The sequence below is a fragment of the Natrinema versiforme JCM 10478 genome, from assembly GCF_000337195.1.
In the GTDB taxonomy this organism is placed as follows: domain Archaea; phylum Halobacteriota; class Halobacteria; order Halobacteriales; family Natrialbaceae; genus Natrinema; species Natrinema versiforme.
The window spans coordinates 1-115,343 of sequence record NZ_AOID01000064.1; the positions used below are offsets into that span (position 1 = coordinate 1).

A 115,343-nucleotide genomic window follows, 5' to 3' on the forward strand; every position below is an offset into this window, starting at 1 on the left:
TCGGCATCCACCGCTTCCCTCGCGGCCTCCTCGTCGGATACCCCGGACACGTCCACGCCCATCGCTTCGGCGACTTCGGCGTATCGTCCGGGAACGGCTTCGATGTTGTATCGCATCACTGCAGGCGTGTACGCGGCGATGGCCTCTCCGTGTGGAATTTCGGGATACATTCCGCCGGTCGTTTCGGCCAGGGAGTGGATCGCGCCGAATCCGGCGAAGTTCTCACAGATCCCCGCCACGTGAGAGCCGAACATCATCTGCTCGCGTGCCGCCATCTCACCGTCCTCGTAGGCGGCGGGGAGGTGCTCCGAGACGAGTCCCATCACGTGTTTGGTCAGCGGTTCGACGAGGGGCGGGCGGGCGGAGGACACGTGATTCTCGAGCGCGTGGGAGAAGGCGTCGAAGCCGGTTGCGGCGGTCTGTCTCGGCGGGAGCGTCTCCGTCAAGGCGGGATCGACAAGCGAAATTTCGGCACCCAGGTACGGTCCGCCCGGGTACTGCGGCGATTGGCCGAGGGCCATCTTGAACTCGCGTTCCTCGTCGGTGATCACGGCCCAGTAATCGACCTCGCTGCCGGTTCCGGCGGTCGTCGGTACCGTCACCAGCGGGAGGGGGTGGTTCTCGATCGGTTCCTCCAGTACCTCCTCGGCCGACGTCACTTCGTAATCGGCGATCTCTCCCGGATTGGTGGCCATCAGCGACGCTCCCTTTCCGACGTCGATCGAACTTCCGCCGCCGACGGACACGATGAAGTCACAGCCCTCTTTCTCCAACAGTTCGGTTGCTTCGTTGACCATTCCGACTGTCGGATTGGGCTCGACGCCGTCGTAGGTCGCGTACTCGATGCCTTCGGCAGCGAGCGACGTTTCGATCCCGTCGACTAAGCCGGCGTCGAGGATCCCCTGATCCGTGACGATCAGTGCCTTCTCCCAACTCTGTGACTCGACGATCGATCCGATATTCTCGCTGGATCCGTTCCCGAATTCGACCCAGATCGGGAAGGTAAGCGTGTAGTCGCCGAGGCTCATCGGCGCTCACCCTCGCGTTTCGTACCGTGAATGCCGGGTGATCCCATAGACGTGGCGTCTGTTGACATCGCTCTATCCGCATGGTAGTCTTTCTCTCCCATTCCAGCCACAGTTTCCATATTTCAGTATATAAATCTTGGTGTCAGGTCGATTCCGGCCCCAGTTTCACGAACGCCGTACTTGCGTCTGAGTGCCCGGTAGAGCCCTGTTCGCGACGTAATCGGCCAATCGAATCACTCAATCTACCAGCTGCTCGAGGGAGACGATCTCGCTTCTAACGTCCCCGCTAAACGCCCGGACAATTCGCATTCGCTGACCGAACAGTACCCTGACCGTCGCGTTTCGAATGTGGAAACGGACCTCGAGTAGCGTCGACCATCGAATCGCGAGTCGATCGTCTCGGACGGAATCGCGTTCGATCCGGCAGAGAACTCCGACACGCCCCGTTCGGTCCGCTACGTCCCGTCACTACGGTCGTTTGCCACCCGCTGTTCGAACGATTTGACAGTCCGCTCGAGCGCCGGCACGATATTCTGCTCGATTACCTCATCGGTAATGCGATAGCTCGGCCCCGAGACGCTCATCGCACCGATGGGAGGGCCGTCCGGTTGATCGACCGCCATTCCGACGCTGCGCAGTCCCTCGGTGAATTCCTCGTTGTCGATCGAATATCCCCGATCGTCGACGCGCTCGAGTTCCTCGAAGAGGGTTCGACGATCGGTGATCGTGTTATCCGTGTTCGCCGGTAGTCCCCACCGATCGAGGATCGCTTCGGTCCGGTCCCGGCCTAATTCAGCGAGAATCGCCTTCCCGGAAGCGGTCGCGTGCATGTGGTAATACGTCCCCATTCGAGCACGGTAGCGGCTCGAGTTGCTGTCGTCGGGGTACTTCACCCACTTGTGGTACGATTCCGAGATCGTGACGACGCGGCCGTGGTCCTCGATTACGAAATCGATCTCTTCGTCGGTCGCGTCCGTCAGTTCTCTCACGGCGTCATCCGCGACCTGGTATCCCCTCTTTCGGCTCCGGGCGTGTTCGCCTAAGCCGAGGAATTTCGGACCGATGTGGTACTCGTCGCCTTCTTTCACCAAATAGCCGCATTCGTAGAGGGTACTCAGGTGCTTGTATACCGTGCTCTTAGCGAGCGACAAATCCTCGGCGAGCAGCGGGAGGTTCGCGCCACCGTGTTCCCGTACTCGATCGATCAACGCCAGCGAGCGAGCAGTCGTTTTCAGTGTCGGATCCTTCGGTTGGTCCATCATATGTGTTGCTAATACATGGCACACCAATTAAGCGTTTCTCAAATCGAAATACCGATCCCGATCGGGTCCTCGGAAGCAGTTATCGGACGAATGAGAATCGCTACCACACCACCTCGCCGATCCACAAAATATAGTAATCTTAATCATTCATGCATTCGAAACGCGGCCAGCGATCGCTCGCACCGTATGAGTGGGGAGATCGGTCCGGGGAGAACGCCACTAGCACCGATTCGGAGCATCGAATCGAGTATCCGGATCGAGATGAGCGTTTTCCGGACCGCTTCGTACCAACCGTTTCCCCCCGAGAACTCTCGAGAGGTTCTTCTCGACTATCCGTTCTATACGATGTGGCACACTCTGTTTACACACATATTGATGTAATCTCTCGATCTGCGGCGGTCAGACTGTGCTCTTGAGAGTGGGTCGGATCTGTAGAATCGCATAGAATATACTACCCTACTATTTTACCCGCTGTACCCACGAGCGGTATTTTCATAACCATATGGTTCTTTCCCCACTCACATATACTAACAAACATCTATTTAGACTGTTACTACCCGGCGATTTTACAGCGAAGCACGAGCGCGGTGGCACGGTATAGTAGGGCGATATCGACAGTCCACTGATGGAGAATACGATAGCTAAAGCGTTCCGGATCACGATCCGCTCGAGATAACGGTCCGAAATACCGGGTGAGAAGTACATATCGCCGTGCACGGAAAGATATCGGTATCTCAAAGTGGACCGTGAGAGACGACCGATACCGGTGGGAATCGGTCGCCGGTATCACCTCTTCGTTTCCGATATATTCCGTCCCCCGCTAAGCTACGCCTGGCTCTATATCATATAGATTATGTACACACCCATTTGATATCTACACGAATTGCGATCGGTTTTGATCGGCTGGTTCGATATCCCTTCTCGTTTTTCGGAGTTGATCACGTGCCTTCGATAGCCGTGGCGGTCGACCCGATAGAAGGGGTATGAACGTCTCCCCATCGACAGACAGGTTGGTTCGAAACCCGGCAGAAATGAACCGTCTGTGAAATACGAATCGGTACCGATCGTCTATAGCGTATTTCAGTCCGACATCGATATCGTTCACCGATGCCACGACCGGCCATATAATGGGATTCTATATAACTGGCCAACCCTTTTTACTAATTCGCTCAATTGTGGTACTGTATGACGCAGTGGAACGACGCCAAGACGAAGCCTGTCAGTTCGGACATCACGGACAAATCAAACGCGTTGCCGGCTCGATACTTCACCGAAGACGACGTCTTCGAGATGGAGAAAGAGAAGGTGTTCGGTCAGTACTGGATCTACGCCGGCCACGTGAACAGCATCAGCGAGCCCGGCCAGTTCTTCACGCGGACCATCGGCGGCCGTGATCTGATCATCGCTCGAGACGGCGACGGTGAGATCCGCGCCGTCGAGAACTTCTCGGCTCGCGACGGCGCGGCGCTCCTCGAAGACGCATCGATGACCGATCCCAAACAGGTCGATCCGGACGCTCTCGACGAACCGGAGTCAGTTCACGTCGACAGTATCGGCCCACTGATCTTCGTGAACCTGAGCGAGGATCCGATGCCGCTGGCCGAACAGGCCGGCGTCATGAAAGACCGGCTCGAGGCACTCCCGCTCGAGGAGTACGAACTCGCCACTCGGATCAGTTCGGAAGTCGAATGTAACTGGAAGGTGTTCGCGAGCAACTACTCGGAGTGTGACCACTGTCAGGCCAACCACCAGGACTGGATCAAGGGCATCTCGCTCAACGAGTCCGAACTCGAGGTAAACGACTACCATTGGGTGCTTCACTACACGCACGCCGAAGACGTCGAGGACGAGATGCGGATCCACGACGAACACGAGGCGCAGTTCCACTACCTCTGGCCGAACTTCACGGTCAACATGTACGGCACCGCCGACGGTTACGGCACCTACATCATCGAACCAATCGACACCAACCGCTTCCGACTCATCGCGGACTACTACTTCCGCGACAGTGAGCTCTCCGACGAAGAGCGGGAGTTCGTCCGGACGAGCCGGCAACTGCAGGAAGAGGACTTCGAACTGGTCGAGCGCCAGTGGGAAGGGCTCAAGACCGGCGCGCTCGCACAGGCCCAACTCGGCCCCAACGAACACACCGTCCACAAGTTCCACCAGCTCGCACAGGANTGGGAAGGGCTCAAGACCGGCGCGCTCGCACAGGCCCAACTCGGCCCCAACGAACACACCGTCCACAAGTTCCACCAGCTCGCACAGGAAGCGTACAACAACTAAGCTGACGGACTGTTTTTCGGGCGGAACGGAGAGCACTAGAGCTACCCGCAAGTGGAGCACGGCGGTCGGGGTTGTGGTGTAGTCGGCCGGGACCAACGTCGACTCTGTCCAATTTGCTTTCGACACCGGACCCGTTGCGAGGAGACGGAGCAATTAGTCCAGCGGCTTATTGAACGGTATGCAATAAACGAGCATCCGTGAGTAACGCGAGCGATTCACCGCCGGAGCGGGGTGAAACCCCGCGACGGCGGCTTTTTGGCATCAACGGATTTTGCCGGGGTTCGCCCGAGTGAGCGAAGCGAACGAGGAAGGATCCCGGCAAAAGAGGTTGCTGTACACACCGGCGACCAGAGCGTTCGACAGAGAGCACACGAGGCCACAGTTGATTCCGTGGCTCAAACAGAACTTCTAGTATTGTTGGGACGACCCTGTCCGCTGTCGTCGTCGCGCAACCAGTCGTCAACAGCACGTCGCTGCTGTCGGCACTGACTACCCTCCTGTTCAATACACCGCATCCGGGACTCGAATAGCGACGCCCTGACTCCTTGTGTCAGTTATTCGAGAAGCGTACCCGAAACTCATGGGAAAATAGACCGTCCCTCTCCCACTAGCGGTTGTAGATCTCACATGTTGTATTCTAACCACTCCCATATACATTGAATATAAATGTCGCCCGCTCGCAGGTGAGAGTGGAGATTTCGATCAATGTCAATGGATGCCGTTGTCTACAAAGGCGAACGCGAGGTATCGGTCGAAGAAGTCGAGGAGCCGCAAATCGAGCACCCGAACGATGTCGTAATCGACATCACGACGACGTGCATCTGCGGGTCCGACCTCCACATGTACGAGGGGCGGACGGCCGCAGAGCCAGGGATCGTATTCGGACACGAGAATATGGGAATCGTGACCGAGGTCGGCGATGCGGTGACCTCCCTCGAGGAGGGCGACCGCGTCGTCGCGCCGTTCAACGTCGCCTGTGGCTTCTGTGAGAACTGCGAGAACGGCTACACCGGCTTCTGTACGAACGTCAATCCCGGCTTCGCCGGCGGCGCGTACGGCTACGTCGCGATGGGGCCGTATCAGGGCGGTCAGGCCGAGCAACTCCGCATTCCGTACGCGGACTTCAACGCGCTCAAGCTGCCCGAGGGTGACGAACACGAGGACTCCTTTGCACTGCTCGCGGACATCTTCCCGACCGGCTGGCACGGTACGGAACTCGCCAACCTCGAGTCCGGTGACTCCGTCGCGATCTACGGCGCTGGCCCGGTGGGCCTGATGGCGGCCTACAGCGCCAAGCTCAAGGGTGCCGCAGAGATTTACGTCGTCGACCGCGTTCCCAGCCGCCTCGAACTGGCTGAGGAACACTGTGACGCGACGCCGATCAACTTCGAGGAGGGTGACCCGGTCGAACAGATCAAGGACATCCACGGCGGCGGCGTGGACAAGGGCGTCGACGCCGTCGGATACCAGGCGATCGACCCGGACAAGGAAGGCGACGGTGCGTACGACCCCGCTCGCGAGAACCCGGCTGTCGTCATTAACAATCTCATCCGGACGGTCCGACCGACCGGTGAACTCGGGATTCCGGGATTGTACGTCCCCGATGATCCCGGCGCACCGGACGACATGGCCGCACAGGGCCGTCTCGGCATCGACTTCGGGCTCCTCTTCGAGAAGGGACAGGCGCTCGGTACCGGTCAGTGCAACGTCAAGGAGTACAATCGCGAACTCCGCGACATGATCATCGAAGGGCGTGCCGATCCCAGCTGGGCCGTCTCACACCGCGTCGACCTGGAGGAGGCACCGGAGATGTACGAGAAATTCGATAACCGCGAGGAAGGTGTCACGAAGGTTCTACTGGAACCATAACCCTCGCACGATTGGACGCCTCCGTTTTTTAGCATTACTACGCCTTCTCGTGCTCTGCTGACACAGCACGCTGTGGAATACTGTTCCCTACAGAGCCACTGAAACGGTGTGTGAACTGATCGAACGCCGTCCCGCGTATCAGGAATCACCGGATTCTAAACGTCGACTGTGTGGATCTCTTGGTGTTGAACCGACCACCAAACGGATCGGTCTCGAGCGGAAATCAAGCAGATTCGCGGGGGAAGGGATCGGTAGCGTACTCGTCGGTCTGTTCGTCAGCTGTCGCCAGACAGTCGTCGAGTTCGTTTGTCACGGCCGCCTCGTCGATGTCGCTACCGATGAACACTAACCGTGTCGCCGGCTCGTCGTCTCCCCATTCGCCGATCGGCCCAGCCTGGACGGACGGACCGGCCTGACTCACCCCGAGAACCGTCTCCGGGCGACTCACTACCCACGCGAATCCTTTCGCACGGATGATCTCGCCGTCCCAGTCGTCGAGCCACGCGTCGAACCGTTCGGGGTGGAAGGGACGCTCTCGACGATAGACGAACGACTCGACGCCGTGTGCCTCGGCCGCCGAAACGGCATCGTCACCGTGGTCGTGATCCGGATGCTCGTTCGCTGTGTCTCCGGCCAAGGCTTGCTTCCAGCCTTGCTGTCGCCGTGCCGCGTCGAAGTCGAACGATCCCGTGTCGAGAACGGCACTCGAGTCGACATCGCTGTACGTCGTTCGATGCAGCGTCGCACGCGGCTGGAGTTCGCCGATGGCGGCCTCGATAGCGTCCAGCGTCTCCTCGGGCACCATATCACACTTATTCAACAGCAAGACGTCGCAGAATTCGATCTGGTCGACTAACACCTCGGTCAGCGGCCGCTCCGGATCCGGGGCAGCATCCGGGAGGGATTCGTCCGAATCGAACGCTTTCCAGAAGCCATAGGCGTCGACGACCGAGACTGTCGTATCGAGTCGGAACCGGTCCGGAAGGCTGTCCGCTTCCGTCCCCGTCGTGAGCGTCCGGGCGATGGGAATCGGTTCACTGATTCCTGACGCCTCGATGACGAGGTAGTCGAACGAGCGCTCCTCGGCTAATCGCGTCGCCTGCGCGACGAGGTCGTCCTGGAGTCGACAGCAGATACAGCCGTTCGAGAGGTCGACGACACCGTCCTCCGTCTCGTCGGCGATCAACTCCGCGTCGACGTTGATCTCGCCCATATCGTTGACGATGACGGCGATTCGACTCCCGTTGGGGTTGTTCAGCAGTCGATTGACCAGCGTCGTTTTGCCCGCACCCAGCGGGCCGCTGATAACGGTGATCGGGATCTCGGCTGGAGACGTGACCATTTCGTCTGTCATCTCGTCTCGACGTCTAATGAATCTCCCGTCGACGGCACGAGTGGTGGCTCGTGAGCTCCTTCGATATCGGAGCGACAGGTGCCGGTATCGTCGTTCTGTGTCTGGGGCCGGCATAGCGCTCGGAACGCTGGCACGTCCCGACAGACTCGACCGCGCCATCCTCAACAGATTATCTATCTTATATGATGCGGAGAACGGGAGAAACGACCCAGTCCGTGTAGCCCAATAGGGGACCGCAATCTACTCTCATTGCCGCTTCGACGGACCTCGGTGTCGGCGTTGAAAGACACCGTGAGTCAGTCGTCCGCCGTTGCCGTCTCATCCGGTTCGCTGGCAGCCACCGCATCGAAGCCGTCGACCGGCTGATCGGGGATCAGTCGGTCGAGTTCCTCGGGCGCGCCGAGTTGCGCGTCGGCCTCCTCGGGATTTTCGAGCTCGGTGCGTCCGAACTGGACGTCGAGTTCGTCGTCGAGATGAAGCCGTATCGCTTCGAGGAGGGCGTCGGCTTCGAGCGGCTGGCCTCGCTGCTTGAGGTCTGCCTCCGTCGCATCCGCAGGGATGTTGAACGCCCGCTGGGTGATGATCGGTCCCTGGTCGAGATCGGTCGTGACGTAGTGGGCGGTGACACCGGCGATACGGGCTCCCTCTTCGAGCGCCTGTCTGTACGCGGCGGCACCGGGGAACGCCGGAAGCAGACTCGGATGGACGTTGATGATCCGACTCTCGTAGCGGAAGACGACTTCGGGCGAGAGGATACGGATGTAGCGAGCCAGCGCGATCAGATCGATGTCGTATTCCGAGAGCCTGTCGAGAAGCTCTTCTTCGTCTGGGGTCCCCTTCTCGTCTCCGATATCGTGGAAGGGAACGTCGTATTGGGCCGCGAGCGGCTGCAGATCGTCATGGTTCCCGATGACGACCTCGATGTCAGCGTCCAGTTCGCCGCTATTCCAGGCCTCGAGCAACGTTTCGAGACAGTGGCTCTCCTTGGTGACGAGGACGGCAACGGACTGGTTCTCGCAGTCGGATGGGAACCGCACCTGCACGTCGACGCCGAACCCATCACAGAGGTCCTCGAGGTCCGCTTGGAACTTCGGTTGCGTCGTGACCATTTCCGTCGTATCGACCTCCATCGTCATCCGGAACGTCCCGTCCCGAACGGCCTGGTCGAGGTCTACAATGTTGGCGTTGCGCTCGAAAAGGAAGGAGGTCACCTCGGCGATGAGGCCGGTATCGTCTTCGCCGACGACCGTTATCTCGGTCCACTCGCGAGTCATACCAGCTCCCTCCGGCTACCGTCGTCGGTCGTTCCACTCGTCTTCGTCCGGTGTGAGTCGAGCGGCGCTTCCCAGTTACGTCGCAGTGATCTGTCGGCCACCGAAACGGACGTCTCGCGGTCTTTGAGAGGCATTTCGGACACTACTTCCCGTCCTCCGGTAATTAACTTTGTTCCTCCTGAAAGGGCGGGGATACGATGTGTTTCGGCGTCGCACTATATCGAAATATCCTGACAGCTCGAGAAGGAAGGCGTACGCTGTCCGGGACACTGAGACGGCGGACGCGCAGTCGCTCCAGACAGGGGTACGCGAAGCGATTACGCCTGCTCCCTGAGATATTCGACGACGGTCGCCGGTTCTTCGTCCAACCCACCGCCCTGTGCAAAGGTCGAACCGCCACCGCCGCCACCGCCGAACTCCGCTGTGACATCGTCGACGACCTCGCTGGCGTCAGGGTCGCCGGTCGTCGCGACGACCAGGAACGAATCACCGTTGACGCCGGTCAGTGCGATCACGTCTCCCGCGTCTCCAGCGAGGTCTCTGACTCGCTCGGAAACGTCGTTCGGCCCCATCCCCTCGACTTCGCCGACTATCCAATCGTCACCGTTCTTCGAGACGGCTTCGTCCGCTAGGGTCTCTAGGTGTCCTTCCAACAGACGCTCGTGTAACTGATCGATCTCTTCCTCGAGAGACGCGGTCTCCTGTACGAGACTGGTCGCGCGTTCCGGGAGATCCTCGACGCTCGTATCCAGTACGTCCGCCGCACGCTTTGCGTTCTTTCGCTCATCGATCCGCGTTTGGATCGCTGTGGGGCCGACGGCGTACTCGACGCGGATGAGGTCAGCCCCCGGATTCGAGACATCCAGAACCGCTATTGGCCCGATCTCGTTGGTATTTTGTACGTGCGTCCCGCCGCAGGCCGCGATATCCCAGTCATCGATCTCGACCACGCGAACTGTCTCGGACTGTTCGCTGTTGTCGGTCAGATTGAAAACCACGTCCTCGCGCTGACGGGCGCGTTCACTGTCCATTTCGTTCCACGTGACGTCTCGAGAGTCCCAGACTACCTCGTTCACCAGTCGCTCGAACGTGATCGCGTTCACGTCGTCCGGATCGCGGTCAGTTTCGAAGTCTAGGCGAACGTTCTCCGACCCGATACCGAACCCGCCGTATCCGGGATCCTCGAACAGTTTCCGTCCCGCACCGTACACCACGTGACTCGCCGTGTGCGCTCGCATACAGTAGGTTCGGAACGCTTCGTCGATGCGACCCGTGACAGCCTCGTCTGCCTCGAAGCCAGGCTCGGTCGCGAGAGTATGGATGAGTTCCCCGTCTCGTTTCTGCACGTCGATGACGTCAATCCCGTCCAGCGTTCCGCCGTCGGCCGGTTGCCCGCCACCCTCCGGGTAGAAGTACGTCCGGTCCAAGCGGACCGCACGACCGTCAACGGAACGAACGGTCGCCTCGAACTCCGTCACGTACGGCTCTGTGGCCGCTAAATTGGTCGTCGAATCGGTGGCCATAGTGTGGTCTTGCCACACACTCTGATAAACAACACGGTGCGCGTACTGCGAGACCCGATTCACCGATGTACTCTTTCAGAAGACGGAGTCGGACGGCCAACAGAGACGGTTCGAAAAGCGACTTCGGATCGGTGACGGAACAACGATGATCCCAACCCTAATATTAAAAATAAATTACATTCTGTGGATGCTGCGTAGAGCCGACCGTGACTCGAGGACTATTTTCGCGGTAGAGGCACTAAATCGTCGACGTAGCCGGCCGAAATAACGGTGTGGCAATACATTAATACCGATACCGAACCCGTATTTGACATGGAGTACCACGAGGCAGTCAACTATCTGGAAAGTCTGGACCGCTCCCGCCCAAAACTCGGGACGGAGACGACCGCGAGGATGCTATCCGCTCTCGGAAACCCACACGAGGGGGTCGACTGCGTCCAGATAGCGGGATCGAACGGGAAAGGGAGCACGGCGGTGATGCTCGAACGGGTACTGCGGGAGGCCGACCTCGATGTCGGTCTGTACACGTCGCCGGACCTGAACGACTTCCGCGAGCGGATCCGGACCAACGGACAAAAAGTCTCGAAGGACTTCGTCCGATCGTTCACCGAGGAAATCAAACCGTCTCTCTCTCGACTGCGCGGCGACGGTGACTCCCCGACGTACTTCGAGGTGCTTACCGTCCTCGCACTCCAGTATTTTGCCAGCCAAGACGTCGACGTCGCGATCCTCGAAGTCGGTATCGGCGGTCGGCACGATGCGACGAGCGTCGTGGAGCCGGTGGCCAGTGCCGTCACGAACGTGAGCCTCGAGCACACCGATGTCCTCGGCGAAACGGTCGAAGAGATCGCCCGAGACAAAGCCCAAGTCTCACCGGACGGAAAACGGCTCGTAACGAGTGCCGTTGGCGACGCGCTCGAGGCGATCCGAACCGAAACGGCGGTCGTTACTGTGGGCGAAGCCGAGGCCGACATCATCGCTCGAGAGGGCGAAATGACCTCGCAGGTCGAAACGACCGTCTCGATACGTGGTCCGGAGTGGACGGTCTCGACGAACAGTCCGTTGCTCGGCCAGCACCAGGCGACGAACGCCGGAATAGCGGCGACTCTCGCCCGCCAAGTAGCCAACGTCGAGACCGGGGCGATCGAGCGCGGACTCCGCAGTGCCCACTGGCCCGGCCGGTTCGAAGTGATGTCGACCGACCCGCTGGTGATCCTCGACGGTGCTCACAACCCGGCCGCATGCGAGACGCTCAGCGATCTCGTCGACCGGTACGAGTTCGATGGACTCCACCTCGTCTTCGGCGCGATGAAAGAGAAGGACCACTCGAGAATGGCAGCAGCATTGCCTGAATCGGACGTGCTTCACCTTTGTCAGCCGGCTGTGAGCCGGGCCGCGTCCTTCGACACGCTGACGGGCGCGTTCGAGACGTCTGCAACCCGGATCCAGCAGGACGAGACGGTACAGACGGCGGTCGAACGGGCGCTCGAGTCGGCAGACGGCGACGACTGCGTGCTCGTCACTGGTTCGCTGTACGTCGTTGCCGAAGCCCGCGATCGGTGGACGCAGCTCCAGATCCCGAAACAAGTCGAGACACTCGACGCTGCGCGATCGATTCTCTCCGAAGCCTCCGTTCAGGATGGGTTCACTAACCACGTCGCTAAAGACACTGTCACCCATACGTTCAAAACCCGATTGCGAGAGAAGCAGGCGGCGTATCTACAGCAGACGATGCAATCTATCGGTGGGACGTGTGTCGTCTCGGAGATCGCGTCTCCTGGGAGACATGTCTCCGTCGTCCTCTCCGGAACCGTCGCCCAGTACGAACGTCTGGCCGACGCGATCGAGAACAGTGAGCTGGGACTTTCGTACGTTTCGGAACGGTTCGGAGAGGTCATCAGCGATGGCGAGGAGGCCGACCGGTATCCCTGGGATGCTGACACGGCAGTCATGGGTATCCTGAACGTCACTCCGGACAGTTTCTACGACGGTGGCCAGTACGATCAGGTGGAAGACGCCGTCCAACGATTCCGTGAAATGAGTTCCTCGGGCGTGGACATCGTCGATGTCGGTGGCGAGAGTACTCGGCCCGGAGCCGATCCGATTACGGTCGAAGAGGAAATCGAGCGCGTGATCCCGGTTATCGAACGCATCTCCGGGACGGACGTGCCGGTCTCTATTGATACGAGACGGGCGGCTGTCGCAGACGCCGCCCTGGAGGCGGGTGCAGACATCATCAACGACGTCTCCGGGCTGGCGGATCCGGACATGCGGTTTGTCGCTGCCGACCACGACGTGCCGGTCGTCGTAATGCACAGCGTCGATGCCCCGGTCGATCCGGACCGATCGACGACGTACGATGATGTCGTCGAGGACGTCATCCGTGAACTCAGCCAACGAGTGTTGCTCGCCGAACGGGCGGGACTCGATCGCGATCAGATCATCGTCGATCCCGGACTCGGCTTCGGCAAGTCCGCCACGGAGTGCTTCGAGTTAGTCGACAGGCTGGGTGAACTCCGCGCTCTCGGTTGCCCGATCATGGTCGGCCATTCCCACAAGTCCATGTTCGAGCGCGTTGACTGCAGTCTCGACGAGCGACTCCTGCCAACGGTCGCAACGACGACGATGGCGGCCGAGCGAGGTGCAGATATCGTCCGCGTCCACGACGTCGCGGAGAACGCCGCTGCGATCCGGACGGTTCGAGAAATGGCCACCACAGATCGGTAGGAAGACGAGACGAGTGCCGAGGCGGGAAATCGATCGAGACGACGCCCGTACTTACGTTACTGTATCGAACGACGAGGTGGGAAGAATAGACGGAAACCTGGCGTCGAGTTCGTCGGCTTCCTCGGGGAGAACCGCTGCGACGACGTAGTCAGCGTGCTGTTCGAAATACGTCAGGAGGCCGTAAATACGGTCCGCGTCGAGCATCTCGACGGCATCGATGACGACGATCGGGAGCTCCGAGCTCACGTCGTGTGCGATATACCCAGCGAGCGCGACGACGAGACCGATAACTTCGCGTTCGCTTTTGCTCAGCGTGTCGATCGTATCCTCGTAGGCAGCCCCATCGGCAGTCGACCGCACGACGTGTAGTTCGAAATCGGTCCGCGAAGTCGATCGCCCCGTCGTATCGGTGAGCCGTTCGATCCACACGCGCTCGATGTTTTCGTACGCTAACTCGTCGATCACCTGCTGCATCGATTTGTTGAACGCAGACACGAGATCGCGCTCGATCGTTTCGATCCGATCGCGCTGTTCCTGAAGCTGCTTGGATATGGACTCGCGCTCGGCCTCGAGATCGTCACGGTCGGCGCGTGCTGACTCGATCCGTTCGATCTCCGTCTCGATGTCGGCGAGTTCGTTCTCGAGCTGGCCGCGTTTGTACTCGAGATCGCTCACCTCGCCGTGTAGTTCGACGAGTTCATCGTTTTCCTCATCGATTGCTTCGGCCTTCGTTTGCAGCTCTTCGATCTCGCTCTGGAGCGACGCCCGATCATCCTCGAGCTCCTCGAGTTGCTGCTCTCGGTGCGTGATCTCTTTGTCGATCGACTGTTTGCTGTCTGTGAGCCGGGTGCGCTTCTCGCGTTGCTCTTCGAGTTGTTGTTTCCGGTGTTTGAGCGACTCGATCCGATCAGTGATCATACGCTGTTGGGTCCGTTTTTCGTCGAGAATCTCCTTGACGACCCGGACCTGCTCTGCGATCTCCGACCGTTCGACGGTGTTCCCGCACGTCCAGCACGTGATCGTCCGGGTCGTCGGATCGAGTTCGCTGATAATATCGTCGGACGTCATCTGATCCGGGATATCGGTCTCATCGTCCAGCAGTTGTCCGTTCATCTCTACGATCGGACTCAGCGCGTTGATCGTCGTCGTCAACTGCTGCTTTTGGTGGTGGAACTGCTCGATCTCGGTTTCGATCTCGTCGAGGTCCTGCGTCTCGTCGGTACATTGCAGCTCAGCCAATTTCTCCGATTTTTCATCGAGATCGTCACGAAGCGATGCCAACGCCGCTTTTTGTGTCCTGATTCGGTCTCGGATCGTCTCCCGCTCCGTGCGTTTCTGTTTGAGTTCCTCGAGTATCTCTTGTCCCTCGTCTGTCCCGCCGCTCCCATCTCTTTGCTCGATAACCTCGCGTTTTGTCTCCAGCGAGTCCTCGACGGTCCGTATCTTTGCTTGCACGCTCTCGGCTTCCGTCTGGAGCGTCGGAAGACGATCTTCCATCCGGTCTACTTCTTCGAGGCGGCTATCGATCTCGTTTTTTCTGGTCTGCAGCCGATCGATCTCCGATTCGATCTCCTCGGTATCGATCGGTCTCATCAATAGGTCATACAAATCGTCATCGTTGACGATCGCTCGTCGAACGGGGTTCGTCTCATCGAGCGAGACGAACAGTTCACAGAGTTGCTTCCGATCGGATACGCGGTTAGCGTCGGAGACAACCGATTTACCGTCCTTCGTCGTTACAGTGACGTCGTAGTCGTCGTGGTCGGTCTCGAGTTCGATGTACCCCTCGTCGGCATCGCTCTTCAATTTCGGACCGTTCCCTCCGAGAACAGCAGAAAGTGCGCGTAAAAAGGACGATTTGTTCGACGCGTTCTCTCCCGAGAGCAGCGTGACGCCGGGTGAGAGCGTCGCTTCGCCCTCTGATATCCCCCCGATGTTCCGAACGCGGATACGAAGATCACCGAGTTCTACGGCAGTATGATCGGTCGGTGTCGTATTATTATATGACATGGTAGTTCAGAATTCGATAGTATGCGACACTTCACTACCCGAATACTAAAACTCCATAATCTTCAATCTTATGCAAACAGTCATTCCTCGGAATCAGCAGCACAGTTGCAACGGCCCCGTTCCAGAAGCCGAGAGAACGTATACTCCTCTCCACACCTCGTGCAGGCGATTCGGAGGCTCAACGTCACGTCCACGTCGCTGATGCGTACATGATCCGCAGAGCGAAGCCGGTCGATCGTCCGTTCGGTGATGACCTCCGTCCGAGATAATAGTTTGAATACCGTATTTTTTGCGTCGGGGATAGTCACACTCGGATCGTGAGACGTGTCCACTCCGAGACAGTCTTGTAGATGCGTCCGGATCGTCTGATAGCTCACAAAGTCCGCCCTGACTGCTTCCGGATCTACCCCCGATCGTCTGAGTCGGTCCGTTACTTCGACTCTCGAACCCGAACTCACGTCGTCAGCAGTGAGAAGGTGATATATATTTTCGACTTCACCCTCGACTATTTCCATTCTGGCAGTTCGCATCGCGGCCTCGAGAACTCGCTGGTTGAAGTCCCGCTCGAGGTCTCGAAGGCTCGCATCGGCATGCTGTCGCCGTTCCCGTAGCATCGTGTCGGCGCCGTCGAGCCCCCACTTCTCGCACACGCGGTCTATCTTGCACGTCCGACTATCGTCAGCAGACATCAGCTATCTGTCGAACTCGCGTTGGCATACCGGGTCCAGATGGATTTACTCACGGTACAAAAAACGGATCGTCGCATGCTCTTCCCTTGGGTTCAACCCTAAATAACGATACCGGTATACTGAACTGCTCCGCCGCGCTTCCGGAAGCGGGCCCGTCATATCATAGTAATTTATGTTCTCAGAGCGTTGTTACCGACACAGGACGTAGTTTGATTGTGAGCATCCCTTCAATAATGAGAGCAATAGTCTTTGGACAGCAACAAACAGGCAGTTCGATACGGTATTCGACCAGCGATTCCGTTCATACCTCTTCGAGCAGAAACCGGATACTACAATGCCAATAACAGCAAAATCATACATCGAACACGAAAATATAGCACTCGTTCCGACGCTGCACGAACTCGATGGCGTAAATATTCGGGTGATCCACCAAGCGACGACTGATCCGAACTCCGGTACGTTCCCGTTCGTGATCGAGTACGACGATATCGACGAGCTAGAAGCCGCACTCGACGCAGACCATACTGTGAGCGATTACGAACGGATAGATACGAATGACGGCACAAACATATACAATATACAGCATACAGATGAAGCCAAACTTATCAGCCCGGCTGTAACCCAAGTGAACGGGTTCCTCCTGCAAGCAGAGACGAAAGATAAAGGATGGCTCATTCAGGCACAGCTACCGAGCCGAAACGCGCTTCACACGGTGTGGGAACGTGCGAGGGAGAACGACATCAGTTTCAGTTTGCTTGAACTCTACGAAAAACGGAAGGGCGGCTCCGAGAGCTCGTTCGGCTTGACAGAAGAGCAACAGAAAGCTCTCGAGATCGCGTACGAAAAGGGATACTTCAGCGAACCGCGTGAAATGTCGCTCGAGGACGTTGCCGACGAAGTCGGCGTCTCTTCGACAGCGATGAGCGGCCGTCTGCGCCGAGGAATGAGAAATCTACTGTCGTCCACACTTATCGAAGAGTAGAAACAGCCTGGTTTCGGCGTCATGACTAGCTACCGTGACCGCGAATCCGCCGATGGCACGTGTCTCATATTGTCAAGTACAGCGCCTCTCCGATGCAGCCGCCCTGTCATTTCGCACCGCTACGAGTATCACATGCCGGGGTGGCAGCGGGCCCGGGATGCACCGCCCAAACTGCAAATAGATGAGTCGAACCGGGCGAACGATCCACGCCGATGTACGATCACTGGCACGTGTTGGTGCTCGGAGCGGATCGACGATCGGGGTCTTCTGGTCCCGTTGGCCCTCAATCCACTCGAACTCAGCGGTACAGAGGAACGTCTGTCTGTCTAGAGGTTACTGTCGCACGTGAACCCTTCGCGAGATGGGATTGTGAAACACAACATCTTTGAAATCGCACTTTTCGTTGATGGAACGGAAAATCTCCGGCCGACGCCGTCATGACGAGCACACCGACTACGAGCGAACGAGGCGAACAGAAAACTATGCTAGAGACGTCTGGTTGAAGGCGACCGAGACTATCACTCCCTCAGAGGCACCTTTTCGACGGTACAGTTCAGTCTGTTATGTGGGGTATCAGCGGTAGATATTACCTATTATATTGATGAAGCGGAGTAGCCCCGTCTGTAGTCGCGTTCGCCAGTGAGACAGCAGTCATAACGCATGGGATTACAAAAATATGTATGTAATTGGATTGTCGAGGTAGACCGTGCACCGTAGTCGGACGGAGAGAGCCGAATAGCGGCCGGTCACCGAATTGAAAACTGAGACCGGGAGAAGAGCACACTGTCGCCAGTTGACTGTTCGACCCGATCCTCGAGGCTTGAGTCAACACGACGAGTAGAAACTGAGGTCCGAACCGCGAGTTCTCTTCCGTACAGCGCTCTGGCGGTACTTCCCGGTCAACCGGCCCGGCATGTCACCAGCTGCGATCGACGAGAAATCCGATTTCGTAATCGGAGGACCACATAGCCGCGTCGGCATGATCTCGGAGCATATCATACGGTAGTGAATATACCGACAAAACGGTTCGAATCGCTACCGTGTTCGAAATCAGTTCGGTTCCGCGAACGCGAATCGGCTGCTGCGCCCGTGTTCGCGTGGAAACGAGGCGTCATGGAGACCACTCACTGCTTCGCGGCGTTCGTAAACTCAAGTGATTGTCTTCCCAATACGATGGGTTTGACGAGCGCACCCGATTCGCTCGATCCGGCCGCGGGCTCAGTCAGTTCGCGATCAGCGCGATGCTGATCCCGATCGTCGGGGACGGTCGGCCGGCGTGAGTCGGTGCCCGGCCGTCGGTTGGAGCAGTCAACTATTTCGGTCGACGGACGAGAGAACCGAGTATGGACGACAGAAAACAAGCCACGTTCGGCACCGAGGGCGAGCTCCGGACCGACGAGACGGATGCGACGGACGACGATTCCGACTCCGGACCCGAGCGCGACGACTTCGGCGACGAACTCGAGGAGAACGAAACCAAATCCGGGGCGAACCGCTACGTCGTCTCGAGTCTCCTCCAGAAGGCGGTTCGGCGATCCGACGAGGAGATCGCGGCGTGGGCCGCGTGGGAACTGGTCCGCTCGGGATACGCCTGGAACTTCTGGGACCGAATCAATCTCTACGTCGTCGAGGACTTGCGCGCCGGGCACGAGGTCGCGCTCACGGTGGCTCGGTACGAGGAACTGGCCAACGAACGGTGGTCGCCGGACTCCTGGCGCGGACGGCTCTGTGCGGTCCACGCGGCATTGGCGGCCGCTCGAGCACCGTCGTCTCGGGAGGCCGCACACGCCGACGATTACTTCGGCGAACTCTCCGAAGAACGCGCTGCCGCACGCGAGGAGGGCCGCGAGCCTCGCTACGACCATCCCGGCGACGAACTCGAGCCCGGCGGAACGTACGACGCTGTCTTCGACCAACACACCTACGAGGGAAAGCGGCTCGGCCGCGGCGGCGCGTTCTTCAGGACACACGGCGGGCGAGTCGGCCCCGAGGGCGAACCGGAACTGAGCCGCCAGTGGCGGATCCGGAGTATGCGACTCGAGGACCGCGACTACACCGAAGACGAGCTCGTTCGCGCGGTGGAATCGGTCGATCCCGACGAGAAGTGGCCCGAGACGGACACGACCGACCGAGAGGAGTAACTGTCGCGACGAGCGGCGACGAAGAGCCGAGACATCTAGCGTTTCAAATCGAACGCGAGCCGGTGTCCGGGGGACGAACGAAAGCAGTCGATCAGAACGCACCGAGGTAATCGTCCTGGGGTTCGTACAGGCCGCCGGTCATCCGCACATCGTGGATCTCGTCTAACGTCTCACCGATCGAGGACCCGTGGTCGGACATTACTGCCGCGACGACGCCGATCGGGACGCCGTTCTCGTACTGCTCTTGTAGCTCCCAGATGACGTCCTTGAGATCGTCGCTCGTGACGTCCTCGGCCGCATCTATCTGTGCCCGTTCGAACTCCACGTCGTGTCCCGTCACGCGATAGTGACGCCGGTAGAACTCGACGATCTCGTTCGGCGTCTCGGTTCGTAGATCGACATCACACTCCGGACAGGCCGCAACGTACGGTGCTTGGTCTTGCGTGCTCATAGGTATCGAATAGCTGATTCTGGTTCGAGTGCTGGTGAGCGCTGGTCGGTCGTCGGTGTGATCACGAGTCGTATGCCTCCTGTGCGAGCTGGTGGAACTTGTGGACGGTGTGTTCGTTGGGGCCGAGTTGGGCCTGTGCGAGCGCGCCGGTCTTGAGCCCTTCCCACTGGCGNGCGAGCTGGTGGAACTTGTGGACGGTGTGTTCGTTGGGGCCGAGTTGGGCCTGTGCGAGCGCGCCGGTCTTGAGCCCTTCCCACTGGCGTTCGACCAGCTCGAAGTCCTCCTCCTGGAGCTGGCGGCTGGTGCGGACGAACTCCCGCTCTTCGTCGGAGAGTTCACTGTCGCGGAAGTAGTAGTCCGCGATCAACTGGAACCGATCGGTATCGATCGGATCGATGATGTAGGTGCCGTAGCCGTCGGCGGTGCCGTACATGTTGACCGTGAAGTTCGGCCAGAGGTAGTGGAACTGTGCTTCGTGTTCGTCGTGGATCCGCATCTCGTCCTCGACGTCTTCGGCGTGGGTGTAGTGAAGCACCCAGTGGTAATCGTTTACCTCGAGCTCTGACTCGTTGAGCGAAATGCCCTTGATCCAGTCTTGGTGGTTGGCCTGGCAGTGGTCACACTCCGAGTAGTTGCTCGCGAACACCTTCCAGTTACACTCGACCTCCGAGACGATTCGGGTCGCGTGTTCGTACTCTCCGAGCGGGAGTGCCTCGAGACGGTCTTTCATGACGCCGGCCTGTTCAGCCAACGGCATCGGATCCTCGCTCAGGTTCACGAAGATCAGTGGGCCGATGGTGTCGACGTGGACGTCGTTCAGGGCGTTCGCTTCGGCGTCGAACTCTTGGACTTCCTCGTCCTCGAGGTCGGGGTTCAGACCGGCTTCGTCGAAGCTCTTGGGCGTGCTTTTGAGTTCCCCCTCGAGGTCGTACGTCCAGAGATGGTATGGACATTTGATTCGCTTTGCATCACCGGGATCGGTCATCGGCGTGTCGTCGACCATCTTCGAGCCGCGGTGGGCACAGACGTTGTCGAACGCCTTGATATCCCCATCGTGACCGCGGACGACGATCAGTTGCCGACCGCCGATCGTCCGGGTGAAGTACTGGCCTGATTCCTTGATGCAGTTGGCGTGGCCGGCGTATACCCAGTACTCGCCGAACACCTTCTCGTTCTCTACCTCGAGGTACTCCGGTTCAGTAAAATACTTCGCCGGTAATGCGTTTGACTTCTCCGTGATATCTGAACTCACTGCCTGCGTTTGTGATTCGTCCCACTGTGTCATACAAGACAGCAATTGACATACCTATTAAAAACAGTTCACCTGTGATATTGAACCTCAATATAAACCAGGGAGAACTCGGGTGGGGACGAATGGAGGGACATGATCCACAGAGAGCCGGAAGCGTACTGTTGATCTCGGTTGGTAATCAGTCGACGGGGTCCGAATGTGCAGTGTCTGTCCGATTCCTGTAGTACGGAGCTGCACAAGACGAGCGGCAGTCATCCGGGGAAGCATTTCAGAACAGATGTGGCTCGTCGAGCGTGGTCCTCCTCAGCGAAAACCCCGTCTCGCTGCTGGACACACTGCGGCGATGGGCGTGTCCAAAGAATCGCGATATCAGCCGCTGATGGCACTGCTGTGAATCCGGCTGGCGATCTCTTCGCGGGTGATTTCCCGATCCGGGTCGTGCGAGAGTCGATGCATGGCGAGATCGATCAGATCTAGCTGTTTGAGCAACTTCTGTGTGCGGTCCCGGTTGAGGTCCAGTTGTCGTTGGACGTCGTACAGCGTCATCGACGACTCTATGGCACTCACCACCTCTTCGATCGTGAGGCCGTCCGGGAGACCGAGCCCGTCGGCGGCGAGCTGTGTATTGGAGACGTTCTCGATCGGGTCATCTTCGTCCGGTGCGAGATCCTGTTCCGCTGTCGATTCGGATGTCGACTGTGAGTCCTCGGGACACTCCGTCTCGGCTGCCGACTCGTCTGTCTCGTCGACTGTGTCATCGGAGTCCGCCGCCGCTACGCTACCGTCTGCCGTGCAGTCGTCCGTCCCGGTCTCGTCGGCCGCCTCGGTTTCGTCGGCTGTCGCGTACGACATCGGTTGGTGGATACCGGCCTCGGTCATGTACCGACGAACGGTCTCCGAGGCGACATCCATCTCGATGTGTTCGGCCATCTCTGCGAACGTGTCGAAGGAATCGTACAGACATTGGAGGTAGTCGTCGTCCTCATACGGTGGGAGGTCCGCCGATCGTGCGGCGTCGAGTTTCTCCGCTACCTCGTCCTGGCCGCTCGCCGACTCCACAGTCGTTGCCTGGGCGTCCTCGTGTTCATCGATACCGTCTGAGCCGTCAACCGCTTCTCCGCGAGCCACCGTCGCAGTACTCGCGTCGACGGGTTCTTGGTCGTCGTCGATCGCTTCGTCGCTCTCGGTAGTGTCTGCCGGTGGACGGGATTGAGAGTTGCGGTCTTGGGAGGCTGCTGCTTCGGAACGCTGGTGTTCCTCCTCTACCTCGAAAGTGAGCGTGAGCGTCGCCACCACGGTGCCGTCGTCGGTCACGCGAGCGTCTTTCTTGGTAGTTGATACACCCTCGGGAACGTACTCGTCTATCTCCGGTAGCATCGACCCGGAGAACTCTATTTGCACCCCGCCGTCGTCTGTGATCGTTGCTGTCTGCGGCGATGTCTCCGTTCCTGATTTCTCCCCCGAACACAGGGAGAGCGGAACGTCGAGTGTGGCCGTTAGCCCGGACTCGGATTCCTGGGTGGGCATCTCCGCTTCGATACGTCGGACCCTCCCGCCATCCGATTCGTATCGATTGACCACGTGGGAGAGTTCTTTGAATGAGGTACTGACGCCCATGGTATCACATCCCATTCTTCGGCTATATAAGCATCAATGGGGAATAACGAATCCCTTTATGTGGGGGGAGTTTACATGGGGAGAGATACTCAAGCGACGATACTCCTCTACTCCGTATCGGGCACGTGCTTCCCGTACCGGAGTACGGTTGCGGTCGTTGCAGGTCTTACAGGTGGTTCGTTGACGCTGACGATCGTCTTGCATCGCACTGCTTAGACGACTTCCGCGATATCGGCGAGTTTCTCACCGGCTGCGACGACGGATTCTCTCGTGAGTGAGTAGACGATTCCGCGTTCACGCGCCGTCACCGTTTGTAGTTCCTCGAAGGTCGATGGATTATAGACCGCCCCCAGCGCCGTCTCCGGTGACACCCGGTCGCCGACTTCGATGTCGGGGTTGGGTTCGAAGAACCCGGACTCTTCGGCCCTGATGCAGTCACCGGCACTCCGAAACACGGTCCGAGTGGACGGAGTGTCCGGCTCGCCGTCTAAAACGTTCATTTCGCGAAGGACGTTCCGGATCCCCGCCACTCCTCGCTGCACCGCGCTGTGGTCTACCTGCCTGCTGTTCGACAGTTCCGGCGTGATCGCTGGAATACCTGCTCGTGCGGCGGCTGTCCGTAGCTTTCCGCTGAAATAACGATCGGCAGCGTCCTCCTCGAGGGTGTCCACGAGAAGGTGTTCGGTATCGAACGCCGCTGCGAGCGCTTTCGAGTCGTCGTGGAAGCGGACGTGTTCCAGCATGTCTGCGGCCCCGGTGTGGAGATCGATGACAGCGTCGGCATCTTCGAACAGACACCACAGTCGTCTGGCTGCGCGTTCCTGCAGCGTTCCCTCCTCGTTACCAGGCCAGACGCGATTCATATTCGAGTTGACCGCGTCGAGTGCCTGCGGGGTGACGTACGATCGGTGGTCGAACGCACGCGGATTCGCGATGGGCACTACGAGCACTGTCCCTGCGATTTCGGTAGACAGCAGGTGATCGTGGAGTCGTCGTAGCGCGGCAGTTCCGTTCAGTTCGATTCCGTGCTGGGCGGCTTGGACGTACACCGTTGGACCGGGGCCACCCTCGTATCGGTGGACGGTAACAGAGACGTCGGAGCCGGATGGCAATCGAACGAGACGGCGCTCGGTCGCCGTATGCGTAACGCGGTTGCGGTTCATACTCCATCTGCCGGGTGTCACGGCTTGTAAGTGTCGGGGAGGGTGGGTTTTTATACGCTTCCGCGAACAGCAGCCAGTACATGCACCTCGAGCGCACGACGTGGACCGACATCGATACCGTTGCGACGGATCTAGCGATGGTCCCGATCGGTAGCACGGAACAGCACGGCCCTCACGCCGCGTTGGGTACCGACACGCGCAACGCCGAAGCGGTCGCTGAGTCCGCCGCCGAACGGCTCGACGACCCGGTCATTGTATCGCCGGCAGTCCCAGTCGGCATCGCTGAGGAACACAGACAGTTTTCCGGAACGCTCTGGACTTCCGAATCGACGTTCAGGTCGTACGTCCGTGACATCGTCAGGAGCCTGGCGTCACACGGTTTCGATCGCGTCGTGCTGGTGAACGGTCACGGTGGAAACATCGCTGCGCTCCGAGAAGTCGCGGGAACGATCACACGCCACGACGATGCGTACGCGGTCCCGTTCACCTGGTTCGATGAGGTCGGAGACCACGCTTCCCGCATGGGACACGGCGGGCCGCTGGAGACGGCATTGCTCCAGCACGCGAACCCTGACTGCGTACACGAGGATCGCCTCGAGGACGCGGCAGCGGAAGCCAGCGATCGATGGGGTGAGTGGCAGGGACGGACCAATCTCGCGTTCGACTCAGCCGAGTTTACCGAGAACGGCGTCGTCGGCGATCCGCGCGAGGCAAGCGCCGACCTGGGTGCGGACCTTCTCGATGCCGCGACCGACGCGCTCGTGGAATTGCTCGAGACCGTCGCCGAGCACGAGACAGACCGTCCGCCCCATCGGTAACACGGCTGCACACGGGCGATCCGGTCCGGATACCGCTGCTATCAGTGTTTCAATGGGACAGTACACTTCGACAGGAAGAATGGCTGGCGTATTCCGAGAGAGTGCTCGGTAACCGTGTGAGAACTACACGCTAGCGAAGACACAACCGAGCGACTGAGAGACGTCTGGATCAGTCGCTCACGGACTGTGTATCACCGGGCTCTCGCCGATCAGTCGTCTGCCGTGATCGCTTCTTCGTCGATGAGTTCGTTCCACCGTTCGACGCCAGCTTCGGCGACCTCGCGGTCTTGGCTCACGGCGCCGCCGGAGACACCAATCGAGCCGACGACTTCACCGTCTCGCTCGAGCGGATAGCCGCCACCGAAGATGACGATCTGATCGTCGTCGGTCGTCTGGAGGCCGTACAGCGAGTTGCCCGGCTCGGAGGGCTCTGCCAGTTCGTGTGTCGGCATTTCCAGGGCAGACGACGTGTATGCCTTGTTACGCGAGATGCTTACGGAGGCCAGCCAGCCGCCGTCCATGCGGTGCTGAGCGATGAGGTTCCCCTCGCTGTTCGCGATCGTGATCACCATCGGGTTGTCGATCTCGTCCGCTTTCGCTTCTGCCGCTTCGATCAACTCTGTCGCTGTCTCCAGCGGAATGGATTCGACCATGCAAGCGGAAGGTGCGGAGATACCATGAAATAAGTTGTCGTTATTTCTTCGACAGATGATATAATTTCGGAAAATTAGGGGAGAATTATGTCTCCATGGGGCTTCTATGTATGGCTATTTCAGGATTGGCTTGATTGCGACGAGTAGCTGCAACTAGAAGCTGTCACCCCCGACGTAGCGTTCCTCTCGCAAGAAATAACAGTAAAATAATGTTTTGTGCTTCTCTCCGACCGTCTCGATGCCTCTGCTGACCGGTGGCGTGTCCATGCACGGAACCGAGCGCCGTCGCTTGGCGATGGTGGCGTAGAATAACAGTGATATCAGTGTTATGCACACCATCTCGCAAAACTCTAAGTATAATCCTTCTGCTACTATCTGGTGAAGATTCGGGTGAGCGATACTTATATTTGTACTCGACTGGCACCACGAAGTGTACACTTATGAACGCAGATGACAGCTTGCCGGACCAAGCAGACACCGTTATCGTCGGTGCCGGTATCGTCGGGTGTAACCTGGCGTACCAGCTTACTGAACTCGGCCGGGACGATGTCGTCGTCGTCGATCAGGGACCGATGCCGACCACTGGTGGCTCTTCCAGCCACGCGCCGGGGATCATGTTTCAGACCTCGGAGTCGAAGATCCTCTCGAAGTTCGCCAAATACAGCCGTAACCTGTACTCGGACCTCGAGGACGACAACGGGGTGCAGGCCTACAAGGAAGTCGGCGGCATCGAGGTTGCGCGGACCGACGAGCGCATGGACTACCTCCAGCGCCGCGTCGAGTGGGCGGAATCCTGGGGGCTCCCGAACCCGGAGATTCTTTCGCCCGAGGAAGTAGAAGAAAAGCTGCCGCTCGTCGACAGCGACGTGATCCAGGGTGGGTACCACTCCCCGACTGACGGCCAAGTGTCCGGCGTCGTCGCCTGCGCTGCCCTCGCCAGAGAAGCCATGGACCGGGGAGCGACGTTCGTGCCACATACCCGCACCGAAGACATCGAAACGGAGAACGGGTCGGTCACCTCGGTCGCCACCGAAAACGGGACTATCGAGTGTAACGAAGTCGTCATCGCGACGAACATCTGGGCGCGTCAACTCGGCGAGAAGCTCGACGTTCACCTCCCGGTGACGCCGGTCGAGCACCAATACACGATGACCGAGTCGCTCGAGGAGCTTGCCGACAACCAGATCGATGTCAGCGATCACCCGCTGTACGAGGGTTACAAGGACGTCTCCGGCGAGAAGACCGACCGCCTGCTCGCGAGCCCCGATCGGCCGATCCTCCGCGATCAGGACAACGCGATGTACTTCCGGACCCACGGGGACTCGTACGGAATCGGGTCGTACAACCACGAACCCGTCGTTCCGGACCCGCGGGAGCTCGGCGGCAACGAGGACGGCGGCGAACAGGGCTCGGTCCACGAGTTCACCGAGTACCACATGAACAACGCGACCCACCCGGACCGGCCGGACAAGGCCCCCCGCCAGGCCAGCGACGAACTGCTGCCGGCCACGGAGGGGAAGGAACTCGAACACAAGTACAACGGCATGTTCGCGGAGTCCCCCAACGGTCTGCCGGTGATGGGTCCCGTCCAGGAGTACGACGGTCTCTGGTCCGCGGCCGCCATTTGGGTCACTCACGCCGGCGGCGCTGGCAAGGCGCTCGCGGAGTGGATGGAAAACGGCGTCCCCCGTCTCTCCGACGGCCCGATCGACCTCCGGCACTGCGACGTCAATCGGTTCGACGACCACGAAGGCAGCTGGGACTTCGCACGGGACATCGGCGGCGAGGAGTACCGCATCGTCTACAACATCATGCACCCGAAGTGGGTCTGGACGGATCATCAGCGCGACATCCGCCGCACGCCCATGTACCACAGCCACAAGGAACTCGATGCCGAGCTGTGGGCCGAAGCCGGGTGGGAGGAACCGCAGTGGTTCGAGTCCAACGCCGACCTGCTCGCCGAATACGGCGACCAGATCCCCGACCGTGAGGGCTGGGAAGGCAAGTACTGGTCGCCCATCGAGGGCGCGGAGGCGCTCCACGTCCGTAACAAGGTCGGCCTCCACGACATGACGTCGTTCAACAAGATGGAGGTCATCGGGAGCGATGCCGGAGACTTCGTTCAGCGCCTCTGTACGAACGACATGAGCCTCGACGTCGGCGACGTCCGGTACACCTTGATGTGTAACGAGGAGGGCGGCATCCGTGCGGACATCACCGTCACGCGCGTCGACGACGACCGCTACCTCATTCTGACGACCGGTCGCGAGGTCGGAAACAACCACGTCGCGTGGGTCCGCGAGCAGTCCCCCGAGGACGTGGTCGTCAACGACGTTACCTCGAGCCTGGCGGCGATGGTCTGTACCGGTCCGAACGCGCGGAAGGTGCTCTCGGAGGTGACGGACGCGGACCTCTCCGATGAGGCGTTCCCGTTCTTCACAAGTCAGCAGTTCTTCGTCAAGAACGTGCCTGTCACCGCACTCCGCGTGTCCTACGCCGGCGAACTCGGCTGGGAGCTGTACACGCCTGCCGAGTACGGCGAGCAACTCTGGGAGCATCTCATGGAGGCCGGCGAAGAGCACGACATTCGCCCGTATGGCAACGGTGCGCTGAACGCGCTGCGCATTGAGAAGGGCTTCCGGCTGTGGGGCGAGGACCTCCACACCGAGCACAACCCCTACGAAGCGGACCTCGGGTGGGCCACCGACCTGGAGACCGACTTCATCGGGAAGGAAGCGGTCGTCGAAGCGGCCGAGGGGAACAACATCGACCACAAGGTCGCGTGCCTGACCCTCGATGACGAAGCGGCGACGATCCTCCCTCACCGTCCGATCTTCGACGGTGACGAACGGATCGGCTACGTCCACAGCGCCGAGTACGGGTACACGGTCGGTGCCTGCGTCGTCTACACGTACCTCCCCCCGGAGTACGCAGAGCCCGGGACCGAACTCGAGATCAAGTACGAGGGCGACCGGTACGACGCCACCGTTCGCGAGGAACCGCTCCTCGATTAAAACGAGCGCATTTGGCGACACAATGTGATCTCGCGTCTGCCTTTTCTTTTCTTCTCGATGAGGGAGACGCTCTGTCGTGCGAGGGGAGTGATCACCGGCAGCGAAACCTGCTCGTATAATCGTACCTCGATCGGGGAAACGTAGTCCGGCGGGCAGTTGGCCTCGAGTTCACAGTGACGGCAGGAGCCCAATCTGCGACGCGACGTGTCTGTGGCCTCCTCGAAACGGTCGGTAACCGTCTCATCAAGTGCACTGACGCGGTAAACGGCTATCGGCGAGTGGGGTCCGCGCGGTGCTGTCCGTTCGGTGACGAGATACTTTTTTACACTGCAAGGGGATACGTCCACTCCATGCACCTTCGCGCGCCCGATCGACTCCTCCGCGTGGATCTCTCGACGGAGTCGGTGGACCGCGTTTCCGTTCCGGATGAGTGGCGACGACGCTACGTCGGCGGCAAGGGTCTCGGAGCGCGGTACCTCTACGAGGAACTGGACGCCGATACCGATCCGCTCGGGCCGAACAACGTCCTGCTGTTCATGCTCGGACCGGTCTCGGGACTCCTGCCGGGAGAGAGTCGCTACGCGGCGATTACGAAGTCCCCGCTGACCGGGGGCTTCCTCGACTCGTACGCTGGCGGGACGTTCCCGGCAGTGCTCGCGGGTGCGTTACGCGACGCCAGTGGCATCCTCGTCACCGGGCAGGCGTCACAGCCAGTCCGACTCGTCGTGGCGGACGGAGACGTGGCTATCGAGCCAGCCGAGACCTGGGGTTCGGATACCGTCGCCACTGACGAGCATTTTTCCGATGCTGCAGTCGCCTGTGTCGGTCCTGCCGGGGAAAACCAGGTTGCCTACGCGACCATTTCGTCCGACGGTGGCGACCACCACGCCGGTCGGGGCGGCGCGGGTGCCGTGATGGGTGCCAAGCGGCTCAAGGCTGTCGTCGCCCGAGGCGACCCCCCGTCGGGCCTCGAGGAACTGCGCGAGCGGTATGCGGAACGCTATCGCGAATCGGACACCGGCAAGTGGCTGCAAGCGAGCGGTACCGCCGAAACGGTCGATTTCGCCAACGAGACCGGCGTGCTCCCGACGCGGGGTTGGCAAGACGGGCAGTTCGAGGGCGCAGACGACATCGGCATCGCCGCCGTCCGCGAACTGGCGCGCGAGCGGGAGTACCCGGACGACGACCCCGGCGGATACCGAGTCGAGACCGACGCGGGCGAGAGCGTCCCCCGCGGTGCCACGGCGATGACGCTCGGCGCGGGCCTGGGCATCGACGACTTCGACGCCGTGGCGGAACTCGGGGCGACGTGTGACCGCCTCGGTATCGATCTGATCAGCGCCGGAAACACCGTCGCGTGGGCCGTCCGCGCCAGCGAGGCGAACCTGATCGATCGCTCGGTTGCGTTCGGCAATCCCGACGATGCACGATCACTTCTCCGCGGTATCGCAGCCCGAGAGACGACGCTCGGCGACGTACTGGCGGAGGGAGTCGACGCGGCGGCTGAGCGGTTCGGTGGCGACGACCTCGTGCCGACGGTCAAGGCGATGGAACTGCCGGCGTACGATCCCCGTGGTGCCGAAAGCATGGCGCTGGCTTATGCTACGAGCGATCGCGGCGCTTGCCACCGGCGAGCGATCCCGATCGAGCGGGAGATCTTCGAGGACTGGAGTCCCGAGCGGGCCGCCCGCGCCGTCGCGACTGAACAGGACCAGCGATCGATCCTCTGGAGCCTGATCGTCGACGACTTCGTCGGCGATGTCTTTGAGGATCTCGGTGCCGAGTGGCTAGACGCCGTGGGGTTAGACACCGACGGAGACTTACGGACGATCGGGGAGCGCATCTGGACGCTCACCCGGTTGTTCAACGTTCGCGAGGGCGTCTCTCGAGCGGACGACGAACTCCCGCCCGCGCTCCGAACTCCCCTCGAGTCGGGGCCGAACGACGGGCAGTCGGTAGCCGAGGATCGCTTCGACGCGATGCTCGACGCCTACTACGCGGAGCGCGGGTGGGGAGCCGACGGCCGACCGGCTCGCGAAACGATCGACCGGCTCGGGTTGGACGAGGCCGTCGACGACGAGACGCCGCTGGCCGAGCACCCCATGGAACCGAACTGATCGTCGCAACGGCCACTGCTCGTCAGGACGCGGGGCCGTCTCGGCCAGCAGTTGCAGCCGAACCGTTCCGGCACTCGTCTGGCACCAGTCCGGACGAAGCTAGTCGGTTCGTAACTACAGCGGCCAGTCGTCGGCAACGTCCAGAAGCGGACGTAGCTCCGCAGCGGTCTGTGTGAGCGCGACTGTCTTCTGGTCCTGATCGTACTCGACGAGATCCGCATCTGCCAGTTTCGGAATATCTGCGTGATAGAGCGACGCGTAGGCGTCTTTCGCGTCCGCTTTGGAGACCTCGGCTGTCCCAGTACCGTTCTCCAACGCGGCGACTTCGTCTGCCAGGTCCGCTAACGCCATCGGGTTATCGACCGATCGCAGGCACCGAAGCACGCACCGACGGCGCTCGGTCGACAGAATCTCGAGCGCGGTATCCGCTGCTAGTGATTCGATACCGCTGGGATCCAGACCCGGGCCAGTAGTCGAACAAGTAGTATTGTCCGGCATTATAATTTATCCTGCAGTATGGTAAAGATGTGTTAGTAAAATAGATTTCTGATTCCGACATACCCAAACGCAGAACTGCGAAAGCAAATAGTATTGTGCTTCTTATATTTGTCGTCTGCACCACGGAACAGCGTGTGGCCGCGTTACCCGAGACGGTTCAGCCACGCGATCCCGGCTATCAAGCGCTCACCGAAGCTCCAGTTGCTCGGCGCGCTCGACTGCGGGGTCGGCGATCGCCGTGAGAGAGGTGTCGAAACGATCGGCGAGTACGCACACCAGCATGCCGGCCTGAACCGCTGTGTCCTCCGAAGTTCGGCCCTTCCTCGGTATCGTCTCCGGAATAGCGCTCGTGGCGGCTATCCAACCCCGAAAGCCAGCGTCTGTCGCCGCCATCGCTTCAGTCGTGGGTTTCGTTTCCACATAATATAAAAATAATTACAGTAGTTCGGTTATGAGAGTTTTTATCCCTGCGATGCAACGGTCTACTCAATGAAACGGGGTACAAGTACCGCTGGTCGCTCACCGCTCGTCCGCGTCGCGACCGACGTAGCGGCGAACGACGACGAACAGGTCGTGACGGCGATGCGAGACGAAGCCGAGTCGATACCGGTGGTCCGTACGGGATCAACCGGTGTAACGGGGAGCGAACCGCTCGTGATGGCGACGCACGAGGGGCAAACGGCGTTCTTCGCCAAACCGGAGCCGTCGACCGCTCGAGACCTCGTTGCCACACTGGAAGACGGATCCATCCCAGCGGCTGACGCTGATGCGGTCGTCGAACACGAGCCCGAGACGACATCGCTTCCGATCCCGAACACGGGACCGCTCTCGATCGGCCAGCGATCGGTGCTCGGCCGGTGTGGCTGGGCCGATCCGCTCGAGCCGAACGAGTGGCCGATCGTCTCGTCTGCTCGAGCCGCCGAGGCGGTGACCGATACCGGACTCCTCGGTCGGGGGCGCGGCGACGCCGCTGCCGATGACCCCGTCGCCGACGTGTGGGAGACCGTTCGGGACGCGGACGGGGACCCGGTCGTGGTTGCCAATGCGAACGAGACACGCGACGAACAGCGGGGGGACGAGGTGCTGCTCGGCGGCGCGCCGATCGCCGTCCTCGACGGGATCGCGGCCGTCGCCGAGTACGTGGGTGCCGACGACGCCGTCGTCTACCTGAACGAAGCGGATAGCCATCTCCATCGACACCTCCGCGAAGCGATCGATGCAGTTGCCGACGAACTGCCGATCGTTCCGCAGCTGGTCGCCGGCCCCGACGAGTACCGGGCCGGTGCCCCGACGGCCGCGCTCGAGGCGATGGAAGGTGCCGACCGGATCGAACCGCGCCTCCAGCCGCCGTCACCCGCCATGCACGGTCTCTACGGACGACCGACGGTCATCCATACGCCGCGGACGTTCGCACAAGTACGGCAGGCGATCCGCGATCCGGACGCCTTCGACGCGAACGCCGCCGACCCGGGCACTCGGCTGATCACTGTCGCCGGCGATGTCGCTGACCCGGCGACCATCGAACTCCCGTCGGACAGCAGTCTTTCGGTGGGACGAGACGCCGTCGAACTGATAGGGTCGTTCAAGATGGCCTGCGCCGGCGGGATCCTCGGCGGTATCACGCGGGACCTCGATGTCGCCCCGACCGCACAGTCGCTCGCTGCGGCCGGTCTCGGGACCGACGGCGTCGTCGAATTGCTGAACGACGACCGGTGCGTGGTCGCCGATGTCGGCGAGCGCGCTCGATTCGCGTCCACCGAGAACAGCGGCCGCTGCGTGCCCGGCCGCGAAGGGACGAAACAGCTCACCGAACTCCTGCGAGACGTCTATCAGGGATCGCTCGAGGCCGACGCGATCCGCGAACTGGCTCGAGTCATGGCACGGTCGAGCAACTGCCAGATCGGCGCTCACGCGCCCCGTCCCGTGACGACCGCGCTCGACGAGTTCGAATCCGAGTTCCACGCACACGCTGACGGTCGCTGTCCCAGCGGCACCTGTACTGAGAACCTATGAGCACTGACCACACACTTCCAGGCGTTCCCGATATCGAAGACTCGCAACCGAATACGCCGGTCACCGCTACGTTCGAGACCGGCACCGCGAACGACCCCGACGTCGGCACCGACGGCGACGAGTCGACGACGGTGACGATCAACGGCGAACCGGTGACCGTCCCGCCGGATTCGACCGTTATCGACGCGATGCAGGCCGTCAGCGACGAGACGGTCAGCGTCGACCCCGGTGCGGATGGTGTCGAGGACGACGCCGATGTCCCCGCACTCTGCTACTACGACCGGGATGGCGATTGCAGCGGTGAGATCGGCCCGCGAAGTGAGTGCCGGACCTGTATGGTCGAGACCGACGAGCACGGGCTCGTTCCCTCGTGTTCGTTCCCGGCCGAAGACGGGCTCTCCGTGCAGACGGACACGCCGGATGCCGAGGAAACTCGGAGCGTCAACCTCGATCTAGTCCTCTCGAACCACAACCTCCGGTGTACGACCTGCAACGGCAACGGCCGCTGCGAACTGCAGGACACCGCTATCAGCGAGGGCGTCGACCATCCGCGCTATGGGGTCTTCGACGACCGTGACGAGTACGAACCCCTCGACGACAGTTCGTCGTTCATCCAGATCGACCGGAACAAGTGCATCCTCTGTAATCGGTGCGTCGAGGGCTGTAACGACGTGCAGGTCGAAGGCGTGCTTCGAATCGAGGGCCACGGCGAGGACACCCGCATCGGCTTCCAGTCCGACGCCGAGACGATGGCCGACTCCGACTGCGTCTCCTGTGGTCACTGTGCGACCGTCTGTCCGACCGGCGCGCTGACGGAGAAGGACATCGGCGGCGCTGCGACGCTTCCGCTTCCGGGATTCACCCAGCGTAACTCCATTGGAACGGTTATGGAACACGAGGCGGCCGAAACGCTCGACGACACAACGGCACCGAACCGCTCGCCCGACCCCGGCGGAGAGGGTCGGATCGGAGCCAGCCCCAGCGTGAGCCCGGACGATCGAAGCGGCGTCGCCCGATTCATGGCACAAAGCAGGCACCGTGCGCTGGACCTCGCCACGGAGTACGGTCGGAAAGCCATGCTGGCCGGCGAACACACCGCCGAGAACGTTGCCGCGACGGTGCTCCCCGAGGGACGACTGTTCGATGTCGCGTCGGCCGTGAGCGGCTACCGACTCGGTAAGGTCGACACGGAGGAGACGACGTGTGGGTTCTGTGCTGTCGGCTGTCGGTTCGAGATGTGGGGCAAGGACGGCGACGCGATCGGTGTCCAACCCGTCGACGATCCCGCCCAGGCACCCGCCAACAATTTCTCGACCTGCGTGAAAGGGAAGTTCGGCCACGAGTTCGCCAACAGCGACGAGCGGCTCACGGAACCGCTCGTGCGCAACGACGACGGCGAGTTCGAGACGGCGTCCTGGGACGAGGCGCTCGATCGCGTCGCGAGCGAACTGCGCGCGATCCAGGACGACCACGGCGTCGACGCGGTCGGCTGTCTCGCGTCGTCGAAGGGGAGCAACGAGGAGGCCTATCTCGTCCAGAAGTTCGCCCGACAGGTCCTCGGCACGAAAAACATCGACAACTGTGCGCGGCTCTGTCATTCGACGACAGTGGCGGCGCTGCAACAGACCCTCGGGTACGGTGCCATGACCAACCGTATCAACGAGGACGTCGGTGAGGCCGACGCCTACCTCATCTCCGGGTCGAACACGACGGAGTCGCATCCGGTCTTGGCAACCCGGATCAAGCAAAACGTCCGAGACGGGGCCGACCTGGTCGTCTTCGACCCCCGTGAAGTCGGCATCGCCGAGCACGCAGACCAATACACGCGGACCAAACCCGGGTACGATGTCGCCTGGCTCAACGGGCTCATTCGATATATCGTCGAGAACGATCTCCACGACGAGGCGTTCATCGAGCGCAACACGAAGGGATTCGAGAAAGTCAGGGAGAAGGTGCAGGCATTTACGCCCGAGAAAGTCGAAGAAATGGCGGGTGTCCCGCCCGAAGAGCTCAAGTCCGCCGCCGAGACGCTCGCCGACGCCGAGACCGTCGTCTTCGGCTGGGCGATGGGGATGACCCAGTCCAGCCACGGCACGCAGAACCTCCTCGCGATGGCCGATCTCGCACTCGCGCTCGGCCAGCTCGGCAAGCCCGGTGCCGGACTCTCACCCTTCCGGGGCCAGAACAACGTCCAGGGCGGCGGTGGCGACATGGGGACGCTCCCCGGAAGCCTTCCAGGGTATCAGGACCCAGCGGACCCCGAAGTCGCCGAGAAGTTCGAAAACGCATGGGACACGCGTCCGCCCGAGGAACCGGGGCTCAAGGTGCCGGAGATGCTCTCGGAGGCCCACGAAGGGAACCTGCGGGGCATGTACGTCGTCGGAGAAAACCCCGCGCTGTCCGAACCCGACATCCAGCACGCCGAAGAAGCACTCGAGAAACTCGAGTTCCTCGTCGTCCAGGACATCTTCATGACGGAGACGGCGACGCACGCGGACGTAATCTTGCCCGCAGCGACATCGCCGGAGAAACACGGCACGTTCACGAACACCGAGCGCCGCATCCAGCGGGTGCGCCCGACTGCGACACCGCCCGGGACGGCGCGCCAAGACTGGGAGATCACGCAGGATCTGGCCAACCGGCTCGGGTGGGACTGGGACTACGACCATCCGCGGGAGGTCATGGACGAGATCAGCGACCTCACCCCGATCTACGGCGGTGTCAGCTACGACCGCATCGAATCGGGCGACGAGCACGGACTCCAGTGGCCCTGCTGGGACGAAGCGCACCCCGGAACGCCGTACCTCTACGATTACGAGGACGGGGAGTTCAACTTCGACGACGGCAAGGCGCGGTTCGTGCCCGCGGACGGCGGCCACCCCGGCGAGTTACCTAGCGAAGAGTATCCGCTCACGCTCACCTCCGGGCGGGTGCTCTACCACTGGCACACCGGCCAGATCACCCGGCGCGTCGAGGGGCTCATGAGCCACGTCGGCGAGAGCTTCGTCGAGATCAACCCGTCGACGGCCGCCGACCTCGGCGTCGAAGACGGCGAGTACGTCCGGGTCGAGTCCCGCCGTGGCAACATCGTCGTCAAGGCGACCGTGACCGACCGCATCGGCGAGGGGACGCTGTTCATCCCGATGCACTTCGCTGCCGGCGCGGTCAACAAGCTCACTCAGGAGAGCTTCGACCCGCACACCGGCATTCCCGAGTACAAGGTCTCGAGCGTCCGTCTCGAACCGCTCGGATCGGACGCCGATCCGGACGTGCTGCGGGCACCCGACGCCGGAGCCGATAGCGGTGCCAGCACCTCGGCCAGCGACGACTGAGCGTCGGAGTCATCTCGAGCACCGACTGTTTCTGTTCGAGCAAACTTCCTGTCTCGGAGCCGTCACGGAGTCACTACCCGGTTCGGTCTCTTTCGGGTCACACGAGCGGAAACCGAACGCTATCCAGCGAACCGCGGATACGGGACGTTCAGCCGAATTGACTCATCAGGGCGCGCCGTAACCGACTTCCTCTCGAAGTTCGTCCCACGATTCGTGGAAGCCGTACGTCGACTCCGACTCTGCACTGATGGTGTTCTGGTACACAGTATCGTATTGTAATAACTGCGTCCAGCCGTCGTGGTACCGGTAGCTACAGTACTGACACATGGACGATCATACACCGCCCGCTGAAAAAGGAGTGTCGGTCACCCCGAGCACCGACCGACTGTTCCAGCGTCGATACGCCGGTTGTCCCCTCGTTGTCGGAAAACAGCTGGCGGCATCCGCGTGACCGCGCAGTATGCGAAGTCGAGCCGGAGCCTGACCGTGTGATTGCGGCGAACTCCCGTTACACGCTACGGGCGCTCGGTCCCTCGTCGTCGACTGCGACTACTCGAGTACGGCGAGCGCTTCGATCTCGACCGCTGCCCCCTTGGGAACGCGGCCGACCTCGACGGCGCTTCTGGCGGGCGGCTCCTCGTCGAAGAACTCGCTGTACGCTTGGTTGAACTCGTCGAAGTCATCGATATCGTCGAGGAACACGGTCGTCTTGAGGACGTCGTCCATCGAGCCCCCTTCGGACTGGAGAATCGCGTTGACGTTTTCGAGACATTGCCGAGTCTGTTCATCGACCGGCGCGTCGTCGAGGAGTTCGCCGTCCGTCGTGAGCGGGAGCTGGCCGGCGGTGAACAGCAGTTCACCGTTGGTCGTTGCCTGACTGTACGCGCCTACGGCTGCCGGAGCATCGTCGGTACTGATTGCACGCTTCATAGCCACACGATAGCCGTTCCTGTCTCTTAAAGCCAGGTACTGTGACGGCTTCTCACCACATTGTCTCGCATATATTACTCTTTGAGGTTGCAAGCCCGCTGCACGCAAGATACTTACCGTCTATAATCGACATCTAGCTATGGCGTTCAAACAGTCACTCGAGCAGATAGATCCGGATACGGCCGAAGCGATCGACCTCGAGCGTGAACGGCAGGAATCGACCCTCGGGATGATCGCCTCCGAGAATCACGTCTCGAAAGCCGTGCTCGAAGCACAGGGGAGCGTTCTCACGAACAAGTACGCCGAGGGATACCCCGGCGGGAGATACTACGGCGGCTGCCAACACGTCGATACCGTCGAAGAACTCGCCATCGAACGCGCAAAAGACCTGTTCGGGGTCGACCACGCCAACGTACAACCCCACAGCGGTACGCAGGCCAACATGGGCGTGTACTTCTCCGTGCTCGAACCGGGCGACAAGATCCTGTCGCTGTCGCTCTCACACGGCGGCCACCTCTCTCACGGCCACAACGTCAACTTCTCGGGACAGCTCTACGACGTCGAACAGTACGAGGTCGACCCCGAGACGGGCTACATCGATTACGACGACCTGGAGAGACAGGCGAGCGAGTTCGACCCGGACATCATCGTGAGTGGCTCCTCGGCGTATCCCCGCGAATTCGAGTACGAACGGATCGGCGATGTCGCGGACGCGGTCGACGCGTACCACCTCGCGGATATCGCTCACGTGACGGGGCTCGTCGCTGCCGGCGTCCACGACTCGCCGGTCGACCATGCGGATTTCGTCACCGGGAGCACACACAAGACGATCCGTGCCGGCCGCGGCGGCATCATCATGTGCGACGAGGAGTTCGCGGACGATATCGACTCGGCAGTGTTCCCCGGCGCGCAGGGAGGGCCGCTGATGCACAACGTGGCCGGCAAGGCTGCAGGCTTTGCGGAAGCGACCACCGATGAGTTCCAGTCCTACGCCATGCAGACCGTCGTGAACGCGAATATCCTCGCCGACGAGTTCACCGACAGCGGACTCTCGCTGGTGAGTGATGGCACGGACAAGCACCTCATGCTCGTCGACCTCCGTGACTCCCACCCCGACATTACGGGCAAGGAGGCTGAAGAACTCCTATCCGATGTCGGCATCATCGTCAACAAGAACACTGTGCCCGGTGAAACGCGATCGCCGATGGTTACCAGCGGAATCCGCGTCGGGACGCCGGCGCTCACGACCCGAGGCTTCGGCGAAAAGGAAATGAAGACCGTCGCCGACCTCATCGTGGATGTCCTCGACAATCCCGAGGATGAGGAGATTCACGACCGGGCCGCTTCGACGGTCGAACACCTCTGCCAGGAGTTCCCGATCTACGGATAGCCGACAGGGACCCGCCTCGAGCGATCGAGTACGCACGACTCTTTTTCGGGAACGCTTGAGCAGTCACGCTGGCGGACCCGTGTGTGAGACGGCCCGGAATAGGTCGCCGACTCCGTGATTGCAGAGTACGCTCGACGGTATACCGTGTACTTGTGGGTCCAACGCCGCCACCTCGAGCGGCGGATTACTCTCTCTTTCTCTCTCCGACCTGCGCGACGCTGTCTGCCACTCTGGAGGCCGAGATAGCGCGTCTCTACGATGCAAAGAAGCGCGGTGACATGACCGTCAGCGAGGACAGGTCACTCTGGGAACCAGTAGACGGACAGCCAGGGCGACGGCTGCTGTACTGACTCCCCGTACTGCGAACGGTCGAGCCTCGCAGCCGATCGGTCCGCTCGATGCGATCGCTCTCGTCGTCAGGTAGTGTCTCAGTGCTGTCCGTTTCGACCAGTTGGATCCGAGCGCCGTCGAACAGCGATCAATCGTCGTCCGCCCCTTCGGCCGACATATCGTCTGGAGCGTCGAAGTTCGTGGACGACTCCGACATGGTATCCGGGCGACGGGTGTCGAAGAAGATGGGGCGTATATCACGGCAGATGTAGATGATCGCCGCGACCGCGAGGAGGGTAATGATGGCGAATGGCCCGCCGGTGATAATCGACGCCGCCTGGAGCGCGTTGACACCGCCCACGACCATTAGCAGGGACGCCAGCGCGCCGACCAGTCCGCCCCAGATCACGCGGTTGATCGTTGACGGCTCGAGTTCGCCCCCGGTCGTGAGCATCCCCAGTGCCAGCGTCGAGGAGTCCGCCGACGTGACGAAGAACGTCGTGATCAACAGCAAGAACAGGAGGTTCAGGACGCCACCGACGGGAAGCGCCTCGAACAGCGGATAGCCGGAGCCGGCGACGCCGTACTCGGAGATAACGCCGAGGATATCCGCCGCGTTGGTCGATTGGAGTTTGATCGCGGTACTACCCATAATTCCGAACCAGGGAATCGTTATCCCCGTCGACGCCAGGACGCCGGTGGCGACGACCTGCCGGATCGTTCGACCGCGCGAAACGCGGGCGATAAACAGGCCGACGAACGGCGTCCAGGAGAACCACCATGCCCAGTAGAAGACGGTCCAGCTCCCGACCCAGCTCGCGCCGTTGCCCGCGTTCAGGAAGAAACTCATCGCGACGAACTGGTTGATATACTGCCCGAGCGCTTCCGTCGTGACCGTCATGATGTACACTGACGGCCCCAGTATGAACGCCAGCAGCATGACGAGCATGAACAGCCCCATATTGAACTGGGAGACCCGACGGATCCCCTTCTCGATACCCAGCGTTACGGACAGCGTAAACGCGATAGTCAGGGCGGTGATCGCCAGTACCGTCCCGGCGTCACCGACCGATACCCCGGTGGTGTACTCGATGCCGGTCAGGAATTGGCTCCCGACGAACCCGAGCGTCGTCGCGATACCGCCGAGGGTGGCGAACACCGCGAGGATATCGACCAGTTTCGCCCAGACGCTGTCTAGGTTGTCGACGCCCAAGAACGGGGCGAGTACCGTCGAGATACGCATGGGCGCGTCGTGCCGGTACGTGTAGAACGCTATGGGAAGCGACATGATGGCGTACGCGGCCCACGCGGAGAGCCCCCAGTGGAAGAACGTGTACTGGACAGCACCGACCGCTGCGTCGGCCGTCTGTGACTCGCCACCGACGAACGGCGGGACCGTGTCGTAGTGGAAGATCGCCTCTGCCGGCCCCCAGAAGACGATTCCTGCCGCGATTCCGGCTGAGTACAACATCGAAAAGTACGACAGGAAGCTGTACTGTGGCTCCTCGTCGGGCTTGCCGAGTTTGATGTTCCCCCACGGACCGAACACCAGAAACAACGCGAACACCACGATGAAGAACATCGCGAGGATGTACACCCAGCCGACGTTTTGCCACAGGAACGAGTTCACATTGTTGACGGCTTCGGCGGCTGTGTCCGGTATCAGCGCGAACGCGACGACTGCTACCAACGCTGTGAGGAACCCGACGAGAAACACGGGACCGTCGAGTTCGTCCGTGAACCGAGCGAACCGACCGTTTGGCTTAGAGTCGCCCATATGCAGTCACCAATGTTTGCCTCGAGTACGTGCCGTCCGTGCCGATACGAATCCGTCCGATCTCACGACGGTGTTCTCTCGTGTCGTCTCGATTCGTGGTCTTCCCGCTTGCGCGGTACCCTTGTCTCGTGATAGCATTGGGGTCTCTCCCATCTCCTAACATCTCGTAGTGGCGTATAAACCCCTGGTAGTGACTGGCACTGAACATATTATAACAATAATTTGTAACAAATCCGTTCCGTTTCGGAACGATGCTTCCACTACGTATAATTTTATTTTTACGTCTGGTTGATGTCTTCGACGGTGTATCCTTCCGATTCGATCGCCCCGATGATCGACTCGGCGTGTTCGGCACCGCTCGTCTCGATCCGGAAGACGAGATAGGAATCACCAACGCTGAGATTCTCCACTGCCCGGTCATGGCGGACATCGTGAATGTTCGCGCCGTGGTTTGCGATGATCCCGGAAATCTCTTCCATCTTGCCCGGGGCGTCGTTGATCCGCACGCGCAGCCGAAGGATCTGCTTTCGGTCGGTGAGTGCGTGGATGAGGACCGTTTGAAGCATTGTCATGTCGAGGTTTCCGCCACAGAGCAGCGGCATGACAGTTTCGCCCCGAACGTCGAGTTCGGGGCTCAGCACTGCTGCGACGGACGCCGCCGCAGCGCCTTCGACGACCTGCTTGGCGCGCTCGAGCAGTAGCAAGATCGCGTTTGCGATCTCCGTGTCGGAGACGGTCACGATCTCGTCGACGTGCGCGTCGATGAGATCGAGCGTCAAGTCGGAGATGCCACCGGTCGCGATCCCGTCAGCGATCGTGTCGACTTCGTCGAGCGTGACCGGCATGCCCTTGTCTAGGCTCTCGTGGACCGTCGACGCGCCCTCCGCCTGTACGCCGACGATCCGCGTGTCGGGCGACCGGTGAGCGAAGGCAGTCGAGATCCCGCTGATGAGTCCGCCGCCGCCGATCGGGACGACGACGGTGTCCAGGTCCGGGCAGTCCTCGTCCATCTCGATCCCGAGTGTCCCTTGGCCAGCGACGATGTGTGGATCGTCGTAGGCGTGGACGAACTCCGCGTCGCCGCCTTCGGCTTCGGACTGGGCGTACGACATCGCGTCCTGGAAGTCTTGGCCGACGAGTTCGACGGTCCCACCGTAGCCGCGGGTCGCGTCGATCTTCGCCTGCGGGGCGGTCTTCGGCATGACGATGGTCGACTCCGCGCCACACTCCGTCGCCGCCAGCGCGACGCCCTGTGCGTGGTTTCCGGCGCTGGCAGCGACGAACTCATCGACCCCCTCCTCGACAGACTGCGATATCTTGTTGTAGGCACCTCTCGTCTTGAACGAGCCGGTCCACTGGAGGTGTTCCATCTTCAGGTACACCTCGCCGCCAACCATCTCGCCGAGCGACGTGCTCTGTTCGACCGGCGTGCGCTTAACGACCGTGTCGTCGTCCAACCGGTCGTGTGCCTCCTGAATGTCCTCGTATCGTACCTGCCGTTCGCGTGATTCGCTCATGGTGTAGATTCTATCGAAGTCGTTCGATCACCGGATGATCTTATCGCGTCCGGGGTCGAACAGCGGTTCGTCGCGGACCGTCGCGTCGTACGTTTCGCCCTCACACTGGATCTGGACCGCGGTACCGGCCTCGGCGTACTCGCTGGGCAGGTACGTATAGGCGATCGACTCCTGGACCGAGTAGCCGAAGTCGCCGGCTTGTACGTATCCGAGAACCTCACCGTCCGCGAGCACCGGGCGACCGCCGAGCATCGCGTCGGTCGAATCGTCCAGCGTCAGACAGGCGACTTCGGTGTCGATGCCCGCCTCTTTGGCCTCGGCGAGCGCCTCCTTTCCGATGAACTCGGTCTCCAGATCGACGGCGAATGGAAGGCCGGCCTCGAGCGGATTGACGTCCGTGTCGATGTCAGTCCCCCACAGGCGGAACCCTTTCTCGAGCCGCATCGACTCGAGCGCGCCGTCGCCGATCGGCCTGACATCGAGATCCTGGCCGGCCTCCCACAGGGTGTCCCAGAGCTTCCGACCGTATTCCGACGGGGCCCACAGTTCCCAGCCGAGTTCGCCCACGTACGACACCCGGAGTGCAATGACCGGCACGTCGCCGACGTACATGCGCTTACAGCTGAAGTACGGAAAGTCGTCGTTGGAGACGTCAGCGTCAGTGACTCGCTGGAGCAGCATCCGGGACTTCGGCCCCCATAGCCCGACCGTGCACTTCGCGGACTCCTCGATGGTGACGGAGACGGTCTCCGGGGCGTGCTCCTGAAGCCAGGAGCCGTGGATGCCCGGCGAGTTGCCGCCGCCCGTGGTCACCATGTATTCGTCGTCATCGAGGCGAGCCACGGTTAGGTCCGCGATCACGTTGCCGCCCTCGTTCAGCAACGTGGTGTAGCGAACTCGGCCGACGCTGATTTCCATGTCGTTACTACAGACCTGTTGGAGGAATTCGCCGGCGTCGTCGCCCTCCACCATGATCGAACTGAACGTCGTCATATCGTACATCGAGACGTTCTCGCGGGTATGGAGGTGCTCTGCGCCCTCGATCGGCGACCGGTTGATCCCCTGCCACTCGTCTTGTTCGGGGATCTGGTCTTCGTACTCCTCGACGAGGTCCTCGTTGTACTCGTACCACTGTGGGGATTCCCAGCCGCCGCTCTGGAAGAACTCGGCACCGAGTTCCGCCTGCTGTGGATAGAAGGGGCTCTCCCGCAGCCCTCGGTGTTCGTCCGGTTGCCAGCGAGGTTCGACGATGCTGTACACCTGCTCGTAGCGCTTCCCACCGCGGTCCATGAGGAACTCCTTGTTCCCCGCGTGGGGCGCGAATCGGGCGACGTGGATGGCGCTGGTGTCGACTGGCCCGGACGGAAGACGGGGGACGCCGTTTTCCATCCACTCCGCGAGAATCCGACCGTACCCGCCCGAGTGGGTCCACCAGATCGCTAAGCCGGTCCAGAGGCCGTCGATTTCGGGTGTCTCGCCGATGACGGGCATCCCGTCGGGCGTGTAGACGAAGATCCCGTTCTCGGTAACCTGGAACTCTTTGTCCTGCGTGGCGGGGAGGAGTTCGTCGAACGCCTGCTGCGGTGATTTGTCCCGGTTCGGATGGGTCGCTTTCGTCCAGTGTTTCTCGGTGAAACTGTGAACCGACGCCTGACTCTCGTCGGTGTTTTTCCCCATCTCCTCGGGGTCGACGACCAGGGATTCGTGGTTGTAGGACCCGAGCCCGTAGCCGTCTCCGTGCGTGCGGAAGTACAGCGAATGATCCTGATCGCGGCCGACAGGCCGGTCCGGCGGCTGGGACATGGACTCGGTGATGGTTCGGTCGCCAGGCACCTCGAGACCGGCCGTCGCGTCACCGAGCGACGAGGCGTTCCCCTCGAGTTCCGCCAACGATTCGGTGACGACGTACTGGTGTTCGACGGGCGCAATCGGGAGGTCGAGATCGACCATCTGTCCGGTCTGGTACGCCCAGTTGTTCGTCGCGAGGACACAGCGATCGCACTCGATGCGCCCTCGGTCCGTTTCGACAGCCGTCACTTCGCCGTCAGTCGTCTCGATGTCCGTCACTTCGGTGTTTCCGTAGAAGTCGGCCGCCGACTCGTTGATATACCACTGGAGCGCGTCAGTGCCGGCCACTTGACCGTCCGTCGGCGAATAGTATCCCCCGAGGATCTCGTCCTCGTCGACGAGCGGCAACTGCTCCGTGACTTCTTCGGGCTCGAGGAGTTGCGGATCGGGGAGCCCGTAGGACTTGGCCCACTCGACACGACGCTCGAGGAAGTCCATGCGCTCTTCCGAGCGCGCAACTTCGATCCCGCCGACTTCCGTGTACACGCCGGCGTCTTTCAGGAGCCGGCTCGTGTAATGAGCCGTCTTCGTCTGGATTTTCGACGGTGACGTCTGGAACATGATCCCCGGAGCGTGCGTCGAGGAGCCACCGGTCACCGGAAGCGGTCCTTGATCGAGGGCGACGACGTCTTCCGCCCCGAGTTCGGTCAAGTGGTATGCGATGCTACACCCGACGGCACCCGCACCGATGACGACAGTATCTGCTCGTGACGGAACGCTGTCTGTGCTCATATGACACATCCCAATCCGGTGGATTCTCTTATAAGTGCAACGGTCATTTAAGTCAAAACCGGTCGCAGACACTGAGGTACGGCAAAGCGGCAGGCCACTCCACTACTAGCTAGAAAATTTACAAAAGGTCCACAAAATGAAGCCTATGTGTTACTTTCGGGAAGCGCGAGCCACTGCTGGTCAGGGAAGATCAACGTCGACGTTCTCCTGCAGGCTGGCCGCCTTGACGGTGTTGTAGAGCAACATCGCGATCGTCAGCGGGCCGACGCCGCCAGGGACCGGTGTGATCGCGCTGGCTTTCTGTTTTGCACTCTCGAATTCGACGTCGCCGACGAGTTCGTACCCCTTGTCGGTGTCCGACTGGTCAGACGGTGTCTGACCGTCCTCCAAACGTCGTTCGGAGACGTCGACGCGATTGACGCCCACATCGATGACAACGGTGTCTTCCGAGAGCATCGATCCGTCGATCAGTTCCGGGACGCCGGCGGCGGCGATAACGATGTCCGCGTTTTTCGTTTTTTCTGCGAGCGCATCCGTTCGGGAGTGACAGGTCGTCACCGTTGCGTTACCGAGATCTCTCTTCTGGACGAGGAGGTTCGTCATCGGTTTCCCGACGATGTTGGACCTGCCGACGACCGCGACGTCTTTTCCCGCCGTCTCCACGCCCGTTTCGGCGAGCAGTCGTTGGATCCCGTGTGGCGTACACGGTTTGAGTCGGGGCTCGCCCGTGACGAGTTTGCCGACGTTCTCCGGATGGAACCCGTCGACGTCTTTCATCGGATCGATCCGCTCGAGAACGGTTTGCTCGTCGACGTGGTCGGGGACCGGCATCTGGACGAGAATGCCGTGTACGTCCGGGTTTTCGTTCAACGCCTCTATCCGACCCTCTAGCGTGTCCGACGACGCCTCGGCGTCGAGTTCGTGGTGACGCCCTTCGATCCCGATTTCCTCGCATGCCCGCTGTTTCATGTTCACGTACGTCTCGCTCGCGCCGTCGTCGCTCATCAACACCGTCGCGAGACCGGGTGTGACGCCGTGATCGCCGAGTGTGTCGACGCACACGTTCAATTCTGCCTTGATTCGATCCGCAATCTCGTTTCCATCGATGATTTCTGTCATTGGTTTACCTTCGAGTGTCACTCTGCAGTGACCGTACCCACAGCTGGCGGGAGGCACTGAGCTGTTACCCGCAGCGTCAGCGGTTGCAGGGTCATCCGGTAGAAGTAATTACTTTACGGGTAGCGGGGACGACCGGATTCTCTATCCTTGTTTGTGGGAAAATCGGGGTGGTGTGTCCACCGTTGCTGGCAAGATCGTATAAAATCCCGTAACTATCCACGTGAAGCTATTTTAAGTGATACAGTAACACTTGTCACGGCACCTCACCCGGGTGCCCTACACAGGATGAGGAACATGGATCCGTCCAACGGTCGTTCCGACCGCGGACTGTCCCGGATCCCGTAGCTCTGTCCTCAGCCACGGGCTAACACGGGTCTCGATAACTATAGTAGCTCTTGAAAGTCACTGCACACCCGATCGCAGGAGAGCGTTGTGATCGGTGTGTCAATCGTTCAAGAGCTACTATAGACCCCCTCATCCACAGTCGTAGCGACGAAATAGCCTCTCTTCTCGTAGCCACCGAAAGCCACTGCACACTTGATCGCCAGACAGCGTTTCGATCGGTGTGTGAATCGTTTCAGTGGCTACTATCGGTGCCTTGGAGAAGTCTTGCCGTCGATCGATTCTCAACTCTCCAGTCGTCCGTAACACCGTGTTTCGGAACACGGATCGCGCTGATCAGTGTCCGTCGACAACCGTCAGCACGCGACGGAACTCGTTGATCGAACGCCCCAGAAGACCGGCCTGTCTCGTCCTCTTTCTGTCGACGGTAGATGGACGGTTGTTCTAGGGGAGGCGGTAGAATAACAGTGATATCACTGTGAAATACTGGTGGTGGTCGCGATTCGTCCGCGACCGTGACCGTCGCGTCGAACGAGATACCGTAGCAAAGACCGGTTATCGGACGGCCACCGAACAGAAGTTTTCGATGATCTGCTTCCCTGCGTCGGTGAGGATACTCTCGGGGTGACACTGGACGCCGACGTGCGGTCTGTCTGCATGCCGGACGCCCATCAGGATCTCGCCGTCGTCGTCCGTCCAGGCCGTCTCGAGGAGACAGGACGGCAACGACTCTTGTTCGACGGCAAGCGAGTGGTATCGCCCTACCTCGAACGGGTCTGGGAGGCCAGCGTACAGTCCAGCGCCGTCGTGGCGCACCTCGGACGGCTTCCCGTGTATCACTTCGGGGGCGTGGCCGACTGAGACGTCGTGAGCGGCACACAGCGCCTGGTGTACATCGGGGAGTACAGTTTGACCCCGTGTTCTCGAGCGGATAATCGAACGATTCCCGACGGAGAACAACTCGTCTGGGTCGGACGGAACCCACGGAGGAATCACGGACCGTCCGAGTGAAAACTCGTGGTGTCAGCTAGGAGGGGTGATGTGGCGTCTATACGTGTTGGTCACCCAGCCCACAAGGAGCCATTCGGGGTCACCACCGATGGTCGTGAGGTACTCCCCGCCACAGTCTCCTGATTAGCTCTTCTTGATCAGTACTTGGCCGGTACTCTGAACGAGCACGGTGTAGCCATAGTAGGAGAACGTGATGCATCCCGCCATAGTTGCATCGTCGTCGGGTGCTTCGAATGCCGTATTGAGCGCCGTCGGACTGATTCTTTTGCTCAGTGATGGCAGCTCTTCGGGATCCGCGTTTTCGTGTTCTGCGATCTCTTCTACGATCTGATCGCTGATTAATTCCGTTCCCTTCCACTCGTGGCGGAGATGATAGGTCGTTTGGTCGGTGGCTGGCTCCTTGGGTCTGCTACTCATACGAATACCATCCGCATTCAGAACCAATGACAATTAACCCGTAATATTACGGGGGTTTAAGTTGTGTTTCGATACCGGATCCGAACGTGGGCCTGTAACTGTCATCTGTTCGGATCCGCTTCTTCTATTGGAACGGAAACAAATTGAGCCAATCGTAGTGTACCCTGATGCAACGGAAACAATTTGAGTCTCGAATGAAGTCTAGGTGATACTATGAACCTCGCAGAAGCGAGGATAATCGACGAGAGCGGTCGTCTATTGGTCTCACCGATGAAGCTGAGATCCATCTACAGAGGACTTTTACCGTCAAACTAACATTCTCCGCATATGGATCGTCAGACGAGAGAGATTAGTCAAGACGTCCGGGAACTCGGCGCGCTCCTGGGAACCGTCCTCGAAGAGCAAACCTCGAGCAAGGCGTTCGAGGCGGTCGAGTCGGGCCGACAGACCGCGATCGAGTATCGCTCCGGTGAACGCAACTCCCGCGAGCCCTTGATCACGGAAATCGAGCGGTTATCGCCCCACAATCAGCAGATCGTCGCCCGGGCGTTTACGACCTACTTCGAGTTGATCAATCTGGCGGAAGAACAGGAGCGGATCCGAACGATCCGGACGAAATCGCAAGCGGGTACCCTCGAGGATAGCTTCGAGACCGCAGCCGAGGAACTCGGCGAGGCCGATGTCGAGACTGTCCAGCAGGTACTGGACGACGTGCTGATCGAGCCGACGTTTACCGCCCATCCGACCGAGGCCCGCCGCAAGACCGTCAAATCCAAACTCCGCGAGATTTCGACCTCGCTCGAGCGCTTAGACGAGCAACTGTTGACGGACAAAGAGACGCGTCAGGTCTGGCAGGAGATCGATGCCGAGATAACGAGCCTCTGGCAGACCCCACAGGTGCGCAATCGCCAGCCCGAACCCGAAGACGAGGCCCGCAATGTGCAGTGGTATCTCGAGAACACGCTGTTCGATGCCGTCGGCGAGATCTACGACGAACTCGACGAGGCGATCGACGCCGAAGTCCCCGGCAATCTCGAGATTCCGAAACTCTTCGAATTCCGGTCGTGGGCGGGCAGCGACCGCGACGGCAACCCCTACGTCACCCCCGACGTGACCGCCAACACGCTCGAGCGCCAACGCTCGCTGATCGCCGAGCGCTATCAGGCGGAGTTCAAGCGACTCTCCGGTGTCTTGAGCCAGGACGGGAGCCGGATCGATGCCGGCTCCGCCTTCCAGGCCTCCCTCGAGCGCGACCACGAGTTGCTGCCCGGCGTCGCCCGCACGGCCGAAGAGCGGTATCCGGACGAGCCCTACCGACAGAAGCTCAAGCTCATGCGCGAGCGCCTGCGCCGCGTCGGCGACGTGCGCCCGGGCGGCTACGACGACGTCGACGACCTCCTCGAGGATCTCGAGGTAATCGCGATGAGCCTGCGGAACAACGGTGCCGAGAGCGTCGTCGACGCCCATGTCGATCCGATCCGCCGGCAGGTCGCCACCTTCGGCTTCTCGCTCGCGAGTCTCGACCTGCGCGAGCACCAAGCGAAACACACCGACGCCATCGCTGAAGCCCTCGAGGCCGAGGGGATCGACTATCACGGGCTCTCGGAGGACGAGCGCGTCGAGTTCCTAACTGATGCCGTCCTCCAGGAGGAATCCGTGATCGACCTCGGTGACACCGAGGACCTTTCGGACGATTCCGAGCGAGTCCTCCGGCTGTTCGACAGCCTCGCCGACTGGCAGACCGAGTACGGTAGTCACGCCATCGACACCTACTGTATCTCGATGACCGAGGAACCCAGTCACGTCCTCGAGGTGCTGTTCTTGGCCGATCAGGCCGGAGTGGTATCCCTGCCAGAACATGCCGGAATCGATATCGTTCCGCTGCTCGAGACCGAATACGCCCTTTCGGGTGCCCGGCGGATCATGGGCACCCTATTTGAGAACGAGGCCTATGCACAGGTGCTCGAGGTCCGCGGGCAGACCCAGGAGATCATGCTTGGGTACTCGGACTCGAACAAGGAGAACGGCTTTTTAGCGGCAAACTGGTCGCTGTACAAGAACCAGCGCCGCCTCGGCGAGATCTGTGATGATCACGACGTGACGATGCGGCTGTTCCACGGCCGCGGCGGCTCGATCTCGCGCGGTGGCGGCCCGATGAACGAGGCGCTGCTCGCGCTGCCGAATTCGACGGTGACTGGCCAAGTCAAGTTCACCGAACAGGGCGAAGCGATCGCCGAAAAGTACGCCAACCCCCGCATCGCCGAGCGCAACATCGAGCAGATGCTCAACGCCCAACTGCGGGCCCGCAAGCAGGCGATCGACCAACCCGAAGAAGAGGTCCGCGAGGAGTGGGTCGAGGCCATGGAGACCATGGCCGACGCTGCCCGTCAGGAGTACCGCGATCTCCTCGAGAGCGAGGGATTCGTCCAGTACTTCGAGCAGGCGACGCCGATTAGGGTCATCGAGGATCTCGATCTGGGGTCGCGGCCGGCCTCCCGCTCGGGTGAGCGCACGGTCGAAGACCTGCGGGCGATCCCGTGGGTGTTCTCGTGGACCCAGTCGCGGTGTATCCTTCCGGGCTGGTACGCCATTGCGACCGGTATAGAGGCCTATCTCGAGGGCGAGGAGCCACGCTCCTCGGAACAGTCGAGCGGCGATGAGCCGCGAGATGACGGCGGATCGATGGAGACATTGCAGGAGATGTACGACGAGTGGCCGTTCTTCCGAACCACGCTCGACAACGCCGCGCTCTCACTCTCACGGACTGAACTCGAGATCGCCGAGCGGTACGCGGAGATGGCCGAGCCGGTGCTTCGCGAGCGGTTCTTCCCGCGCGTCTCCGAGGAGTACGAGCGGGCCGCCGACCTGATCACCGAGATCGGCCAGCGCGACCGCCTGCACACCCGCGACTGGCTCGGCGAGAATCTGGAGCGGCGGAATCCGTACGTCGATCCCCTGAACATGCTGCAGGTACACCTGCTCGATCAGAATCACCGAACGGATCTCGAAGAACGAACGCTTCGATTGACTGTCAAGGGAATCGCGGCCGGCATGAAAAACACGGGCTAAGGTCGGCAGCGGTCGATCGTGACGAACGGACCGTCGTTCACTAGTCACTATCCAGCCGTCGCAGTTCCCTCTCGACTGGGCTATGGGTAATTATATGTGAACCATGAGGTGGGACGGTTTTCTGGTATCTCTATCAAAACTGGCTTAGGTCGTATTCTGTGGACCGAGAACGGACACTACGTCAGCTGATGGAGTTCGGTATTCGACTCTACTTTGCCGAATCATCATCTTAGGATTTAGTTAGATAGTATGATGTATGCTGTCGAGAAATCACGGAAGTCTGTGTCCGATTGGGACAGAAAGCCGATCTACAGCTAGCAACTGACGCGAATCCCAATTGCGTTTCGCTCAATGGACCTGTAATTCGGAGACGGTCATCACCGTATTATTTGCCAGACATGGAAGCTGTAATGAAATAGAACTCAACATATGGCTGCTTTAGATGATCAAACCTATCGATAGCGCTATTTCTATGAGGGGTGACCGAGAAACACAATATCAAATATTCTGTGTCTCTCGTTGATGGCGCACAGCATTTCAAGCTCGCACTCCGTCGATACGGGCTCTGATTTCGATACGAAAAAATCGGTGATCGGAACGTCGCCAAAATATGTTTAGAGTGATAAAAGACCGACTATTCCCGTTCTCAAACCATTTCAGTTACGTCGAACCGTCAACCGCAGAAACCTATCCCCAAGCCGTCGCCATCTGGCAAAGTGAGACGAACTAAACACGACCACGATCGCGACGGCTGTCTTTCTGTTCCTCTCGTCCGTCGCCCCGATCGGTGCGTCTCACGCCGTCTCGGTGTCGTCTGCCGTTTCGTCTCGGAGCTCTGTCCGGCGGATCTTCCCGGTGACTGTCTTCGGGAGATCCTCCCGGAACTCGATTTCGCGGGGGTACTCGTGTGCCGACAGTTCTTCTCGAACGTGGGTTTTGATCTTCTCTGCGAGCTCTTCGGAGCCCGTCGCCCCCTCGCTGGGAACGACGTAGGCCTTCACGATGTTGCCCCGCTCTCGATGGGGCTTCGGCACGACGGCCGCCTCGGCGACGGCCTCGTGTTCGCCCAGCGAACTCTCGACCTCGAAGGGGCCGATCCGGTACCCCGACGAAAGGATGACGTCGTCGGCGCGCCCCTCGAACCAGAAGTACCCGTCCTCGTCCCTGTGTGCGAGGTCGCCCGAGAGGTACCACTCACCGTCAGATGTCCCGTCTGACGAGGATCGCATCGCTTCGCTCTGCTCACCCCCGTCCGGTCCATCGACGAAGCAGTCCGCGGTCTTGTCGGGCTTCTCCCAGTACTCCGCGAAGAAACAGGGGTAGTCCCCGCGCTGGGCGATTTCGCCTGTTTCGCCGGGCTCGAGCACCTCTCCGGTTTCGGGGTCGACGACGGCGGCCTCGATCCCGGGCAGCGGTTTGCCCATCGATCCCGGCCGGACCTCCATCGCCGGGTAGTTGTTGATGATCATGTTCCCCGTCTCGGTCTGGCCGTAGGTGTCGTGGATCGTGACGTCGAGGGTCTCTTCGCCCCACTCGACGACGCCCGCCGAGAGCGGTTCGCCGATCGACAGCGCGTGGCGTAGGTCCAGCGAGACTCCCTCCAGGACGTCCTCGTGTTCGCGAAGCATGCGGTAGGCCGTCGGAACCGAGAACAGGACCGTGATGGGGTAGGTATCGAGGAGTTCGGCCCACGCGTCGGTCTCGAACTCGCCCTCGTACGTGAACAGTGCGGTTCCCCAGAACCACGCGCCCAGCGTGTTGATCGGCCCGGTCAGCCAGCCGAGATCCGCCGTCGACCAGTAGCAATCGCCCTCCTGTAGGTCGACCGCATACTTCTGCGTGGCGGCGACGCCGGCGACCCACCGATGTTTGTGCAAAACGCCTTTCGCCAGTCCGGTCGTCCCGCTGGTGTAGTACAGTAACGCGTCGTCCTCGCCGCTCGTGTCGGCTGGCTCGTACTCGCGACTCGCGCTCGCCATCTCGCTCCGGTAGCTCGCGTCGCCGCGCCGGATGCCTGTTCCGTCATCGCTGACGACGATGACGTGTTCGACGGATGGAACGTCCTCGAGCGCGTCCGCAACCGTCTCGCGGTTCGCCGCCGTGGTGACGATCGCCTTCGCGTCGCAGTCATCTAGCCGATAGGCGATCCCATCGGGGCCGAACCGTTCGTTGATCCCGCCGAAGACGGCCCCTCGCTTGAGCGTCCCGATAAGCGCGACGTAGTGTTCGGGGATTCGCGGCATGTACGAGAACACGCGGTCGCCTCGTTCGATGCCGAGCCCCTCGAGGACGTTCGCGAACCGATCGGTTCGATCGGCGAGTTCCCAGAAGGTCATCGTCGTCAGCTCCCCGTCGGTATCGACCTGATACAATGCGACCTTCTCCTTGTTCTCGGCGTGGCGATCGCAGACCTCGTGTGCGATATTCAACGACGAGGGGGCGTCCCAGTCCGCCGCGTCGTAGATCTCGTCCCACGAGAACGCCTCGCGAACGTCCTCGTAGTCAGCCATGTTGTGACTATGTGCCATACACTACGGGTGGCTTCGTTCTTGGCAATAATTGCACCGGCTGGTTGCACCCCAGCGATCGAGGAGAAAAACCCGCGGAGTGGCGACCCCGCTTCGAAAGTTCGGTATCCGCGGGCGAAGGCAGTCTCGAGAACACTGGCTAAACTGAACATCGGTCACTGCTCGCGGTCGCCGATTGTCCGTCGACTCGAATTCTCGACTGATCGCTTCGACGGCACGTCTTGTCTCCTCCCATCCCGTGTCGCTGCTTGGCTCTCGAGTGGCAAGCGCGATCGACTGTCTCGCCTGCCCGTCACGAATATCGTGCCAGCTACGACCCCGTTTCGACGAGGTCCGCTTCTCCGTGCGTCTCGTCGACGGTCGTCACACGGACCGTCGCCTCGATCGCCGCGATATCCGCCTCGAGGAAGAGGACGAACCCGCTTTCTGTCTTGCAGACGAGCGTGCCGTCGGCTTTCTCGTCGACGATATCGACGGTCACCTCGTCACCCGGTTCGGGTTTTCCACCCAAGGATTCCCCACAACGCCAACAGTCGGGATCGTACTCTGTGGACCCTTCAGGCGCGTTGTTTGCCCCGCAGCGACGCGTATCGCATTTGATGAACGAGTCGTGTTTTCTCGGCTGGTAGCGTCCCACAGTACTTCGTCCGTACCGTCTCCTAAAAGCATGCCGCTCGCTCAATGACGCCGGATTCGGTCTCCGAACGAAGTCGGTTTCGAACTCACTCATCAGTATCTGACAGGCTTGTGATCGAGGTGAGTGACAATTCGACGATCAGCTTCCGATAGTCTCCCTCAAGAAGGCGAGGCCCCGTCTCGGAGCGGATCGGTGCTGGATAGACGACCGCATCCGTCCCCCGCCGTTGGGACGTCGGACGACTCTCGAGCGGTTTCGATATAACAGTCGGCGACTGCGTGACTCGCTCTTCTGAGACGCATTCAACCAGTCGTATTCGAGCCGTATACTAGTTTAGCCCATGATATCTTCCGTTCACTTATTCTCGGAATCCTTATCCGTCGATAGACAGAACTTCCGATATGTACGATCTCACTGGCTTCCAGCGAGACTTGCTGTACACGATCGCCGGACAGGACGAACCGCACGGACTCGCGATCAAGGAGGAACTCGAGGAGTACTACGAAAAGGAGATCCACCACGGACGACTCTACCCCAACCTCGACACCCTCGTCGATAAAGGGCTCGTCGAGAAAGGCGAACTCGACCAGCGAACGAATTACTACACGGTCACGGCCCGCGGGCGACGCGAACTCGAGGCCCGTCGCGAGTGGGAAGACAGCTACGTCGGCGAGTTACTCGCCGACTCTGAGTGAGCGACCTGCCCGTACTGGGCTGGGTCACGCTCGAGCCGCTTTGATGCGGAGTTGCGGGGACTGGTATCGGATGAAGAGACGCATCGCGCCTTCTGCACCCCGTGTTATCTCGATGAACACCGCTGCCGGGTCAGTCGGCCGCTACTTCGTAGTCGAGTCGCGGTTCCGGAGCAGTGCAGTATTTCACCTAATCACAGTATTCCGACTTTGGTCCGTTCGATTTACCTATCGGATTTAGATATTGTTCCGCTATCCGAGATAGTGGTGAACTAAATGGACCCGTAATCATTTCGTCATTGCTTCTCCGAAGTCGACCGGCAACTCAAGACTGGCTGGTATTCGATCGCGTTACAATCGGTCCATCGGTATATTGCTCAGTTATCTATCTGCAACCGTATGGTTATGGCGTATATAAATCAAATAATTGGCTGTGCTGGAGTTATTGAAATGTAACTATAGCTCTTCCCGAGTAAAGTCCTTAGAAATCGCATACTGGGAACGATGCCGCTATCGTTCGTTTCTCATTCATTCAATACTACGAATCAGTCGCTTCTTCCGTCACGACCAACATTGATCTCGAGACGGTACTCTCGAACGATACTAGATTGATAATAATACGATTTCAAACAGTACGAACTATATACCAAATATATTATTTTATTGCTCGATCTTTGCCCGCCGGTACTAGATCTATCGTGCTGTCTGGTAGCACCCATCGAACGAGTGTCCGATAATGATTAACTGACTGGTACCGACAGTGAGAGTCCGGGAGAAATTACGTACGACTTCTCCGACGAGACCGTGATCATGACCGGTGGAACGTCCGGTATCGGCCGCGAAGTCGCTCGCCGATTCGGCGAGGCGGGCGCGGTGATCGTCGTTGACATCCGCGAGCAGCCCGAAGAGGACGACGAGTCGGCACCGACACACGAACTCATCGAAGACAACGACGGCCGAGCGGAGTTCATTGAAACCGACGTTTCCGACCCGACCGACGTCGGCGCAGTCGTCGAAGCCGCACGGGAGTTCGGTGGCGTCGGCGTGATGGTCAACAACGCCGGCATCTATCGCGAAGCGTCGCTCATCGAGACCGATGACGACGCGTTCGATCAGGTGTTCGCGATCAACGTCCGCGGCGTCTTCGCTGGCTGTCGGGCGGCGGCTCGAGACATGCTCGAGCGAGAGGAACCGGGATCGATCGTGAACACGGCCTCGATCAGCTCCGAGTACGCACAGGTCGGTCACTCGATGTACGACGCCTCGAAGGGCGCAGTCATGATGCTTACCCGCGTCGCAGCGCTCGAACTCGCCCGCTACGACATTCGGGTCAACGCCGTTGCACCGGGGATCATCGAAACCACGTTCGGCGACGGGAATCCTGATTTCGACCGAGAGCTCGGCGACGGATTCATCCTCAACGATGCGGATCTCCCAGATCTCAACGCCCGGGAGATCGACCCCGAGATTCCGATGGGTCGGACGGGGACGCCCGACGACCTCGCGGGGTCGTACCTCTTCCCGTCCTCCGACGAGCGATTGGACTGAACGACGAGATGCCTCGGCTGTCAGCCGTCGTCTTGGCCCCACGTCTCGGATCGTCTTTCCATTCACAACTGCACAGGAGCCGATATGGCCCGTCTCCACCGATCCGGCAAACTCAGCGGAGACGTTCCATCCGAGAAGAGTCTGATACTAATAGAGAACGATGGTACAACACAACTGTCTCTCGTGTTGTACTGCTACGTTCGTTTCCCCGCTCGAGCGCGGTTTCGAGTCAACGGCAGTTGCTGTCCCGTTTTCTCCGGGTCCGTCGGTTGTCGCTCGAGTTTCCGGCGGCAAACGGCGGCTACCGAACGCTGTGATTTACTCACATATGGATGTAATGGATAGCGTCGATAGCCGAATCGCGTGGAATTCATAATAGTAACAGAGAGCCAGCACCGAAGAATGGCGAGAAATTTAAGAATGAGCGAGGTTCAGTTCGATTTCGTTGGTCACACTTCGCAGTGTCTCGACCACTTGTGACGTTTTTCCGGTATCGTTCATACGATGAGTCGGTCCGGAAACGGTACACGCTCCAATGACGTTCTCCGAGACGGACATCACCGGGACGGAAACGGCGAATAGCTTCTTCGTACTCTCCGACCGATTCGTCGCGTATCCGCGTTCTCGGATTTCTGCTAGTTCGTCCTTGAGCGCCTCTGTATCGGTGATCGTGTTTTCCGTCGCCGCTGGAAGCCCGTGGCGCTGTACGATTTCGTCGACGCGAGTGTCGGGCATGAACGCGAGCATGGCCTTTCCCGACGCGACCTGATGGATCGGGAGCTGTGCGCCGACCCTCGTTCGGAGCGACACGCCCTGATGGCCGACTTCCTTGAAAACGATGACCGATTTCCCGTTCGACTCGACCATGTATTGGGCGACCTCCTCCGTTTTGTCGGCGATTTCGGCGATCTTCGGCTTGATGATGTGCTGGCCCTCGAGTTGCTCCCGTACCAGCCCGCCGAGATCGAGATAGCCGAGTCCAAGCCGGAACTCGTCGTCGTCTCGCTCGACGAATCCCTGCGCTTTGAGCGTGTTGAGGTGCTTGTACACGTTCGCTTTCGAATGCCCGGTCAATTGGGCCAGTTCGCTGACTTTCGCCGTCCGTTCTCGTTTGAGTGCCTCGACGATCGAAAGCGACGTATCGACCGCTTTGATCGTGTTCCTGCCGTCTTGATCACCGGTTCGGTCCGCATCGTTCGTCCCCATATCGTCTCGGACTTCCGTCGCCGACTATTTAGGATTTACTTCCAGTTGACCGATTCGATATATAATTCACAGTGTGAAACGTGACTGGTCGCCGGAGCGACGATACGGAACGAGCGTGCTGGTATCGGCTACAGAGTCGCCGTTCCCTGGGCGGAAGCCGGATGATGTCGTTCGAACCCATCGATTCGCACAAACGTTTATTACCGTCCCTGTTCCACGTTCAGGCGGCCTGACTACTGGAGGATACGAAACGCATGCTCGATACTATCACCGTCTTAGACGTGACGCAAGTCGTCTCGGGGTCGTTCGCGTCGATGACGCTCGCTGACATGGGTGCCGACGTTGTGAAGATCGAACGACCGACGGGAGGAGACGTGGGCCGTCACAATCCGCCCTACGTCGGCGATTTCAGCTCCTACTTCGCATCCGTCAATCGGAACAAGCGATCCGTCTCCCTGAACCTCAAGAGCGACGAGGGCGCGGCGCTCTTCCTCGAGTTGGCCGAGGAAGCGGACGTGGTCGTCGAAAACTTCCGGCCGGGGGCGATGGAGCGGTTCGGAATCGACTACGAGACAGTCGCCGAGCGGAATCCCGAAATCGTCTACTGCTCGATCAGCGGCTTCGGACAGGACGGTCCCTACGCCGAGTACCCCGCCCTCGACATCATCGCACAGGCGATGTCGGGGAACATGAGTATCACGGGACCGCCGGACTCGAAACCGTATCGGTCGGGCGTCCCGATCGCCGATATCGCCGGTTCCATGTACGCGGTCCAGGGCGTTCTCGGCGCGCTCTTCCGGCGCGAACGGACCGGCGAGGGACAGTACATCGACGTTTCGATGCTGGACTGTATGCTTTCTTGGCTGACCGTTAGAGCCGGCTATACCTTCGCGACGGACGAACCGTATCCGCGGATGGGAAACAAACTGGACGAGTTCGTCCCTTACGGCGTCTTCGAGACGGCGGACTCGCATCTCGCGATCGTCGTCGTGCAGGACCACCACTGGGAGAAGCTATGCGCCGCGATCGACCGCCCCGAACTCGCGACGGACGACCGCTTCCGGACGACCGAACAGCGGCGCACGAACCGGGACGAACTCGAGTCGATTCTGGAAGACGAACTAACCGCACGGTCGACAGACGAGTGGTTCGACGTGATGGCTGATTACGGCGTTCCGAGCGGTCCGATCTACGATACGAAGGAGGTCTGGGACGACGAGCACGTGAAACACCGAGAGCTGCGCTCCGAGATACGGGCGGGTGACGAGGAACTGTCCGTGACCGACCATCCCGTGAAGTATGGCGACGACACGACGGGGATCACGCGGGGCGTTCCTCGCGTCGGCGAAGACACGTACGAGACGCTCGAACGGATGGGATACACCGAGGAGGAAGTCGCGGCGTTAATCGAGCGCGGCGTCGTCGGGTCGCCGGAGACGGCTCACCCCGATCGATAGGGTCGAACCGGTCCTTCGGTCGTGATGATTTCTACTGGTTGTGCTGCTCGCGAGCCGGCATCGTCGCTCAGTTCGACGCGTACTCGAGGTCGTTTAGTCGCTCCGCGACATCGTCGTCCAGTTCGTCCTGAAATGCGACCGCACGCCGGAGGTGCTCCCTGGCTGTTTCGAGGTTCGCCGTATCGATCATCTCGCCGCGGTAGCGGATCGCGCTCTCGCCGAGATCGATCGCGTCCTGCAACGCTGCGTAGAGGTCGATCCAGTACTCGACGGTCTCGTCGTCGGGCGTGAACCGGTCGTTCGCGTACTGGACGTGCGACGGGTGGACGACGACGTATCCCTCGTATCCCATTTCGCGAGCGAATTCGATGTCCTCGACCAGTCCGTCGTGATCGTCGATGTCGACGTACGGACCGGCAAGTGGGTAGTCAATCCCCGCCGCTCTTGCGTCGAGCAGCGCCTTCTGCCGCATGTGTACTGTCTCGAGTCCTTGTCGACCCGGCCCCGTCCAGTCGAACCGGAGTGCACGGTTCGTATCCGTCCCCTTCGTGGCCCCGCACATGATGGACGTGACGCGGTCGGACGCGAGACAGATCTCGTAGCACTGTTTCATCGCCCGTGCCGTTTCGATCGTCACGAGGAGTTCCGTGCTCCCGATATTCAGCCCCTCCCGTCGCTCGATATGTGTGATGACGGCCTCGAGTTCCTCGATATCCGCGGCAGTTGCGACCTTCGGGACGACGAGGCCGTTCGGCTCTCGGGGGACGATCGCCTCGAGATCTCGAGTGACACTGTCGGCCGACGCGTTCGGATGGCCATTGATACGGACGAAGACCCGTTGGCCGTCGTCTCGAAGCGTCAGGACTGCGTCCGAGACGTTGTCTCTGGCCGCGGCCGTTTCGGCCGGCGGGACGGCGTCCTCGAGGTCGATAATGACGAGATCGGCCCCGTTGGTCGCTGCGTCGTCGATCCATTCCGGACGATTACCGGGTATGAACAGCGCTGAGCGGGTCGGTTTCATCCGCTCCGTACTATCTATTGGTCCGACCATATGTACTTCGGTGGGGACGATATCCGGGAGATCTCCGTCTCGGGGCGTCGCTATCCGCAGTGAGTGAATGACCACCAAAATAATTATTAGGGTAGATACGGGAGCTACACAGGATGGTAGTTAGCATCACACAATCGCTGCCAGTAGTGCCGTTGCAACTTGACGGGACCGGGCTCGGCATCATCGGCTATCTGGTGATCGCACTCATTCTGGTGTTGATCATCGGGAAGATCACGTACGTGGTGCCGACCCTGATCATCGTCCCGGTCCTCGGCGCGTTCGTCGCCGGATTCGGGCCGTCAGAACTGGGGGAGTTCGCGGCCTCCGGGTTGGGTGGGATCGTCGAGATCACCGCCATGTTCGCGTTCGCCGTCTGGTACTTCGCGATCATGCGGGACAGGGGATTGTTCGATCCGCTCGTGAGACGGGTCATCCACGTCGTCCTGGACCGACCCGCACTGCTGACGTTCGGAACGGTGGTCTTGGCGGTCGCGTCGCACCTCGACGGGGCCGGCGCGACGACCTTCCTCATCACGATTCCGGCGCTCCTGCCGATCTACGTGGCGCTCGATGTCGATACGAAGATTCTAGCCGCGCTGGCGGCGTTGAGCGCGGGGACGATGAATCTCGTTCCGTGGGGCGGTGTCACGGTTCGAGCGATCGGCTCCGTCGATGGCGCGACCGTCGGAACCGTCTACAATCCGCTGATACCGGCACAGATCGCGGGATTCGCGACGATTCTCCTGATCGCATACTACTTCAGCCGACGGATCGACACCGATCTCGACCTCTCTGACAGCGAACGGAAACGGCTCGTCACGGAGGCTCTCGCCGGGGATGAGACCGACCTCAGGACTGACGGCGGCACGGAGCTCGAGACCGGAGTGAACCGGCGCTGGTATTTCAACGTCCTCGTGACGGTCGCGATTATCGCGCTCCTGATGCTCGACATCACTAGTCCGGCGATCGTCTTCATGACCGGACTCGTGATCGCCCTCGTGGTGAACGTTCCGGACTACGAGGAACAACGGAACATCCTCGAGGAGTACTCCTCGGACGTGATGACCTACGTCGGGATCCTCCTCGCCGCGGGTGTCCTGCTCGGCGTTCTCAATGAGACTGGAATGATCACCGAGATGGCGAACATCTTGATCTCGATCGTCCCCGATTGGATGGGATCGTACATGGCCGCTCTGGTCGGGCTGATCGCGATGCCGGCGAGCCTCGTCTTTAGCCCCGACGCCTACTACTTCGGCGTACTGCCGGTGTTAGCCGAGACGGCTCAGGCGTACGGTATTCCCGAAGTCGCGGTCGTTCGCGCGTCGCTGATCGGGCAGATGACGGTCGGGTTCCCGATTTCGCCGCTGACCGGTGCGACGTACTTGCTGATCGGACTCGCCGATGTCGACCTCGGCGAACACATCAAGTTCACCTTCCTCTGGGCGTGGGTCGTATCGCTGGTCATGCTGACGGTTGCCATCTTCACGGGCGCGGTTCCGCTGTTCTGAACCACGTACCCTTTCTCCGTCGGTATTGATACGGATTTCGGCTGATTCAGACGATGCTAATCGTTTCCAGCGCTACCGCTCGATTCGGTCGAGAACCGATATCGGCCGGGTGATGGCCCGTAGGTATTGATCGGCAACCGTACGTTTAGTTCACCGTTTTTCTGTACGGGGCGACATCTGATCATTCTGTTCGAATCGATTTGAGCAGTGACCACCACGCCGTGAGTGTGGTCGGTACTCGCCGGCGATGACTTGAGCGACACGAACACATCGGCACGACCGATAGTTTGGTATGTCCCTTCTTCGCGAGTACTGCTGCTGCCAATCGACAGCCTTTGATCCTTGTGTTCGGCCGTGGCTCGACGACCGATTTCGAAGAGGTTCAGAAACGCCACCGGGATAGTTACCACTTTACTATACTACTCACTATCTAAAGTAGTTCAGTATCAATTGAGTATAGCTGCCATCCAGAGTTCGGTATCTGTCCGACAACTGGAGCCGAACCGGACCGAACTGCAGTCAATGAACCAGCGTGCTCGACGTGTCGATCGACAATACGGGTGTCTGTTTCTCTTTATTCAGTATCGACCAAACAGACCTCTACCGTTTTATTCGGCTCAAAGATGGAATCTACTTCGATATTATTGCTACACGACGAGAAGCATACCACACTGACGATGGCACAGTCCTCGCTGAGATAGCACTCTACCGCAACGTTGAAGTCTCCGACCACGGGCTTTGGCGTTGATACGGATACTGCATGGGCTAAATCGTAGTAAATATTTGTGATAAGTTATACGAGAGACCTTCTACCAGATCTAAGACTATTTTGAAACGGTGAGCCACTGATGGCCGTACGCGGTACCAGAACGATACGTACTGCTGGCGTTCCGGCGAACGGTTCGTCCGAGCACTGTCGTGTACTGCACAGCCTGAATTTATAATCCAGCCGTCTCGCGTTCGGGAGTTGGTATCCTGAAGCCGTGAGCGTTCCGTAGTGGTGAACGACCGAACGACGGACGGAGACGAATTACAGGTATATGGGTGTAAATAGAAATAGCGTCTGAGTGAATTTGTCGGTTCCGCGGCGTCATATCGCTCCATTCCGTCGGATCGTTCCGTAAGAGCGAACGAGTTAGCTGTAGGTCGTCCGAATCGCGATGACGCGAGCGCTCCGTTGGACCTGTTTCGGCAACTCGTCTTCCGCGGCGCGGTCGTCGATGCGGGTCGTCGGCACCGAGACGCTGATCGCCCCGAGCACGTCGTTCTGATCGGTGACGATCGGGGCGCCGACCGCTCGCATGCCGATGATCCGCTCCTCGCGGTTCAGGGCGTACCCCTGTTGGCGAACCGTCTCGAGTTCGTCCCGGAACGCCTCTCGGTCCGTGATCGTGTGTTCGGTCTGTTCTGCGAGTCCGACGTCGTCGAGGTAGGCCTCGAGTTCGTCTTCGGGCAGGTTGGCGAGGTAGCACTTGCCGACCGCGGTACAGTGGAGATCGACGGTGCTGCCGATGTGGGAGTCCGTTCGGACAGCCTGTTCGCCGGCGGTCTGGTAGATGTAGACGCCGTGGTGGCCCTCTGGGACCATTATCTGACACCGCTCACCGGTCATCTCCGCGAGCTGGTCGGCTTCCGCCTTCGCCGACTCGTAGAGGTTGTACCGCGACCGCGCGTGGTGGCCGAGCTCGAGGAAGCTCAGTCCGACGCGGTAGGTCCCGTCGACTTTGACGACGTGTCCTATCGACTCCATCGTCGACAGATGGCCGTGTGCGGTACTCTTCGACACCGACAGCGCGTCGGCGATCTCGGTCACTCCAGCCTCCTCGTTGTGCTGGAGGTAATCGAGAATCTCGAAGGCCGTCTCGACCGATTGGATGCGTTCGGATTCGTGGGCTGTCATTGCAGATACCTACTCGGCCGACCCGCAAAGTTCTTTCTAGAGGAACGGCGGTTCGCTACCCCCGAACGAAACGACCAGTTCGGCGGATCCCTGCCTCCGATGTAAGCGTGTAGCGGCGAGATTCCGGGGTGGCGAATCGGACGCCGTTTCGACGTTACGCCGCGGAATCAGCGGAGTGAATACCTTTACGTATCGGTGGCACCGATACACACGGTATGTCGACTCCCGATTACAGCCGACGGACAATCGAAGATGCCACACCCGAAGTCGTCTCCGTCAATGACGTGACGATCGACGTCGAAACCAACGTGCTCGTCGCCGGCGGCGGTGGAACAGGGCTGGTCGCCGCGCTCGCGGCTTCTGAACGAACGAACGGGACCGTCACCGTCCTCGAGAAGTCGGACCGGCTAGGTGGCAATACGTCGCTGTCGACGGGGATGATCCCCGCGGCGGGGACGCGGTTTCAGCGCGACGCGGGCATCGAGGAAACGGCCGACGACATGGCCCGGGACATCCTCGAGAAGAACGATTACGAGGCCGACGAGGAGATGGTGCGACACCTCTGTGCGGAGAGCAAGCACTTGGTCCACTGGCTGGTCGACGACTGGGACATCACGCTCCGACTCGTGGACGATTTCAAGTACCCCCAACACTCGGCCTACCGGATGCATGCGCCGCCCGGCCGGAACGGGGAGCACTTGATAGACGAACTGGCGGCGCGGATCGAGGCCGACGACGACATCGAACTGCTCACGAATACGCCCGTGACGAAACTCGTCGCGGACGGCGACGCGGTCGCGGGTGCGGTCGCCGGCGAAACGCACGAGGAGGTGATCGGCGCGGGGAAGGTCGTCCTCGCGACCGACGGCTTCGCCGGCAATCGGCGGATGGTCGAGAACAACTGCGGGGAGATCGCGGACGCGCTGTACTTCGGCTCGGACGGCAACACCGGCGACGGCATCCGCTGGGGAGCGGCGCTCGACGCCGAGATCGCGTACATGGATTCCTTCCAAGGGCACGCGACCGTCGTGCAGGGAACTGGCGCGCTCTCGACGTACGCGGTCATCATGAACGGCGGCGTTCTCGTCAACGAGGACGGCGAGCGGTTCGGCAATGAAGCTAAGGGCTATTCCGCGCTCGCCATCGACGTCGTCGACCAACCGGGCGGCGTCGGCTACGAACTCTTCGACGAGCGCATCTTCGAGAAACTCCGCGGCGAGTTCGACGACTTCGACGAGGCGGTCGACCTCGGGTCGTACGTCAGCGCGCCCGACATCGAGACGTTGGCCGCGGAACTCGGATGCGATCCGTCGGCGACCGCCGCGGCCCTCGAGTCGTACAACGAGGCGGTTCGAGCGGACGAACCGGACTCGGTCGGCCGCGTCGACGGCCGCGCCGTCCTCGAGCCGCCGTTTTACGGTGCGACGATCGTCGGGTCGCTGTTCCACACGCAGGGCGGCTTGCTCGTCGACGAACACGGCCGCGTCCTGCAGTCCGACGGGAGCGTCGTCGACAACCTCTACGCCGGCGGCGGCACCGCGGCGGGGATCAGCGGTCACGGCGCGGACGGCTACCTCAGCGGCAACGGGTTGACTACCGCGCTCGGACTCGGCCGACTCGCCGGTAGACACGCCGGCGACTCCCTCGAGGTGTGACTCGGTGCCGCGCGCCCACACCTCCTCGGTGGTCGTTCCCTCGATGGGTCGATTCCTCTGTGCGCCCGTCCGCGCGGCGCTCTCTCGCCGTCCCGCCGGAACATATCGGGTTTCGGAGGCGAGTACGCAGCTTTATAGTCATCCGATCACACGTGTCAAGACATGACGGATCGTGTCTGGGAAGACCTGCTATCCGAGCAGGACAAACGTGTTATCGAGAAGGCAGGCTATGACAAGGACGGCGCGTCCTCGTGGGAGTCACGCGGCGCGGGCGAGAACCCGATGGTCCTCGTTATCGACGTCCAAGAACTGATCGTCGGCGACGACGTGCCGATCCTCGAGGCGGTCGAGGAACACCGGACCGCGATGGGAGAGATCGCGTGGGACGCGGTCGATCGGATCGCGGACTTCCTCGAGTTCGCCCGGGGGAACGACATCCCCGTCGGGTACACGCGGGTGGTCCCGAGTTCGTACGACGACCCCGACCACGAAGACCTGGCGATCGTCGATCCCGTCGCGCCCGAGCAGGGCGAGACGGTCATCGACAAGAGCTACGCCAGCGCGTTCTACGGGACCGACCTGCTCGCCCGGCTGAATCGCAACGACGTGGACACGCTGGTCGTCGTCGGCAACTCCACCAGCGGCTGCGTGCGGGCGACGACGGTCGACGCCCAGCAACACGGCTTCGACGTCGTCCTGCCACAGGAGTGCATCTTCGATCGGATCGAAGCCTCGCACAAGATCGGACTGCTGGACATGTGGATGAAGTACGCGGAAGTCCTCGAGACGGCGGAGGTCGAAGACTACCTCGAGAGCATGGGTGAGTCGGCGTGACGGGTCACGACCTCGTGATCGAAAACGGCACCCTCGTCACCGAAGACGGCCTGCTCGAGGCCGACGTCGCCGCGACCGACGGACGGATTTCGGCGATCGGCGAACGCGGGTCGCTCGAGAGCGACGAGACGATCGACGCCGGCGGAAACCACGTCCTGCCGGGCGCGATCGACCCGCACACCCACCACGGGATCTACAACTCGCTGGCCGAGGACGCGAACACCGAGAGCCGGTCGGACCTCGTCGGCGGCGTGACGACGACGGGGAACTTCTTCCGTCGACCGGGTGCCTACGAGGAGATCATGGACGACTACGTCGAGGCGGCCGAGTCGAACTACCGCCACGACTACTTCTTCTCGCTCGGCCTGCTGTCGTTCGACCACGTCGAGGAGATCCCGACGATCATCGAGGAGTACGGGATCACGACGTTCAAGTGGTACATGAACTACAAGTACGCCGCCGCGGAGAAGTTCGGCGTCGACTGCGAGATGCGCGACGACTTCGGGAACGCGTTCATCGAGACGCTGGCCGAACAGGACGTCGAGACGACGCTCGGCTACCACTCCGAGAACGTCGAGATCACGAACGCGCTGGCGGGGGGTAACCCCTACGTCGAGACCGAAGCGGACGGGGACGCCGAGGAAGAGAGCTACGAGGTCTTCGTCGAGGAGTTCCCCGACTACGCCGAGGCCCAGAGCATGGTCGCGGGCGCGAGCCTCGCCAGACAGCACGACTACGACGACAGCTTCTACGCCGTCCACGTCAGCGCCGGCCGGACGGCCGACGAACTCGCGACGCTACAGGACGCGGGCTACGAGGTCACCGGCGAGACCTGCACCCACTACCTGACGCTGACCGCCGAGGAGTGCGACGATCGCATGAAGGTCAACCCGCCCGTGCGCCACGAGACCGACAAAGAGACGCTCTGGGAGCGCGTCGCCGACGGTACCATCTCCTGTATCGGCACCGACCACTGCGCGAACACGACCGACGAGAAGATCGGCGACACCATCCGCGAGAGCAAACTCGGCTTCCCCTCGACGGCGACCATGCTCCCGCTGATCCTCTCGGAAGGGGTCAACGAGGGGCGGATCGACCTCGAGCGCGCGGTCGAGGTCACGAGCACGAACACCGCGAAGGCGTGGAACCTCTACCCGAAGAAGGGGACGATCCGCGTCGGCAGCGACGCCGACCTGGTCGTCGTCGACTTAGAGGAGACGAAGACGGTGACGCCCGAGTTGCTCCGGAGCGTCGCCGACTACTCGATCTACGAGGGCCGGGACGTGACCGGCTGGCCGACCCACACTGTCGCGGGCGGCGAACTCGCCTACGCGGACGGCGAGGTGCTGGCCGAGCCCGGCACGGGAACCCACGTCGACCGACCGGTCTGAACGATCGGCCCCGCCACGAACAGCGTTATACGCGACCCAACCCGACGATGACACACGCGACTGAACGACGACACACACGACTTCGATGACAGACGACACTCCGGGTCCGCTTGACGGACTCACGGTAGTAGAGGCCGGATCGATGATCTCCGGGCCGACCGTCGGTCGGCTCCTCGCCGACTTCGGCGCGACGGTGATCAAGGTCGAACACCCCGAACACGGCGATCACATCCGTAACTTCGGGACCCAGAAGGACGGCATCGGCATGTGGCACAAGTATCTGAGCCGGAACAAGCAGTCCGTGACGCTCGACGTCTCCTCCGAGCGGGGACAGACCGTCTTCGTCGACCTCGTCTCGGAAGCCGACGTGCTCATCGAGAACTTCCGACCCGGCACGCTCGAGCGCTGGAACCTCGGCTGGGACGCCCTCTCCGAGGAGAACCCGGGGCTCGTTATGCTGCGGATGTCGGGCTACGGCCAGACGGGGCCGTACTCCGAAAAGCCGGGCTTCGGGACCCTCGCGGAGGCGATGAGCGGCTTCGCCTACGTCAACGGCTTCGAGGACCGGCCGCCGCTGCTGCCGCCGACGGGTCTGGCGGACAACATCGCCGCGCTGTACGCCACGTTCTCGGTGATGTTCGCGCTGTACCACCGCGACGTCAACGGCGGCACCGGGCAGTACATCGACGTGAGCCTCATCGAGCCGATCTTCAACCTGATCGGCCCCTTCCCGTTGACCTACGATCAGACCGGCGAGATCGCCCGCCGCTCGGGCAACCGGTCGACCTCCTCGGCGCCGCGGAACGTCTACCGAACCGGCGACGACCGCTGGGTCGCCCTCTCGGCGAGCGCACAGCCTATCGCCATGCGGGTGTTCGACGCGATCGGCCGGCCGGACCTGAAGGACGATCCCCGGTTCGCCGACAACGAGCGCCGCCTCGAGAACGTCGAGGAACTCGACGCGATCATCCAAGACTGGATGGCCGACCACACCCGCGAGGAGGTCCTCGATGCGTTCGAGGAACACGACGCGACGATCGCGCCGGTGTACAACGTCGCGGACATCATGGAGGACGAACACTACCGGGCCCGCGACGCGGTCGTGCGGGTCGACGACGACGACCTCGGCGAGGCGGCGGTCCAGAACACGATCCCCAAGTTCAGCGAGACGCCGGGCCGCGTCGATCACCTCGGCTCGGATCTCGGCGAGCACAACGAGGACGTATTCGGGGAGTATCTGGGCTACGACGACGACGTGCTGGCGGAACTCGAGTCGGAGGGCGTGATCCGATGACGCTGCCCGAGTCCGCGACGATCGTCGAGATGCTCCCGCGGGACGGCTTCCAGCGCTACCCGGAGTTCGTCCCGACCGACGAGAAAGTCGAAATCATCGACGCGCTCTCGGAGACGGGCATCGACGAGATCGAGTTCACCTCGTTTACCCACCCCGAGGCCGTCCCCGGACTGCGCGACGCCGACGAGGTCGCCGAGCGGATCGATCGGCGCGACGACGTGACCTACCGGGCGCTCGTGCCGAACGACATCGGGATGGAGCGGGCCATCGAGGCCGATGTCGACAAGGTGAACGCGCTGGTCGTCATCAGCGACACCTACCGCGAGAAGAACCAGGGGATGAGCTTGGAAGAGAACTTAGAGCAGGTCAGGAACATCGTGGAGATGGCCGAGGGAACCGGGATCGAAGTCGAGGCGGGGCTCGGCACGAGCTTCTTCTGTCCCTACGAGGGCCGGATCCCGCTGGCGCGGACGCGCTACGTCGTCGACCGCGTCCTCGAGGCCGGCGTCGACGAAGTGACTCTCGCGACGACGATGGGGATGGCCGATCCGAGCGGGATCATGGAGACGCTCACGTCCGTCTACGAGCACCATCCGAACGCGGACGTCGGGGTCCACCTGCACGACACCAACGGCATGAGCCTTGCGAACACGCTCGCGGCCATGCAGTGTGGCGTCTCGCGGTTCGACACCTCGGTCTGTGGCCTCGGCGGGGGGACGATCCTCCCCGGCGGACTGGGAGACGTCGGCAACACGCCGACGGAAGACCTCGTCAACATGCTCCACGACATGGGGATCGAAACCGGCGTCGACTTCGTCCGACTGCTCGCCGTCGCCGAAGACGTCGCCGAACGGCTCGAGTTGGGGACGCCGAGCCACGCGTTAATGGGCGGGACCCGCGAGCAGGTACTCGAGGTCGCCGGCGGCGAATCGACGACCGACTAATCGACACGAAACCGACATTCGACACAGCCACCACAGCTATGACAGGAAAAACGATAACGGAGAAGATCCTCTCGGAGAAATCGGGCGCGGACGCGACCGCCGGAGACTACGTCGAGGCGACGGTCGACGCGATGGTCACGCACGACGTGACCGGACCGTTGACCATCGACGTCTTCGAGGACGTGACCGGCGATGACGCGGCGCTCGCCGCGCCAGAGAACGTCGTCTTCACGCTCGACCACCACGCCCCCGCAGACGGGGTACAGGCCGCGAACAACCACAACATCGTCAGGGAGTTCGCGGCCGAGTACGGGGCGAACCAGTACGAGATCAGCGACGGCATCTGCCACCAAGTGATGATCGAGGAGGGGTTCGTCGAACCGGGCGATCTCGTCATCGGGGCCGACTCCCACTCGACGACCTACGGCGGACTGGGCGCGCTCGGGACGGGCGTCGGGTCGACCGACCTCGGGACCGCCTTCGCCACGGGCGAACTGTGGTTCCGGGTTCCCGAAACGATCCGCTTCGAGGTCGAAGGCGACCTCCCCGACGGCGTCTACGCGAAGGACCTCATCCTCCGCTTCATCGGGGACGTCGGGTTCGACGGCGCGACGTACAAGACGGCCGAATACGGCGGGAGCGCGATCCGCGATCTGCCGATCCACCAGCGGCTCGTCCTCTCGAACATGGCGATCGAGATGGGCGGCAAAGCCGGCATCGTCGAACCCGACGAGCGAACGGCGACGTACCTCGAGGAGCAGGCCGGCCTCGAGGTCGGGGTCGATCCCGACCTCGCCGCCGACGACGACGCGAGCTACGAGGCCGTCTACACCTACGAGGGGGCGGACCTCGCGCCGCAGGTCTCGAAGCCGTCGAACCCGGAAAACGCGGTCGACGTCGGCGAGACCACCGGGACGGACATCGATCAGGTCTTCGTCGGCACCTGCACCAACGGCCGCTACGAGGACATCCGCGTCGTCGCGGACGTCCTCACTGGCGAGCGGGTCGCCCCGAACACCCGCCTGATCGTCGTCCCGGCCTCCCGGGCGGTGTATCAGCGGTGCCTCGAGACCGGCGTCCTCGAGGCGCTGGTCGACGCGGGCGCGACCTTCCAGAGCGCCGGCTGCGGTCCGTGTTTCGGCACCCATCAGGGCGCGCTCGGCGACGGCGACGTCGCGCTGGCGACGGCCAACCGAAACTTCCCCGGCCGCGAGGGGTCGATGGAGAGTCGGGTCTACCTCGGCAGTCCGGCGACCGCGGCCGCGACGGCGCTGTACGGCGAGATCACCGATCCGCGGGAGATCGACACGACGCGGTACGACGATCACGCCGTCTCCGACGTGGGGGTGGTCCGATGAGCGTCGACGGAACCGGACGCGCGTGGGTATTCGGCGATGACATCGACACCGATCAGATCACTCCCTCGCGGTTTCTGGTCTCGAGCGATCCGGACGAACTCGGCGAGCACGCGTTCAACGACCTCCGGCCCGAGTTCGCCGACGGCGTCGAACCCGGCGACTTCGTCGTCGCGGGGGAGAACTTCGGGAGCGGCTCCTCGCGGGAGCACGCGCCGCTCTCGCTCGTCGGTGCCGGCGTCGCCGGCGTCGTCGCCCAGTCGTTCGCGCGGATCTTCTTCCGGAACGCGATCAACCTCGGCCTGCCGGTGTTGATCTGTCCGGGCGTCGGCGAGATCGACGACGGGACCGAAATCTCGATCGATGTCGACGAGGGGTTCGTCTACGATCACGACGAGGAGATCCGGTACGACGCCGAACCGCTGCCGCCGTTCCTGCAGGACCTCGTCGATCAGGGCGGGCTCAAACCGTACACGAGACGTAAACTCGAGTCGGCCGACTGATCGCTACTCCCGGTCGGCTGATTCCGCGTCGGCGTAGCGTCGTTCGCGCTCGCGCCACGTCTCGAGGTCGGTCACGTCGTCGCGGTCCTCCCACGTGCCGAGCCGGTCGACGAGCCCGCGCTCATTCCCGGTTTCGACGAGTTCGGAGTAGACCTCCTCGAGCAGCCGTAGCTTCGCTTTCTGTGCCGTCGTCGCGAAGAGCAGTACGTCGTACCCCATCTCCGCGACCCGCTCGGCGGGGAGCATCGGGCTCTCCCCGCCGTAGGGGAGGTTGACGACCAGCGGCACGTCGGCGAGTCGCTCACCGATCTCGGCCAGTTGCGCCTCCGTCTCCGGGGCGTCGACGAAGATTCCGTCGGCGCCGGCCTCGACGTACGTCCGGGCGCGGTCGATCGCTTCCTCGAGTCCCCCGACGGCGACCGCGTCGGTGCGAGCGACGACGACGAACGAGTCGTCCTCGCGGGCGTCGAGCGCGGCTTCGAGCTTACCGACCATCTCTTCGGCCTCGACGAGCCGCTTCCCGTCGAAGTGACCGCATTTCTTCGGCGCGCGCTGGTCCTCGATGTGGACGCCGGCCGCGCCGGCCCGTTCGAACTCGTGGACGGTTCGGTAGACGTTCAGCGCGTTCCCGTAGCCGGCGTCCGCGTCGCAAAACACCGGTCGGTCGACGGCACCGGTGATCTCGCGAACGCGGTCGACGGTCTCCGACATCGTCGTCAGGCCGACGTCCGGCCCGCCGTGGACGGCCGTCGCGACGGCGTTGCCGCTGACGTAGAGGGCGTCGGCGTCGGCCCGTTCGGCGATCGTCGCCTCGAGCGCGTCCGCGACGCCCGGCGCGAGGAGGAGGTCGTCGCGATCGAACAGGTCTCGGAGCGTCGCGTCTGAATCGGTCATAGGTGTCCTGAGAATCGGTCAGGCTAATGGGTTTTCGTTCCGTTCGGCGGCCGGCTCAGGGTCGCAACCGGGCACCGATCTCCCGCGTGTCGACCGCTCGCGGATCGCGAACGACGGCGAACGCGTCCTCGGCGGTCCCATCCGGAAGGCCGTAGTCGAGCAGCGTCCGCAATCGCTCGTCGAACGCCGCCGGCGCGATCGGATCGCGGTGGTCCCCCGCGGGATACGCCCGTTCGCCGACCGCAGTCCGGCCGTCGGCGTACTCCAGCGTGACCCGAGCGCCCCAGCTTTCGGGGAAGGCGTCGTCAAACTCGTCGGCCGCTCGGACGGTCACGCGATCGGCGAGGGCCCGGACCGCGTCGTCCGCGATGCGGTCCGGGTGGAAGTGCTCGAGACGGAGTCCGCCGCTGGTCACGTATCGCGCGAGGACGTATGGAATCGAGAACTTCGCGCCGGTGAGCGTCTCCGGCTCGGCGTGGGCCATGTCGGCCGCGTTCGCGTAGGTCTCGACGACGATCCGGTCGATCGCGTCCGCATCGATCTCCCCGTCGATCTCGCGGAGGGCATCGACGGGCGCGTGGGTGTACCGACACGACGGATACGGCTTGAAGTAGTTCTCCGCGATCGCCCAGCGGTCGCCGAGATCGGCGAACAGGGCGTCGAACCCGTCCGGGAGCACGTCCTCGAACGGATCGTAGACCGCCCGCATCGCGTCGGGGGAACCGGGCACGCCGGCCCGCGCGAGTTGGGCCATCGTCACGCCGACCCCCGCCGACGCGCCGGCGGTCAGGTTCCGCGACGGCGGGCCCGCCTCGTAGGGGTCGTCCATCGAGACCACGGCGCGGTTGGCCGCCAACCGGAACGCCTCACGGGCCACGCCGGGATCGGGGTCGGTACAGAGCACGCCGGCCAGCGCGGGCCCGACCGTGGTCCAGGTCGCGTGGGGGTTCCGCACGAGCCACGGCACCGACTCGTTGAGCCGGTCTTTCATCGCGAAGATCGCTTCCTCGAGCCGAGCGCAGACCTCGTAGGCCCTGACACAGCTCTCGACCAGCCGCTCGCCGTCGGCGTCCGCTCGTTCGGCCATCGCGAGCGCTCCGACGACGATGCCCGAGCCGACGTGACCGCCAGTGTTGTGGCCCTCCTCGATCTCCTGTGCGATGGCCGCCGTCCCGTTCAGCGTGGCGGCCTGTACCGGCGACGTGGTGCGACTCGAGCCGACGACCGTCGACGCCCCCTCCGGGAGATCGACGGACTCCCACGCCTCCTCGTACGGATCGACCGCGCTCCCGGCGACCGTCGCGGCCAGCACGTCGGCGACGGTCATCGCCCCGCGTTCCGAGATAGGCTCGGGGATCGGTCGCTCGAGGAAGTCGAAGATCGACGCCTCCCACGGGCTCGCCGGATCGGGTGCGCTCGTCGTCATGAGTCGTCCCTCGTCGGCGCGGCAGCGGACGATCGGCTGATACGAATCGGACTGCGCTCGCGCTGCTCGCGGCGCTGCGAGCGAGTGGTACTCGAGACCATACCACTCGTTTCGGCGACGCGCACCTAAAGCTATCTTCCGAGCGGGGTGGTCTGCGGCCGGTCCGAGGGGAACGTTAAGTCCACGCCGCCGAATGAACGACGCGTATGACCGATACGCCGAGAGCGCTGGTCGAGGAGTTCTTCGAGCGGATGGCCGACGACGAACGCCGGCACACCGTCGGCGATTGCTTCGCCGAGAACGCGGTGATCACCCTCCCCGGAGCGCGGTTCGAGGGTCCCGATACGGCCGACGAGATGCTCGAGTGGCTCGCATCCCGATACGAGCGAGCGGCGAAGGAGTACGCCGATTGGATCGAAGCGGGCGCGGTCGTCGTCAGTCAGGGTACCCTCTTCGGCGTCGACGCCGACGGCGAGCGGTTCGATGACGTCCGGTACGTCGACGTCTACCGGATCGAGGACGGCGAGATCGCGCGGCTGGACATCTACAACGACCTCGCGGCCGAGGGGATCGTCGAATGACCGAGCGAACGGGGATCCTCTTCTCGACGCAGGACGACCTCGAGCTCGTGCGGACCGCCGAGGAACTGGGCTTCGAGAGCGTCTGGGCCGCCGAGGGGCAGGGCAAGACCGCGTTCGGGAAACTCGAGCGGTGGGCGACGGCCACGGACGAGATCGGGCTGGCGACCGGCATCGTCAACCCGTTCTCGCGGACCCCGGCCGCGACGGCGCAGGCGATCGCGACCCTCGACGCCCACTCGGACGGTCGCGCGATCCTCGGCCTCGGAGTCGCCCATCCGGGCGTCGTCGAGGGCTTCCACGGCGTCGACTTCGACCGGCCGCTCGCGCGACTGGCCGAGTACGTCGAACTGGTCCGGCGCTACCTCGCGGGCGACCCCGGCGCGTTCGACGGCGACTTTTTCGCGCCCGACCGGACCGCCTTCTGGGACGCCTTCGATCCGGCCCGGAGCGAGATCCCGATCTACAACGCGGCGCTCGGCCCGGGTAACGTCCGCCTGACCGGCGAACTGGCCGACGGCTGGCTGCCCAACCTCTACCCCGAAGCCCGGTTCGAAACGGCGCTTGAGTGGCTCGAGACGGGAGCCGACCGCGCGGGTCGCGCCGTCGACGATATCGACGTCGCGATGTACGTCCTCGTGTCGGTCGCCGACGATCCTGACCAGGCGCGTGCGGCCGCCGCCGAACACGTCGCGACGTACTTCCGCGACATCCCGGGCTATTACGACCGCGTAGCCGCGGAAGCGGGATTCGAGCCGATGATCGACTCGATCCGGGCGGCGCCCACGACGGAGGCGGCGGCCGCGGCCGTCGAGGACGAGTTCCTCGACCACGTCGCCGTCGTCGGCGACGAAGCGGCCGTCAGGGAGCGACTGGCCGCGCTCAGGGACGCGGGCGTCGACCTGCCGATCGTCCGAGCGCCGATCGGCGGCGACCGCGCCGCGGACGAGCGGCTCCTGCGCGCGACGCGGCCGCTGTGAGTCCGCGACCGTCGCGTGAACGGGGCTGTTCGACCGGCCGTGGGTTATGGGACAATCATCCGGGAACGCTCCGGTGAACTGTGGGAAACCCTTAAGCGGATACTCTCTGATATACGCCCGTGAGCGAACCGATACTCGAGACTGTGGACTTACGGAAACAGTTCGGCAGCCTGATCGCGAACGACGAGATCTCCCTGCAGGTCGAGGCGGGCGAGATACACGGGATCATCGGCCCGAACGGGAGCGGCAAGTCGACGTTTTTCAACACGGTGACCGGGTTCTACGACGCCGACGGGGGGTCGGTCTACTTCGACGGGACCGACATCACCGACGCGTCGCCGGACGAGATCGCGCGACGCGGCCTCGGCCGGACGTTCCAGATAGCCTCTCCGTTCCGGGACCTTTCCGTCAGGGAGAACCTGTTGAGCGTCTACACCGCCGGTCTCCGATCCGGGCTCCGGATCACCGAGGGGAAACGCGAGCGCGCCCAAGAGATCATCGAGCGCCTCGAGATCGAACACATCGCCGACCACGAGGCCAGCGACATCAGCGGCGGCCAACAGCAACTCCTCGAACTCGGACGGATCCTGATGCTCGACCCCCAGTGTATCATGCTCGACGAGCCCACCGCGGGGGTGAACCCGGCGCTGCAGAACCGGATCCTCGATCACCTGCGCGAACTCAACGAGGAGGGGCAGACCTTCGTGATCATCGAACACGACATGAGCGTTATCTCCGGACTCACGGACCGTGTCACCGTCTTCGATCAGGGGAAGGTCGTGATGGACGGCGACTTCGAGACGGTGACCAGCGACGAGCGCGTCCGAGAGGCGTATCTCGGCGCGGAGACCGATCCCGACGCCGGACTCGGTGACGCACTCGGAGCCGGTTCCGACTCGAGTGCAGCCGCGGACCCGTCCGCGAGCGAGGCTGACGGCGGCGCGGCGACGACTTCGGGGGGCGGCTCGAGCGCGGCGGCGACGGGTGCGAGCGCAACGACGCAGGTCGTCGAGACCGAAGCCGATCTGATCGGCGAGCAGCGCCGACTCGTCGCGGACGACATCGTCACTGGCTACGGCAATCACACCGTAATCGACGACGTTTCCGTCGAGAGCCACGACGGCGTCACCTGCATCTTCGGCCCCAACGGCAGCGGGAAGTCGACGCTACTCAAGGCGCTCGTCGGCGCGGTCCCCGTCTGGTCGGGTTCGATCTCGCTCGGCGAGACGGACATCACCGAGACGAACGCCGCCGAGAACCTCCAACACGGCATGGTGATGCTCCCGCAGGACGGCGGCATCTTCGGCTCCCTGACGGTCAGGGAGAACCTCCTGCTCGGCGGATTCCGCGTTGACCGCGACGTTCGTCGCGAACGGCTCGACACCGTCCTCGAGGCGTTTCCCGATCTCGAGGACAAACTCGACGCGAAGGGCAGTTCCCTTTCGGGCGGCCAACAGATGATGCTGAGTTTCGGGCGGGCCATGATGACCGGCTCGGAGCTGTTCCTCCTCGACGAGCCGTCGGCGGGACTCTCGCCGGCGCTCGTCGACGATGTCTTCGAGATGACTCAGACGCTCGTCGAGCAGGGCGCGCAGGTAATCCTCGTCGAACAGAACGTACGTGAGGCGCTTCGAATCGCCGATTACGTCTACATTCTTGCACAGGGTCGCCTGCAGTTCGACGGGCCGGCGGCCGAACTGCTCGACGAAGACGAACTCGTCGAACTCTATCTCGGTCTCGAGTGACGGGCCGGTTCTCACTCGCTATTTCTAATCGCATCGCTGCCTTCGTATGTCCTCGTTTGGCAAACTTATATGTGGGTTGGTTTCAGATAGCAATGTATGCGGAAGACTACCAGCCAATCGGATAGACGGTCATTTATCAAGTACGTCGGTGCCGCGGGAACGCTCGGTCTCGCGGGATGCGTCGGACAGGATCCCTCGGAGGACGGCGGAGACGGGAGCAGCGTTGTCATCGGATCGAACCACCCGCTGAGCGGGAGTCTCGGCGGAACGGGGACGCGGATGGACAACGCGGTCCAACTGGCCGCCATGATGAAGAACGAAAACGGCGGCATCGAGTCGCTCGACGGCGCGGAACTCGAGGTTATCAGCGAGGACAATCAGGGGAATCAGGAACTTGGGGGCGAAGTGACCGACAGTCTCATCGACGACGGGGCCGACGTCATTACCGGCTGTTTCTCCTCCCCAGTCACTAACGCGGCGACGCGTGCGGCCGAGCGCGCCGGCGTTCCGTTCGTCATCTCCGTCTCCGTCGACGACGCGATCCTCCAAGACAACGACCTGCAGTACGCCTACCGACCACAGCCGCCCGCGTCGCAGATGGCGGTCGACCACGCCGAGTTGATGCCACAGGTCATCCGCAACGCCGGACAGGAGGTCCAGACGGCGGGGCTGTACTACATCAATATTGACTTCGGCCAATCGGTCCGGGACAGCCTCCGGGAGGAACTGCCGAACCAAGACATCGAAATCGTCGAGGAGGTCAGTATCGACTTCGGCGAGACGGCCGACACAGCAGCCACGCAACTGGCCGACGCGGACCCGGACGTCGTGATCGCAACGACCTACGAGGCGGAGACGGTCGAACTCGTCAGGGCGATGGACAACCAGAACTACGCGCCCCCATTTATCGCCGGCTGTGCGAACGAGGCGCTCAACGACGTGGGCGCGCTCGAGGAGATGGGCGAGACCGTCGAGGGTGCGCTGCCGACGAACTTCGCACTCAACCCCACTCTCGATCGCGCGAGCGAGGTTCGAGAGCGGTACGAAAGCGAGTTCGACGAATCGTTCGACGCCAACGTCGCGATGACCTACGCGGCGACGGAGGTTATCATCGCGGGCATTGAGGAAGCGGGCTCGAGCGATCCCGAGGATATCAACGACGCGCTCTCCGAGATCGAGGTCAGCGACCACATCGCGGCGATGCCGCCGATCTCGTTCGACGAGAACGGCGAGAACGAAAACGCCCTCGCACCGCTGTTCCAAGTCCAGGACCTCGACGACCGCGTCGTCTTCCCCGAAGAATACGCTGAGACCGAGATCGATCTGTAACCTCTCGATGATCGCAACGATGGGTTTCAGTTTCGGTTCGGTGGCCGCGTTGCCTTCGATCGGCGGACTCGCGACCGAATCGGCGATGGTGGCGTTCATCCAACCGTCGACCGCGCTCCAGTTGATAGCCTTCGCCATCCTCCTCGGTGGCATCTACGGGCTCGTCGCGCTCGGTCTGACGATGATCTTCGGCGTGATGGACGTGATCAACTTCGCGCACGGGGCAATGATGGTCGTCGGCATGTACACGGTCTGGTGGACCGCGACGGCCTTCGGTCTGCACCCGATCCTGTCGATTCCGCTCGCCGTGCTCGGCCTGTTCGCGCTCGGTGTCCTCGTACACCTGACGACGATCTCGTCGATCATGGACGCCCCACAGGAGAACCAGCTGATCGTGACCTTCGGGATCATGCTGATCCTGATCAGCGCCATCGAGATCACGTTCTCGACCGATCCCCAGAGCCTCGGCCTCGGCCTCGGTTCGGTCGCCATCGCTGGCGTCTTCCTCCCGCTGGGCCAGCTGTACGCCCTGCTCATCGCGATCTCGGCCGTGGTCGTCGTCTGGCTCTTCCTTCAGCGGACGCAGCTGGGACGAGCGATTCGCGGCACGGCCGACGACCGGACGGCCGCACAGTACGTCGGGATCAACGTGCCTCGGATCGACTATCTGACCTTCGGTATCGGTGCGGCGCTCGCCGGACTCGCGGGAGCGGTGATCCCGCTGTTCCAACAGATCAATCCGTACCTCGGGGATTCGTACCTGATCAACGCGTTCGTCATCGTGGTTCTCGGCGGGCTCGGCTCGTTCCCCGGCGCGTTGCTGGGCGGGCTGATCGTCGGATTCGTCCACGTGTTCGGTCAGTACTACCTCCCCGGATCGGGGTACCAGATCTCGATCTTCCTGATATTCATCCTCGTGTTATTACTCAAGCCCGAGGGCCTGCTCGGCGGTGGTGTCAGTGAGTAACGCCGACGTCTCGAGTCGCCTCGATCAGGCCCGCCGACAGTACCGGACGTTTCAATCAAAGTGGTACGCGACGCCGGCGATACTCGCGGGTATCTTCGGACTGTTGCTCGTTTTGCCGCTGGTCCTCGACCTGTACTTCTTCGGGTTCAGTCTCGGGTCGTGGATCAGCGTTCACGTGCTGGTCATCACACTCGTCTGGGCGACCGCGGCGCAGGGATGGAACGTGATGTCGGGGTACACCGGCCAGTTCTCGTTCGGGCACGCCGCGTTCTTCGGGCTCGGAGCCTACGGGACGATTCTGCTCCTGAACACGGTCGGATTGAACCCGTGGCTCGGCATGCTGATCGGCGCGACCGTCGCCAGTCTGTACGGGCTACTCATCGGCGTGCTCTGTTTCCGGTACGACCTCCGCGGGCACTACTTCGCGCTCGCGACGCTCGCGTTCGCCGAACTCCTTCGGCACACGTTCAACACGTTCTCGCAACTCGGGGGCGCGAGCGGCTACTTCAAGCCGCTGCCCCGATCGTACGGCGCGGAGTTCGGGTTCGCCGCGTTCCAGTTCCGGGAGACGCTTCCGTACTACTACATCATCCTCGGCTTCCTCGTCGTCGTCACGGCCGTCTCGCTCGCGATCAAGCAATCGCGGCTCGGCCTCTATCTGTTCGCAATCCGCGAAGACGAGAGTGCCGCCGCAGCCGTAGGTATCCCGACGTACCGGTACAAACTCGTCGGCATCGGCGTGAGCGCGTTCTTCACGGCGTGGGCCGGCGCGTTCTGGGCGATGTATTTCGATACGATCCGCCCGGACACCGTCTACGAACTGCTCGTCAACGTTGAGATCCTGTTGCCGGCGATCGTCGGCGGCGTCGGGACTGTTATCGGCCCCATCGTCGGCGCGTTCGTCGTGATTCCGCTCAGCGAGGTCGCCCGGCAGTCCGTCGACATCACCGGATTTGACCGGGTCATCTACGGACTGTTGCTGGTCGGTATCGTCCTCTACAGTCCGCAGGGAGCGATCTCATGGCCACGACGGGCCGTCGAACTGATCGGCGCGTACGGACCGTCCAAGCGAAACGCCTCGGCGACGGCCGACGACGACGACGAATGACCGCCGACGAATCGCTCGCGTCGTTCGTCGCCACCCTCTCTCCGGACGACGTTCCCACGACGGTTCGCGACCACGTCGGTCTCGTCGTCGCCGACACGGTCGGCACGATTGTCGGCGGGTCGATGACGGACCCCGTCGCGTCGCTCCGGCGCCGATACGCCGACCGATCAGACGGTCCCGCGACCGTTCTCGGGACGACGGCGACGCTTCCCGTCCACCAGACCGCGACGCTCAACGGGATCGCCGGAACCGTCCTCGAGCTCGATGAAGGGCACAAACTGGCCGCCGGACACCCGGCGATCCACGTCTTTCCCGCGGTGCTCGCCGTCGCCGAGGCGGATGACGGTACCGCCGAGGCAGCCTCGACGGCGTTCGTCGCCGGCTACGAGACGGCCGTCCGCGTCGCACGAGCGTGCCGGCCGCTCACGGAGGGATACCACCCTCACGGCGTCTGGGGCGTCGTCGGCGCGGCGGCCGCGGTCGCCAATTACGAGGGCCTAGACGCCGACGAGACGGCGAACGCACTCCGTATCGCCGCGAACCACGCCCAACACACCCGATTCGAAGCGGCGATCGAGGGAGCGACCGTCAGAGACACGTACGCCGGGATGAATGCGCCCGACGCGATCGCTGCGGTCGATCAAGCCCGGAGCGGTTTCTCCGGTCTCGAGAACGGTCTCGCTCGCCACCTCGAACGGACGAGCGACGGCCCGATCGAGTTCCCCGAAGACCTCTTCCTGGGCGAGCGGTGGACGGTGACCGAGGGCTACTTCAAAATCCATGCGGCCTGCCGGTACACCCATCCCGTGCTCGACGCCGTCGACGAACTGGCGGCGACGGAGCCGATCGATCCCGAGACGCTCGAGCGCATCACGGTCGAAACGTATCCCGCTGCGGCGATACTCACCGATCCGTGCCCCGAGAACCGCCTCGCTGCGAAGTTCTCGATCCCGTTCGCCGTCGCGACGCGACTCCGTCGCGGGCACGCCGGCAAGGCGGCGTTCGAGCCCGCGGCGCTCGACGAACCGACCGAGAGACTGGCACGGTTCGTCGAGGTCGAATCGACGCCGAAATTCGCGTCGGCACTGCCGGACTCGCGGGGGGCACGTGTGACGATTGCGCTCGCCGACGGGCGCGAACGGACCGCAACGGTCGATCACGCACGCGGCGGCGTGGAGCGTCGGTTTTCCGAGGACCGACTCCGAGAGAAATTCCACTCGCTCGCCGACCCGACGCTCGGGCGGGACGCCGCGACGGACGCTTGGGTGACGCTTCGGGACTGCTGGTCGGGGGACGTCGACCGACTCTGTCGGACCGTCGTTCCCGCCTCCGACGCGTAGTTCTATTCGCTTTCCGCTCTCGGAAACAGATCCGCGCGGCTAGAATAGTTTGAAGACAGAGGGGTACGTCGATACAGATTTTAGTAGACATTTCTAAGGTAGTCAGGTTTCCACCCTTCTGGCGTCGAACTCCGAGTTCACGTTGGTGGAGTAGCGTTCGGAGTCGTTGTCTGCCATCGACGAGAAACACCACCTTCTCCGGCGTATTTCTCTCACATATTCGAGCACGACTCTCCGTTGGAACGGCTGTCGTTGCCGGACTGGGCCGTATACAGCGACTACCGCTCGCTCCGTGATCGATCACAGGGATGGCACTCGAGGGTATCTCGAGCCGGATCGTCGCCTCGTTGACTGCAACGCGATTCGGATTCACGTCACTTCTGGACTGGACAGCACGCGTGTGAAACCAATCGTGAGCCGTGTCGTGCCTCTGCTCGACGCCAGAATGTCTAACTCTATAACTGTTTTTGAGAGGGATAGTTTAGGGAGAAAGGCGCTGTCTAGTTTAGCACCTCCGCTGGCGTCTGTCCGTTGAGTGACTAATTCGGCCGCTGTATGTTATAGTAGTGTACGAACTGATCAAGCCATTCTCTGACGCTCGCCCGACTGCCGGCCCGTGAAGTATGGAAGCGGTCGATCCGCATTGTGAGCGTGTAAACCATTTTTCGATATGGTTTCGATCGACATAGTCGAGGTGACCGCTCGATCCTAATCGGGAGAGGGAAGTCAGATAGCCAGACCATCGACGAGAAAATCAGCGTCGGAGAAATCGTGTTTCTCGGTGAGTCCATGCAGAAACGCAGCAGCTGGATCGGTGCCTCGCCGTCCAAAGAGCGCGACGTCGAGAATGAGTTTCGTGTCGAGGTCTATTGCAGTGCACATCCAAGATCGGTCGCCGTTAATCCTGACAGTAGTTTCATCAACCGCGACCCGCGACGGCGAAGTCGTCGGCGGGTCGCACCCGCTGTCAGCCCCCAATTCCAGACCGCTCCATGCGAGCGTTCAACGCCTAATTCAGATAAAATAGTTGAGTAATATTGTTGGTAATGAGAATAAGACTATCTCTCTTTATTAATACAAGAGACAATGTTTCAATACAGAGTATGAAGACATCACATATTGTGAATTGGATATATTAGATAATTCCATCATTAGAGGGTACAGACGCGCATTATCGGGATAGAGAGTGGAAATGCGAAAATTCACAGTATGTATATAGCCCTTTCTGGTATACTAATTATGGCCAATAACTCGTCTTCCGGCCGTCAACTCAAAACTCTTGAGACTGCTGCCGAACTGGTCGATATCATACAGCAACAAAGTGGAATGTCAATTGAATCTCTTGCAAAAGAGCTTAACTTAGCAGAAAGTACTATACATGGATACGTAAAAACTCTTGAAAACAATGGATATCTAGTTTATGAGGATGGAAAATATCACATCGGATTGGAATTTTTGAATAAGGGAGGTCATGCTCGGACGAGAAAGCCAGAATATGATTTTATAATATCGAAATTAGAGGATTTAGCCGAACAGACGGGTGAACGCGTCCAATTTATTGTTGAAGAAAATGGAAAAGCATACTATGTCCATACGTCGATCGGGAAAAATGCTGTTCAGGTGGATGCCCATATTGGGAAGGTAATCCATCTTCATGCGAGCTCTGCAGGAAAGGCTATTCTTGCTCATTTACCAGAGGATCGCGTAAAGCAAATTCTCAACCAGTGGGGAACTCCGGCATACACTCAGCATACAATTACCAGTGAGGAAGAATTACTTGAAGAACTGAACACCATCCAGGAGAGGGGGTATTCAATTAGCGATCAAGAATCGATTAGCGGTCTCCGTGCAATTGGGGTACCAATTTGTTCCCAGAGTAGTGGCCACCCACTTGGGGCAATTAGTCTCTCGGGTCCGGCACATCGGCTCAAAGGAGAGTGGTTCGAACAAGATATTCCAGATATTATTCTTGCAGTCGTAAACGAAATAGAACTCGACCTAGAGTATCATTAGTCGAGATTCGATACAGATCATTTCGGCTCTGTTGAAATACTACCCTTTAGATACATTCTCACCTGAAACAGTCAGTCAATGAGAGCCACGAGTTGACGACAAATCGGTCACGCATCCTGTTCACCCCAAATCACGCTGAAAGCTCGTCCATCTCCAGCCGGAAGATGACGCGAAGCCGAATCACGTCGCGCTCGACGAGACAGTGATTCAATTCGACGAACATCGGTATTGGCTGTACTCTGCTGTTGATCCGGAAACGAACAAAATTCTCCATATACGGCTGTATTCGACGACTATGGCCGCGTTGACAGAACGGTTTCTGCAGGAACTCACTGAGAAACATGCCCTCGACGATACCGTGTTTCTCGTCGATGGTGCAAAACATCTCCAGACCGTACTCCGTCGATCTGGGCTCCGATTTTGATACGAGAAACATGGAAATCGGAACGCTTCTGAACGTATCTTTCGTGAGGTAAAACAACGTACTTCTTCGTTCCCAAACTGCTTCAGTCACGCAAAACCATCAACAGCAGAGTCGTGGCTCCAAGCCTTCGCCGTCTGGCAGAGTGCTACAAACTAAACACGGCTCTGCCAAAGTATTCAAACTTAGATTCGAAACAATAACCGCCATCGACGGACGCTATTCCTCTTCCTACCTTAGCTGACTAATGGTGCACAAATAATCCCGCAACTCAACAACACCTATGACGGAAATAGGGCCATGTCAGTTATCTGTTGACATTACTACAGGGCACTCTGAATTTAGTAGTATTGACTGGTTCACACTACCGAAGATTGCTTTTCCCGTTGGGGACCGTTTCCGGCCTGCGACAACAATGTACCGTGCATCTTGTTCATCAGCATAGTTAACAATCTCATCTGAGGGATTCCCCATTAATCCAACGGCTTCAAACGGTCTACTAAGAGGTTCTGCAGCCTCCTCCGAGATATTCGATGCGACATTTTTCACAGATTCCATGTCTATTGGATCTCCTTCTTTTGCTTTTGTCCTTCCTAAATTGACGAACTCTGATGTAGACAAAACATGGACGACATGAATCGTGTCAGCAAAAGCCTCTGCAAGTACTTTGGCTTGTTTAATGACGGTGTCTGCTCGATCTGACCGGTCTACAGCTGCGACAATCACCATAGTAGATTGCTACTGTCATAGCACTTTATTCTTACTCTAAATAATGGGAGAAACGATCTGATTGTACGTCAATCCTGTATAGAATTATTAATGTATACTGTCTTCGATTCTTAGTTGGCCAGGTCACAACAGGATCAATCTTATCTCCTGAATCCACGGAAGGCGTCGGGATCACTCCATGATGTCTTGTTCGAGGTTGTAGACGGTGGCAGGGAGTACGAGTTCACGAAACTCACTTCACGGTACCCCGCGGGTGGCCGGACAGCGGACACGGATCAATGCTTGCTGGCTGAAAACGCCGTCTCAGCCATCCAACGTTCCTGTAGGTATACTGGCCATCCGTGCGTTATGGGCGTGGTCATAGGCAGCGAACAGCCGATATTTGATTACCGACCGGATGCCCTCCGTTCGGAGGGTGTCCCGCAGTGAGTGGTCGTCATGGCCTTTATCGCCGGCGAAACTTTCGATGTCCGTCGTGTTGCGCAGCACTACTTAACTGCCCACCTGTTATCATGGGACCAGTGTGGCGAACAGTGGATGTCCAAGACGGTACACGACTCCGTGTCAATTGGGGCCAGCGTTTTCAGCATCCGTATGTGACGATCCGTTCGGTTAATATAGTGGTTGGACGCCGCTTCGCGGTCGAAAAACGTGGCGCTCAGTGACCATGCTCGCCGGGATCGCAGCAAGTCGCTTCTCTTCAACTAATATACAGGTTCGTCCGGGCTGACACCATTGTTCGTCATCGCCGCTCCCCAGAAACGAAGCGGTGGCTATGGACGGGAGTGTGGCCGTAGCAGGTGACGGGGTTGGCAGTCAGATCATCCGCTGTAGAATGCTTCGCCCCGCTGGGGTGTACAAAATCATCTATATCCATCGTGCCACTTGCCGGGACCGCCAAATCTTAATGTATATAAGTTCGATTTTTATCGTGGTGAAAAATATCTCCAATCCCAGTTCCATCTTCGGACTTGTCGGTTCTGTCGTAATCGTTGCTAGTGGAATAGTTGCTAACCCGCCGATGGGAATGACCGATGATGGCCTCATGGCAACCTCGGTATTTTTTGCGACGCTTCTTCTTTGGCTGACCCACACTGTTCCCTATTTGGTCTCGAGCGTCACCGCGGTTATGCTCCTCTACGCACTCGGTGTTACGAACTCTGTTCAAGCCGCTGCATCCGGGTTCTCTTCTTCACTCGTTCTCTTCCTGCTCTTGCTCTTTCTGCTGGGGAACACGATTTCCGAAGTTGACCTAGATGCTCGACTCGCAGACCGTCTCCTTGGATCGGAAGACACCCCTACACGTGCACTTCGCTCACTTACAACGGCACTTCTCCCTCTAGCTGTCTTCATGCCTTCTGCTGCAGCTCGGACCGTGGCTCTGATCCCTGTTGTCCGTCGTCTCCAGACTTCTTTTGATCTCTCTTTCAATTCTGACTTCTCACAAACAGCCTTCTTGATTCTTGGTCAGGTGAACCCGCTTGCGTCCGTCGGTCTCATGACCGGCGGTGGAATGGCTGTTGTCACTGCTGGACTTATCCACTCGCTTGTTGGTCCCTTAACCTGGGTTCAATGGGCCCTGTACATGGTGCCTCCCGCAGCGGCCCTATACCTGCTCGGTGCTGTTTCCGTTTTCACGCTCTATCCACTTGAGGACGCAGATATTCCGGAACCGAGGACCAAAGATACCCCCGCCGATTTCAACCGTGAACAACGTATCGTTGCCGCTGTGATGTCCGGAACAGTCCTCGCTTGGATCATCGGGTCTTTTTTTGGTATCCCTACGATCCTTCCTGCTGCAGCGGCAGTTCTCATCCTTTCACTACCCAATATTCGTATCATCCGTGCAGATGCCGTCGCAGACGTAAACTGGAACGTGCTTTTTCTGGTCGGAGCAATGTTCTCTTTGCTTGAGGCACTCACAAACACAGGCGTCGTGAATCTCCTCATCAATCGGACTCTGGAGACGATCCCGCTTAATGCTCTCCCAGTGTTCGCGAGCGTTGGTATTCTTCTGCTGGTCGCAGTCGCCGTTCGTATTGTGTTCTCAACTGGATCCGCGGCACTGCTGGTTGTTATTCCTTTTGCGCTTCGGATTGGGCAGGAACTGGGTGTGAACCAACTCTACCTCTCGTTCTCACTCCTCATCGTTATTGGTGGAACGACGTTCCTACCGTTCAATACAACGTCTGCCCTGCTCGCGTACGAAGAAGGGCCACTAAATCAAAGAGATGTGGCACAGTTTGGTGTTGTAACACTCTTTCTCTCGTTGGGTGTTACCACTGTCGCATGGCTATTCTACTGGCCGTTAGTCTCAAGCGTGTAGAACGCCCGGCCTTCCATTAAGGGCCGCTGTGTTCGTGAAACCGTTACGCTCTCTACTTTGTCGTTGTTGACGTTGGCCTTGACCACCATTTTCCCCTTCGGATGCCCGAGGATGACCCTTTCACCATCAGGGACATCGGCCATCTGATTCGGAATCGTTCCCTCAAGTAGTGTAGCGGCTGCAGTACATGATGCACCTGTAACAGCATACACTGGATGGAGGTACTGCATACTCATAATTCGGGCTGTGATATCAATCTCCGATTCACTGACGTAGCCCGTAGTCGCTTCGTAGTCGGTTGGTGGTGCGACGAACGCTACCTTCGGGAACCCTGGCGATTCGACGGTTGCGTCCTCGGGTGAATCAACGATGTCGAGTTCCGCACACACGGTTGCACGAATCTGCTCGATCCGGTTGAGGAACTCAGGATCAGTGTCGATGTCCTCGGGTAGTTCTGTGCCAGTTACACCAAGGCTGGATGCTTGGACGAAAACGACGGGAGTTGTGACGTCCAAGACGCTCATCTCGACAGGCACTCCATCGACGTCAAGTGTCGTTACCGGTTCATCGAACGGGAATAACCCCCTTTCGGCCGTTCCCGCCGGATTGTAGAACGTTGTTTCGACCCTAGCTCCAGTTCCGGGGACGCCGTGGATTTTGTGATCACCTACGGTGGCTGCGCAACCGTCAACGATATCGAATGACTGGTCAATCCGTGTCTCTGTATTTTTATTATAGAGCGTGACCGTTGCTTCGCCGTTGTCAGGGACATCAACCATATTTTCGTTAGTAGCGAACGGCCCAACGACAGTCGTCATGTTGCCACAGTTCCCACCATAGTCGATGGTCGAATCATGGACGCTGACCTGACCGAACTCATAGTCAATGTCGATACCGTCACGGTCACTTTCTTCAATGATCATCAGTTTCGATGTCGTCGATGTCCCGCCACCAAGTCCGTCAATTTGGCGCTCATCGGGACTCCCGAACAACGAGAGGAGCGCTGCATCCATGTTCTCGTCTGGGAGTTCGTCTCGAGTCACGGCGACGCCCTTGCTGGTTCCTCCACGAACAAGCGTACACTGCAGTGAGTTCTGATCCATTTTAAGCTTCTGTGATTGAATTGAACTGTTTTTTTAGCGCTGGACCGATATACGGGCCGACAATGATCACTACCGTTGCTACAACCAAAAACAGCCGAAGAGGCGTTGCGAAGAAGATGTCAAAACTCCCGTTACTGAGTGAGAGCGATCGAGAGAGATTCTCCTCTGCGATGGGACCGAGAATAAGCCCCAAGAGGAACGCGACGAGGGAGTAATCGTATGACTCCATGAAGTACCCAATAATCCCCAATGTGAGCACGACAAACACATCAAAGTAGTTCGAGTTAAGCGAGAACGCGCCCAGTACAGACAGCACGATGATAATGGGAATGATTATAGAGGTGTTTACCGTCGTCAGGTAGCCTGCCCACCGAACCACGAGGAGACCGAGGGCGAGGATGACGAAGCTGCATACGATGAGTGTAACGAATATCGAGTATGTGAGATTGATCTGTGCACCGAAGAGCGCTGGACCAGGGCGGATACCGTGAAGCATTAGCGCACCAATGAGGACGGCGGTCGTGGTGCTCCCCGGAATACCGAACGTGAGTGTCGGAATCAGAGATCCGCTCACAGTCGCATTGTTCGAGGACTCTGTAGCGACAATGCCTTCTTCCGCTCCGTCTCCGAATTTTTCAGGGTTTTTGGAGGCGCGTTTTGCTTCTCCGTACGCAATGAACGTCGAGACAGATCCTCCAGAACCAGGAACTGCACCGATAAGTAAGCCGATGACTGAGGACTTGACGAGCGTGATAGGTTTCGCGAGGACTGTCCGGATACCAGACCGGACGCTCCCTCCGATATCAACGGCCCCACCACGCGAAATTGCCCCGCCCTGCTTACTCAGACGAAGCATCTCTGAGACAGCGAAGATACCAATGAGAGCTGCGACGAAACTAATCCCATTGTAGAGGCCGAGTTGGCCGAACGTGTACCGCTGTACCGGAAGCATTGGTGCGACTCCGACAGTTGCGAGCATTACGCCGAACCCACCCGCCATCACGTCTTTTAGGAACGATCCTTCAGAGACGATGATGATGAGCGAAAGTCCAAGGACCGCGACTAGGAAGTACTCAGGCGTTCCGAACATGAGAACAACCGACACGAGCACGGGCAGTATCGCGAGAACGGCCACTCCTCCGAGGAAGTCACCGATACTTGAAGAGACGGCGGAAATAGTGAGTGCGTCGACAGCACGTCCTTCTCTCGCCATCGGATAGCCCTCGAGTGTCGTCGCTGCTGCAGACGCAGATCCGGGAACATTGAACAGGATCGCAGAGATGCTGCCCCCGTACATGACGCCATTGTATATCCCGATGAGGAAGATGATCGCATTCACAGCCCCCATCTGGAGTGTAAATGGTGTCGCAATTGCTAGGGTAAGCGCACCCCCGACGCCGGGGAGGCCGCCACCGATGATACCAATGACGACACCGAGTGCGATGAGCGCAATGCCTGGCCACGACAACACCGTCTCGATCGCGTGGATGAGGACATTAAGATCTGCCATTTAGATCCCCCCAGTGACGATGTCGACGTTCATGAGCACTACGAAGACGTAAGCGACTCCGGTTAGCGCGGCTGTGATAATCGCGGTCACCCACCACTTCTGGCGCGTGTATACGAGGTAGGCGAATGCGAAGAGCGGAGTCACCCAGAACAGTCCAACAGCGTACCCGACGAAGATATACCCCGTAATGAGCGTACCGAGGACAAGCATGCGGGTTCGGTCCTCCGTCTCCGACGTTGATGACTCATCGGCATCTGAGCCACTGAGGACGACGGAGTCATTTCTGGTGAACTCGTAGGGGATGAAACGGTTCACAACACGGAGCACGGCTGCGACTAGAACAAGCCCAGACGCAGCCTGTGGGAAGAGGCGCGCCGCTGGTGGGAAATCGTAGGCTGTGACAAACATGTACGCGGCCAGTGCGGTCAGCAGCGCGGCAAACACATGCTCTCCGCGGGCCACATCTGTGAGGCGGTTCATGGGTGATAGTTTGGAAATGCTCATACTTGGATGTACTCGTTAGCGGATTCGGCCGCAGTTTTTCCGTACACGGCTGCGTTCATCTGCCCAGTCCCACCGGGGTAGTTGTCGAAGAACAGCCCGCCGGTGCTGTTCCCAGCAGCATAGAGCCCCGGAATCGTCTCGCCGCGACTGTCAACGACTTCTGCCTCCGTATTGGTACGAACGCCACCGAAGCTGAACGTGATACCACCGGTGACTGCGTATGCGTAGTAAGGAGGCTTGTCGATAGGAAGTGCCCAGTTTGTCTTCGGAGGTGTAACGCTGGTCGCTTCGTTTCCGTCAAGAACCTCCGGTTCGAACGCATCGGGATCGCAGGCAGCGTTGTATTCTTCAATGGTTGCAACTGCCGTCTCGAGGTCACTACATCCAACTTCCTCCAAAAGGTCTGAGAGATTATCCGCGACAATGGGATCCGACGGCCCAGTTGCACGAAGGAGATCGTGAACCTTCGAGTCGACAACAATGTATGCGACATGATTCGGCTCCTCGAAGATGAGACGGCCGAACTTCGCGTAGGTGTGTGCACGAGCGTCCTGTCCCTCGTCGACAAACCGTTCACCTTCGTCGTTCACGATGACACCGTACTGATAGCCGTCAACACGGTTTGCACCACCAGCGACATCCGGGCTAGCAGCGTCGATAAGTGCCATGTGGGCACCGCCCCACTGACCAACCAGATCGGCACCAATATCGCTGGCTGCTTCGAGCGCTTCGCCGGTATTGTACCGACTACCGCGCACCGTCATCGCGTCATAGTCACGTCCATAGTACCGGACGCGCTTTTCGTCACTTGAACTGTATGCGCCGGCAGCAAGCACGACGGCGTCAGCCTCGAAGCGGACCAGTCCGTCATCGGTAATCGCGTCTACTCCGACTACGCGGCCATCGCTGTCTCGGTGGAAACCGCGAGCTTCAGTCTTGAAGTAGAAGTCCGCACCTTCCTCTTCAGCAGCTTCAGTGACGGTATCGACGTATTCTTCGCCATCGAACCACGTACGCGCCACCGTATAGCCGACAGCGAGCGGTTCCATCTGCCAGTCAACGCCGGCTGAGGCGGTGAGCCATTCGAGGGTATCACCCGCATTTTCGGTGAGGTAGCGAGCGAGGTCCGGATCTGCCCGGTTACTGGTCTGATCGAGAATATCCTCGTAAAACTCGTCGACAGTGTAGTCTTTGATGTCGAATTCGAAGCCGTACTGTTCGAGGTCAGTCCCGGCAGAGGGGACACGAAACGATTCGCTGAATCGGGTGTTCCCGCCTTGTCGTTCACGAGGGGCTTTCTCGAGGACGGCAACAGAGTGATCAAGTTCCGCAGCACGAAGTGCGGCCGTGAGGCCGGCAGTACCACTACCGACGACTACGATGCTGTACTTGTGCGTATCAGTATAGCCAGATGCGTTCATATTGGTGTGTCTGTGTATGTAGGTTCGGGGAAGGGATGTGGTTATTCGCCACGAAGATTTGACATATCTACTTTCTCCGGGATCGTGTTGATGGAGTCTTCCAGAGCCTTTCTAGCGCGTTCGGGGGGGCCGTATTCAACAATGTTCCCTGTCTGATTAGACCAAGTCTGTACTTCATCGGTCTGAAGTGCGGCCTTGACAGCATCAGCGAGGGTATCACGGATGTCTGTCGGCGTTTCAGGGGGCAAATACATGCACCGAGTGAGTTGACCGATGTAGTCTATGCTACTGAAACCGGCATCCGACGGAGATGGTGCCTCAGGGAAGACAGAGCTGCCATCAGTTGAGAGGATGGAGACAGTCTCGAGGTCACCTGATTCGACGGCACTCTGCGCGGCAGTGTCGGTGGTCGCGACGACCGGAACTTCACCAGAGACGGCCGCTTTAATTGCAGGTCCGGCACCATCGTAGGCGACGTATTGATCGTAATTCAGATCGTAATCGTTCTTCATCACAATGGCAGCGAGATTGACTATGCCACCACGCCCAAGACCCGCAAATTTCTCGAGGTCCCCAGACTGATACCGCTCAACGAGATCTTGGAGACCAGTGATATTGTGTTCGGGGTTCGCGAAGATACCGTAGGGCGTCCGGGCGTACGTACAGACTGGCATGAGCTTAGTGATATCCCAGTCCGGCTGGTGTACAAGGTAGGAAATGGGCGTTGACGGTGGATTGAATCCACCGAACGTGTATCCGTCGGGTTTAGAGCGCAAGATCTGGGCAGCCCCTTTCAGCGAGGCAGCCCCCGGCGCGTTCTCAACTGCGACCCCAACATCCAGCTCGTTGGATACCTGAGGCATAATCTTCCGAGCGTAAGTATCGGTACCGCCACCCTGACTGAAGGGGACGATGTAAGTTATATTTTTACTGGGATATTCGCCACCGCTAGTCTGAAGCGAACTGCAACCCGCGAGTGCTGCGGTACCGGTACCAGCTGCAATGATCAATCTACGACGTGTCGCGGAGGCACTGTTGTCACGTACCATATACCGACCGTCAAATTCTCCAGTATTAAGGCTAACGATTATGAGGGAATGTGAGCTGTCGGTGACTGTATTCACGAGAAGTGATGCTACTGATATTCTATTCGAAGCGAGAGTCGTTCGTCACGCCTAAGGGGAAGTTTGGCAGCCCAGAACGGAGCTCTCTTCCTTTAATGCAAGATCAAATATAGGATAATTATATCATGGTTTTATCTAGGGATAGCGCTCTAACAGTCCTAAGCGCGAAAAACGACTCCTCATCATTTACCAGTATTTACGGCCATGTTTCTTGATTAATTCGCTAAAGAGGTTATCGTATTCTGCATTTAGACAGCAGTAGGAGGGTAAGAAATCAATGGGGTACTCCGCGTAAACCCGATCTCATTGGCGGTGAGAGCGTTTACCTAACATGCGCTGATGGTTTCTCAGGGCGTTATTAGATACACCTCCGTCATACAACTCTCGCGTGGAACATGGGGGATCTTCACATCTCGTAAATCAGATGGTGGCCTAATTTTGGACTCAAATGGCCAAATTTGGCACTTTAAGGCTATAAAAGCCGAATATAGCACGAAATCAGGTATCGTAAACAATCTCATGGAAAATGGTGCAGATAGACGTAAGTGTGACTAGCTTTGAAAGGTAGATATACTGATCAACGGTGATGAGAATCCTGCTACGGCCATATTTGTCAATTCACGATATGCGACTCATATGTTACCAACCATAAGTTAGTAATAAAAACTATTTCTCGCATCATTTCCCGAATATGCGCGAGTAGGGGTATAATTTATAGTTAGGAAGGACGAATTTATCTCGCGCGCGATCCGCCATCATCTGATGATAGAGTGTGGCACCAGCCAAGAATTGGAAATCAGTAGCACTTGATTCACAAACTTTCTTCATTGATATCTCGTCCCATGCTCTACCCTACAGAACGATGTTTGTAAAAGAGCGTGGTGGGATTCGTGTACTGGAAAGGATTTGAATAGAAGCCAACATACGAGTGATTTCACGTCTCGGCAACGGTCCCAATCAGACCGCCTTCTACGTGAAACGCCTATAGTCGACCGCATTCCACGCACGATGCAGAAAGACGTTCGTTCAGTACGATCATAATCTTGGTTTACGCTAGTATGTCTATAATGCGCAGACGCGCCTTCTACTTTGAGAGAGTGTTATCACGCCTAAATGATTTACAAATATATGGTTGTAAATTAAGGATTGTAGTCCGGCGAGCATATAATCCCGTCTTTTGGGACGATATCGCCAGAGCAGTTCCTCCTTCAGTGTTCTGAGTAGTAGATCCGTTGAGGCGGTCAGTTTCGGTCATGAGTATCCGAATCTTCGACCGCCTCGTAAGGTCGTCAATTGCTTATTCGATAGGATGTCCGAGCCATCTCGTTGGCAACGATTTGATACCCTTCATCGACTCCCATTCCGGGTCTGGCCAGTATTTGTGCCGGTTGCGTTGCGAGCGCCACCTGTGCACAGACTCGGGCAGAGACATCCGTTTCCGCGCAACTTCCGCCCAAGTATGCACGCGTATCGGTATTTTCGCAGTACTGGACAGCATCGATACTTGCAGTGATTTCACCGAGATCGGGCGTCTTGATCTGGACAATATCGACAGCGCCAGAATCGACAAAGGCGGTGACGTCGTCATAGGTATTACAAAACTCGTCGGCGATGATGTCTACGGGTACCGAACACTCGGTTAGGCCGTCTCGGAGTGCTCCGAGCACGTGGATCTGTTCGTCGCGTGATCCGGCTTCTATCGGGCTCTCTATTTGAAGCGAATACGGCGATGCAGCGTCGTCAAGCGCTGCGAAGTAGTCTATCACCTCGTCGCGATCGTACGGAGGAGCAAAAATTTCGCCGACTGTTCCGTAGATGTCCACGTGAAACGTCGGGTCGTATTCCGGAGAACCGAGTTCGGTCACTCGACCGCTGAGCCAATCTATATATTCGAGGAGCTGTTCTCCCTCTTGGCCGATCTCGTCTACCGAATTAAACAGCCCGTGGGGAAGAACGGGAACCTCTTTGAGAATCATTTTTTCGGCGTTTCGACGGCGGTCGCTGCCGCTTTGACAAAAGATTGGAACCGGCTGGGGTGCACGGTCGATGCCGTATTCGGTACTGATTACCTCGGTCATCGTCTGTGCAGAAGCCGTTGCTGCGGCATCCAGTAACGCTTGGGAGACCCCGTATCGGACTGCCGTGTGTAACTCTTCCGTGTCAGCGATGTCGCTCAGGATCTCGACGTTGGTTGTAAACGCACTGGCATCTCGACCGACGAGGGCCTCCGAAATCGTCGTCTCTATCTCGTCGAGGTGGTCCTCCGCAGTGAAAAACGCATCGCGACCACCGAATCCGGAGTATTGGACCGCTGTACAATCACCGAGAGCGGTTCGGCCATCTTTGAGTTCGATTATTACACTCGCTGCTTCGGCCGGTTGACGGACATCGGTATACCCCGAGGTAACTGCCTGTCCGTTGTACAGAAATCCGTCTTGCTCTGCGTTCGCCACGATAGCTTCCTTATCGTCGAAGTAGTAGCCACCCGTCGTCACTACTGCGGTTACGTTAGCTATCTCTGTCATATAGCGTCTATGTCAGTATTTACTGGGGGATTATATATAAATTCCTATTATAGAATAGTCGTTGTTTCGGGTTGTACCCAATCCGATGGCCGATCTCATTCTACTATATGTGGAACTCCTCTACTGCATTTCTTTGCTGGGTCGGCGAGAACAGCACCCGATTACAGCCATATGGGTGTGATAATGGCGGTGAATCGTAGGACGGCACGAGGTGGCTGAATTGCCCATGCTCCGCTTCAACGACCCGGATGCGGTGGGTGAAGACGGGGCAGTCTCTCCAAAGAAGAGGAAGTGAAAATCATGACACGCAATTCCTAGGATATCTGTACCAAACAGGGGATGAGCACCCTACTATCGATGTAATCAGTGGGAAATCGCTGCGCGGAACGATACATTCTATAATACATGGATTTATAGGGCTTGGTGAGAGAGAGTACGTATGACCGAGAGCCAACTTCTGATGACGACCGAAACATCGTTAGCGGTGATCGAGACAATTCAGGAACTCGATGGGGCAACGCCGGCCGAACTCGCGGCGGCGCTCGAGCTATCCGAGAGCACTGTCTACAAACACCTCTATACCCTCGCGAAACACGGCTACGTCGCCTCCAACGGAGACGAATACCGGCTTGGAGCGCGGTTCTATCATATCGGGATGTACGTCCGGAACCGCAGCAAAGTGTACGAACTGGCGGGCAAGTACGTTATCGAACTCGCTGAGCAGTCGAACGAGGAATCCGACTTCGGAATCGAGGAGAACGGTCGCATCGTGACGCTGTTTGATTCGGTCGGTAGTTCCGCCAAGCCGAGTTCTCGGCTCAATAACTACGAGTACATGCATACGACGGCTATCGGGAAGGCGATCCTTGCTCGATTGCCGGAGTCACGCGTCGACACGATTGCCGACCGGTGGGGTTTCCCGGAACTCACTGAGGAAACGATCACGTCGCGATCGGAACTCGATGCTGAACTCGAGCGCATTCGGGAACGGGGCTATGCGATCAACGATCAGGAGTCGATTCCGGGGAAACGCGTTGCCGGCGTCGTCGCCGAGGGACCCAATGGGGGCGTTATCGGCGGCTTCACAATCTCTGGTCCGGCATACCGGATCGAAGACGCCGACCTCCATCAGGAATTTCCCGATATCCTGCAGCGAGTTGTGCCGGATTTCGAGTCGGAATTGGTCTCACAAGGGCTCCTGTAGTCGGCCTCGAGTCGACGAAAGGACCGATAGTCGTCCGATTGTGGCCGCTTTACTTACAAATCGAAATGTTGTACGCATCTATTTTCTGGCTATATCTGTTGAATATCTGGTAGAGAACGACACTGCGTGTCTCCATCTACTCGCTTCCCCGATATTCAAACAAAAGATTAAAATAGTGTAACTCTCACATTGAGTGTGTATGTCATACGAATCCCTTCCGGTTGCGGCACTGGCATTGGCACCGCCGCTTCTCGCGATTGTACTCGCGATGTATACGCGGCAGGTGCTCGTGTCGTTGTTCGCTGGTGTATGGATTGGTGCGTTGATGATCGCCGACTGGAATCCGATCGCGGCGACGGCGCTGTCGATGGATTGGATCGTAGAAGTCGTCAGATCACCATTTGACACCAAGTTCCTGATCCTGATTATGTTCATGGGTGCTGGTGCTGCGTTCGTTTACAAATCAGGCGGGATCATCGCGCTCCAGAACTGGATCGGCCATCGTGTGAACACGGCCCGGGACTCCCAGATCCTCACATGGCTCATTGGGATTTTCATTTTCTTCGACTCGTATACGAGCACCATCGTGACCGGGAACGCAACTCGCGAACTCTCTCAGGAAAACAATACCTCCCGAGAGATGCATGCCTACGTGCTAGATTCGACGACCTCGCCGGTTACGACCTTTGGACCCGTCTCGAACTGGATCGGATATCAAGTATCGATGATCATCGTCGGGTTCGAAGCTGCCCGGTTCACGGCTGAAGAAGTCGGTATCACCGCGTTCGGGCTCTTCCTGCAGAGTATTCCGTGGAATATCTACTGTTTCCTCGCGTTCTTCATGGTCGGATTCATTTCGATCACACAGCGGTTCTACGGTCCGATGCTGAACGCGGAATGGCGTTCGCGCAAAAAAAAGAAGACTCGCCGGGACGATGCGACGCCACTCTCGGACATCACGACCGATGTCGGTGAGCCGAGCGAGAAGAACCCGACGCTGATCAATTTCTTCGCGCCGATTCTGTCGCTGCTGGTCGTTGGACTCATCTCGATGTGGTGGCTCGGTGGCGGCCACCAGTCCGGCGTCGATATCGCGACTGCGTTCCAAGAAACCGATGTCGCACTCGGTCTCCTATACGGTTCGTTCGCGTTCATGGCCGTCGGCATGCTCGGTGCCGTCGGATTCGGCACCATGGACCTCGAAGAAGCGAGCGATACCGTGATTAACGGATTCAAGACGATGATGATCGCAGCTGCGATCATCGTCCTCGCTTGGAGCATCGGTCACGCAGCTGAACAGGTCGGGACGGCACAGTACATCGTCGACGTGATGGTCAACAGCGGCGTTCCCGGATCGTTCCTACCGCTTATCATCTTTGTCGCCGCGATGTTCATTGCGTTCACGACTGGGACGTCGTGGGGGACCATGGCGATCCTGACACCGCTCGCGATTCCGCTCGGCTACGAACTGTCCGGACTGTCGATCCTGCCGGTTCTCATGGGCGTCCTGTTCGGCGGCGCGATCTGGGGCGACCATGTCTCTCCGATCAGCGATACGACCGTCATGTCCTCAATCTTTGCAGGATCGGATCACATCGATCACGTGACGACGCAGATTCCGTTCGCGATGACCGCGGCCGGCGTGACGATACTGATGTTGCTCCTGTATGCAGTCGGTGTGACGTCGCCACTGGTGTTGCTCCCACTGTCAGTTGTCCTTACCGCAGGCACCGTCATCGTGCTGAACAAGTTCGATGCTCGACGCAAGAATCTACCCGAAATCATGCCGACTACCGAGGCTATCGACAACGGTGAAATCGATGTCGAAGCAATCGAAAACGGAAGCGAAGCCGACACAACGCGGATCAACGGCCAGTATAATTTCGTCGAATCGATCCCGCTGACTGCAGTCGGAATCGTTATCGCCTATCTCTGCCTGGTCTTCGGGTTCATGACTCTCGGCTTCTAGTGGACAGACAGTTATTACTCTTTCATCATTTTTGACGAAGAAAGAAGTGGAAGTATGGCCAGATACGCATCTGGATACTGTTACAACACGAACGATTTGTCGTGATATTCTCCGCGCCGTAAACAGCGAGGAGCCTCTCGCTGACAGGAGTGAGTCATGGTCGACATCAATCACAACGGATATACGTTTTGTACGGACAGTACAACGTATGTCGACTGTGTACGTCATTGCCACCGGCGGCACGATCGCGAGTACCTCGAGCGATACCGGGACGGTCCCAACCGAGTCTGTACAGGAGTTAGTACAGGCCTATCCGGAGAGTTTCGAGCACGTTGATATCGAACTGGAGCAACTCACGCAAACTCCGAGTTCGGAGTTGACGATCGACGATCTCGTGACACTGAGTGATCGCGTGCGAGCCGTCGCCGACGATGTCGACGGAATCGTTGTCCTCCACGGAACCGATACGATCGAAGAGACCGCGTACTATCTCGATCTCGTGCTTGATGTTGACATACCAGTCGTTCTCACTGGGGCACAACGGCCGTACGATAGCCGTAGTCCCGACGGGCCAGCAAACCTTCGCGGGGCCCTCGCGGCAGCGAGTCACGATCACGTTCGGACGGGTGCCTACGTCTTCTTCAACGATCGTCTTCACGCAGCACGACCAGTAACGAAAGACCACAGCAGCAATCTCGACGCGTATGGTTCGGGCAACTACGGGCCGGTCGCCGATCGGACACCGAACGGTCTCTGGTTCTACCGTCGACCCGAGAGTCTATCGGTGACGATCCCCACACGAGATATCACGGCGACCGTCGAGGTGGTACCGACGTCGACGGGCACCGATGGGAGACAGATCGCTCACGCCGTCGATTGCGGTGTTGATGGAATCGTCGTTGATGCGCTCGGACTCGGAAATGTTCCCACGAGCGTTGCAGATTCCATCGGTGATGCCGTTGACGACGATGTTGTCGTCGTTATTACGTCGCGGTGTCACAACGGAGTCGTCTCGCCAGTGTACGGTTCAAAAGGAGGCGGCGCTGTTCTCGAAGAAGAGGGTGTGCTATTCGCATCGAACCTTCCCGCCCACAAGGCCCGAATTAAACTCCTAGTAGCCCTGTCACAACAATCAGGGGATACGGTTTTAGAGGCGTTTGATTCCAGTCAAATCGATGGTCATGGGTATGTATGACATATGTCCCTTAAATCGATTGGAATATAATATGTGGTTAGAGGTTAGAACGGATCCGTGTAGCCAACCGCTCCGCGACGGCAAATTCCTGTGACACGGAGAGTGGGGTTGGATCTGGCTCGATAACTTCGCCCACGAGCTTGCTCGCTTTCGCTGCCGATCCCCAAGAGAGGGTCACACCTGCACCGCCGTGGCCACAGTTGTGAACAACTGGACGATCATCGAGAGAGTTGCGTTCAATTCGGACACCATGACCATCCGGATCCCGAACCGGCCGAAAGCCATACCGGCCAGTCAAATTCCCCTCCTTGATGGAAATGCTCGCGTACGTCTTGAGCAATTTGTCGTTGAGTTCGACGATCCGTGATGGCACTTCTACCCCTCCGACTTGTTGGGTGGCACTAGGTATGTGTCCCCTCCATTCTTCACCAGGAGAAACGGGAATTCGACTCCCCCCAAGAACGACCGTATCCATTCGAGGATAGGCGTAGATCTCACCGGTGTATCCGTCCGAAATAGTATTAGGGTTTGGCGTATAGTTGTAGGAGAACAGCTCACCGCAATCGGTACGGATGAGGGAGAGTCCGTCAGCGGTGACTTGATGGCCAACATAAATCATCCATGGCCGCGGATCATCAAATAAGTCCTGCGAGCCAATTCCGGCACAGTTTACCAGAACTTCACCCGGTAATTCACGGCATTTATCGCGGGTAAGGGCACGCTTGTGAACGGTCCCACCGAGCGAATCGTAAAGCGCGTAGCAGCGAGCGATATACGTCGGTAACTCAGCGAAATACGCATCAAACTGCCACCCAAACACGGAAGTAGCGTCCGGTCGGTGAGGATACTGTTCGATGTCAGAAATACGCCGAAAACCACTCACCGTATCCGCGTATCCTGGATCTGGTTGGTCCTCTTCGTACAGCACAAAATGTGGCTGCTGTCGGACGCCCATCGATCCCGCGTCAGCAAAGAGTCCGAATATACCCTGCGAAATCGAAAGAGCGCGTCGCTGTCCGGAGAACGTAACCGACGCTGGCTTGATCGATGCGGCTGCGTACGGCGTCGCGAACTCTGGCGACGATTCATCAACGAATGGTACCTTCTCCGCATAAATTGCAGTATCATATCCTTGGAGTTCGAGATAGATTGCAGTCGTTATGCCGATGACCCCACCACCGATTATGGTGACATCTATGTGTCGTTCGGTTTGCATAGCTTGCTGTACATCTGACCAACGACGCCTCTTACGATATTCGTTTTGATGATCTAGATCGAGCCATAGTAGCTACTGAAATGATTTACACACTGGCACTGTCTAGTTAAGCACCTCCGCTGGCGTCTATCTGTTAAGTGATTGGTGAGGTCGTTGTGTGTTGTAGAAGTGTACGAACTATTCAAGATAGACTCTGGCGCTTGCCCGACTGCCCACCCACGAGTTATGGAAGTGGTCAACTCGCATCTTGACGGTGTGAAACCACTTTTCGATCAGGTTTCTCTCAACATAGTCACGCTGACCGCCAATCCTAATCGAGAGAGGGAAGTCAGATAGCCGTAACCATCGACGAGAAACACTGTGTCGTCGAGATCGTGTTTCTCGGTCAATCGATGGAGGAACGCAGCGGCAGGATCGGTGCCTCGTTGTCCGAACACGGCGACATCAAGAATTAGTCGTGAGTCTACGTCTATTGCAGTATATACCCAAGACCAGATGCCGTTAATATTGACAGAGATTTATCAATGGCGACCTATGACGGCTTAGCCGTCGACGGGTCTGGTACGCTGTCAGCCAGCCGATGTATCTACTACCAGATTGCTTGATGAGAGCGTTCTACACCGATCAAGCGAAGAACCGATTGTGTCTCTCGAAGTGAACAACCGGTTGCGTGGAGACGGACGGCGAACACCCTAATGGGTGTCGCCGTCCGCTCACGCTCCCAAGATTCATCAAATTCCGCTGCGTCGCACTCGCTGAGCAGGTCTGCAAGCGTCATAACCAAACTCGATCTACGACCTGTTCGCTTCTCAAACCGCCCTCACTAGACGGTGCTGGGAGACATATCGAGTACTCCGCTCTCTTTTCTCCCTTCTCTCCCGCCGCGATCCCACACAGGAGTACGTTTAAGTCATGACCACTGTATCACTGATACATGTCTCTCGAAACGGTTCTTCTGGCGTGTAAGCCCGGCGACGAAGGTCAGGGGTCAGAACTCGCGCAGGCGGTACTCGATGTCGCGAAGCCGGCAAACGCTCGAGTGGTGGTCGCCTTCGTATTCACGGAAGATGAATACGAGAACACCAAAATTGGCCTCGGTATCGACGACGAGGCCGAGGTCACGCCCGAGCGAATCGCGACCCAACACGGCACGTTCCGCACCATCGTTGATCGGTTCGACGCCGAGGGGCTCGATTACGAACTGCGGATCAAAATCGGCCCACACGCGACTACCATCGTCAATCTCGCGGCCGATGCGGACCGCGTCGTCATCGGCGGCCAAAAGCGGTCGCCGACCGGGAAGGCGCTTTTCGGCTCGACGACGCAGGAAGTGATGCTCGAGGCGCCGTGTCCGGTCACGTTCGTCCGTCGAGAGTAACGCCACTCTCCGCCGCGAACGAACGGACTCGAGTGTGTGCTCGAACTGACCGTCCAGTTTTGGTAGCATCTTGTTTCGCCAGTTTGGGACGTGACTCGCAGCGCTATTCGGGACGGTTCGAGCCGGGGCATCGAACGCGGCTACTCGAGACGTGCCAGTAGTTGCGTCACGTAGGGACTGTTCCCCCAACTGCGATGGTCGCTAATCGTCGCGATGAGTGCGCGTGCTTCGTTACCGGTCATATGGCTGTTGCGCGCGTAATCACAGCTGAGCCGTAGCGTCGAGACGATCCACGGGCCCTGAAGCGCGGCGTGGACAAATGCAACGTTCGTTCCCCCGAATTTGTCGGTCAGAAACCCATCGACGGCGCGGGCATTCGCGAGCACGATTCGTCGGTCTCTCCATCATCGAGTCCAAGCGTCGGCCGTGAGTCGGGTATTTCCGCTCGCTTGTAGGGAGCGACCACCGTGTAGTGGTCACGCGCGGCGAGGGCGTAGTCGCCGCGGCACCGTGGATGTCCCGATACTGCGTGAGAGCTCGCAGTTCGGCGGTGTTCACATAAGGATTGAATAGTGAGGCGGAGCGTTTTCCGAGTGCTCTCTGCCCGAAACCGCTCGCCTCAACGGTTGTTTAGACGAGATCAACTTAGACTTTATCGAACGAGAAGCGACACCACGATTGCTGATGAAGCTGCGTATTTAGATCTATCTTGCTGTACTTTCACTTTTGAATACTATATCTATTCTTGAGATATTCGGTGTCGAACGTGCTCGGCGGACAGTGGAACGATCCCTGCTCGAGACCACCGAATCGACGGGCTGCAAAGGGTCTAGAACGGCGCGTTAGGCTCCGTTCTATCATCTGCTGAGTTTTCGTTCGCGCTGAATTCGGTACCAGCTACGTTCGCCTTCCCGATCACGACACGGAACTCGCCCGACTCTCGCTTGCGATACTCCCAGCGGAATTCCGGCCCGGCTTCGGCATCGAACTGGTGGTACAGCGGCTTGGGATCGTGGTCGTTTACGAGGACGAATCCCTCGCCGCCGGCCAACTCGGCGTACGCATCGAAGATCCGTTCGTGGCGTTGGGCGGGCGGCAGATCGCGAACGTCGAGTTCCTCAGTTATCTCGAGCGATTCCTCGTCGGTCGCTGAGTCGGTTCCGTCGGCTTCGGCGTCGTTCGAGGTCCCGTCATCGGCCTCGCTTCGCTTCGTGATGTGAACGCGGCAGCGCCCCGGCTCTTGGGCGACGATATTCCACTCGAAGGTATCGCCGTACTGCTGGCGGAACTCCTGTCGGAGCGGCCGCGGCTCGTGCGGTGCGATCAGTTCCATCGTGCCATCCTCGGGAATCATACCGTACCGATGGTGGATCGTCGGGTGGCGCTCCTGTTTCGGGATCTTCCGAACGTCGTATCGAGTGACGACATCCTCGTCGTCGGCCGTTGATTCCGCCGTCTTGACGATCTCGACTCGCCACTCGCCGCCGCCCTCGTTTACGTACTCCCAGTCGACGATGTCCCCGTGCATCGAACGGAGCTCGTGATACAACGGTTTGGGATCGTGATCGTTCACGAGGACGACCCCCTCGTCGGCACCCAAGCGATCGAACATCTCGAGGAGCACCTCGTGACGACGCTGCGGTTTTAAGTCGCGAACATCGATCGTGCCGAGGTCCCCCTCAAGCGAGTCCCCAATGGTCACCTCGAGTTCCCGCGGTTCCGCGTCCGGGTGCTCGTACTCCCACTCGAGGGTACGGTCGTGCTCGAGTTGGTAGCGAACCAAGTGTGGGTCGAGGTCTGTTGGGGCCACTATCTCGATGTCGTCGCCGGGCTCGCTCCCGTCGAATGCGTCGAAGAGTCGTGTCCGATACTCGTCGGCGGGCCGACCGCGCAAGTCGATTTCGATCGTCATTCTCGTAGTGGATACTCTCGGGCTGGTCGGATGGCCCCTGTGCCGAACCTGTTCGGTGTACAAGTTCCTGAGCCGGACGTTCTGCCATTCGTGTCGGTCCGGTAGACGAAGGCTTCTATGTCGAAGACACAGGGAACGAGTTCCCACCCCACGAACGCGACCACGTGTTTGGACACGGATATACGATGTGTCTGGCTACGGCTTCCGGTATCCAATGAAGAGAGATCGGCCACCGAAGAGCATGGATATCACACCGATCCCAACAGCGATGACCGGGCCGTTCGACCGTTGGTTCTTGAGGAACGCATCTCCCGGTGACTCGGGGGGAATATACGCTGTGGCAGTACTGTTGGTTTCGTACTCGTCGACGACATCCATTGCTGCGGATTGCGTGTCGTACGACGGTCTCACTGTCGCCGGGTACACATTGGTCGATGTGTACGATTGACCTTGATACGTATACTCGAACCGAACAGTTGGATAGTAGTCGGTGCTCGTACTCGACCCAGTACTATCAGACTCGACACCCGTCTCGATAATCGTTGCATCCACTGAGACCGCAGTATCTATTGCCTGTTCCTGCTGGAAGTAGTCGTACCCTCCATAGCCAGTGACCGCGAGGCCAATGAAGAGGAATAACAGTCCGCCACGGACTGGATCTATATCTCGATCACCGATAGTGATACTAGACTCAGAGGCCACAGGTGACGTGTCAGTAATATACTAGCATAAGCGTACCGACTCACACCCAGCCACTACAGTACTGTACTAGTGATCGAGGGCCCCGCCTATCGAACGGCTTACTCGGCCTTCTTCGTGAGTACTGTCCCGGAATTCCGATGCTGTCTCGACAGAGCAATCGAGTCCCTGTCCATCAACAGCTACCAACGAACTCCTCGCTACTGGAAGTTACGACTGGTCGGGATGAGCGACACTACAATAGCTACTTTCGTGAACCAATCCCTTACAACCAAACCCACATTTATTTACCTCCCAACATCTAAGGATATCATATGACAATTATTGCTTCAGTTGATGACGAGGAGAGGTCGAAAGCAGTAGTGAAGGAAGCGGCGACGTTAGCCGACCGCTTTGACGAACCGCTTCACGTCGTCTCCGTGTATGAAGAGTCGGAGCACGATCATCTCCTCAATGAGAAAGTCAACATCGATGAAAAGCCGACGGATGAGGACAGAAAAGAAAGCGCTCGAACGGTCGCCGAACGGGCTTCCGAGGGGATTTCGCGGGAACGCGAAGTGATCGGACGAACGGGAAATACCGCCGAAGAAATCCTGAACTATGCTACTGAAGTAGATTCCCGATATATCGTGCTGGGCGGACGGAAACGATCGCCGGTCGGCAAGGCGCTATTCGGAAGCGTCACCCAATCGATCCTTCTGGACGCGGACCGACCGGTAGTCGCGGTAATGGACGGCAATTGATCCGCTCTGCCATGTGATCTCCCCAGATCATCCGTTGGTTCACCAGAAGGCGTTTGACGACTCCGACCCCCTCTGAAATGCGAGTACCGGTAGCGTCGGACCGGGGAACGTATTGGCGGCCGTTTTCGGATCATCCGCCGTTCGGAGGCGGACCGTCCCGCGTGGCTGATGAATCGCTGATCGGCAATCCATAGTATTTCAATATTATAATTCCGCTTACGGCACGTCGTTAGCTGTTTCGTTCGAACGGCTCTGGTGGGCGGAACAGTGGCCTCTCTCCCTTCTGAGATGGTTGGAAGATCCTTCCAGATGCAGATGTCTTCCAATACGACAGAGGCGACTGCGATCGGACGACCGGGACACGCCATTTATTATCACGCCCTCGCTTTGATGACGTATGACTGTCTACGAGAGCGATCTTCCCGGCGTCGGAAAGAAGTTCGAAATCGAACTCGATGACGGGGAGCGCCTCGTCATCGTGACCCATAACACGGGGAAACGAGAGGTGTACCTGAAAGCGGACGCGGACGCCGACAGCGAGAAGGTATTCGAGGCGTCGGATCGTCTGGCCCGGAAAATCGGCACGATTCTGGAAGGGGCGTACTTCCAGCCAGTGCAGGCCGAACAGGTGGAGACGATGCTCTCCGACGATACCTACCTCGAGTGGTACGGCGTCTCAGAGACCGCCGAAGTCGCCGGCCAGACTCTCGCAGAGGCGGACATTCGCGACCGGACGGGCGTCTCCATCGTCGCCATTCAGCGCGGCGAGGAGTTGATTTCACCGCCGACGCCGGAGACGGTCCTCGAGGTCGATGACACGCTGGTCGTCATCGGCGACCGCGAGGACTGCGCTCAGTTCGAGGAACTGCTCGGAGCCGGACTCGACGAGTGATCGCGACGAATGTTCTTGCTCGAGGTGAGCGCTAGTGGCCACTGAAACGGCGCTCGTCGATGTCGGCATCCTGTTTACTGCGGTCGCCATAGCCGGTGTCTGCTCGAGTCGGATCGATCAGTCGGTGATCCCGTTCTACATCATTGTCGGGGTGTTGCTGGGATCGAACGTACTCGGTGAACTCCCCGCGCTTGCCGGCAACGAGGTTGGGATCGGTAGCATCGCCGTCACTGTTCCCGAGGTGACGATCGGTGGCGTCAATCTCCTGGCCACAGTCGGCGGACTCGCGCTCGGCGAAACCGACTTCATCGTCGTCGGTGCAGAAATCGGGATCGTCCTCCTCCTGTTCTTCCTCGGCCTCGAGTTCAACCTGAGCCGATTGATCGCGAGCAAAGATCGGATCGGAAAAGCAGGATCCGTCGATCTAACCATCAACTTTGGTACCGGGTTGGTGTTCGGCTATCTCGTCTTCGGAACCTTCCTCGCGGCCTTCCTGATGGCAGGAATCGTCTACATCTCCTCGAGCGCGATCATCACGAAGTCACTGATCGATCTGGGCTGGATCGCCAATGACGAGTCCGAACCGATGCTCGGCACGCTCGTCTACGAGGACCTGTTTATTGCCGTCTACCTAGCGATTGCGTCCGCACTGGTCTTCGGTGGCGGTAATATCGGGGAAGCCGCGGGACAGATCGGGATCGCGGTCGCGGTCATCGTCGCTCTGCTCGCGCTGGTCACCTACGGCACCGGCTTCTTTCAGCGCTTTCTCGACGCCGACACGAACGAGTTCATCGTCGTCCGCGCGCTCGGAGTCACGATCCTTGTGGCCGGCATCGCGTACGCGCTCGGGGTCAGCGAGGCCGTCGCCGCCTTCTTCGTCGGCATGGCCTTCTCCTCGACCGATCACGTCCACGACTTAGAGCAGTTGCTCGAGCCGCTGCGAGACGCGTTCGCAGCGATATTCTTCTTCTGGATCGGGCTCGTCACTGATCCGGGACTGTTCACGGTTTCGATTCTCGGAATGATCGTCGCCGCTGTGATCGTGACGACGCCGACGAAGATCGTGACTGGCTACCTCGGTGGACGGATATACGGGCTCGACGACCGCCGGTCGCTACGGGTCGGGTTCGGAATGACCACCCGCGGCGAATTCTCGCTGATCATCGCGAGTCTTGCCCTCTCCGGGGCCGGAAGCGGTATGGCAGCGGAGACAGCACAGACCATCTATGCCTTTACCGTCGGCTATGTCCTCGTTATGAGTATCCTCGGAACGTCGCTCATGCAGTACTCGAGCCGCATCGAACCTGTCGCCATCTCGTTGTTCGAACGGGTCCGCAGCGGAACGACACGGTAACCAGTGTCCCTTGAACTGGGCGACGATGATGAGACCGCTGCACAAGTTCGTGTACGTCTCAGAGTTGACTCAGAAACCCCTCCCTCAACGAGCGAGTCCGCAGGACGAGCGAAGTAGGGTAGTTCATTTCTACTTGTGGATCAATCAGCAATTCGGCCGTATATAGCCATCTCTACCATATATTCTCCGTCTTCTCAGATCTTGTCCGGGGTAATTGATTGTCCGGGGTAAACCAATCTACGGATGTCCGGGGTAAGAACCACCAGACAGGAGTACTGTCCGGGATGAAATCTGGCCAAAAACCAACTAGTATACAACGGGTTATCCCCGTTGGACAGGGTAGCGAACAGCCCACTGGATTTCGGTGTGTTCGTTAAATCGTGAGTCCGATACTGAGATCTCTCCGTCGGGCACTGGGTTCTTGTGATCATCAAGGGGGGACTCCCAGATGGGCGGAACACCGTGGCAGTATCGAACTGTACGACACTGCTCGGTTTTCACCGCGATTGGCGATCGCCTTGAGGACGCGCCAACTCGCGGTGCTCGTCGACAGGGAGCACTCGAGGTGATCCACCGGGAGTACGTCAAGACTCTGAATGGTTCAGGGCACGAATCTGGGGCCGAGAGCACCACTGATGAGCAGACAACAATGACAACCAGTGCGTCCGATGCCAATATTGGCCTCGAGGAGGAGGAGGACCTGCTCGAGCGGGTACGGAACGCATCGAACGGCAAGAAGTTCGAGCAGCTGTGGCGTGGCTCGACTGCCGGCTACGAAAGTCAGTCAGACGCGGGTATGGCACGCTGTTGTCTGCTGGCGTTCTGGACTGGTGGGGATCAGCAGCAGATAGACTGCCCCTTCCGCCAATCGGGGCTACTCCGAGGTAGGGGGACGAAGTCCATTACGCAGACGGTTCTACCTACGGTGAGAAGACCATCGAACGAGTGATTGCCACCACCTCCGAGTTCTACGACTCGGACACTCGAGAGACAGCAATCGAATCTGTTCCCAGAACGAGCGAGTCGTCGACTACTGCTAGCCGTGACGAATCGGAGCGGAATCAGAACCGTGCGGATCTGGTCGAGATGAACCAACTGGTGACCGATCGTGTCGACGAACTGGAGACCGCGCTCGAACAGAAAAATGAGCGTATAGATCGTCTCGAGGCAACGATTGAGGATCTCAAAACCAAACTTGCAGAGCGTAACCGAGAGGTTGAGCGGACTCGAGTAAGTAGGTGTGCGTACTGTTCGATGTTCTCCAGTACATGACACTCAGATTGCGCAGTCAGCATAACTACTTATGAAGCGAGGAGATGTCTCTCCTTCATGACCGATTCGAGTAGCGACGAGTTCGACCCAACAGCACCGGACCAACGGGAGATCGGCCGCGAAATGGTCGACGACAGTACGGGACTCGGTTCGGTAATGGCCCACGCCTACCGCGGGGAGATAGACCGAGTGGGGACGTGGCGGCAGCGCCTCGACGAAACGACGAAGTGGGCAGTGACGCTGATGGCAGCAATCTTGACGTGGGCGTTCTCGAGTACCGATAATCCACACTATATCTTGCTGATCGGGATCGTTGTCGTCACAATCTTTCTGAGCATCGAAGCACGACGGTACCGGGACTACGATGTCTTTCGCTCTCGTACGCGAGTCATCCAAGAGAACCTGCTCGCAAATGCCCTCGATCCGTCTCAAGGCATTGAAAGTCACGACTGGCGAGCGGAACTGAGTAAGGACTATCGCAGGCCGACGCTGAAAGTCTCATTACACGAAGCACTTGCAAACCGGCTCCGGCGTGTGTACCTTGCTCTGCTCAGTGTCCTATTGATCGCATGGGTCTTCAGGATTACAGCGTTCGCGCCGCGCCAAGACTGGCTGGCAACTGCTGGAATCGACCGTATTTCTGGGATTGCTGTGGTTGCTGTTGTGGGTGTGTTCTACGTCGTATTGCTGGGTGTCACTTTCTGGCCTCACGAGCGTCATGCCAAGGGTGAATTCCGTGAAGGGGACCCGGACGACTGGAAAGAGACAGACCGATAAATCCGTTCTATGTACTGAACGGCAACTACGTGTGGATTGAACGTTGACATGTATGAATTATATGTGGAATATATGTACAATAGTGTTACTAATTAGATAGAATTTAGATCGGATCGAATAGAAATCCACTATAATACTGTTTAGTCTTGATATGATCCTCAACTCAATATCTGATCTTGCTCCACAAGCGTCGCGAGTCTCCGTGGCGTTTCGCCACGAAGGCTGTGACATGTAAACCACAGAGCCATATAGAACTAGAGCTACATGACTTACAGTCTTCGTCAACGTAATGTTTTAATACAGGAAATGGATCTGTTGATTATTCTCGGAATTCTCAGCTAACTCCATAAACACCCAACTTCAAGCCTGTTCCAGTGAAACCAATTTAAACAGAAAATGGGCACAGAGTCCGATGCACCGGAGGGCGCTTCACTCTCGTATAGAAAAATCCTTGAACGGGAGATGGAAAGTGCACTCAAGGAGATCAATCGCCCTCCCAAAGGCGTGTTTCTCTCCGGCTTGTCGGCAGGGCTCAACCTGAGCTTCGGTGCCTTGCTCATGGCGATGGCACTGACCTTTTCCGGGGGATTCGAATCAAAATTGGTACAGCAAGTCACGTTAGGCGGTGTGTCTTCGATTGCGTTCTTATTCGTCGTCATCGGGCAAACGGAACTGTTCACCGCCCATTCAACGATGGCGATTCTACCGGTACTCGATGGCCGAGCGACAATCGGCGAACTATGTCGCGTCTGGACCGTCACACTCGTCGCAAATCTCATCGGCTGCGTGCTATTTGCCGGTCTAATCACTCTCGTTGGCCCACCATTGGGTATTATCGATGCAGATGCCTTTGGAACATTAGCATCTGCATTGCTTCCATACTCGTGGTGGGTAATCTTCCTGAGTGGAATGATTGCTGGCTGGCTAATGGGGTTAGTGACGTGGCTGTCTGCGGCGAGCCGGGACACGGTCAGCCGAATTCTCTTCGTAATTATCGTCACGGCGGTCATCGGCTCCGGGCCCTTCCATCACAGCATTCTCGGAACGACGGAAGTCCTCTCTGCGATATTCTTGGGACAAGATGTCACGTTCGGTGAATACGGCCACTTTCTCCTCTGGACGACGTCCGGCAACATTGTCGGCGGAGCCGTCTTTGTCGGGCTACTCAACTATGGACATATCGCGCTAGCTGGTGAGAAACAGGATATTGAATTCGATGCAACAGAGGAGTGACCTCAACTATCGCTCTGTCTTCAACAGACCGATTCTGACAGTATCCAGAGAAGCAGAGTCCTGCACCGATAACTGTACTATCAACGGCAACTACGTGTGCGAACTTATCGGATTTTCACTGACCGCAAACGTTATACCGGTATAGAAGTTATTATTATGATATGTATGGGACTGTTCGGGATTCGCTTGAAGACTGGTATAATCCGAGTATTCAGTCTGCGGCGATTGTCTTGATGGGTTCGAGTTTTAGCCTCTTTCTGTTCCTCAACAGTCCCGATTTTACAAACCCATACTACGTTTTCGGAGTCGGAGTGATGGGCTTCGCAATCGTCTTTGCGGCGCTTATGCTCATTTCTGTGCTACTGAAGCGCCGATAGACTACTACCCTGCACCGTGCAATGGTCTTCTCAGGCGTAGTGCGAGACATTTATTATTATAAATATAGATACCGATCGGAGAATTGGAAGACAATATCCTCAGGCGAGGAAATTGATCTCGGGAAAGGCGAGCAGAACGAATAGGAGCGCCAGCAGACCGCCGAGAAACGGGAGAGCTCGGTACGCGACGATCATGTAGTCGATGTCTGTGAGTCCGCTGATGATGTAGAGGTTCAGCCCGTACGGAGGCGTGATGAAGCCGATTGCGTCCCCCAGAATGAAGATGACGCCCCAGGTGACTGGATCGAGACCGATCTCAAGTGCCGCAGGCGTCAGCAGCGGTGCCGTCAGTACGACGTTCGGAATCGACGCCAGGGCCAGGCCCGCGATCAACACAGTTGCGACGAGCGCGACGATAATGAGCCAGTCCGATCCCAACGAGAGGATCGCTTCCGAAACGGCGTCCTGAAGGTTGAGATACGCCAGGTTCTGCTGGACGAGTACGGCGATGACGATGATCGGCATCAGCACGCCGACCAGTACGAGCGACGTGTAGCCGGCCCTGACCATTTCGCTTCCGCTTCGGAGTCGGCCGGTGACGACCGCCGTCACGAGGATGTAGAGCACGGCGACGGACGCCGATTCCGCGGGCGAAAAGATCCCTGCGAAGATGCCGCCCAGCAGAATGATGATCGCGCCGAGCCCGATCTTCGCTTTCCAAGCGGTCTCCGCGACGTTTCGCGCTTCGAAATCGTATGCGTCCGTATCGATGCCGTAATCGAACCGATTTGAGACAAACATATTGATTCCCAGTAGAATACCCATCATCGCTATCCCGGGAACGATGCCGGCGATGAACAGATCCGGAATCGAGACACCGAAAGTGACACCGTAGACGATGAGCATGATGCTCGGCGGGAGCACGCTCCCGATCGTTCCGCCGGATGCGATCGTGGCCGCTGCGTATCCCGGCTCGTACCCTTCTTCCTCCATCGACGGATAGAGCGCCTGACCGACGGACGCGGTCGTCGCGGCGTTCGATCCCGTGATCGCCGAGAAGATCGCCGACGTCCCGATGACCGTGTTCCCGGTGCTCCCGGGGAGCCAGCCGAGACAGGCCCGCGAAAACGAAACGATGTCTCTGGAGACATCCGCCTTCCTGAAGAGATCGCCGACGAGAATGAACAGTGGAATCGCGATGTAGGTGAACGACTCCAGCTCCGAGAAGGCTGTGATCGACATGTTCGCCATCGAGAATCCAGGAACGAAGAGGTAGAACGCGACGACCCAGAGACCGAAGGAGAGCACGAGCGGCACACCGAGTGCGAACAACAGGACGCTGACGATCGCGACCGCCAATAGGAGCACCTCGAGCGGGAGGCTCGCGGCGATCATTCGTCTCTCACCCCGATTTGCGGGTCCGGATGGATATCGTCACCGTTACGATAGGCGATCGTCGTGGTGATCGCCTGCTGGATCACGCGAAGCAAGATCAGCCCCGTCCCGACCGGCACGGCGAGATAGAAGTGGGCCTGCATCACGTTCTCGGTGCCGACGACCATCCGTCCGGACTCGAGCGTCTGGACGAACTCCGGGAGCGAGTACCAGAAGATCGCGCCGATAACGAGGATCCAGAGCAGCCACTCGATCACGTACATGGCGTACTGGCCGCCCCCCGAGAGCTTCGACCGAAACAGCGTAAACCGGAAGTACGACTGGTGGCGGAGACCGAACGACGCCGCGAGCCACGCGATCCAGACGAACAGTCCCTGCGCAACTTCGAACCCCCAGTCGATCGTCCACGCGAAGAACGTGCGACCGACGATGTCCGTGACTGTGATGGCCAGCACTACCATCAACAGCGTCAGTGCGAGCATCCCCTCGAAGTACTTCTCGAGATACTCGAGCCAGGACGGAAACCGAACGTCGCTCGTTTCCGTTATCGTTGACATAGTCGTTAGATCTCCTCGAGGTAGTCGTCCCACCACGCATCGATGCTAAACTCGGACGGCGACTCTGGAGCGCTGCTCTCGCGGGCGATTTCGTAGACCCGCTCGTAGAAGTCGTCGGGCGTCTCCTCGAAGTTATTGAGCAGTTCCCGTTCGGGCTCCCACTTCTCAGGGTTCTGTTGTGGATCGAGCGGATCGACCCACGCCTGTTGCTCGTCGTCGTCGAGGATGTTCACTGTCACGCCGAACTCGTCCCACGCCGAGCCATCTGGCGGCGACTCCTGTTGCCCGACACGTTCGTCGACCAGTTCGTCGGCCTGCGCGACCGCTTCTTCGGTCGTCTCCCGCGTGACCTCGGCGATCAGGTCTCGATGCTCGTCCGGGAGCGACTGCAGCCAGTCCGTGTTCACCCACAGGGTCCCTTGCCCGCACATGAATCCCACGTCGACGACCTGATCGATGACCGGCCCCATTCCGGAGCCGATTGCGACCGACGACCACGTTTCGAGTCCTTGGACGACGCCGGTCTCCATTCCCTGAACGGTGTCGCCCCACGATACTTCGGTCGGCGTCGCGCTCCAAGTCCCAAGGGACTCGTCCGCGGCCCGCGACGCGGTCCGACGAATGATCAGGCCCTCGAGTTGCTCCGGTCGTCTGAGGTCGCCGCCGATCTGTTCCGTCCCGCCTTCGGAGATGAAGACATCCCGAAGCGCGGGCGTCCAGTAATAGAACGGAAGGACGTTGTACTTCCGCGCGAACGGAAGCCAGAAATTCTCCCAGGCGTATTCGTGTGTGATCGTATGCGTGATCGACTCCGGCGACGGAAACGTGTACGGAACGAGCCAGATCTGGTTTTCTGGAAAGAACGCCGTCGAGTTTCCGATCGACCCGTAGCCGGCCTCGATGACCTGACTCTGAACTTTCGTTCCGCAACTCGCCGAGCTGCAAATCTGGTTGTCCGGCTGGATGATCATCGTTAGTTCGCCGTCTGATTCCTCTTCGAGGCGGTCGGCAATCGCGAACGACGCCGACGGCGAGATGCAGTCCAAGCAGTTGTCGTCTGGGTTCCCGAGCTCGCCGACCGTGAACTCCCCGTTACTCTCTTGGCTGTCAGTAAGTGAACTCAGACAACCGGCCATTCCTGTAGTGATTGTTGCTCCACCAGTACCAAGCAACGCTCGCCGCGTCCAGTTGTTGCTACTTGTCATTCTGAACCACCACCGTGCTATGATGCTGATCCTCTCTATCGGATATCATACTCACAACAGCTTTGAGTCCGGGTTGGGGGTGTGTATTAGGCTTGCACATCCAACTCAACCAACAGATGTCATTTCTTCTGAATAGGATCCCTATAATGATTAACTCAGATAATCACATAGAGTCCAGTAGTAGTGGTCGAAGATCAGAAAGCAGCGTAAGAGGAAGGACTGCTCGCGTCGTGTATCTCATCCTAACGGCGTAATTGATGAATCAGGACTGGACAGGAATCCACTTGGACGTGTGGAGATGGAGTTCTTCGAATAGGGAGATGGCCGTTCTGGTAACGCTCTCGTCTGTCCTCACCGTTCGTCGGGCAGTCACAGAGTGGGGTATGCAACCCGTTCTATGACGTATTCTTTGCACGCAACCCAGTTGTAGTTGGGTTCCATCCACATCGAGTGGAAACTGCCTACGAGGACATATTCCACTCCCGCAGCTCACCATCGACAACGACCTCGCTCCCGACATCCTCGAACGTGACGCCGCCGTAGGCGACACTGCTATTCGACCCTGCGTAAACGCCCGCATCGCCACAGTCCGCCGCTCGAGCGGCCGTCAGCGTCGCATCGACGTTCTCTCGGAATCGGAATGCCTGACTCGACGCACCCTTAGCCGTCACGGTACTCAGTTTCAGATCATCCATATCGTCAAAGAGGATCGAGTTCGTGAACTCTCCGTCAACGATGGTGTTCGATATTTCGGCACCGTCGAACCCAGCCGCGTAGATCCCCGATCCGGCGGCCAGTCCCCGGTTGTCGGTCCTGATCGTGACATTAGTGATCGTCAATTCCCGTCGACCGCTCTTGAGCTGT

The 115,343-nt window shown here is 59.5% G+C and carries 84 protein-coding genes and 6 pseudogenes (1 of these 90 running past the window's edge); 44 read left to right on the plus strand and 46 right to left on the minus strand.

Going from position 1 to position 115,343, the window contains the following annotated elements; translation table 11 throughout:
- Together C489_RS19770 and C489_RS19775 are read right to left on the minus strand one after the other, a co-directional pair.
- Positions 1-1,028: iron-containing alcohol dehydrogenase (locus C489_RS19770; RefSeq protein ID WP_006433162.1), on the minus strand; the 1,028-nt coding region annotated here is incomplete at its 3' end.
- A 455-nt stretch (positions 1,029-1,483) separates the two neighbouring features.
- Entirely contained in the window at positions 1,484-2,290 is an 807-nt protein-coding gene (locus tag C489_RS19775; RefSeq protein WP_006433163.1) for an IclR family transcriptional regulator, read from the minus strand.
- A gap of 1,185 nt (positions 2,291-3,475) precedes the next feature.
- Here C489_RS19775 and C489_RS19785 point away from each other — a divergent pair.
- Positions 3,476-4,576, plus strand: coding sequence for an aromatic ring-hydroxylating oxygenase subunit alpha (locus C489_RS19785; RefSeq protein ID WP_006433164.1), 1,101 nt, complete (start codon positions 3,476-3,478; stop codon positions 4,574-4,576).
- Between the two features lie 711 nt (positions 4,577-5,287).
- Entirely contained in the window at positions 5,288-6,445 is a 1,158-nt protein-coding gene (locus C489_RS19790) for a glutathione-independent formaldehyde dehydrogenase (protein WP_006433165.1), read from the plus strand.
- Between the two features lie 223 nt (positions 6,446-6,668).
- Here the strand turns inward: C489_RS19790 and C489_RS19795 are convergent, their stop codons facing one another.
- From C489_RS19795 to C489_RS19805, 3 genes are all read right to left on the minus strand, one after another.
- Positions 6,669-7,799 (minus strand): CobW family GTP-binding protein, encoded by a 1,131-nt coding sequence (locus C489_RS19795; protein WP_006433166.1) that lies wholly within the window; start codon positions 7,797-7,799, stop codon positions 6,669-6,671.
- A gap of 296 nt (positions 7,800-8,095) precedes the next feature.
- Positions 8,096-9,073: a formyltetrahydrofolate deformylase gene (locus C489_RS19800; RefSeq protein WP_006433167.1), complete on the minus strand. Its 978-nt coding sequence runs from the start codon at positions 9,071-9,073 to the stop codon at positions 8,096-8,098.
- A 317-nt stretch (positions 9,074-9,390) separates the two neighbouring features.
- On the minus strand, positions 9,391-10,596 hold the full coding sequence (locus tag C489_RS19805; RefSeq protein ID WP_006433168.1) for an alanyl-tRNA editing protein: 1,206 nt from the start codon (positions 10,594-10,596) through the stop codon (positions 9,391-9,393).
- A 312-nt stretch (positions 10,597-10,908) separates the two neighbouring features.
- Here C489_RS19805 and folP point away from each other — a divergent pair, with 312 nt between their 5' ends.
- Positions 10,909-13,323, plus strand: a complete 2,415-nt coding sequence (folP, locus tag C489_RS19810) for a dihydropteroate synthase (RefSeq protein ID WP_006433169.1) — start codon at positions 10,909-10,911, stop codon at positions 13,321-13,323.
- A 51-nt stretch (positions 13,324-13,374) separates the two neighbouring features.
- Here folP and C489_RS19815 read toward each other — a convergent pair whose 3' ends face one another.
- Both C489_RS19815 and rdfA read right to left on the minus strand, forming a co-directional pair.
- Positions 13,375-15,333 carry an archaea-specific SMC-related protein gene (locus C489_RS19815; RefSeq protein ID WP_006433170.1) on the minus strand — a complete coding sequence of 653 codons (1,959 nt, stop codon included), beginning with the start codon at positions 15,331-15,333 and terminating at the stop codon, positions 13,375-13,377.
- An 80-nt stretch (positions 15,334-15,413) separates the two neighbouring features.
- Positions 15,414-16,022: a rod-determining factor RdfA gene (gene rdfA / locus C489_RS19820; protein ID WP_006433171.1), complete on the minus strand. Its 609-nt coding sequence runs from the start codon at positions 16,020-16,022 to the stop codon at positions 15,414-15,416.
- Positions 16,023-16,356: 334 nt separating this feature from the next.
- Here rdfA and C489_RS19825 point away from each other — a divergent pair, with 334 nt between their 5' ends.
- Together C489_RS19825 and C489_RS19830 are read left to right on the plus strand one after the other, a co-directional pair.
- Positions 16,357-17,004 (plus strand): helix-turn-helix domain-containing protein, encoded by a 648-nt coding sequence (locus C489_RS19825; protein ID WP_006433172.1) that lies wholly within the window; start codon positions 16,357-16,359, stop codon positions 17,002-17,004.
- Positions 17,005-18,347: 1,343 nt separating this feature from the next.
- Positions 18,348-19,145, plus strand: coding sequence for a hypothetical protein (locus C489_RS19830; RefSeq protein ID WP_006433173.1), 798 nt, complete (start codon positions 18,348-18,350; stop codon positions 19,143-19,145).
- A 91-nt stretch (positions 19,146-19,236) separates the two neighbouring features.
- On the opposite strand, the gene C489_RS19835 is transcribed toward C489_RS19830, so the two are convergent.
- The 4 genes from C489_RS19835 to C489_RS19850 all read right to left on the minus strand — a co-directional run bounded on the left by C489_RS19835 (position 19,237) and on the right by C489_RS19850 (position 23,628).
- The gene (locus C489_RS19835) at positions 19,237-19,596 is read right to left on the minus strand and encodes a hypothetical protein (protein ID WP_006433174.1); all 360 of its coding nucleotides are present in this window, start codon (positions 19,594-19,596) and stop codon (positions 19,237-19,239) included.
- Between the two features lie 61 nt (positions 19,597-19,657).
- Positions 19,658-20,881, minus strand: coding sequence for an aromatic ring-hydroxylating oxygenase subunit alpha (locus C489_RS19840; RefSeq protein ID WP_006433175.1), 1,224 nt, complete (start codon positions 20,879-20,881; stop codon positions 19,658-19,660).
- Positions 20,882-21,217: 336 nt separating this feature from the next.
- Complete coding sequence (locus C489_RS19845; RefSeq protein WP_006433176.1) at positions 21,218-22,465, minus strand: prolipoprotein diacylglyceryl transferase; 1,248 nt, start codon at positions 22,463-22,465, stop codon at positions 21,218-21,220.
- A gap of 212 nt (positions 22,466-22,677) precedes the next feature.
- Positions 22,678-23,628: a succinylglutamate desuccinylase/aspartoacylase family protein gene (locus C489_RS19850; RefSeq protein ID WP_006433177.1), complete on the minus strand. Its 951-nt coding sequence runs from the start codon at positions 23,626-23,628 to the stop codon at positions 22,678-22,680.
- 80 nt (positions 23,629-23,708) lie between these two features.
- On the opposite strand from C489_RS19850, the gene C489_RS19855 reads away from it, so the two are divergent.
- Positions 23,709-24,446: a creatininase family protein gene (locus C489_RS19855; protein WP_006433178.1), complete on the plus strand. Its 738-nt coding sequence runs from the start codon at positions 23,709-23,711 to the stop codon at positions 24,444-24,446.
- Between the two features lie 209 nt (positions 24,447-24,655).
- On the opposite strand, the gene C489_RS19860 is transcribed toward C489_RS19855, so the two are convergent.
- Positions 24,656-25,099 carry a GlcG/HbpS family heme-binding protein gene (locus C489_RS19860; RefSeq protein WP_006433179.1) on the minus strand — a complete coding sequence of 148 codons (444 nt, stop codon included), beginning with the start codon at positions 25,097-25,099 and terminating at the stop codon, positions 24,656-24,658.
- 440 nt (positions 25,100-25,539) lie between these two features.
- Between C489_RS19860 and C489_RS19865 the strand changes: the two genes are divergently transcribed.
- Both C489_RS19865 and C489_RS19870 read left to right on the plus strand, forming a co-directional pair.
- Positions 25,540-28,113, plus strand: a complete 2,574-nt coding sequence (locus C489_RS19865; protein WP_006433180.1) for a GcvT family protein — start codon at positions 25,540-25,542, stop codon at positions 28,111-28,113.
- 350 nt (positions 28,114-28,463) lie between these two features.
- Positions 28,464-30,230, plus strand: coding sequence for an aldehyde ferredoxin oxidoreductase family protein (locus C489_RS19870; protein ID WP_006433181.1), 1,767 nt, complete (start codon positions 28,464-28,466; stop codon positions 30,228-30,230).
- 114 nt (positions 30,231-30,344) lie between these two features.
- Here the strand turns inward: C489_RS19870 and C489_RS23270 are convergent, their stop codons facing one another.
- Positions 30,345-30,728, minus strand: coding sequence for a DUF7344 domain-containing protein (locus C489_RS23270; protein ID WP_449289387.1), 384 nt, complete (start codon positions 30,726-30,728; stop codon positions 30,345-30,347).
- 186 nt (positions 30,729-30,914) lie between these two features.
- Complete coding sequence (locus C489_RS19880) at positions 30,915-31,148, minus strand: hypothetical protein (RefSeq protein WP_152423215.1); 234 nt, start codon at positions 31,146-31,148, stop codon at positions 30,915-30,917.
- Positions 31,149-31,217: 69 nt separating this feature from the next.
- Between C489_RS19880 and C489_RS19885 the strand changes: the two genes are divergently transcribed.
- Positions 31,218-32,741 carry an NADH-ubiquinone oxidoreductase-F iron-sulfur binding region domain-containing protein gene (locus tag C489_RS19885; protein ID WP_006433184.1) on the plus strand — a complete coding sequence of 508 codons (1,524 nt, stop codon included), beginning with the start codon at positions 31,218-31,220 and terminating at the stop codon, positions 32,739-32,741.
- On the plus strand, positions 32,738-36,073 hold the full coding sequence (fdhF, locus tag C489_RS19890; protein ID WP_006433185.1) for a formate dehydrogenase subunit alpha: 3,336 nt from the start codon (positions 32,738-32,740) through the stop codon (positions 36,071-36,073). Before C489_RS19885 ends, fdhF begins: the two co-directional genes overlap by 4 nt.
- Before the next feature lie 165 nt (positions 36,074-36,238).
- Here the strand turns inward: fdhF and C489_RS22365 are convergent, their stop codons facing one another.
- Together C489_RS22365 and C489_RS19895 are read right to left on the minus strand one after the other, a co-directional pair.
- Positions 36,239-36,400 (minus strand): hypothetical protein, encoded by a 162-nt coding sequence (locus C489_RS22365; protein ID WP_006433187.1) that lies wholly within the window; start codon positions 36,398-36,400, stop codon positions 36,239-36,241.
- Between the two features lie 222 nt (positions 36,401-36,622).
- On the minus strand, positions 36,623-37,003 hold the full coding sequence (locus tag C489_RS19895; RefSeq protein ID WP_006433188.1) for a Rid family detoxifying hydrolase: 381 nt from the start codon (positions 37,001-37,003) through the stop codon (positions 36,623-36,625).
- A gap of 139 nt (positions 37,004-37,142) precedes the next feature.
- On the opposite strand from C489_RS19895, the gene glyA reads away from it, so the two are divergent.
- On the plus strand, positions 37,143-38,393 hold the full coding sequence (gene glyA / locus C489_RS19900) for a serine hydroxymethyltransferase (RefSeq protein WP_006433190.1): 1,251 nt from the start codon (positions 37,143-37,145) through the stop codon (positions 38,391-38,393).
- A gap of 478 nt (positions 38,394-38,871) precedes the next feature.
- On the opposite strand, the gene C489_RS19905 is transcribed toward glyA, so the two are convergent.
- The 6 genes and pseudogenes from C489_RS19905 to C489_RS19930 all read right to left on the minus strand — a co-directional run bounded on the left by C489_RS19905 (position 38,872) and on the right by C489_RS19930 (position 47,486).
- Positions 38,872-40,500: a BCCT family transporter gene (locus C489_RS19905; protein ID WP_006433191.1), complete on the minus strand. Its 1,629-nt coding sequence runs from the start codon at positions 40,498-40,500 to the stop codon at positions 38,872-38,874.
- A gap of 278 nt (positions 40,501-40,778) precedes the next feature.
- Entirely contained in the window at positions 40,779-42,017 is a 1,239-nt protein-coding gene (gene ilvA / locus C489_RS19910; RefSeq protein WP_006433192.1) for a threonine ammonia-lyase, read from the minus strand.
- Positions 42,018-42,044: 27 nt separating this feature from the next.
- Positions 42,045-44,597 (minus strand): GcvT family protein, encoded by a 2,553-nt coding sequence (locus tag C489_RS19915; protein WP_006433193.1) that lies wholly within the window; start codon positions 44,595-44,597, stop codon positions 42,045-42,047.
- A 180-nt stretch (positions 44,598-44,777) separates the two neighbouring features.
- Complete coding sequence (locus C489_RS19920; RefSeq protein WP_006433194.1) at positions 44,778-45,716, minus strand: bifunctional 5,10-methylene-tetrahydrofolate dehydrogenase/5,10-methylene-tetrahydrofolate cyclohydrolase; 939 nt, start codon at positions 45,714-45,716, stop codon at positions 44,778-44,780.
- An 897-nt stretch (positions 45,717-46,613) separates the two neighbouring features.
- A pseudogene (locus C489_RS19925) lies at positions 46,614-46,949 on the minus strand (anthranilate synthase component II); the annotation flags it as partial.
- Between the two features lie 243 nt (positions 46,950-47,192).
- The gene (locus C489_RS19930) at positions 47,193-47,486 is read right to left on the minus strand and encodes a HalOD1 output domain-containing protein (RefSeq protein WP_006433196.1); all 294 of its coding nucleotides are present in this window, start codon (positions 47,484-47,486) and stop codon (positions 47,193-47,195) included.
- A 327-nt stretch (positions 47,487-47,813) separates the two neighbouring features.
- Between C489_RS19930 and ppc the strand changes: the two genes are divergently transcribed.
- Complete coding sequence (gene ppc / locus C489_RS19935) at positions 47,814-50,555, plus strand: phosphoenolpyruvate carboxylase (RefSeq protein WP_006433197.1); 2,742 nt, start codon at positions 47,814-47,816, stop codon at positions 50,553-50,555.
- A gap of 794 nt (positions 50,556-51,349) precedes the next feature.
- Here the strand turns inward: ppc and C489_RS19940 are convergent.
- Together C489_RS19940 and C489_RS22985 are read right to left on the minus strand one after the other, a co-directional pair.
- Entirely contained in the window at positions 51,350-53,083 is a 1,734-nt protein-coding gene (locus C489_RS19940) for an acyl-CoA synthetase (RefSeq protein ID WP_006433198.1), read from the minus strand.
- Positions 53,084-53,393: 310 nt separating this feature from the next.
- Positions 53,394-53,720, minus strand: coding sequence for a TRAM domain-containing protein (locus tag C489_RS22985; RefSeq protein ID WP_049891158.1), 327 nt, complete (start codon positions 53,718-53,720; stop codon positions 53,394-53,396).
- A gap of 401 nt (positions 53,721-54,121) precedes the next feature.
- On the opposite strand from C489_RS22985, the gene C489_RS19950 reads away from it, so the two are divergent.
- Positions 54,122-54,415: a PadR family transcriptional regulator gene (locus C489_RS19950; protein WP_006433200.1), complete on the plus strand. Its 294-nt coding sequence runs from the start codon at positions 54,122-54,124 to the stop codon at positions 54,413-54,415.
- 807 nt (positions 54,416-55,222) lie between these two features.
- On the plus strand, positions 55,223-55,960 hold the full coding sequence (locus C489_RS19955; RefSeq protein WP_006433201.1) for an SDR family NAD(P)-dependent oxidoreductase: 738 nt from the start codon (positions 55,223-55,225) through the stop codon (positions 55,958-55,960).
- Positions 55,961-56,374: 414 nt separating this feature from the next.
- Here the strand turns inward: C489_RS19955 and C489_RS19960 are convergent, their stop codons facing one another.
- A complete protein-coding gene (locus tag C489_RS19960) occupies positions 56,375-57,166 on the minus strand; it encodes an IclR family transcriptional regulator (protein WP_006433202.1) in 792 nt (263 codons plus the stop codon).
- A gap of 254 nt (positions 57,167-57,420) precedes the next feature.
- On the opposite strand from C489_RS19960, the gene C489_RS19965 reads away from it, so the two are divergent.
- Positions 57,421-58,623, plus strand: a complete 1,203-nt coding sequence (locus C489_RS19965; protein WP_006433203.1) for a CaiB/BaiF CoA transferase family protein — start codon at positions 57,421-57,423, stop codon at positions 58,621-58,623.
- Between the two features lie 67 nt (positions 58,624-58,690).
- Here C489_RS19965 and C489_RS19970 read toward each other — a convergent pair whose 3' ends face one another.
- A complete protein-coding gene (locus tag C489_RS19970; RefSeq protein WP_239642099.1) occupies positions 58,691-59,674 on the minus strand; it encodes an HpcH/HpaI aldolase/citrate lyase family protein in 984 nt (327 codons plus the stop codon).
- Positions 59,675-59,787: 113 nt separating this feature from the next.
- On the opposite strand from C489_RS19970, the gene C489_RS19975 reads away from it, so the two are divergent.
- Positions 59,788-61,182 (plus strand): CitMHS family transporter, encoded by a 1,395-nt coding sequence (locus tag C489_RS19975; RefSeq protein ID WP_083902864.1) that lies wholly within the window; start codon positions 59,788-59,790, stop codon positions 61,180-61,182.
- Positions 61,183-62,317: 1,135 nt separating this feature from the next.
- On the opposite strand, the gene C489_RS19985 is transcribed toward C489_RS19975, so the two are convergent.
- Complete coding sequence (locus tag C489_RS19985; protein WP_006433206.1) at positions 62,318-63,082, minus strand: IclR family transcriptional regulator; 765 nt, start codon at positions 63,080-63,082, stop codon at positions 62,318-62,320.
- Positions 63,083-63,297: 215 nt separating this feature from the next.
- Here C489_RS19985 and C489_RS19990 point away from each other — a divergent pair, with 215 nt between their 5' ends.
- The 7 genes from C489_RS19990 (at position 63,298) to C489_RS20020 (ending at position 71,058) form a co-directional block, all read left to right on the plus strand.
- On the plus strand, positions 63,298-64,737 hold the full coding sequence (locus C489_RS19990; RefSeq protein WP_006433207.1) for an FAD-dependent oxidoreductase: 1,440 nt from the start codon (positions 63,298-63,300) through the stop codon (positions 64,735-64,737).
- Positions 64,738-64,899: 162 nt separating this feature from the next.
- Entirely contained in the window at positions 64,900-65,571 is a 672-nt protein-coding gene (locus tag C489_RS19995; protein WP_006433208.1) for an isochorismatase family protein, read from the plus strand.
- Positions 65,568-66,962 (plus strand): dihydroorotase, encoded by a 1,395-nt coding sequence (locus C489_RS20000; protein ID WP_006433209.1) that lies wholly within the window; start codon positions 65,568-65,570, stop codon positions 66,960-66,962. The genes C489_RS19995 and C489_RS20000 overlap by 4 nt, the downstream gene beginning before the upstream one ends.
- A gap of 85 nt (positions 66,963-67,047) precedes the next feature.
- Positions 67,048-68,256, plus strand: coding sequence for a CaiB/BaiF CoA transferase family protein (locus C489_RS20005; RefSeq protein ID WP_006433210.1), 1,209 nt, complete (start codon positions 67,048-67,050; stop codon positions 68,254-68,256).
- Entirely contained in the window at positions 68,253-69,200 is a 948-nt protein-coding gene (locus C489_RS20010) for a hydroxymethylglutaryl-CoA lyase (protein WP_006433211.1), read from the plus strand. Before C489_RS20005 ends, C489_RS20010 begins: the two co-directional genes overlap by 4 nt.
- Before the next feature lie 38 nt (positions 69,201-69,238).
- The gene (locus tag C489_RS20015; protein WP_006433212.1) at positions 69,239-70,558 is read left to right on the plus strand and encodes a 3-isopropylmalate dehydratase large subunit; all 1,320 of its coding nucleotides are present in this window, start codon (positions 69,239-69,241) and stop codon (positions 70,556-70,558) included.
- Positions 70,555-71,058, plus strand: a complete 504-nt coding sequence (locus C489_RS20020) for a LeuD/DmdB family oxidoreductase small subunit (protein WP_006433213.1) — start codon at positions 70,555-70,557, stop codon at positions 71,056-71,058. Before C489_RS20015 ends, C489_RS20020 begins: the two co-directional genes overlap by 4 nt.
- A gap of 3 nt (positions 71,059-71,061) precedes the next feature.
- Here C489_RS20020 and C489_RS20025 read toward each other — a convergent pair whose 3' ends face one another.
- Both C489_RS20025 and C489_RS20030 read right to left on the minus strand, forming a co-directional pair.
- On the minus strand, positions 71,062-71,952 hold the full coding sequence (locus tag C489_RS20025) for an isocitrate lyase/PEP mutase family protein (protein WP_006433214.1): 891 nt from the start codon (positions 71,950-71,952) through the stop codon (positions 71,062-71,064).
- Positions 71,953-72,007: 55 nt separating this feature from the next.
- Positions 72,008-73,378, minus strand: coding sequence for an MmgE/PrpD family protein (locus C489_RS20030; RefSeq protein WP_006433215.1), 1,371 nt, complete (start codon positions 73,376-73,378; stop codon positions 72,008-72,010).
- 206 nt (positions 73,379-73,584) lie between these two features.
- On the opposite strand from C489_RS20030, the gene C489_RS20035 reads away from it, so the two are divergent.
- From C489_RS20035 to C489_RS20065, 7 genes are all read left to right on the plus strand, one after another.
- A complete protein-coding gene (locus C489_RS20035; protein ID WP_006433216.1) occupies positions 73,585-73,959 on the plus strand; it encodes a nuclear transport factor 2 family protein in 375 nt (124 codons plus the stop codon).
- Complete coding sequence (locus tag C489_RS20040) at positions 73,956-74,936, plus strand: LLM class flavin-dependent oxidoreductase (protein WP_006433217.1); 981 nt, start codon at positions 73,956-73,958, stop codon at positions 74,934-74,936. Before C489_RS20035 ends, C489_RS20040 begins: the two co-directional genes overlap by 4 nt.
- A 119-nt stretch (positions 74,937-75,055) precedes the next feature.
- Positions 75,056-76,681 (plus strand): ATP-binding cassette domain-containing protein, encoded by a 1,626-nt coding sequence (locus C489_RS20045; RefSeq protein ID WP_049891161.1) that lies wholly within the window; start codon positions 75,056-75,058, stop codon positions 76,679-76,681.
- Positions 76,682-76,777: 96 nt separating this feature from the next.
- Entirely contained in the window at positions 76,778-78,010 is a 1,233-nt protein-coding gene (locus C489_RS20050) for an ABC transporter substrate-binding protein (RefSeq protein WP_006433219.1), read from the plus strand.
- A gap of 19 nt (positions 78,011-78,029) precedes the next feature.
- The gene (locus C489_RS20055) at positions 78,030-78,977 is read left to right on the plus strand and encodes a branched-chain amino acid ABC transporter permease (protein ID WP_083902875.1); all 948 of its coding nucleotides are present in this window, start codon (positions 78,030-78,032) and stop codon (positions 78,975-78,977) included.
- On the plus strand, positions 78,970-80,085 hold the full coding sequence (locus C489_RS20060; RefSeq protein ID WP_006433221.1) for a branched-chain amino acid ABC transporter permease: 1,116 nt from the start codon (positions 78,970-78,972) through the stop codon (positions 80,083-80,085). Before C489_RS20055 ends, C489_RS20060 begins: the two co-directional genes overlap by 8 nt.
- Positions 80,082-81,425 carry an MmgE/PrpD family protein gene (locus C489_RS20065; RefSeq protein ID WP_006433222.1) on the plus strand — a complete coding sequence of 448 codons (1,344 nt, stop codon included), beginning with the start codon at positions 80,082-80,084 and terminating at the stop codon, positions 81,423-81,425. The genes C489_RS20060 and C489_RS20065 overlap by 4 nt, the downstream gene beginning before the upstream one ends.
- A 539-nt stretch (positions 81,426-81,964) precedes the next feature.
- On the opposite strand, the pseudogene C489_RS20070 reads toward C489_RS20065, so the two are convergent.
- Positions 81,965-82,450: pseudogene (locus C489_RS20070) on the minus strand (IS6 family transposase); the annotation flags it as partial.
- Positions 82,451-82,634: 184 nt separating this feature from the next.
- Here C489_RS20070 and C489_RS21190 point away from each other — a divergent pair.
- Positions 82,635-83,438 (plus strand): IclR family transcriptional regulator, encoded by an 804-nt coding sequence (locus tag C489_RS21190; protein ID WP_239642100.1) that lies wholly within the window; start codon positions 82,635-82,637, stop codon positions 83,436-83,438.
- 151 nt (positions 83,439-83,589) lie between these two features.
- A pseudogene (locus C489_RS21195) lies at positions 83,590-84,018 on the plus strand (IS6 family transposase); the annotation flags it as partial.
- A gap of 144 nt (positions 84,019-84,162) precedes the next feature.
- Here C489_RS21195 and C489_RS21200 read toward each other — a convergent pair.
- On the minus strand, positions 84,163-84,588 hold the full coding sequence (locus C489_RS21200) for a universal stress protein (RefSeq protein ID WP_006433226.1): 426 nt from the start codon (positions 84,586-84,588) through the stop codon (positions 84,163-84,165).
- Between the two features lie 934 nt (positions 84,589-85,522).
- Between C489_RS21200 and C489_RS20080 the strand changes: the two genes are divergently transcribed.
- Positions 85,523-86,914, plus strand: coding sequence for an SLC13 family permease (locus C489_RS20080; protein ID WP_239642101.1), 1,392 nt, complete (start codon positions 85,523-85,525; stop codon positions 86,912-86,914).
- Here the strand turns inward: C489_RS20080 and C489_RS20085 are convergent.
- From C489_RS20085 to C489_RS20110, 6 genes are all read right to left on the minus strand, one after another.
- Entirely contained in the window at positions 86,887-88,017 is a 1,131-nt protein-coding gene (locus C489_RS20085) for a PrpF domain-containing protein (protein ID WP_049891164.1), read from the minus strand. The genes C489_RS20080 and C489_RS20085 overlap by 28 nt on opposite strands.
- Position 88,018: 1 nt before the next feature.
- On the minus strand, positions 88,019-89,527 hold the full coding sequence (locus C489_RS20090; RefSeq protein WP_006433229.1) for a tripartite tricarboxylate transporter permease: 1,509 nt from the start codon (positions 89,525-89,527) through the stop codon (positions 88,019-88,021).
- Positions 89,528-90,031 (minus strand): tripartite tricarboxylate transporter TctB family protein, encoded by a 504-nt coding sequence (locus C489_RS20095; RefSeq protein ID WP_006433230.1) that lies wholly within the window; start codon positions 90,029-90,031, stop codon positions 89,528-89,530.
- A complete protein-coding gene (gene tcuA, locus C489_RS20100) occupies positions 90,028-91,452 on the minus strand; it encodes an FAD-dependent tricarballylate dehydrogenase TcuA (RefSeq protein ID WP_006433231.1) in 1,425 nt (474 codons plus the stop codon). The genes C489_RS20095 and tcuA overlap by 4 nt, the downstream gene beginning before the upstream one ends.
- A 41-nt stretch (positions 91,453-91,493) precedes the next feature.
- Positions 91,494-92,501: a Bug family tripartite tricarboxylate transporter substrate binding protein gene (locus C489_RS20105; protein ID WP_193364791.1), complete on the minus strand. Its 1,008-nt coding sequence runs from the start codon at positions 92,499-92,501 to the stop codon at positions 91,494-91,496.
- Between the two features lie 1,364 nt (positions 92,502-93,865).
- A complete protein-coding gene (locus tag C489_RS20110) occupies positions 93,866-95,101 on the minus strand; it encodes a methylaspartate ammonia-lyase (protein ID WP_006433233.1) in 1,236 nt (411 codons plus the stop codon).
- Positions 95,102-95,540: 439 nt separating this feature from the next.
- Here C489_RS20110 and C489_RS20115 point away from each other — a divergent pair, with 439 nt between their 5' ends.
- From C489_RS20115 to C489_RS21205, 3 genes are all read left to right on the plus strand, one after another.
- Positions 95,541-96,305: an IclR family transcriptional regulator gene (locus tag C489_RS20115; RefSeq protein ID WP_006433234.1), complete on the plus strand. Its 765-nt coding sequence runs from the start codon at positions 95,541-95,543 to the stop codon at positions 96,303-96,305.
- Positions 96,306-96,504: 199 nt separating this feature from the next.
- Positions 96,505-98,274: a Na+/H+ antiporter NhaC family protein gene (locus C489_RS20120; RefSeq protein ID WP_193364792.1), complete on the plus strand. Its 1,770-nt coding sequence runs from the start codon at positions 96,505-96,507 to the stop codon at positions 98,272-98,274.
- A 208-nt stretch (positions 98,275-98,482) separates the two neighbouring features.
- Complete coding sequence (locus C489_RS21205) at positions 98,483-99,469, plus strand: asparaginase (protein ID WP_006433236.1); 987 nt, start codon at positions 98,483-98,485, stop codon at positions 99,467-99,469.
- Positions 99,470-99,506: 37 nt separating this feature from the next.
- Here the strand turns inward: C489_RS21205 and C489_RS21210 are convergent, their stop codons facing one another.
- Both C489_RS21210 and C489_RS21215 read right to left on the minus strand, forming a co-directional pair.
- Positions 99,507-100,685, minus strand: coding sequence for an FAD-dependent oxidoreductase (locus C489_RS21210; protein ID WP_083902865.1), 1,179 nt, complete (start codon positions 100,683-100,685; stop codon positions 99,507-99,509).
- 126 nt (positions 100,686-100,811) lie between these two features.
- Positions 100,812-101,463, minus strand: a pseudogene (locus tag C489_RS21215) (IS6 family transposase).
- Positions 101,464-101,619: 156 nt separating this feature from the next.
- Between C489_RS21215 and C489_RS20130 the strand changes: the two are divergent.
- On the plus strand, positions 101,620-102,063 hold the full coding sequence (locus C489_RS20130; protein WP_049891169.1) for a universal stress protein: 444 nt from the start codon (positions 101,620-101,622) through the stop codon (positions 102,061-102,063).
- Positions 102,064-102,203: 140 nt separating this feature from the next.
- Here C489_RS20130 and C489_RS23175 read toward each other — a convergent pair.
- A pseudogene (locus C489_RS23175) lies at positions 102,204-102,612 on the minus strand (hypothetical protein); the annotation flags it as partial.
- A 51-nt stretch (positions 102,613-102,663) separates the two neighbouring features.
- Between C489_RS23175 and C489_RS21220 the strand changes: the two are divergent.
- Positions 102,664-102,846, plus strand: a pseudogene (locus tag C489_RS21220) (IS6 family transposase); the annotation flags it as partial.
- A gap of 46 nt (positions 102,847-102,892) precedes the next feature.
- Here C489_RS21220 and C489_RS20140 read toward each other — a convergent pair.
- Together C489_RS20140 and C489_RS20145 are read right to left on the minus strand one after the other, a co-directional pair.
- Complete coding sequence (locus C489_RS20140; protein ID WP_006433239.1) at positions 102,893-103,975, minus strand: DUF2249 domain-containing protein; 1,083 nt, start codon at positions 103,973-103,975, stop codon at positions 102,893-102,895.
- 195 nt (positions 103,976-104,170) lie between these two features.
- Positions 104,171-104,677, minus strand: a complete 507-nt coding sequence (locus C489_RS20145) for a DUF3592 domain-containing protein (protein ID WP_006433240.1) — start codon at positions 104,675-104,677, stop codon at positions 104,171-104,173.
- A 311-nt stretch (positions 104,678-104,988) separates the two neighbouring features.
- Here C489_RS20145 and C489_RS20150 point away from each other — a divergent pair, with 311 nt between their 5' ends.
- From C489_RS20150 to C489_RS20175, 6 genes are all read left to right on the plus strand, one after another.
- Positions 104,989-105,417, plus strand: a complete 429-nt coding sequence (locus tag C489_RS20150) for a universal stress protein (protein WP_049891171.1) — start codon at positions 104,989-104,991, stop codon at positions 105,415-105,417.
- A gap of 397 nt (positions 105,418-105,814) precedes the next feature.
- A complete protein-coding gene (locus C489_RS20155) occupies positions 105,815-106,309 on the plus strand; it encodes a cation:proton antiporter regulatory subunit (protein WP_006433242.1) in 495 nt (164 codons plus the stop codon).
- 34 nt (positions 106,310-106,343) lie between these two features.
- Positions 106,344-107,663, plus strand: a complete 1,320-nt coding sequence (locus tag C489_RS20160) for a cation:proton antiporter (RefSeq protein ID WP_006433243.1) — start codon at positions 106,344-106,346, stop codon at positions 107,661-107,663.
- 565 nt (positions 107,664-108,228) lie between these two features.
- Complete coding sequence (locus C489_RS22990; protein ID WP_338041780.1) at positions 108,229-108,612, plus strand: phage NrS-1 polymerase family protein; 384 nt, start codon at positions 108,229-108,231, stop codon at positions 108,610-108,612.
- Between the two features lie 380 nt (positions 108,613-108,992).
- Entirely contained in the window at positions 108,993-109,712 is a 720-nt protein-coding gene (locus tag C489_RS20170; protein ID WP_006433244.1) for a DUF2270 domain-containing protein, read from the plus strand.
- Positions 109,713-110,108: 396 nt separating this feature from the next.
- Positions 110,109-110,945, plus strand: a complete 837-nt coding sequence (locus tag C489_RS20175; RefSeq protein ID WP_006433245.1) for a formate/nitrite transporter family protein — start codon at positions 110,109-110,111, stop codon at positions 110,943-110,945.
- Between the two features lie 476 nt (positions 110,946-111,421).
- Here C489_RS20175 and C489_RS20185 read toward each other — a convergent pair whose 3' ends face one another.
- The 4 genes from C489_RS20185 to C489_RS20200 form a co-directional block, all read right to left on the minus strand.
- Complete coding sequence (locus C489_RS20185; RefSeq protein ID WP_006433247.1) at positions 111,422-112,717, minus strand: TRAP transporter large permease; 1,296 nt, start codon at positions 112,715-112,717, stop codon at positions 111,422-111,424.
- Complete coding sequence (locus tag C489_RS20190) at positions 112,714-113,274, minus strand: TRAP transporter small permease (RefSeq protein ID WP_006433249.1); 561 nt, start codon at positions 113,272-113,274, stop codon at positions 112,714-112,716. Before C489_RS20190 ends, C489_RS20185 begins: the two co-directional genes overlap by 4 nt.
- 5 nt (positions 113,275-113,279) lie before the next feature.
- On the minus strand, positions 113,280-114,479 hold the full coding sequence (locus C489_RS20195; RefSeq protein WP_239642102.1) for a TRAP transporter substrate-binding protein: 1,200 nt from the start codon (positions 114,477-114,479) through the stop codon (positions 113,280-113,282).
- 461 nt (positions 114,480-114,940) lie between these two features.
- On the minus strand, positions 114,941-115,343 hold the final stretch of the coding sequence (locus C489_RS20200; RefSeq protein WP_006433252.1) for a glycosyl hydrolase family 28-related protein. Its footprint extends 1,100 nt past the window's final position; 403 of the gene's 1,503 nt are visible here — the last part of the coding sequence; the start codon falls outside the window, past its right edge; it ends in the stop codon at positions 114,941-114,943.

Coding starts and splice junctions, on each gene's coding strand:
- C489_RS20185 (WP_006433247.1), bottom strand. CDS start 112,717: ATGATCGCCGCGAGCCTCCCGCTCGAGGTGCTCCTATTGGCGGTCGCG.
- C489_RS19815 (WP_006433170.1), bottom strand. CDS start 15,333: ATGTCATATAATAATACGACACCGACCGATCATACTGCCGTAGAACTC.
- C489_RS19885 (WP_006433184.1), top strand. CDS start 31,218: ATGAAACGGGGTACAAGTACCGCTGGTCGCTCACCGCTCGTCCGCGTC.
- C489_RS20110 (WP_006433233.1), bottom strand. CDS start 95,101: ATGACAGAGATAGCTAACGTAACCGCAGTAGTGACGACGGGTGGCTAC.
- C489_RS19845 (WP_006433176.1), bottom strand. CDS start 22,465: ATGGGCGTCAGTACCTCATTCAAAGAACTCTCCCACGTGGTCAATCGA.
- C489_RS19985 (WP_006433206.1), bottom strand. CDS start 63,082: ATGACAGCCCACGAATCCGAACGCATCCAATCGGTCGAGACGGCCTTC.
- C489_RS20030 (WP_006433215.1), bottom strand. CDS start 73,378: ATGACGACGAGCGCACCCGATCCGGCGAGCCCGTGGGAGGCGTCGATC.
- C489_RS19825 (WP_006433172.1), top strand. CDS start 16,357: ATGCCAATAACAGCAAAATCATACATCGAACACGAAAATATAGCACTC.
- C489_RS20095 (WP_006433230.1), bottom strand. CDS start 90,031: ATGAGCATTTCCAAACTATCACCCATGAACCGCCTCACAGATGTGGCC.
- C489_RS20035 (WP_006433216.1), top strand. CDS start 73,585: ATGACCGATACGCCGAGAGCGCTGGTCGAGGAGTTCTTCGAGCGGATG.
- C489_RS19795 (WP_006433166.1), bottom strand. CDS start 7,799: ATGACAGACGAAATGGTCACGTCTCCAGCCGAGATCCCGATCACCGTT.
- C489_RS20015 (WP_006433212.1), top strand. CDS start 69,239: ATGACAGGAAAAACGATAACGGAGAAGATCCTCTCGGAGAAATCGGGC.
- ppc (WP_006433197.1), top strand. CDS start 47,814: ATGGATCGTCAGACGAGAGAGATTAGTCAAGACGTCCGGGAACTCGGC.
- C489_RS20065 (WP_006433222.1), top strand. CDS start 80,082: ATGACCGCCGACGAATCGCTCGCGTCGTTCGTCGCCACCCTCTCTCCG.
- C489_RS20010 (WP_006433211.1), top strand. CDS start 68,253: ATGACGCTGCCCGAGTCCGCGACGATCGTCGAGATGCTCCCGCGGGAC.
- C489_RS19830 (WP_006433173.1), top strand. CDS start 18,348: ATGGACGACAGAAAACAAGCCACGTTCGGCACCGAGGGCGAGCTCCGG.
- C489_RS19955 (WP_006433201.1), top strand. CDS start 55,223: ATGACCGGTGGAACGTCCGGTATCGGCCGCGAAGTCGCTCGCCGATTC.
- C489_RS19930 (WP_006433196.1), bottom strand. CDS start 47,486: ATGAGTAGCAGACCCAAGGAGCCAGCCACCGACCAAACGACCTATCAT.
- C489_RS20120 (WP_193364792.1), top strand. CDS start 96,505: ATGTCATACGAATCCCTTCCGGTTGCGGCACTGGCATTGGCACCGCCG.
- tcuA (WP_006433231.1), bottom strand. CDS start 91,452: ATGAACGCATCTGGCTATACTGATACGCACAAGTACAGCATCGTAGTC.
- C489_RS19965 (WP_006433203.1), top strand. CDS start 57,421: ATGCTCGATACTATCACCGTCTTAGACGTGACGCAAGTCGTCTCGGGG.
- folP (WP_006433169.1), top strand. CDS start 10,909: ATGGAGTACCACGAGGCAGTCAACTATCTGGAAAGTCTGGACCGCTCC.
- glyA (WP_006433190.1), top strand. CDS start 37,143: ATGGCGTTCAAACAGTCACTCGAGCAGATAGATCCGGATACGGCCGAA.
- C489_RS20130 (WP_049891169.1), top strand. CDS start 101,620: ATGTCTCTCGAAACGGTTCTTCTGGCGTGTAAGCCCGGCGACGAAGGT.
- C489_RS20155 (WP_006433242.1), top strand. CDS start 105,815: ATGACTGTCTACGAGAGCGATCTTCCCGGCGTCGGAAAGAAGTTCGAA.
- C489_RS19775 (WP_006433163.1), bottom strand. CDS start 2,290: ATGATGGACCAACCGAAGGATCCGACACTGAAAACGACTGCTCGCTCG.
- C489_RS21210 (WP_083902865.1), bottom strand. CDS start 100,685: ATGCAAACCGAACGACACATAGATGTCACCATAATCGGTGGTGGGGTC.
- C489_RS19975 (WP_083902864.1), top strand. CDS start 59,788: ATGGTAGTTAGCATCACACAATCGCTGCCAGTAGTGCCGTTGCAACTT.
- C489_RS19855 (WP_006433178.1), top strand. CDS start 23,709: ATGCACCTCGAGCGCACGACGTGGACCGACATCGATACCGTTGCGACG.
- C489_RS20115 (WP_006433234.1), top strand. CDS start 95,541: ATGACCGAGAGCCAACTTCTGATGACGACCGAAACATCGTTAGCGGTG.
- C489_RS20025 (WP_006433214.1), bottom strand. CDS start 71,952: ATGACCGATTCAGACGCGACGCTCCGAGACCTGTTCGATCGCGACGAC.
- C489_RS20055 (WP_083902875.1), top strand. CDS start 78,030: ATGGGTTTCAGTTTCGGTTCGGTGGCCGCGTTGCCTTCGATCGGCGGA.
- C489_RS19960 (WP_006433202.1), bottom strand. CDS start 57,166: ATGGGGACGAACGATGCGGACCGAACCGGTGATCAAGACGGCAGGAAC.
- C489_RS20175 (WP_006433245.1), top strand. CDS start 110,109: ATGGGCACAGAGTCCGATGCACCGGAGGGCGCTTCACTCTCGTATAGA.
- C489_RS19870 (WP_006433181.1), top strand. CDS start 28,464: ATGCACCTTCGCGCGCCCGATCGACTCCTCCGCGTGGATCTCTCGACG.
- C489_RS20170 (WP_006433244.1), top strand. CDS start 108,993: ATGACCGATTCGAGTAGCGACGAGTTCGACCCAACAGCACCGGACCAA.
- C489_RS20005 (WP_006433210.1), top strand. CDS start 67,048: ATGACAGACGACACTCCGGGTCCGCTTGACGGACTCACGGTAGTAGAG.
- C489_RS19990 (WP_006433207.1), top strand. CDS start 63,298: ATGTCGACTCCCGATTACAGCCGACGGACAATCGAAGATGCCACACCC.
- C489_RS20020 (WP_006433213.1), top strand. CDS start 70,555: ATGAGCGTCGACGGAACCGGACGCGCGTGGGTATTCGGCGATGACATC.
- C489_RS20140 (WP_006433239.1), bottom strand. CDS start 103,975: ATGACGATCGAAATCGACTTGCGCGGTCGGCCCGCCGACGAGTATCGG.
- C489_RS19860 (WP_006433179.1), bottom strand. CDS start 25,099: ATGGTCGAATCCATTCCGCTGGAGACAGCGACAGAGTTGATCGAAGCG.
- C489_RS20090 (WP_006433229.1), bottom strand. CDS start 89,527: ATGGCAGATCTTAATGTCCTCATCCACGCGATCGAGACGGTGTTGTCG.
- C489_RS19950 (WP_006433200.1), top strand. CDS start 54,122: ATGTACGATCTCACTGGCTTCCAGCGAGACTTGCTGTACACGATCGCC.
- C489_RS19790 (WP_006433165.1), top strand. CDS start 5,288: ATGGATGCCGTTGTCTACAAAGGCGAACGCGAGGTATCGGTCGAAGAA.
- C489_RS20105 (WP_193364791.1), bottom strand. CDS start 92,501: ATGGTACGTGACAACAGTGCCTCCGCGACACGTCGTAGATTGATCATT.
- C489_RS20050 (WP_006433219.1), top strand. CDS start 76,778: ATGCGGAAGACTACCAGCCAATCGGATAGACGGTCATTTATCAAGTAC.
- C489_RS21190 (WP_239642100.1), top strand. CDS start 82,635: ATGTATATAGCCCTTTCTGGTATACTAATTATGGCCAATAACTCGTCT.
- C489_RS19895 (WP_006433188.1), bottom strand. CDS start 37,003: ATGAAGCGTGCAATCAGTACCGACGATGCTCCGGCAGCCGTAGGCGCG.
- C489_RS23270 (WP_449289387.1), bottom strand. CDS start 30,728: ATGCCGGACAATACTACTTGTTCGACTACTGGCCCGGGTCTGGATCCC.
- C489_RS22365 (WP_006433187.1), bottom strand. CDS start 36,400: ATGTGTCAGTACTGTAGCTACCGGTACCACGACGGCTGGACGCAGTTA.
- C489_RS19800 (WP_006433167.1), bottom strand. CDS start 9,073: ATGACTCGCGAGTGGACCGAGATAACGGTCGTCGGCGAAGACGATACC.
- rdfA (WP_006433171.1), bottom strand. CDS start 16,022: ATGTCTGCTGACGATAGTCGGACGTGCAAGATAGACCGCGTGTGCGAG.
- C489_RS19970 (WP_239642099.1), bottom strand. CDS start 59,674: ATGGTCGGACCAATAGATAGTACGGAGCGGATGAAACCGACCCGCTCA.
- C489_RS20190 (WP_006433249.1), bottom strand. CDS start 113,274: ATGTCAACGATAACGGAAACGAGCGACGTTCGGTTTCCGTCCTGGCTC.
- ilvA (WP_006433192.1), bottom strand. CDS start 42,017: ATGAGCGAATCACGCGAACGGCAGGTACGATACGAGGACATTCAGGAG.
- C489_RS19865 (WP_006433180.1), top strand. CDS start 25,540: ATGAACGCAGATGACAGCTTGCCGGACCAAGCAGACACCGTTATCGTC.
- C489_RS19850 (WP_006433177.1), bottom strand. CDS start 23,628: ATGAACCGCAACCGCGTTACGCATACGGCGACCGAGCGCCGTCTCGTT.
- fdhF (WP_006433185.1), top strand. CDS start 32,738: ATGAGCACTGACCACACACTTCCAGGCGTTCCCGATATCGAAGACTCG.
- C489_RS19905 (WP_006433191.1), bottom strand. CDS start 40,500: ATGGGCGACTCTAAGCCAAACGGTCGGTTCGCTCGGTTCACGGACGAA.
- C489_RS19835 (WP_006433174.1), bottom strand. CDS start 19,596: ATGAGCACGCAAGACCAAGCACCGTACGTTGCGGCCTGTCCGGAGTGT.
- C489_RS20150 (WP_049891171.1), top strand. CDS start 104,989: ATGACAATTATTGCTTCAGTTGATGACGAGGAGAGGTCGAAAGCAGTA.
- C489_RS19995 (WP_006433208.1), top strand. CDS start 64,900: ATGACGGATCGTGTCTGGGAAGACCTGCTATCCGAGCAGGACAAACGT.
- C489_RS21200 (WP_006433226.1), bottom strand. CDS start 84,588: ATGGTGATTGTCGCAGCTGTAGACCGGTCAGATCGAGCAGACACCGTC.
- C489_RS19805 (WP_006433168.1), bottom strand. CDS start 10,596: ATGGCCACCGATTCGACGACCAATTTAGCGGCCACAGAGCCGTACGTG.
- C489_RS20040 (WP_006433217.1), top strand. CDS start 73,956: ATGACCGAGCGAACGGGGATCCTCTTCTCGACGCAGGACGACCTCGAG.
- C489_RS20195 (WP_239642102.1), bottom strand. CDS start 114,479: ATGACAAGTAGCAACAACTGGACGCGGCGAGCGTTGCTTGGTACTGGT.
- C489_RS19915 (WP_006433193.1), bottom strand. CDS start 44,597: ATGAGCACAGACAGCGTTCCGTCACGAGCAGATACTGTCGTCATCGGT.
- C489_RS21205 (WP_006433236.1), top strand. CDS start 98,483: ATGTCGACTGTGTACGTCATTGCCACCGGCGGCACGATCGCGAGTACC.
- C489_RS19940 (WP_006433198.1), bottom strand. CDS start 53,083: ATGGCACATAGTCACAACATGGCTGACTACGAGGACGTTCGCGAGGCG.
- C489_RS19920 (WP_006433194.1), bottom strand. CDS start 45,716: ATGACAGAAATCATCGATGGAAACGAGATTGCGGATCGAATCAAGGCA.
- C489_RS20085 (WP_049891164.1), bottom strand. CDS start 88,017: ATGGATCAGAACTCACTGCAGTGTACGCTTGTTCGTGGAGGAACCAGC.